Here is a 97,330-nt window from a genome sequence, read left to right on the forward strand (position 1 = left end):
GAACACCTCAGTGGTGCCCATATCCAGTGAACGCCACCGTCGTCGGCCCCGGCCCTGGTCGTACCAGCGGGCCCGCGCACCGCACAGGCCACACCGCCCCGCCGCGGCGCGCAGCGGCCGGACATGGGCCACCAACACCTGCGCCATCTCGTCGAACTCGACGTCCTCGACGACCGTGTTCTGGACGCACAACAAGACCCGCCATAAGCTGGCATCCCGCACGCCGTTCTCCGCTCTATTGGTGACTGACCTTCGACAAGCCAGAAACCTAGACCGAGAACGGCGTTCGGCTATTCAAACCCCAAAATCACCCACACATACGTCAACAGAGCCAGGAAAGTTGACGGCTTCAGATCGAACATGCCAAGGGAGAGGCGACGGACTACTGAAATTCGCGCCCGCTCACGAACTCACGCTCCGCCCCCGTCACCGGATCGACGAACGCCAGCCGATGGGCCAGCAGCTGAAGCGGCGTCGAGAAGTCACCGGCAGGAACCTCAAGCACCGTGGGGTACAACGGGTCACCGTCGATGGGCAACCCGAGCGAGTTCATGTGCACGCGCAGCTGGTGGGTCCGGCCCGTGGCGGGCGTCAGCCGGAACAGACCATCCCCCACCGGCTCGACGAGAGTCACCGCGTTGACGTCGCCGGGCTCGATGACGGCCTGTAAAGAACCGCGCCGCTTCACAATTCGATTTCGCAGCTCGACGGGCCCGGCCAGCGTCCCGGCCGACGACCGCGCCAGATACGTCTTGGACACCCCACCCGAGGCGAACATCGTCTGATACGCCCCACGGACCTCGCGTCGGGCGGTGAACACCAAGACACCGGCCGTCAGCCGGTCCAACCGATGCGCGGGTGAGAGCTCCCACAGCCCCAAAGCCCGTCGTAGCCGCACCAGCGCCGTCTGCACCACGTGCCCACCGCGCGGCATGGTGGCCAGGAAGTGCGGCTTGTCGACCACGACGATGTTCTCGTCGCGGTACAGCACTGGCACGTCGAACGGGACGACGACCTCGTCGGGCAGGTCCCGGTACCAGTAGATGAACGCGCCTGCCGGCAGCTCCGTCGCGTCGGAGACGACCGAACCATCGGCGCAAAGCACCTCGCCGGCAAGCACTTTCGCGGCTGCCTCGTCGCCGAACCGGGACCGCAGCTCAGCCAGTACCGGCCCGCCGTGCACCCGTAGTCGGGCAGGCCCGATCCCCTCGTATCCGGGACGGACGGGCAGACTCAATCGAGCGGCACCGGCTCGAGAATCTCGGACCGGGCTTCGGGAGCCGCCGCGCGCAGTGCGTCGGCCGATTCGTCGTCGGGCTGCGTCTGCGACAGCACCTCGGCCTCGACGCGCGCCAGGTACGTCGCGACCTCGCGGTCGATGTCTTCGGCACTCCAACCCAGCACCGGCGCAACGACTTCCGCGACCTCACGGGCACAGTCGACGCCGCGGTGCTGGTATTCGATGGAGATCCGCATGCGGCGGGCCAGGATGTCCTCGAGGTGCAGGGCACCCTCGGCCGCGGCCGCGTACCAGGCCTCAACTTTGAGGTACACCGGTGCCTCGGTGATGGGCTCCAGCAGCTCGGGCCGGTCGGCCGCCATGTCCAGCACCTCCCCGATCAGCGAGCCGTAGCGGTCCAGCAGGTGCCGCACCCGGTAGGGATGCAGACCGTAGTGCTGACCCACGTGTTCGGTCTGGTTGATCAGCGCGAAGTAGCCGTCGGCGCCCAGCAGCGGCACCTTCTCGGTGATCGACGGCGCCACCCGCGTCGGCACGAACTCACTGGCCGCGTCGATGGCGTCCTCACCCATCACCCGGTAGGTGGTGTACTTGCCGCCGGCGATGGCCACCAGGCCCGGAGCCGGCACCGCGACCGCATGCTCGCGGGACAGCTTCGAGGTCTCCTCGCTCTCACCGGCCAGCAGCGGGCGCAGGCCCGCGTAGACGCCGTCGATGTCGTCGTGGTTGAGCGGGGTGGCCAGCACCTTGTTGACGTGCCCGAGGATGTAGTCGATGTCGGCCTTGGTCGCCGCCGGGTGCGCCAGGTCCAGGTTCCAGTCGGTGTCGGTGGTGCCGATGATCCAGTGTGTGCCCCACGGGATGACGAACAGCACCGACTTCTCGGTGCGCAGGATGATCGCCACTTCGCTGACGATGCGGTCCCGCGGGACGACGATGTGCACGCCCTTGGAGGCGCGGACCCGGAACCGGCCGCGCTGCTTCGACAGGGCCTGGATCTCGTCGGTCCACACGCCGGTGGCGTTGACCACGACGTGGCCGCACACCTCCGTCACCGCACCGGTCTCGGAGTCGCGGACCCGGACGCCCGTGACCCGGTCACCCTCGCGCAGCAGTGCCACGACCTGCGTCGAGGTGCGGACGACGGCGCCATAGTGCGCCGCGGTGCGGGCGACGGTCATGGTGTGCCGCGCGTCATCGACGACGGTGTCGTAGTAGCGGATCGCGCCGATCAGCGAGCTGCGCTTGAGCCCGGGTGCCAGCCGCAGCGCGCCGGCCTTGAGCAGGTGCTTCTGGGCGGGCACCGACTTGGCGCCACCCAGCTGGTCGTACAGGAAGATGCCCGCGGCGATGTAGGGACGCTCCCAGATCCGCTTGGTCAGCGGGAACAGAAAGGGCAACGGCTTCACGAGGTGCGGCGCCAGCGTCGTCAGGGACAGTTCGCGTTCGTACAGCGCCTCACGCACCAGACCGAACTCGAGTTGTTCGAGGTAGCGCAGGCCGCCGTGGAACATCTTGCTGCTGCGGCTGGAGGTGCCGGACGCGAAGTCGCGCGCCTCGACCAGTGCGACCTTCAGGCCGCGCGTCGCTGCGTCGAGCGCCGCACCGGCACCGACGACACCGCCGCCGATCACGATGACGTCGAACTGCTCGGAGCCCAACCGATTCCACGCGGTCTCGCGCTGCGCGGGACTCAGCAGGGTCTGCCCATTGCCCGGACCGGGAATCGGGTCACTCACTGCGGAACTCCTCGTGGTTACTCGTCGGTAGACCTTGCGTGACCGAGCCTACGTGGTCGGCCCTGTTCGCGCGTCAGTCCAGATCGTCATGAGCCATGAGCCGGCGGGCCGTTTCGATGATCGAGCCCGACAGCGACGGATAGACCGACAAGGTCTGCGCCAGATCGGTCACCGAGATCCGGTTCTGTACCGCCAGGGCAATCGGCAGGATCAGTTCGGAGGCGATCGGCGCGACCACCACGCCGCCGATCACCACGCCGGTGGCCGGGCGACAGAAGATCTTCACGAAACCGTGCTCGAGCAACGACATCTTGGCCCGCGCATTGGTGTTCAGCGGCAGCATCAGGGTGCGGGCCGGGACTGTGCCGGCGTCGATCGCCGATTGCGGCACTCCGACCGCGGCGATTTCCGGGCGAGTGAAGACCGCAGCCGCAACCGTGCGCAGCTTGATCGGCGAAACCCCTTCACCCAGTGCGTGATACATCGCGATGCGGCCCTGCATGGCGGCCACCGAGGCCAGCGGCAGCAGGCCGGTGCAGTCACCCGCGGCGTAGATGCCCGACGCCTTGGTGCGCGACACCCGGTCGACGGTCAGGTAATTACCGGGCCCGAGCTCGATGCCCACCTTCTCCAGTCCCAGGCCCGAAGTGTTGGGTACCGAACCGATGCTCATCAACGCATGGCTGCCCTCGACGACGCGACCATCGGCCAGGCTCACCTTGACGCCCTTTTCGGTACGGACCACCGAATCGGCGCGGGCGTTCTTGACCAACGTCACACCGCGCTCGGAGAACACCTCCTCCAGCACCGCGGCGGCGTCGGAGTCCTCGTGCGGCAGGATCTGGTCGCGGCTGGCCACGACCGTGACCTTGACGCCGAGTTCGGTGTAGGCATTGCAGAACTCGGCGCCCGTGACACCGGAACCCACGATGACCAGGTGCTCGGGCAGGTCGGTGAGGTCGTACAGCTGACGCCAGTTCAGGATGCGTTCGCCGTCGGGCTTCGCGTTGGGCAGCACCCGGGGGCTGGCTCCCGTCGCGATCAGCACGACGTCGGCCTTGAGCACTCCGGTTCGGCCGTCGGGCGTCGTGACCTTGACCCGGTGATGGGCCATTCCCGGAATGCTGTCGACCAGCTCACCGCAACCCGCCACCACGTTGACGCCGGCCCGCAACAGCTGCCCGCCGATGTCCACCGACTGACTGCGCGCCAGCGTCTTGACACGGTTGTTGATCTGCGGCAACGAGATCTTGGCGTCCTCGATCTTGATGTCGAAGCCCAGCCCGTCGGCCCTACGCAGCTCGGTGCGCACGCCGCTGGACGCGATGAACGTCTTGGACGGCACGCAGTCCCAGAGCACGCAGGCACCGCCGATGCCGTCACGGTCGACGACGGTCACCTCGGTTGCCTGCGGGCCGTAACCGGCGGCAACCAGGGCTGCCTCATATCCGGCGGGACCGCCGCCGATGATCACGATGCGGGTAGCCACGGCTACATCTAACCCCGAGTTGGGTGTTGGTCGCCGGACAACAAGCCGTAGGCTTGCCGGGTGCCGCTCTACGCCGCTTACGGATCGAACATGCATCCGGAGCAGATGCTTCAGCGGGCCCCTCATTCTCCGATGGCGGCCACGGGGTGGCTGCACGGCTGGCGACTGACGTTCGCCGGCGCGGACATCGGCTGGGAGGGCGCGCTGGCGACGCTGGTCGAGGATCCGCTCTCGAAGGTCTTCGTCGTGCTCTACGACATGACCCGCGAGGACGAGGAACGCCTGGACCGCTGGGAAGGCTCCGAGCTGGGGATCCACAAGAAGATCCGCTGCCGGGTGCACCGGGTGTCGTCGGACACCTCGACCGAGCCCGTGCTGGCCTGGTTGTACGTCGTCGACGCCTGGGAAGGCGGCCTGCCCTCAGCGCGGTACCTCGGCGTCATGGCCGAGGCCGCCGAGATCGCCGGCGCCCCCGCGGACTACGTCCACCACCTCCGCACCCGCCCGTCCCGCAACATCGGTCCATAACCCGCGAGCGGCCGTGTTTGTACAGCGACACACCGTGTTTCGCGTGCAATTCGAGGCCACTCACGCGGCCTGAGCGCGACCAAACTGCACATCGATTCGTGCGACCAACTCGTCCGGGCGATACCGGACGTCCTCGAACACCATCGAGATCGCCGTCCATCCGACGTCCATCAGTGCCGAGCTGCGCTCGCGGTCGGCCAACATCGCATCCGGTCCGCTATGCCAATCCAATCCGTCGTACTCGGCGGCGACCATGTACCGCGGCCACGCAAAATCCAGCCGACGCAACTTTCCCCGGCCGTCGATGACCTCGTACTGCAGCTCAGGCATCGGTAGACCGCCATCGATCATCACGAGGCGCGCCTCGCTCTCCATCGGCGACTCGGCGCGTGGATCCGCGATTGGCAACATCTCCCTCACGACGACGATTCCGCGACGTCCGGCCTGCTTGGTCACCGCCCGCGACAGCTCCACCCGGTCGCAGGTACCGGAACGCAGAGCAGCATCGAGCGTCGCCAGTACGCGCGGCCTTCGCAGTGAGCGCGCCACTTCAATCGCAGTCCATGCCGGCGCGGTCGCAGGCCTCCCCTGCGCGATCGCCATCGGTGCGCCGTCGCGGCGATGGATCACCAGACCTTCGGCGTGCCGAAGGTGCGAACCCACTGGATTGAGGACGTGCAGATCCTGCGGATTCTCGGTGTCGAATCCGTAGAGCGCCGCCGCCGTCCCCAGGCACACCGGGACCGGCTTGCCGGCCGCGAGGTCAAGGCCGCGCAAGCGCGTCCAATCGTCGGGCTCACCGCGTGAGTAGATGCCCTGCCAGATACGTTCCAGTGCACCCGTTTTGAGATGAGAGTCAAAGGTCCTGCGGGACAGCATCTGCAGGATCTGCGCGCTGGTGGCTACCCCATGCTGGCCGTCGAGCAGCGCTTGTAGGTCGGCGTTCACGACATCGATGGTCGGTATCGACGGCGGCTGCCGAAAGACGCTTCACGTGATCTGTGGATAAATCACGAACTGTGGAATTTCGCGGTACGTGGAGGGCGCGCAGATCAGTGCGCAGTTCGCGGCCGCTCGCCATCGGTGAGCGGCCCCTCAATGCACGCGAAACACGGCGTGTCGCCGTACAAACACGGCCGCTCGCGGGATGAGCAGACACCCACGCACGCTCGCGGCTAAAAGGCAGCGGCCTGCTCGACGATGTTGACCAGCACCCGGACGCCGACGGCGAGGGCGCGTTCGTCGAGGTCGAAGTTGGGCTGGTGCAGGTCGAGTTGCGGGCCGACGCCGGGCCACACGCCCAGGCGCGCCATGGCGCCCGGCACCTCTTCGAGATACCACGAGAAGTCTTCGCCGCCACCGGATTGCTTGGTGTCGGCAAGCGCATCGGGGCCCAGCGCCTCGATGGCGTGGGTCATGATCCGCGTCGACAGCTCCTCGTTGACCACCGGCGGGACACCACGGCGGTACAGCACCGTGTGATCCACGTTGAGCGGCTCGAGCAGCGACGAAACGATCTCGCGGACAATCGATTCCATCTCCACCCAGGCGTCCCGGCTGGCGGTGCGGATGGTGCCGGCCAGGGTGCCCGTCTGCGGAATGGCGTTCGAGGCGAACCCCGCGTTGACCGCGCCCCACACCATGACGGTGCTGTGCCGCGGATCGACGCGGCGCGACAGGATGCCGGGGACGCCGGTGATCAGCGAGCCGAGCGCGTAGACCAGATCACCCGTGAGGTGCGGGCGGGACGTATGCCCACCCGGCGAGTGCAGAGCGATCTCGATCTGATCGGCGGCCGAGGTGATGGGCCCCGGAATCGTGGCGACCTTGCCGACCTCGAGCCGCGGATCACAGTGCAACGCAAAGATTCTGGACACCCCGGCCAGCGCGCCCGCGGAGATCGCGTCCAGGGCGCCGCCGGGCATCAGCTCCTCGGCGGCCTGGAACACCAGGCGCACGCCGACCGGCAGCGTCGGCGCGGACGCCAGCGCCAGCCCGGCGCCCAACAAGACCGAGGTGTGGCCGTCGTGCCCGCAGGCGTGCGCCACGTTGGGGACCGTCGAGGCGAAGGGCAGGCCGGTGCGCTCGTCCATCGGCAGCGCGTCCATGTCGGCACGCAGGGCGATCCGCGGCCGGTCCTCGGGGCCGAAGTCACACGTCAGACCGGTGCCGCCGGGCAGAATCTTCGGGTTCAACCCGGCCTCGGCGAGCCGCGTCGCGACGAACTTGGTGGTCTCGAACTCCTGCCGGCCCAACTCGGGGTTGGCGTGCAGATGCCGCCGCCAGCCGACCAGGTCACCGTAGTTCGTGGCCAGCCAGCGCTCGGCGTGGTCCGAGAGGGTCATCCGCGCCCTGCCTTCACTTGTCGCTGAACCGCTGCCCGGTCCGCCATCTTCTGCAATACCCGGGCCCGCTCGTCGGGTGTCTGCGCCAGCGCAACGACGGTGCGCGCCAACATGATCGCACCCTCGGTCACGGCCTTGTCCGCACTCGGCCCCGCCGCGGCCGCGGTGAACTCCGGCTGGTGGATCGACGCCCCGTTGGCCTCGATCCCGACGACCGGGTGGATACCCGGCATCACCTGCGTGACGTTACCCATGTCGGTACTCCCAAGCGGCACAGACACTTCCAGGTCCGTCGGCAGCGGGGTACGGCCGAGACGCTCCATCTCGGCGCGGAACACCGTCGTCAACCACGGATCGGGCGTCAGCGCGTCGTACCGCGGCGACACCTCCGTCACCTCGTGCGTGCAGCCCGCCGCCAAGGCGCCGGCCGCGAAGCAGGAGAACATCCGCACTTCCAGCTCGTCGAGCGACGCCGAGTCCGTGGCCCGCATCGTGTACAGCAATTCCGTATGCGCCGGAATCACATTCGGCGCCTGACCGCCGTCGGTGACGATGCCGTGCACCATCTGGCCCGGCGTCAACTGCTGACGCAGCAGCCCGATCGCCACCTGCGCGACCGTCACCGCATCGGCGGCATTGATGCCCAGGTAGGGCGCGACGGCGGCGTGCGACTCGCGTCCGCGGTAGGCCACCAACACCTCCGACAGCGCCAGGGACCGCGCGCCCGCGATGTCGACCGGCCCGGGGTGCAGCATCACCGATGCCGCGACGTCGTCGAACACGCCGGCGTTCAGCAGCAACGCTTTGCCGCCGCCGGCCTCTTCGGCGGGCGTGCCGATCAACGCCACGGTGATGCCGATCTCGTCGGCGACCTCGGCCAGTGCCAGGGCGGTGCCGACCGCCGACGCGGCAATGATGTTGTGGCCACACGCATGTCCGATGCCGGGCAGCGCGTCGTACTCGGCACAGATGCCGATCACCAGCTCGCCGCTGCCGTAGTCGGCACGAAATGCGGTGTCCAGACCACCAGCGGCCCGGGTGACGTGAAAGCCGCGCTCGGCCGCGAGCGCCTGGGTCTTGGCGCAGCTCCGGTGCTCCGCGAAAGCCAGTTCCGGTTCGGCGTGGATCGAGTGCGACAGCTCGATCAGATCGGCACGGTGACGCGCGACGGCATCGGTGACCGTCTGCAGCGCGTCTCCCGTGAGCATCATGGAAGTATCGCACCGGCCCGTTCGGCCGCGGTCGGCAACTAAGGTGGACGCCGTGACCGATCCGCAGGCCACCCCTGACTCCGCCGCCACTGCGGCCGCCACCGGCATCCGTGACCGCACCGGCATCGCCGGCTTCGATGTGGCTGTCATCCTCGGTTCCGGCTGGGCGCCGGCCGCCGCGGTCCTGGGCGAGCCGACAGCCTCCATCGCGATGGGTGACCTGCCCGGATTCACCCCACCCACCGCGTCGGGTCATGGCGGCCAGGTACTCGCGCTGCAGGTCGGCGGCCGCAATGTGCTGGTCCTGCTGGGCCGCATCCACGCCTACGAGGGCCACGACCTGCGGCATGTCGTCCACCCGGTGCGCACCGCCATCGCGGCCGGCGCGAGCACCGTGGTGCTGACCAACGCCGCCGGCGGCCTGCGCGCGGAGTACTCGGTGGGCCAGCCGGTCCTGATCAGCGACCACCTGAACCTGACGGCGCGGTCGCCACTGGTGGGGGCGCAGTTCGTCGACCTGGTCGACGCCTACTCACCGCGGCTGCGCGCGCTGGCCCGCGCGGTCGACCCGTCGCTGACCGAAGGCGTGTACGCCGGGCTGCCCGGCCCGCACTACGAGACGCCCGCCGAGATCCGGATGCTGCGGACCCTGGGCGCCGATCTGGTCGGCATGTCGACGGTGCACGAGACCATCGCGGCCCGCGCCGGCGGCGCCGAGGTGCTGGGCATCTCGATGGTGACCAACCTGGCGGCCGGGATGACCGGTGAGCCGCTGAGCCACGCCGAGGTCCTGGAGGCCGGACGCCAGTCAGCGACCCGGATGGGGACGCTGCTGGGCGAGGTGCTGGCGCGGTTGTGACCGGCACACCCCTGACCTTCGGCACCGCAGGCCTGCGCGGCCCCATGCGTGAGGGCCTCGACGCCATGAACGTCACCACCGTCAGCCGCGCGACGTGGGCCGTGGCGAAGGTGCTCAAGGACTGTTGCCTGGGCGGGTCGACGGTTGTCGTCGGTCGCGACGCGCGGCACCACTCCGACGAATTCGCGACGGCGACGGCGGAAATCTTTGCCGCCGAGGGGTTTTCCGTCGTCCTGCTCCCCCATCCGGCGCCCACCCCGGTCGTGGCATATGCGGTGCGGCAGCTCAATGCTGTTGCCGGCGTACAGATCACCGCGTCGCACAATCCACCGGCCGACAATGGCTACAAGGTGTACTTCGACGGCGGAATCCAGATCGTCCCGCCCACCGACCGCGACATCGAAACGGCGATGCGCCAGGCGCCGGCCGAGATCGCCCGGCAGCCCGTCACGCCCACCGACGAATCCCTCATCGAGCAGTACGCGCGACGGGCCGGGTCGCTACGCCGGACCCGCGGCAACGTCCGGCTGGCGTTGACGGCCCTGCACGGCGTCGGCGGCGCGCTGGCGGTCGACGTGTTGAACCGCGCCGGCATCACCGATATCCACACGGTCGCAACACAGTTCGACCCTGACCCGGACTTCCCCACCGTCGCGTTCCCCAACCCTGAGGAACCCGGCGCCACCGACCTGCTACTGGCGCTGGCCGCGGAGAACGACGCCGAGGTCGCCATCGCCCTCGATCCCGACGCGGACCGCTGCGCCGTCGGAATCCCGACCACACAAGGCTGGCGCATGCTGTCCGGCAACGAAAGCGGTTGGCTACTGGGCGATTACCTGTTGTCGAACCTGGCTCCCGACGAAGCCAAGGAGACGGTGGTCGCCAGCTCACTCGTCTCGTCGCAGCTGCTCGCGAAGATCGCCGCCGCGTACGGGGCCCACCACGTCGAAACCCTGACCGGCTTCAAATGGCTCGCCCGCGCCGACAACGACATCCCCGGTGCCACGCTGCGGTACGCCTACGAAGAGGCCATCGGGCACTGCGTCGACCCCGACGCCGTGCGCGACAAGGACGGCATCAGTGCGGCCGTGCTGGTCTGCGATCTGGTTGTGGCACTGCGCGATCAAGGCGAGACGGTGCAGGATCGGCTGGACGCGCTGGCCGCGAAATTCGGCGTCCACGTCACCGGCGCGGTCTCGGTACACACCGATGCCGACGCGGTGATGGTGCGCCTGCGCGCCGAGCCACCGACTCAGATCGCGGGTGTGCCGGTCCGTCTCGAGGACCTGGCTCAACTCCGCGGCCAGCGGCGCACCGACGCCCTGATCTTCACCGGCGACGGCCTGCGGGTGGCGGTGCGCCCGTCGGGAACCGAGCCGAAGATCAAGTGTTACATCGAAGTCGGCAAGCCGCCGACTGCCGATCTGGCTGCCTCGCGGGCCGTCGCCGAATCAGAACTCGCAAGAATCCGGGCCGCCGTGGCTGACCTGCTCGGCCCGGCCTGACAGCTCCAGACCGCAAGTGTTGCAAGACAAGACGACACGCCGAAGCCTGACACGCCAAACGTCACCGTCAGCGTGGACCGAACTGCCGATCCCCCGCATCACCCAGGCCCGGCACGATGTAGGCATCGTCGTTCAGCGAAGCGTCGATTGTGGCGGTGAACAACTTCAGCGACGGAACCGCCTTCTCCACCAACGCAATTCCCTCCGGCGCACACACCACGCATACTGCGGTGATGTCGTCGGCGCCGCGGTCGACCAGGAGCTGCAGGGTGTACGCCAGCGACCCACCGGTGGCCAGCATCGGGTCGAGCACCATCACCGGCCGGCCACTGAGATCCGCCGGCAGGGACTCCAGATACGGCGTCGGCTGGTGCGTCGTCTCGTCACGGGCCATGCCGACGAAGCCGACCTGAGCCTCCGGAATCAGCGCGTGCGCCTGGTCGACCATGCCCAGACCGGCCCGCAGCACCGGGACCAACAACGGCGGGTTCGACAGCCGCGAACCGGTGCACGTCGCGACCGGGGTCTGCACCGGCAGCTCTTCGCTCGCCAGCGCGCGCGTGGCCTCGTAGACCAACATCAGCGTCAGATCGCGCAATGCGGCCCGGAATCCGGCATTGTCGGTGCGCTCGTCGCGCAGTGTGGTCAGCCGCGCCGCGGCCAGTGGGTGATCGACGACCCGGACATCCATGGGCGCCAACATTAATGGAACCGAACGGGCGCGGCGGCCGTCTTATCCACATGATCCGAAACCTGACCGTGGACCCGTCAGCCCTGCACAGCCTGTCCGCGGACTACCGCGGTCACAGCACCGAGCTGGCCGCGCACGCCGCGGACCTGACCGCCATCGCGCGACAGTTCAACGTGTTCGGGCCCGTGGGCGAAGCCTTTGCCGCAGCCCTGGCACAGGCGACGCACCAGCACGCCCAGTTGGCGTATCGCCTCAGCGCCCATCTCGACACCGGCGCCGCAACGGCCACTGCCACCGCGGACAACTTCATCGACGCCGACCAGAGCGTCGGCGGCCGGATCGGAACCTGGTGGTGACGGGCTCGCTGGCCGCCGCACTGGCGGCCCCGATCCGGGAGGTGCGGGCGTTGGTCGGTCCAGCCGGCCCCGATCCGGCCGAAGCCCTGCGCGCGGTGCAGTCCGGTCTCGACGGCGTCGCGGCCGGCGCAGACAGTACGTGGCAGCAGGCCCAGGGCCAGTGGACCGGCGCGGCAGCAGGCAGCGCGGGCCAGTTCGCGAGCGCGGCGGTCACCGCCATCGTGGCGATGGCGCTGTCGGCCGGTCAGCTGAGCACGCACACGGAGCTGGCCGCAGCCGCCGTGACCCGGGCTCGCGAACGACTCGACATCATCCTGCGGAACTTCGAGGCCAGGGCCACCGAACTGGAAGCCACCCTCGAATCCCCGGCCGACGCCGCCGCGCTCATCGACGAAGCCGGCCGTGCCCTCGATGAGGCCATCACCGTCGTCGACGAGCTGCACACCGAGCTCGCCGCTCAGGCCGAGCAGATCACCGCGACGACGAGCGCCCCTGTACCCCCGAGTCACGGGTCACCTTGGGAGGCAAGCGGATCAGGGGCCGGGCCGGGCATGAACGTGCCGAGCCTCGGCACGTCGTCGGGACAGGGCGCCGGTTGGGGCAGCGGACTCGGCGCACTCGCCACTCCCGCAGCGCACGCCGCCCAGACCGCGCTCGGCGCACGAAACCACCGCCGGCCACCCGACCCCGAGAAATTCGGTGTCGGTGAAGCCGTCACGCTGCCCGACGGCAGCACCGCCACCGCACCCAACAAAGTCGCGGCCGACGCGGTGCGGCACGCCCTCACCCAACTCGGCGTGCCGTACGTGTGGGGTGGCACGACGCCCGGCGTGGGGCTGGACTGCAGCGGCCTGACGCAGTGGGCGTATCGCGAGGCCGGACTCGACCTGCCGCGGCTGGCGCAGGAGCAGGACGTCGGCGCCGCCGTGGACCGCGGCTCGCTGCGCCCGGGTGACCTGGCGGTCTGGGATGGCCACGTCGCGATGATCGTCGGGAACGGCCTCATGGTGGAAGCAGGCGATCCGGTGCAGCTGTCCCCGATCCGAACGACCAACCTGAATCAGGGTTTCCACGGCTTCTTCCGCCCGACGGCATGACCGCTGCCGACTACGACGACGCGATGGCCCGTGCCCGCGCGGCGCTCGCGGTACTGAAGCGCGCCGCCGCGGAGCTGTCGACGCCGGGCCACGACGCCGAAGCCGCCGGCGCCGTCCTCCGCCACCTGCGCGACGATCTGCATCGACAAGATGCCCCCAGCGTGGCCGAACCCACACGTCGATAGGCTGTGCCGCATGGCTGCTGACATCGTGCCGGTTCGGCTCGGGTTGACCAATGGCGATCTGTACACCCTGTGGGCGCCGCTGTGGCGCGATTCCGACGACGAGTGGGAAGCGTTCCTCGGCCACGGGGACGACCTCTACGCGTTCGAATCCGTCGCTGACCTGGCCGCTTTCGTGCGGACCAACAACGACAACGACCTCGCCGACCACCCCAAGTGGAAGGCGCTCGGCGAGGCCAACGCCCACCGCCTGAACCCCGACGAGAGCCACCTGCACGACCTGGTCGGCGTGCCCGAGCTGGTCGCCGAGAAGCCCACCGAGGAGTCCGTCACCGCACTGCGGCGGACGCTTCAGGTCGTCGGCGCGCTCGGCTCGGTCTGCGACCTGATCGCGGTCGCGAAGTTCTTCAACGGCAACCCCGTGCTGTCGACGCTCGGCGGCGGCGCCGAGGCCTACTCCGGCCGGGCCGGCCGTAAGCGCTGGGCCGACATCGAGGCCGCCGTCGGCCGCAGCTGGGACCACGTGCTGGACGCCATCGACGCCCTGGTGACCACCCCCGAGGTCGACGCCAAGGCCGCCGAGAAGGCCCAGGCCGAGCTCGACGAGCCCGCGCCCGAGCCCGAGGAAGACGAACTCGACGAGGTCGACGAGACCGGCGCCGACGACGTCGTGATCGAAGACGAGGTGGACACCGACTCCGAGGAGGCGGCCCTCACCGCGCAGGCCGAGCGTCAGCTGCTCGGCAGTGACGAGGACTTCTGGGAGCGCGTCGGCATCGACCCGATCCGCATCATGACCAACGGCGGCACGCTCTACACGCTGCGCTGCTACTACAACGACCAGCCGCGGTTCCTCGGCCGCAACGGCCGCGTCACCGTCTTCAGCTCGGAGCGCACGCTGGCCCGCTACCTGGCCGACGAGCACGAGAGCGACCTGTCCAGCTTCGAGGCGTACAGCGACATCCGCACCGCGGCCACCGACGGCTCGCTGCAGATCCGCGTCACCGAGGACAACGTCTACGTGCTCAGTGGTCTGTCCGACGACATCGCCGACGGCCCCGAGGCCGTCGACCGCGAGCAGCTGGACCTGGCGGTCGAGTTCGTCCGCGACGTCTGCGACTACGCCGAGGACGGCACCGCCGACAAGTACCTGACCACCAGCCAGCCGCTGGGCAAGTTCGTCGGGCACGTGCTGGAGCCCGAGACCGTCGGCGCCCCGTCGAAGCCGTACGCCGAGGCCGTCGCCCAGTGGGAGACGCTGGAGCGTTTCGTCGAGTCGCGCCTGCGTCAGGAATGACGCGCGCTGCGATGAGTTAGGGCCGCCGGTCGGGTCTGCACTGGCATGCCCCAGACCAGCGCCCAGCCCATCGTCCGAAACCTCGCCGTTCCCGGCGCCACCCTGCAGTACGAAGTTCGCGGCAGCGGGCCGGTGCTCGCCGTCATCGGTTCGCCCATGACGGCATCCGAGTTCGCCGCGGTGGCCGACGCCCTGGCCGTCGACCACACCGTCGTGACGTACGACCCGCGCGGGCTCGGCGCCAGCCCCATCGACGATCCCGCGCAGGACTCGACGCCCGAACTGCGGGCCGACGACGTCGCCGCGATCCTCGAGGATCTCGGCGCCGGTCCAGCGGACGTGTTCGGTTCCAGCGGCGGCGCGGTCACCGGCCTGGCGCTGGCCGCCAAGTACCCGGGCTGGGTGCGGACGCTGGTCGCGCACGAGCCACCGCTGCTGGAGTTGTTGCCCGCCTCGGAAGCCGCGAAGCAGCGCGCGGCGACGAACGACATCATCGCCACGTTCCACAGCGACGGGCCCGGCGCGGCCATGGCCAAGTTCATGGCGACGGCGGGCTTCGACGAGCCCGACGACGGAGCGCCGGTACCGCAGGGGCCGCCGCCCGCGTCCGACGAGATGGCCAAGCAACTCGCCGACCTGTCCCGCTTCTTCAACCACGAATTGCTGTGCACCACAACGTATGTGCCTGATCACGAGGCATTGAAGGCCAGCCGGATCGTGGTGGGCATCGGCGCCGATTCCGCGCATCTCATCACCCACGGCACCTCGGTGGCGCTGTGCGCCCTGCTGGGCGTCGAACCCGTCATCTTCCCGGGCGATCACGGCGGGTTCATGAGTGCGCCCGCCGAATTCGCCGACGCGCTGCGGGCCGTTCTATCTGACTGAAACCCCAAGTCACCCGGGCACCGCCCGCGCTCACAGCCGACACACAACTTCGCCGCGTTGCAAAATTAGTTAGCAAGGCGTAAGAATTTCCCAAGAATCCGCTGAGTGAGCGGAGCCGCCCGGCAAGGGCACGAGGGCAGCAAGCTTGATCGTCGGGGTTTCGGTCAGCGCGCGTTGAGCGGAAGGTGGTCGGGTGCGGTCAGAGTCGACTGGGCGACAAGGGAAGCAGGCGCCGAAGGGCCTGCTGAAGAAGGTCTGGATACCGCTTGTGCTGGCCGCCGTATTGGCGGTGTCGGGCCTCGTGGTGTCCCGCCTGCACACGAAGTTCGGGTCCGAGAACCTCAACGCGCATGCCGGCGCGGGCATCGAGATCGTCCAGTTCAACCCCAAGGTCCTGGTGTACGAGGTCTATGGGCCGCCCGGGACCTCGGCCGACATCAGCTACTTCGATCCCGACGCCAACGTGCACTCGGTGAGCGCCGCACTGCCGTGGTCCATCACGCTGTCCACCACGCTGCCGACCGTCAGCGCGAACCTGATGGCGCGCAGCGCCAGTGAGCAGAGCAGCGACCACATCGGCTGCCGCGTCACGGTGAACGGCACCGTCCGCGAGGAGCAGTCCGCAGATGGCGTCAACGCCCAGACCTACTGCCTGGTGAAGTCCGCATGACCGACACACTCGAGACACAGCACAAGCCGGCCGAAAAACGGCCGAAGTTCGCTCACGCCCTGCGCATCCTGTCGGTGCCGATCATCCTGTTCTGGCTCGCGATCGCCGTCCTGGTGAACGTCATCGCGCCGCCGCTGGAGGTCGTCGGCGAGCTGCACGCCGCACCGATGGCCCCCGAGGACGCCCCGTCTATGCACGCGATGAAGTTGATGGGCGCCAACTTCAAGGAGTTCAACTCCAACAGCACGATCATGATCGTCGTCGAGGGCAAGGAACCTCTGGGTCCGGACGCCCACAAGTACTACGACGAGATCATTCGCAAGCTCCAGCAGGACCCCGAGCACATCCAGCACATCCAGGATTTCTGGGGTGACACGCTGACCGCGGCCGGTGCGCAGAGCGCCGACGGCAAGGCGTCGTACGTGATGATCAACCTCGCCGGTGAGCAGGGCATGACGCTCGCCAACGAGGGCGTCGACGCCGTCCGCAAGGTCATCGAGGAGACCAAGGCGCCGCCGGGAGTCCAGGCGCACGTCGCCGGTCCCGCCGCGCTGACCGACGACATGCACGTCATCGGCAACGCGAGCCTGATCATGATCACGCTGATCACCCTCGCCGCGATCGCGGGCATGCTGCTGGTGGTCTACCGCTCGGTCCGGACCACCCTCGTCCAGCTGTTCCTGACGTTCCTGGCGCTGCTGACCGCGCGCGGCGTGGTGTCGGTCCTCGCCACCCACGACGTGTTCGGGCTGACGACCTTCGCAGGCAACATCCTGACGATGCTGGCCATCGCCGCGGCCACCGACTACGGCATCTTCATCTTCGGGCGGTATCGCGAAGACCGCGGCATCGGCCTGGACCGGGACGACTCGTACTACGCGACATTCAAGTCCGTCGCCCCCGTGATCGTGGGTTCCGGCCTGACCATCGCCGGCGCGACGTACTGCCTGAGTTTCTGCCGCCTGCCGTACTTCACGACGATGGGCGCACCGGTCGCGATCGGCATGCTCGTCGTCGTCGCGATCTCGGTGACGCTGGGCCCGGCCGTCCTGTACCTCGGCAGCCGCGTCGGGATGTACGAGTCCAAGCGGCCGCCCCAGAGCCGCTTCTGGCGCCGCATCGGGACGGCCGTGGTGCGTTGGCCCGCACCGATTCTGGTGGCCAGCCTGTTCGTCGTGCTCGTCGGCATCGTCGCCATCCCCGGCTACAAACCGGCCTACAACGACCGCTACTACCTGCCCGAGGACGCCCCGGTGAACGTCGGCTTCGCCGCCGCCGACCGGCACTTCACGCAGGCCCGCATGAACCCGGACATCCTGATGGTCGAGTCCACCCACGACATGCGCAATCCGGCCGACATGCTGGTGCTCAACAAGATCGCGAGCAACGTGATGCACACCGACGGCATCGCGATGGTGCAGAGCATCACCCGGCCGCTGGGTATCCCCATTCAGCACAGTTCGATTCCGTTCCAGACGAGCGTCTCGGGCCAGACCAGCAACATGAACCTGCCGTTCCAGCGCAAGCAACTGGAGGACCAGCTCCGGATGGTCGACGCCACCAACGTGTCGATCAGCATCCTGGAGAAGCAGTACGCGCTGTCGCTCGAGCAGACCAAGCTGACGCAGGACTCGGCCCGTAAGTCGCAGGCACTCCTCGAGGTCACCGAGGAGATGCGGAACAACATCGCCAACTTCGATGACCAGTTCCGGCCGATGCGTAACTACTTCTACTGGGAACCGCACTGCTTCGACATCCCGATGTGCGCGGCGATGCGGTCGGTGTTCGATTCCCTGGACGGCATCGATGAGTTGACCGACCGGACCGGCGACGTCCAGGTCAACACCGACAAGCTGGCCGACCTGGCACCGAAGCTGACGGCACTGCTCCCCCAGACCATCGCGTCGATGAAGACCAGCCGGGACCTGTCGCTGGCGTCGTACAACTCGCAGAAGGCCCTCATCGACCAGATGCAGGCCATGAACGACACCGCGCTGTCGATGGGTGCCGCCTTCGACGGCGCCAAGAACGACGACCTGTTCTACCTGCCGCCCGAGGCCTTCCAGAACCCGGACTTCGAGCGCGGCCTGAAGATGTTCATGTCGCCGGACGGCAAGTCGGCGCGCATGTTCATCACGCACCAGACCGACCCAGCGACGGTCGACGGGATCAACCGTGTCGAGTCCGAACGCAAGGCCGCCCAGGACGCCTTGAAGATGTCGTCCCTGTCGGACGCCAAGATCTACCTTGGCGGCGTCGCGGCGACCTACAAGGACATGGCCGACGGCGCCCGCTACGACTTGATGATCGCCGTCATCTCCTCACTGACGCTGATCTTCATGATCATGCTGATCCTGACCCGCAGCGCCGTCGCGGCGCTGACGATCGTCGGCACCGCGGGCAGTTCCATCGCCGCGTCGTTCGGCATCTCGGTGCTGCTGTGGCAGGACCTGTTCGGGATTCAGGTGCAGTGGCTGGTCATGCTGATGTCGGTCATCATCCTGTTGGCGGTCGGCTCGGACTACAACCTGCTGTTGGTCTCCCGGTTCCAGGACGAGATCCACGCCGGCCTCAAGACCGGCATCATCCGGTCCATGGCCGGCACCGGCGGTGTCGTCACCTCGGCCGGACTGGTGTTCGCGGCCACCATGGCCGGCATGATGGCCAGCAAGCTGATCGTGCTGGCGCAGATGGGTTCGACCATCGCGATCGGTCTGCTGATCGACACCTTCATCGTGCGGTCGCTGCTGATGCCGTCGATCGCGGTGCTGCTCGGCCGCTGGTTCTGGTGGCCGCAGGTGGTGCACCCGCGCGGCAAGTACAACACCGAGAAGTTCGTGCCGAAGGCGTTCCAGCAGCCCGCCCAGCAGGAGACGGTGTCGGCGGGCGCGGCCGGGCGCTCCGGATTCGTCGACGACGCCCCGACCGACAGCTACCCGACCAGCACGGCGTAGCGCGGTTTGATGACGTCGTCGATGATCGCCAGTCGCTCGTCGAACGGGATGAAGGCCGACTTCATGGCGTTGATGGTGAACCGCTGCAGGTCGGTCCAGCCGTAGCCGAACTCGTTCACGAGGAGCGCCATCTCCTGCGTCATGGTGGTGTCGCTCATCAGGCGGTTGTCGGTGTTCACGGTGACACGGAAGCGGAGCCGCGCCAGCTGGTCGAACGGATGCTCGGCGATGCTGGCCGCGGCGCCGGTCTGCACGTTGCTGCTCGGGCACATCTCCAGCGGAATTCGCTTGTCCCGCACGATGTTCGCCACCCGACCCAAGTGGAAGGTGCCGTCCGGCCCCTCCTCGATGTCGTCGACGATGCGGACGCCGTGGCCCAGCCGATCAGCGCCGCAGAACGCGATGGCCTCGTGGATGGACGGCAGGCCGAAGGCCTCACCGGCGTGAATCGTGAACCGCGCGTTGTTGCCCCGCATGTATTCGAAGGCATCGAGGTGGCGGGTCGGAGGGTAACCGGCCTCGGCACCGGCGATGTCGAAGCCGACCACACCCCGGTCGCGGAACCGGATGGCCAACTCGGCGATCTCGCGAGACCGGGCGGCGTGCCGCATGGCGGTGACCAGACAGCGGACCGTCGTCACCTGCCCGGCCGCGGCCGCCGCCTTCTCGCCGTCCGCGAACCCGGCCAGCACCGCGTCCACGACCTCGTCCAGCACCAGGCCGCCGTCGATGTGCAGTTCGGGTGCGAACCGCACCTCGGCGTAGACGACGTTGTCGGCGGCCAGATCCTCGACGCATTCGTACGCGACGCGGTACAGCGCATCGGTGGTCTGCATGACGCCGACGGTGTGCGCGAACGGCTCCAGATACCGGACGAGCGATCCGCTGTGCGCCTGGGTGCGGAACCACTTCGCGAGCTCGTCGACATCCATGGTGGGCAGGTCGCCGTAGCCGCTCTGTTCGGCCAGCTCCACCACCGTGGCGGGACGGAGCCCGCCGTCGAGGTGATCGTGCAACAGCGCTTTCGGTGCCTGCTTGATCTGATCCAGCGTCAGGGTGGTCATCCGTCCATCTTGCGCCGGATCGTCGCTTTTAGCCCGCCGGCTCGTCCGCCAGCAGCAGGCGCGTCCGGAACAGATCCAGCACCTGGTCCAGCGCCGCCCGGGTGGCCTGGCCCGGCTCGTCGATCAGGTGCTCGGTGACCACCGAGTGCGGTGGGAGCCGGGCATCCGGGTTGGCGTCGGCGTCCTCGAGTTCGACGGCGATGAAGGCGTCACCCAGCTGCTCGCGCAGGAAGTCGAAACGCTCTGCGGGAACCAGCTTGTCGCTCTTGAACCGCATGCCGATGACGTTGAGCCCGCGGGCGCAGCGGCCTTTGACGACCTCCAGGTCGGCCGGCGAGATGTCGATGTTGCGGCGCTGTTTGGCGGTCAGGCCCAGGGGCATCGACGGCTGGGACAGCACCGGCGCCAGGATGACGTCGTCGGTGGCCATCGCCAGGGCGTAGCCGCCGGTGAAGCACATTCCGATGGCGCCGACGCCGGGGCCACCGCAGCGCTCGTGTTCGGCACGGGCCAGGGCCCGCAGCCAGTCGACAACCGGCGACGTCTTGCCGGTCGCGAGGATGGTGAATTCCTTGCTGATGCACGACGGGACGACGGACGCCATGCCCTTGAGCGCCGCCAGATTGCTGGCGTTGGGGTCCAGGCCCGGGATGCCGAAAAGGTGCGGCAGCACGGCGGTACAACCCAGGTCGGCGACCTTGCGGGCGAAGTCGAGAACCTTGGGCGTGATGCCGGGTATCTCGGCGATCACGATGACGGCCGGGCCGGTGCCCTTCCGAAAGACCGTGCGGGTCGTGCCGTCGTGGGTGAACTCGGTGCGCTCGAAGTCGCGGAGGTCATCGTCAGCCATGGGCATGACCCTAGCCGTGGACCCCCACCAGAGCCATGGATGACTTTTCGCCCACCGCGAATCGGCCACGACCTGGCCAATCGAAGAAATTTACGGGTATGTCTATTTCTGTGGGTTACCTGTGCGTAAATTTAGCCGGGCTGATCAATCAGCCGACATCCGCGATTTACACAACTGAGGGGGAATCCATGGCAGGTAGGCACCGGAAGCAGAGCGAAGCCCGGAAACTGCCGGTATCAGGCTGGTTGAGCGCGAGCGCCGCGGCAGTCGGCATCGGCGCAGCTCTGCTGGCGCCCACCGCCGTTGCATCCGCACAGACCGGCAGCGGTGACAGCGGCGGCCACTCATCGTCCTCCGCCCCGTCCGGTCAGGGCACGGGTAAGACCGAATCGGGCACCAAGACGGACTCGGGCACCGACCACGCCGGGTCGTCGAAGCCCAAGCCCAACAAGCGGACCCAGGCGAACAAGAACTCGCCCGCAAAAGCCAACTCCCCCGCAGCATCCGCGCGACAGCCCCGCAGCGCATCGTCGACCACACCCAGCCGGCCGACGTCGTCCACACCGAAGACCAAAGCCGTATCGAAGGCCGAGACCCATTCTCCGGCAAAGGCTTCGGCCGTATCGCCCGCAGCTGCCGACTCTCCGGCCGCGGCGACTTCACCGCGGCCGGCCGCAGCCGCCGCAGTGGCCGCCGTGTTCTCGGCCCAGCCCGCAAGCGCGACCGCGAAGATCGGGACGACCATTCCGGTGTCCCTGGCGGCCACGCCGAACACGGCACCGAATCCGTTGGCGCCGATGATCGCGATCACCACCGGGTTGCTCAACTCGATCGGCCGCGACCTGCGCAACTCCGCCCACACCATCGGCATCGAGGGCGGCCGCGTGTTCGCATTCTTCGTCAGCAACGGCACCGCCGACCATCCCAATGCGGGCATCCTGCTCGGCAACGGATTCAGCTACACCGCTGCCACGTGCCTCACCATCTGCAATGGCGGGCGTAGCGGCCTGATCGGCAACGGCGGCAACGGTTTTGGCGGCGGCAGAGGCGCCAGCGCACAGCTCATCGGCCACGGCGGCAACGGCAGCAACGCCGTGACCGCCGGCGCCAACGGCGGCCGCGGTGGCAATGGCGGTGTGTTCTGGGGCAACGGCGGACACGGCGGCAACGGCGCGTCCGCGACAGCTCCGGGCGGCAAGGGCGGCGCCGGCGGCGACGGTGGCAACACCGGCCAATGGGCCTGGTTGAGCACGGCAGGCAATGGCGGCCACGGCGGCAACGGGGCCGCCGGCACCGCAGGCGCTGCCGGGGTGGGTGGCGGTACCGACGCCGACGCCAACGGTGGCAACGCCACGAAGGGCGGCGACGGTGGGGCGGGCGGCCACGGTGGTAGCGCCGGATTCAACAGCTACATCTCGAGCGGCGGCAACGGCGGCAACGGCGGCAACGCCGGAGCCGGTGCGGCCGGCGGCGCCGCGGCGACCGCTGCCAGTGGCAACGGCGGCAAGGGCGGTGACGGCAGCAATGGCGGCGCCGGTGGCGCAGGCGGCTGGGGCGGCAACTCGTCGGCCGCCTACGGCCGCAATGGCAACGGAGGCAACGGCGGCAAGGGCGGCAACGCCGGCCTTGCCGCGAACGGTGCGGACGGCGCGAACGGTACTTCGGCCACCAAGGACGGCGGCAAGGGCGGCGACGGCGGCTCGGCCGGACTGAACGGCGCCGGCGGCGCCTTCGGCTGGGAGGGATTCGGCGCCGGCCTCGCCGGCAACCGGGGAACCGCCGGCGTGAACGGCGCCACGAATGTCCTGAAGGGCAACGGCAGCGGCGGTAAGGGCGGCAACGGCTACAGCTACAACGGCACCGGTACCGGCTCCGCCGGCGGCAAGGGCGGCAGCGGCGGTAACGGCGGCAAGTACGGCAACGGCGGCATGGGCGGTAACGGCGGCAATGCCGACTCCGGTTCCGGCAACTCCGGCGCCGGCCAGAGCGCGGGCAGCGGCGGCACGGGCGGAATCGGCGGAAACGGTGGCACCGGCGGATCCATCGCCGGCGACGGTGGCAATGGCGGAAACGGCGGTACCGGTGGCAACGGCGGCAACGGATCCAATGGCGCCACCGCCGGCGGGGCCGGCACCGGCGGGGCCTCGGGAACGGGCGGCGCCGCTCCCAAGGGCACTCCGGGCGTCGCCGGCACCCCGGGCCAGAACGGTCAGCCGGGCATCCAGAGCTAGCTGATCCGGTCGATCACCAGCGGCCTCGACGGTGGCTGGCCGTCACTGATGGTCCAGCCACCGTCGAGTTCCGCGAGAGCCGACGGCAGCCGCTCGGGGGTCTCGGTGTACAGCGTGAACAGGGTCTCGCCGGCGGTGACAGGCTCGCCGCTGCGCCGGTGGACGTACAGCCCCGCCCCGGCCTGCACCGGGTCTCCGGGCTGGGCCCGTCCCGCCCCGAGCCGCCACACCGCCATCGCCACCGCCATGGCGTCGACGTCGCCCATCACCCCGCTTCGCGACGCCACGACCGTCTCGGTGTGCGTCCCCATCGGCAGGGGCGCCTCGGGATCGCCGCCCTGCGCGGCGATCAGTTGCCGGAAGCAGTCCATCGCGGTGCCGTCGGTCAGGGTCTGCGCGGGGTCGACGCCGTCGAGGCCGGCCACGTCGAGCATCTCGCGCGCCAGGGCGATGGTCAGCTCGACGACGTCGTCGGGTCCGCCGCCGGCCAGCACCTCCAGCGACTCGGCCACCTCGATCGCGTTGCCGACGGCGCGGCCCAGCGGCCGGTCCATGTCCGTGAGCAGTGCGCGGGTCGGAACGCCGTACGCGGTGCCGAGGTCGACCATGGTGCGCGCCAGCTCGCGCGACTCGGCCTCGGTCTTGAGAAACGCGCCGCGACCGACCTTGACGTCCAGCACCAGCGAGCGCGCGCCCTCGGCCAGTTTCTTGCTCATGATCGAGCTGGCGATGAGCGGAAGCGATTCCGTCGTGCCGGTGACGTCGCGCAGGGCGTAGATCTTGCGGTCGGCCGGCGCCAGGTCCCCGGCCGCGAAGACCGCCGCCCCGATACCGGAAAGCTGTTGGTGGATACGGTCTTTCGACAGCTCGGCGGTGAAGCCGGGAATCGCTTCCAGCTTGTCCAACGTGCCGCCCGTGTGTCCGAGGCCCCGGCCCGCGGCCTGTGGGACGGCGCCGCCACAGGCCAGGACGACGGGCACCAGCGGGATGGTGATCTTGTCGCCGACGCCACCGGTGGAGTGCTTGTCCACCAGCGCGAGCGGCCGGCCGTCGCGCCGCAGGTCGGTGAAATCGAAGCGCTCCCCCGAGCCGACCATGGCCGCCGTCCAGCGGGCGATCTCGGCCGGCGTCATGCCGCGCAGGAAGATCGCCATCAACAAGGCCGACATCTGCGCGTCGGCGACGCGTCCGTGGGTGTAGCCGTCGATCACCCAGTCGATCGCGGCGTCGGACAGCACACCGCCGTCGCGTTTGGTGCGAATGACTGTCGGGGCATCGAACGGCATCGCTGAGATCCTCCTGCCGGGGCCTCGAGCGGCCCCATCGAAACTGGTTACCGACGGGTAATCAGAAGTGTTGCACCGCTTGGCGTTACCGGCGGTTCAGGTCGTCGGGCCCGAAGGCGTCGGGCAGCAGTTCGGCCAGGGGCCGCGGACCCGATACGTGATCGATCAACATGGCCGGCCCACCGTGCTCGAGCAGCACCTGCCGACAGCGTCCGCAGGGCATCAGCACGGCCCCGGAGCCGTCCACACACGCCAGCGCGAGCAGCCGTCCACCACCGCTGGAATGTAGGGCGCAGACCACAGCACACTCCGCGCAGAGGCCAAGGCCATATGAGACATTTTCCACATTGCAGCCCACCACGATTCGGCCGTCGTCGACCAGCGCGGCGGCCCCCACAGGGAAGTTCGAATAGGGCGCATAGGCACCCCGGGAAGCAGCTATTGCTTTGTCCTGCAACAGCTTCCAGTCAATTTCCGGCATCACCGACACCCCGTTCCCGGCACCCCGGCACCGCCCCGAGACCCGACCCGACTACCCAGTAAGTTAATGTAGGCAAACCTAATTTCCGACGCGGGTTGCCCATTCCCCCCACACGCTAGTTCTGACTGTGCGCAAATTGGGATTAGAGTCGCCCCGAGGTTTGGGCTCGGCACGCGAAAAAGTTGCTGCCGGGTCATGCGTCCACCGACGGCGTTGGAGGTCGAAATGAGTACAGCGGCAGCCGCGGAATCCGCCATACCCGCGCCGCGTTCATCACAGAAGCGACGGAGCCTGTATCGCGGAGACCCGGGCATGTGGTCCTGGGTGCTACACCGCATCACCGGTGCCACCATCTTCTTCTTCTTGCTGGTCCACGTTCTGGACACGGCTCTGGTCCGGGTCAGCCCCGAGGCCTACAACGAGGTGATCAACACCTACAAGACGCCGATCATCGGGCTCATGGAGATGGGCCTGGTCGCGGCGGTGCTCTACCACGCCCTCAACGGCGTGCGAGTCATTCTGATCGACTTCTGGCAGCAGGGACCCAAGTACCAGCGGGTCATGCTGTGGACCATCCTGGCCATCTGGATCGCGGTCGTCATCGCCGCAGTTGGGGTAGAGGGCATGCACATGGTTGAGCACTACGGGTGGCTCAAGTGACCACGCATACCGATTCCGGCGCCGCCGAGGCGCGCCGCGGGGGCCGTCCGGCCCCGGTCATGGAGCGCGAGCACGACCGCCCCGCCGCCCTCGACCACCCGCGCGCCCCCCGGCGCGCCCGTGGCATCCCGTACTTCGAGAAGTACGCCTGGTTGTTCATGCGCTTCTCCGGCGCCGCTCTGGTGCTGCTCGCCCTCGGCCACCTGTTCATCGGGCTGATCTGGCAGAACGGCGTCTACCGCATCGACTTCAACTACGTCGCAGAGCGGTGGGCCTCCCCCTTCTGGCAGATCTGGGACATGGCGCTGCTGTGGCTGGCGCTGGTGCACGGCGCCAACGGCATGCGCACCATCATCGGTGACTACGCCCGCAAGAACACCACCAAGTTCTGGCTGAACTCGATTCTGCTGCTGGCCACCGGATTCACCCTGGTGCTGGGCAGCTACGTGCTCGTCACCTTCGACGCGAACATCAAGTAAGCGGCCAGGCGAGCGCAGCGACGGGAAAAAAAGGAACAAGAGATGATTCAGGAACATCGCTACGACGTCGTCATCGTCGGTGCCGGTGGCGCGGGTATGCGCGCGGCCGTGGAATCCGGCCCGCGCGTGCGCACCGCCGTGCTGACCAAGCTGTACCCGACGCGTTCGCACACCGGTGCCGCGCAGGGCGGCATGTGTGCCGCGCTCGCCAATGTCGAGGACGACAACTGGGAGTGGCACACCTTCGACACCGTCAAGGGTGGCGACTACCTCGCTGACCAGGACGCCGTCGAGGTCATGTGCAAGGAAGCCATCGACGCCGTGCTGGACCTCGAGAAGATGGGCATGCCGTTCAACCGGACGCCCGAGGGCCGCATCGACCAGCGTCGCTTCGGCGGTCACACCCGTGACCATGGCAAGGCCCCCGTCCGCCGCGCCTGCTACGCCGCCGACCGCACCGGCCACATGATCCTGCAGACGCTGTACCAAAACTGCGTCAAGCACGACGTCCAGTTCTTCAACGAGTTCTACGCCCTCGACGTGGTCCTCACCGAGACCCCCGGCGGTCCCGTCGCCACCGGCATCATCGCCTACGAGCTGGCCACCGGCGACATCCACATCTTCCACGCCAAGGCGATCGTCTTCGCCACCGGCGGCTCGGGCCGGATGTACAAGACCACCTCCAACGCCCACACCCTCACCGGTGACGGCCTGGGCATCATCTTCCGCAAGGGACTTCCCTTGGAGGACATGGAGTTCCACCAGTTCCACCCGACAGGCCTGGCCGGCCTCGGCATCCTGATCTCGGAAGCCGTGCGTGGTGAAGGTGGGCGTCTGCTCAACGCCGAAGGCGAACGCTTCATGGAGCGCTACGCCCCCACCATCGTCGACCTCGCGCCGCGTGACATCGTGGCCCGCTCGATGGTGCTGGAGGTCCTCGAGGGCCGCGGCGCCGGACCCAACAAGGACTACGTCTACATCGACGTGCGCCACCTCGGCGAAGAGGTGCTGGAGGCCAAGCTTCCGGACATCACCGAATTCGCCCGCACCTACCTGGGCGTCGACCCCGTCACCGAACTGGTGCCGGTGTACCCGACCTGCCACTACGTCATGGGCGGCATCCCGACCACGATCAACGGCCAGGTGCTGCGCGACAACGTCAACATCGTGCCGGGTCTGTACGCCGCCGGTGAGTGCGCCTGCGTCTCGGTGCACGGCGCCAACCGCCTCGGCACCAACTCGCTGCTCGACATCAACGTGTTCGGCCGTCGCGCCGGCATCGCGGCCGCCGAGTACGCGCAGAACCACAACTACGTCGAACTGCCGGACAACCCGGCCGACATGGTCGTGGGCTGGGTCGGCGACATCCTGTCCGACCACGGCAACGAGCGCGTCGCCGACATCCGCACCGCGCTGCAGCAGTCGATGGACAACAACGCCGCGGTGTTCCGCACCGAGGAGACCCTCAAGCAGGCGCTGACGGACATCCACGCGCTGAAGGAGCGGTACAGCCGAATCACGGTGCACGACAAGGGCAAGCGCTACAACAGCGACCTGCTCGAGGCCATCGAGCTGGGCTTCCTGCTCGAGCTGGCCGAGGTCACCGTCGTCGGTGCGCTGAACCGCAAGGAGTCGCGTGGCGGCCACGCCCGCGAGGACTACCCGGACCGCGACGACACCAATTACATGCGCCACACCATGGCCTACAAGCAGGGCGCCGACCTCCTGTCCGATATCCGGTTGGACTACAAGCCTGTCGTCCAGACCCGGTACGAGCCGATGGAACGGAAGTACTGACATGAGTGCACCCGTATTGGACAAGCCCGAAGCCGGCGACCCGCCGCTGCCCCCGGTGCCCGAAGGCGCCGTCATGGTCACGCTGAAGATCGCCCGGTTCAACCCGGAGAACCCGGACGCCGCCGGTTTCCAGAGCTTCCGCGTGCCGTGCCTGCCCAGCGACCGGTTGCTGAACCTGCTGCTGTACGTGAAGGGCTACCTTGACGGCACGCTGACGTTCCGCCGGTCCTGCGCGCACGGCGTGTGTGGCTCGGACGCCATGCGCATCAACGGTGTGAACCGGCTGGCCTGCAAGGTCCTCATGCGCGACCTGCTGCCGAAGAAGCCCGGCAAGGACCTGACCATCACCATCGAGCCCATCCGCGGCCTGCCCGTGGAGAAGGACCTCGTGGTGGACATGGAGCCGTTCTTCGACGCCTACCGCGCCGTGAAGCCGTTCCTCATCACGTCGGGCAATCCCCCGACCCGTGAGCGCATCCAGTCGCAGACCGACCGCGCCCGCTTCGACGACACCACCAAGTGCATCCTGTGCGCCTGCTGCACCACCTCGTGCCCGGTGTACTGGAGCGAGGGCTCGTACTTCGGCCCCGCCGCCATCGTCAACGCGCACCGGTTCATCTTCGATTCGCGTGACGAGGCCGCCGCCGAGCGCCTCGACATCCTCAACGAGGTCGACGGTGTGTGGCGCTGCCGCACCACCTTCAACTGCACCGAGGCCTGCCCCCGCGGCATCCAGGTGACCAAGGCGATCCAGGAAGTCAAGCGCGCCTTGATGTTTGCCCGCTAGATCGTTTTTCTTCGAGTGTTGGCTTGTGTTCGAGATTCATTGAAATTCTCGAACACAAGCCAACTTTCGTTAGTAGGGCCCACCCGCGCCACGTAGCTCAGCTCGGGTCCGGGCGATGATGGTCCCCGGACGGGCGCGCAGCAGGTCTGCGCCGACCCGAACAATGCGCCACCCGAGGTCCCGATACTCCACGTCTTGGTCGATGTCGCGAGTCCGCCGACGAGGGTCCTCCCAGTGCTGAATGCCGTCGTATTGGACGCCGACCTTCCATTCTGGCCAGCCCATGTCGATACGCCCGACGAGATATCTGCCGTCGAATACCTCGATCTGGGTCCTCGACGGCCGCATGCCGTTGTCGGTGAACAACAGTCGCAGCCGGGTCTCCTGCGGCGACTCCCCGCCATAGTCGGCGAGGTCAAGCACCTGCTCTAGCTGCCTCAGTCCTCGAGCTCCAGGATGGCGATCGGCAAGTGTTTGCACTTGAGGGAGTTTCAAGTTGGTGGCCTGGAGCAACGCGTCCACCCGGATGACGGCGACCGTCAGCCCTTTTCGTCACCCGAGGTCGAATGCCGTTCTTGCCGGCGTCGTGACGTTGATGCCCCGTACCCGGCACATCTCGTCGTCAGCCAGCCTGTCGCTGCGGATGAGAATGCCAGGTGGCCGCGTCCTGCTCGCCTGGTTGAGCTCTGCGGGGTGCCTGGCATCGATCCATAGCGAGCCGTGCAGGGCGGCGGCCGACAACCCGACCACAGTCGCCCTGCGCTCGGACCACAGCCACGCCGCGACGGCTTTGTCGATTGGTGTGAGCTTCTGACCGCGGGGAACGTACACGTTGCGGTGCACCGCGTCATATCGGGTCCTGAGTTGGTATCGATTGACCCTGCCCACGGCCAGCGCCTCGGTCCCCAAAAACGGCATGTGGATAAGACGTGTGCGCCACCTGCCCGGTTCCACCCTCATCGAGTGTTGGCCTGTATGCGACAAATGTGCGAAATCTCGAACGCAACCGAACACTCGGCGGGAAGAAAGTCAGGTATTTACTGGGACCACTGTTCCCGGTAAATTGGAGACATGACTAAGGCAACGGAGCCCGGTTACCAGAACCTCCTCGATGTGTTGTCGGAAGGCTCGGTGCGGCGCCGCTTCGACCCCTACCTCGACATCGCGTGGGATGCCCCGGACATGCAGATCGACCTCAACGATCCGCGCTGGGTGCTGTCGCCCACCATCGACCCGCTGGGCGCCACCGAGTGGTACCAGAGCCAGCCGCTGGAGCGGCAGATCGAGATCGGCCGCTGGCGGACGCTCAACACCGTCAAGGTGGGCGCGGCGTTCGAGAGCATCCTGATCCGCGGGCTGATGGCCTTCATCATGAAGCTGCCCAACAACTCCCCCGAGTTCCGGTACGCGCTCCACGAGATGACCGAGGAGTGCAACCACATCCAGATGTTCCAGGAGCTGGTCAACCGCTCCGGGACCGATGTCCCGGGCATGCGGAAGCTCTTCTTCAAGCTGTCGCCGTACATCGGCCTGGTCGGCCAGTACTCGCCGACGGCGTTCATGGCCGGCATCCTCGCCGGCGAGGAGCCCATCGACCACTTCCAGAAGGGCATGATCCGAAACGGCGCCAACCTGCCGCCGGCCGTGCTGCGCACCATGCAGATCCACATCGCCGAGGAAGCCCGGCACATCTCGTGGGCCAACGAGTTCCTCAAGACCCACATGCCCGAACGGTCGTGGCGGTTCAAGGCCTTCGCCACCGTCGCGTTCCCGCTGACGCTGCGCTGGCTCGCGCACGAGATCATGGGATCGCCGAAGTCGTTCGGCAAGCAGTTCGACATCCCGGAAGACGTCATGCGGCAGGCGTTCTGGCGCAGCCCGCAGTCACGGAAGATCATGGCCGGCTTCTTCGACGAGACCCGTGCGCTCGCCGAGGAGATCGGCCTGATGAACCGCGTGGGCCGCTGGATGTGGAAGCGCTGCGGCATCGCCGGTGAGACGGCCCGCTACCGCAGCGCGCCCAACCGCGAGGCACAGTTGATCGCCTGATGCCCCACGTCATCACGCAGTCCTGCTGCAGCGACGCGTCCTGCGTCTATGCCTGTCCGGTCAACTGCATTCACCCCACGCCCGACGAGCCCGACTTCCACACCGCCGAGATGCTCTACATCGATCCGGTGGAGTGCGTCGACTGCGGCGCGTGTGTGACGGCCTGTCCGGTCGACGCCATCAAGCACGACGGTTCACTGGAGCCGACCGAGAAGGTCTTCCTCGAGCTCAACGCCGGCTTCTACTCCGAGCCCCGGCCCCGGCCGCTGCTGGCGCCCGTCGTTCCCCCACTGCAGGTCCGCGCGCCCGGAGCCATCAGCGTGGCCATCGTCGGGTCGGGTCCGGCGGCGATGTACGCGGCCGACGAAGTGCTGACCATCCCGGCGGCGCGCGTCCGGATGTACGAGCGGCTGCCCCAGGCCGGCGGTCTCGCCCGCTTCGGCGTGGCCCCGGATCACCGGCGTACCCGCGGCGTGTCTCGACAGTTCGACACCATCACCGCCGACCCGCGGCTGGAGTTGGTGACGGGAGTCGAGGTCGGCTCCGACATCACCCACCAGCAGCTGCTCGCGGAGCATGACGCCGTCATCTACGCCGTCGGCGCCGCGACGGATCGTCCACTGGATGTACCCGGAGCGAACCTGCCGGGCGTCAGCTCCGCCACCCGTTTCGTGGCGTGGTACAACGGCCATCCCGACTTCGCCGACGCCGTCTTCGACCTGTCGCAGCCGCGTGCGGTCGTCATCGGCAACGGCAACGTCGCGCTCGACGTCGCCCGGATTCTCACCACCGATCCGGACCGGCTGGCCGCCACCGAAATCGCGCCACACGCGTTGAAAGCCTTGCGGCAGAGCAAGATCGACGAAGTCGTGGTCGTCGGGCGACGGGGCCTGGCGCAGTCGGCGTTCACGGTGCCGGAGCTGGTCGGCCTGACGTCGATGCCCGACGTCGATGTCGTCATCTCAGCACAGGACCTGGCGTCACTGCCGGACACCGATGCGCGCGCCCGCATCCTGCGGGACCTGCCTCGCCGGCCCGGGAACCGTCGCATCCGGCTGGAGTACCTGCAGTCGCCCACCGCCATTGCGCGCACCGCGGCCGGACTGGACATCGAGTTCGCCCGCAACGAACTGGTGGCGGCGGCCGACGGCACCATCAAGGTGAAGCCGACCGGCGACCTGCACACCGTCACTGCCGGACTGGTGCTCACGTCGATCGGCTACCGGGGACGGCCCGTGGCCGACCTGCCGTTCGACGCGGCGCGGGGCACCGTCCCCAACGACAAGGGCCGGGTCGACGGCGTCGCCGCCACCTATGTGACCGGCTGGATCAAACGCGGCCCGACGGGGTTCATCGGCACCAACAAGTCGTGCGCGCAGGAGACCGTGCGCAGCCTGGTGGCCGACTACAACGCGGGGTTGTTGGCCTGACGGTTCGCCAGCGCGGCCACCACGGCGACGAGCGGTTCATCACGACTGACCTCGAACCCGATGGCCCGCGCGGCACCGTCGATGACGTACCAGGTGAAGTCGGCGAGGTGGTCGATCATCTCTTCGCGGGTGTGCGTCGGTTCCGGGGTGCGCACCCAGGCGAACAGCGTCTCCTCGACCATGGTCACGATCGCCAGCGGGACGAGTTTGAACGCGCTGTCCTCGACGCCGATCGCCAGCTGGATGGCGGCAATGATGCCGTCGGCGCGTTCGATGATGCGCAGCTTCAGCTCGCCCACGGCGTCGAGCGTCTGGTCCCCCTCGAACGACGGGCCACTGCGCGCGAACTCGTTGAGCCGCGGATGGTCGATCATCCAGTCCGCGACAGCCTCGATGGTGCGAGTCAGAATCTCGCGCAGCGAGCCCTCGCTGATGTCCAGCTTGCCGACGAGGACGGACCCGAAGTCGTCGATGAGGTACGACCGCACCCGTCGCTCGAGTTCCTCCTTGCCGGAGGTCTGCCGGTAGATCACCGACTTCGCGACGCCAGCGCGCTTGGCGATGGCGGCGACGGAGATGTCGGCGCCGGGCGGGCTCTCCTCGAGCAGTTCGATCATCGCCAGCAGGATCTGGGCCCGGCGTTCGGCGTTGTGCTGCTCCCACCGCGCCTCGTACCCACTCACCGGGGCGGAGTTCGGGGCCACAGACATGTGTCTTACGGTAGCCGCCGCCTTCTCATGTGATGCCCGCCACACCCCTGTCACACCTCGGGACGCTGTCTCGTCCAACCGGTATGACCACAACACCACGCATCGAACCCCTGCCCCCGCAACGCGCCGGCCTGCTGACCCGGCTCATGTACCGCTACGCCAAGCGTGAGTTCGGCGAGGTGCCCGAACCGTTCACGGTGGCGGCGCACCACCCGCGGCTATTGGTCGCCAACGCCGTGCACGAGACCCTGCTCAAGAACGGTTCCAAGACGCTGCCCGACTCGGTCCGCGACCTCGCCGTGTTCTGGACCGCACGGACCGTGGGCTGCTCCTGGTGCGTCGACTTCGGCACCATGCTGATGCGCCTGGAGAGCCTGGATGTGGACCGGCTCAAGCACATCGACGATTACGCGACCTCGCCGCTGTTCACCGACGACGAGCGGGCCGCCATCGCCTACGCCGACGCGATGACCACCGATCCGCACAACGTGACCGATGAACAGGTCGACGATCTCAAGCGCCGGTTCGGTGAGGCCGGCGTCATCGAGCTGACCTATCAGATCGGCGTGGAGAACATGCGGTCCCGGATGTACGCGGCGCTCGGGATCACCGAGCAGGGCTTCAGCTCCGGCGACGCGTGCCGGGTGCCGTGGGCCGAGTGATGTGAAGTCAGCCGGGTCGGCCGGCCTCGATCACCTGGAGCACCCGGTCGGGGCGGTCGCCCGGCCAGAAGGCGTGCATCGCCCAGGTAGCGCCGGCCGTAGCGAACTCGGCCGCGTCCGTGCCCGGCTTGGTCTTCACCGCAATGTCGAAACCTTCACGGCTGCCGCGCAATTGTTCGATGGTGTCGGCAATCTGGGCGACCGTCGACGCATCGCCGGTGAGCGGAAAGATACCGTCATGCCGGGCGGCTCGTTCGACGGGCTTGCCGTCATGTCGTGCTGTGCCGAACCACAATGGGATCCGCGGCTGCGGCGCCCCATCGGGCACGGCACGGACGCCCTCGACGATCAGTTCACCGTGATGAGTGACCGTCTCGCCGGCCCATAACGCCGTCAACACGCCGACACCTTCATCGAGTATGCGGCCACGTCGACGCGCGTCGATATTCTCCCCGACGGCTGAGTACTCGCGACCCCGGTCATCGCCGGTTCCCAAACCCAGGACGAGCCGCCCTCGACTGAGCCGATCCAGCGTTGCAGTCTCTCGCGCGAGTTTGAGGATTCGCCGGCGCGGCAATGGAGTCACCATGGGCCCCAAGCGAATTCGACTCGTGTTGGCCGCGGCAGCGGCCAACACGACCCAGGGGTCTGCGATCTCCCAGTCCCCACCTATCGGGCTCAGCACGTGGTCCCAGACAAACAGGCCGTCCCAGCCCGACTCCTCGGCGGCGATCGCAATGTCGATGATGGCTTGGGGATCGGCCAACTCTCCGAGTGGCGGCATGAAGATCGCGTGGTGCACCAAGCCACCGTAGCGCCGGTGGCGATCGGGCTCAGTGGGCGATCGGGACCGCCCCACCCGATACCACGATGCCGCCGGTGTCAGGCACCGTGACCGTCAGCAGACTGGGGCGACCGACGTGCTCCCCCTGGCGGATGCGGACGGTTCGGTCGCCGGCGAAGCCGAGGACCTCGCGGAGGTAGGCACCCGTGGCCGCGGCCGCGGACCCAGTTGCGGGATCTTCGTTGATCCGGCCGACCGGGAACAGGTTCCGAGCGAGGAACTCGTCGGACGCTGTCCGGTGGAGCACGGTCACCGTGCCGGTCCAGCCCCGCTCGTCCATCAGGGCGGCCAATGGTGCAGGCGCGAAACGGAATTGGTGAAATACTTCGCGGTCGGCGAGCGAGATGATCGGGTGCCAGTTACCGGCGAACGATTCGCGCACCGGAAGCGCTGAATCCAGGTCGCCTGGCACCAGCCCCAGCAACTCGAGAAGTGCGGCGAGTGCGGTGGCATCGATGTCGCGGATCTGTGGCGGCACGCTGGTGAAGGCGACTGTCACCTCGCCGTCGGAATCTGTCGATGTCATGTCGACCTCCCCCGCTGCTGTCATGAAGGTGAACGTGCCCGTGCCCCGTCGTTCGGTGAGCGCGACGGCCGTGGCGACGGTGGCGTGGCCGCAGAACGGCACCTCGGCCGCCGGCGAGAAGTACCGCACCCGGTAGTGCCCCAGCTCGGCACCCGCACTGTCGACGATGAACGCGGTCTCCGCGTACCCGACCTCAGCAGCGATCTCCTGCATGCGTTGCGCGCTGAGTGCGGATGCGTCAAGCACCACTCCCGCCGGGTTACCACCGCCAGGGGTCGCCGCAAACGCGCTGTATCGCAGAATCTCCGTCACGCCCACCAGTGTGCCGTTGTTTTGGTGGCGCGATCGACAAGGTCGGCGGGTAATCCGGAATCATGAAGCGCCAGAACGCCAGTCGCAGTGCTTAGCGTGTCGCCGACGCAGCTGGCCGGTGCGGTGAACGACTGCGGATAGGTGGCCGGTGTTCTTCGTTGCTGAACGCCACTCTGCGCCGTGGACTGGTTCCTAGTCGGTGTCCGGCTGGCTGGTGACCGTGGTGATTCGTCCGATGTCGTCGAATCCGATCGCGGCCTGTCCGTGTGTTGCCTGCAGGATGTCCTCGCGGATGTCGGGTGGCAGGGTGAGCAGTGCCGTGGTGATTGCGCGGACGTCCGGCGCGTGTGCCATTTCCAGCCAGCACAATTCAGCTTCCAAGTACCTGGTGTAGGCACTGTCGGCATCCGTGAAATAGGCGACGGACACACCGAAGAAGTCGGCGAGTGGCCGCAGCATGTCCAGGCGGGGGTGGGTGCGGCGGCCGGAGCGTAGCTGGGAAAGGTAGGGCGCAGACATCTCAATCCCGCGGGCACGCAGGGCTTTGATCACTTCGTAGTTGCGCAGCGGGCCGCGGCCAGGTGGTCGGATCGTGTCGAACAACCGGTTGAGACGCGCCGCCACAGTGTGGGGATCGATCGACTCCTTCCTGCGGTGGTGTCGTTTCCGGAACGTGGCGTGAGCCTGCTGCGTCTGGTTTGAGGTATGCCCATCACTGTCTGCGGCTCGTGGCCCGGTCACCGCGTCCGGTATCGCAGCAACAAGCCGCTCGAAGTCAATAAGGTTGGTATCGAGGCGATTTCGATTCACCTGTGCAGACATGGTCATTTGACTTTCCCCCTGGCTCTGTCACCCTCGCCAGAGTGACTGCGCGCGCTGGTAGTTCGCGCATGCATAGACATGCATGCGCAGCTCGGGAGTTTTGATGACGTGATGTTTTCACCGCGCCCTCCCTGTTTCGAGTGGCTTCACGCGGCCCGTGGTGACAGTGGCTTTCGCCAGTCGTGGATTTGTAGTGCGATGCGTTCGTGGCGCGAGCCGGACCACTGCGCTGTGAGACCACAGCGTGTGGCCGCGGCTACGATCTGCTCGCCCAGGAGCACTTCGCTGCGCTCGACGGATTCTCTCCTGGCAGCTCCATCACCGCGCCCGGCCGCATCGACCAGTTCTTTCGGCAGTCGGCTGTGGTGGGTCCAGGTACTGAATGCAAGGTAGAGCAACGGATCCGGGGTGCCAAGCCGATCGGCGTCCTGCGCATGGAAGTACACGTAGGCCCACTCGCGATACGGATAATCCGCACCGGCGTCATCGGTGGGCGTGCGTTCGTCATCGATGGCGTCGAACGCGCAGTTGTTGCAGCACATGAAGCACATCCGGCCAAGGATGCCCTCCGCCTCCAGTTGCGCGAACATCTGTTGCAGTCGCCCGAAATCGCCCGTGTCCGGCCAAGATTGCTGCTCGGCAATCCGCTGGTCCCACATCGAGTCCAACAGATCGATGGCCGCGTCCGCGGTGATGTCGCTGTCGCCGTCGATCTGCGACAGTACCGACTCCCGAACGTCGTCGTAGGCCCAGAAGCCACAGACGAGCTGCTCCCGGACGAGATCGGCGAGCTCTTCGTGTTGGGTGCCGGTGCCGGTCATCGCCGCGACGGTTCCTGCCGCAGACGAAGGCTCCGGGACGGTACGGGGCGCCGGACCCGCGGCGGGGCGTTCCTGATCTGCGGCGTCGCTGTTGACGGGATCATCTTGTGCACGTTTGCGTTTGGCGGCCTGGCGTTGTTGCTCGGCTCTTTCCCGGCAGCGCTGCAGGAATTCCTCGTCAGCGGCGGGATCCTCCGGTATGAAGCGGCCCGGTTTGTCGTACTCGGGGAACCGTCGGGCATCGAGCGTGCGGTTCCGTGGCGCCGCAGCGGCCGGGCGCCCGGCAATGAACCAGGCGATGGAGCCGGCCAGCGGAAGGAGCAGGACGATGAAAATCCATAGCAGGCGCGGCAATCCACGCACTTCGCGATCCTCGGTGCAGGCGATGTCGACGATCGCGAACAGCATCACGATGACGTCGAGCACACCGAAATACAGCATTGTTGTTGGCCTCCCCCGACGCCTGAGTATTCACACGACTTCGCGTGACGTGCCGTGGGTGGGCACGTTCGTCAAGGTGTAGTCGCGGGAGCAGTCGGCAACCGAACGCCGACCAACAGTGATCTGGCACACAGAGCTTCTCGACCGGTCGCCGGGCCAATTCGCATCCCGCTCATTCTGGCCGCGGGCCACGCACGCGCACCGGGACGCCTTGCCGGCGGCAGCCGAGAAGAAGATTCCGAGTCACTCTTACGTGTGTCCGGAGCTTGCGTTGTCGCGATCAGGTTGAGCGGATCGTTCACCAGGTTGATCCGCTCGGCGGGTGAGGGCTGCTGCGCACCCTTCCGGGGGCGCTGGCCTCATAACCCGACCAAGTGGTAGAACACGTTACAGAAATGACGGCTACGGCCGCCGAAACCGCCTGTTCAGCGAGGGACCGCTCATGCACTGGTACACCGGCAACACGTTCTATGACACGGTGCTGACGGCGGCTTTTGCGTTCGCCGCATTCGTGATCATCGGCGGCTTCTTCGCGCAGAGTTCGTATGGGCGGTTCTCGACGACGAAGCTCGGGCTGAACCTCAACCCGAAGCTCGGCTGGTGGCTGATGGAGATTCCGGCAACCGTCGTGTTCCTGATCAGCTACCTGGCCGGGCCGCACCGCTTCGAGCCGACATCGCTGGTGCTGGCCGGGATCTGGCTGTTGCACTACGCCAACCGGGGCTGGTTCTTCCCGCTGGCGATCCGCCAGGCGCCCGGCAAGCGCGGCACCTTCAACGTGTCGGTGATCGTCATGGGCATGCTCGTCACGTCGATGCACGGCTACCTCAACGGGACCCTGTTCAGCCACGACTTCTTCGGGCAGTACACCACCGCGTGGCTGACCGACCCCCGCTTCCTGGTGGGCGTGGTTGTCTATCTGTGTGGCTTCGCGCTGCTGGTCAACTCGGAATCGATCGTGCGAAACCTGCGCGACAAGAACAATCCCGGCGGCGCGGAGTACCGGATTCCGTTCGGCGGCGGCTTCCGGTTCGTCACCAGCCCGGCGTACCTGGGCGAGCTCATCGCCTGGTCCGGCTTCGCGCTGCTGACCTGGGCACTGCCCGGCGTGGCCATCCTGCTGATCACCGCGGGCAATCTGATTCCCCGCGCGCTGGGCACCCACTCCTGGTACCAGGAGAAGTTCCCCGAGTACCCGACCGACCGCAAGGCACTGATCCCCTACGTGCTGTAGGGCCGCTGATCAGGCCGCAGCGGCGAGCCGCTAATCAGACCGCAGCGGTGACGCCGTGAACTTGTCCGGGTTCGCGATGTCCCACAGCGCGCTGACCTTGCCGTCGCGCACGGTCAGCGCGGTGACGCGCGGCAGCATCTCCGGATGCTCGCCGTCGCCCGGGAGGCCGGGGTTGTACGCGCCGAGCTCGCCGTTGACGAGCGCCAGTTGCGACGTCGAAAGCCATTGCGGCCCATAACGTCTGGCCAGCCCGAACAGGAACCGGGCCACCTTGTCCGCGCCGACGATGGTGCGGGGTGCCGTCGGTGCCCGACGGTTGGAATCGCCGGTGAACGTGGCATCGGGATGCAGCAATTCGACGACGGCGGCCATGTCCCCACTGGCGAGCGCGGCCATCAGCTTGCCGACGACCTCGTTGTGACCCGCGTCCGGCGGTGGCGCCGGGGCCTCGGCGACGGCACGCCGGGCGCGTGACGCGAGCTGCCGCGCACTCGCGTCCGTCACGCCGAGCACCGACGCGATCTCGGAGAACGGCACCGCGAAACCGTCGTGCAGGACGAAGGCCACGCGCTGGTCGGGTGTCAGCCGCTCCAGCACCACCATCGCGGCGAAGCGGGCGTCCTCCCCCGCGACCACGGCGGCCAACGGGTCCGACGCGTCGAATCCGGTCACGACCGGTTCGGGCAGCCACTCGCCGAAATAGGCCTCGCGGCGGTGCGCCGCGGACCGCAGCCGGTCCAGGCCGAGGCGGCTGACCACCGTCGTCAACCAGGCGCGGGGCTCTTCGATGGCGTCGACATCGGCACTGTGCCAGCGCAACCAGGCGTCCTGCACGATGTCCTCGGCGTCGGCGTACACACCGGTCAGCCGGTAGGCGACGGACAGCAGGTGCGGCCGCAACCGCTCGAATTCATCGGTGTCCTGCGCAGTGGTCACAAACACCAACCTACGACTCGCTGTTCGAGAGCGGCGAACCGTAGCATCTCATCGGCAATCAACCGGGATGAGCAGGGAGCAGATGACTACGACAGCGCCAGACATCGTCGCCCGAGACAAAGGCCTCAAACGGGGTGCCCTCGGTCTGGTGTCCAGCGTGGTGGTCGGGCTGGCGTCCACCGCACCGGCCTACAGCCTGGCGGCGACGCTCGGCCTGGTCATCGCCGCCGGCGGCACGCTGCTCGCCGGGGTCAAAGCGCCTGCGATCATGCTCATTTCGTTCGTGCCGATGTACCTCATCGCTGTCGCCTACCAGGAACTGAACAAGGCCGAGCCCGACTGCGGCACGACGTTCACCTGGGCGGCCCGGGCGTTCGGTCCCGTCGTCGGCTGGTTGGGCGGCTGGGGCATCATCGCGTCCGACGTCATCGTGATGGCCAATCTCGCGCAGATCGCCGGGTCGTACTCGTTCACGTTCGTCGGTGACCTGGGTTGGCATTCGGCCGCCGGTCTGGCGAACAGCACGCTGTGGTCGACGGTCGCGGGCGTCATCTGGATCGTGTTGATGACGTACATCTGTTACCGCGGCATCGAGGTGTCGGCCCGGTTGCAGTACGTGCTGTTGACGGTCGAGGTCGTCGTGTTGATCGTGGTGTCGGTCGTGGCCCTGGTGAAGGTCTACACGCACCACGGGCATGCCTACTCGATCATGCCGTCGTGGTCCTGGTTCTGGCCTGGCGGAATGGATTTCGGCACGGTGATCGCTCCGGCGGTGCTGGCCACCATCTTCATCTACTGGGGCTGGGACACCGCGGTGGCGTGCAACGAGGAGTCCGACGATCCGGGCCGCACCCCCGGCCGCGCCGCCGTCATCTCGACGTTCCTACTGCTCGCCACCTATGCGCTGGTCACCGTCTCGACCATCGCGTTCGCGGGCGTGGGCACCGAGGGCATCGGGCTCGGCAACCAGGAGAACGCCAAGGACGTCTTCACCGCCATCGGGCCATCGCTGTTCGGCGACAGCGTGATCGGGAAGATCGGCATGCTGCTGCTGTCGGCGTCGATCCTGACCTCGGCGGCCGCCTCGACGCAGACCACCATCATGCCGACGGCGCGCACCACGCTGTCGATGGGCGTATACCGTGCGCTGCCACAGAGTTTCGCAAAGATTCATCGCCAGTACCTGACACCGACCACCTCGACGATCGTGATGGGCGTGCTGTCGGTGCTGTGCTACGTGCTGTTCACCGCGATCAGCGCCGATCTGCTGACAGCCCTGATCGGTTCGGTCGGCCTGATGATCGCCTTCTACTACGCGCTGACCGGGTTCGCGTGCGTCTGGTTCTACCGAAAAACGTTGACCCGCAACGTGCGTGACTTCACGATGCGCGGCCTGCTGCCATTGCTCGGCGGCGTCACGCTGTCGGTGGTGTTCGTCTACGGGCTGGTCCAGTACAGCAAGCCGGACTGGCTCAAGGACGAAAACCACCACGACGTCACCATTTTCGGGTTCGGTGCGGTGGGTGTGGTCGGTGTCGTCGGGTTGCTGCTCGGTGTGGTGCTGATGTTCGCGTGGCGCCTCGTGCAGCCGGCATACTTCCGCGGACTGACGCTGCCGCGGCGCCATGACCTGGTGCTGGATACGCCGGCCTCCGTTCAGTCCACACCGGCGCATTTCGGATTACCGGACTCCGGTGACATGCCGACGGTCATCGCCCCGGACCTGTCGAACCTGCCACCGGGCGGGACGGCGGTGGACACGGCCACCGGCGAGGAATTCCGCCGCGACTGACGGATCGCTCAGCGGGATCGTGAAAACCGCTGATTCGACGGCAAATTGGGGGTTTTCCCGTCTCCCGGCACGTAACAGGCGTTACCGTCTACACGTGCCGCACAAGCCGCCCATCAACCCGGTGCGCTGGACCCCACCGCCGGTCGACGCCCTGCCCGATTTCCCGTCCGCGGAACTGACCATCGTGCCGATGCCCGGCGACGCCCCGGAGGACGTCGTCGCCGGCGCCGATGGCTCGTTGTGGACCGGCCTCGTCGACGGGCGGATCGTGCGGGTCTCCGCCGACGGCGACACGGATGTGGTGGCCGATACCGGCGGCCGGCCGTTGGGGCTGCACGTCGCGCGGGACGGGCGACTGCTGGTCTGCGACAGCTATCGGGGGCTGCTGTCACTGGATCCCGGCACCGGCGCCTTGGAAGTACTAGTACCCGACATCGACGGCCGGCCCCTGCGGTTCTGCTCGAACGTGACCGAAACCGAAGACGGCACAATCTATTTCACCGAATCGACCAGTTCGTTCCACTACGAGCATTTCCGCGCCGCGATCCTCGAGGCCCGCGGCGACGGCGGCCTGTACAAGCTGGCGACCGACGGCACGGTGAGCACGCTGCGCGAGGGCCTGTACTTCGCCAACGGCGTCACCGTCACCGCCGACGGCACCGCGCTGGTGTTCGCCGAGACGCAGGGGCGTCGGCTGTCGAAGTATTGGCTGTCCGGGCCGCAGGCCGGCAGCATCACGCCACTCGCGGTCAACCTGCCCGGCATGCCCGACAACATCTCGACGGGCGCCGACGGACGAATCTGGGTCGCGTTCGTCACCCCGATCAATGCCGCTGCCGAGTGGCTCGCGCCGCGGCCGACCATCCTGCGCCAGCTGGTGTGGCGTCTGCCGGACGCGCTGCAGCCGCAGATGGCCTTGGAGGTGTGGGCCGTCGCCTTCGATCCCGACAGCGGCGCCGCGGTCGCGGGCGTGCGTGGCCGGCACCGCCAGTTCGGACAGGTGACCGGACTTGTCGAGCACGACGGGCGGCTGTGGATGAGCTCCATCGGGGTGCCCGCGCTGGCGCACTGCGCGCTCCCCGAGCGCCGGTAGGCCCCGGTTAGCTAATTCACATTTGTAACTTCAACCCCATTTGTCACAGCGCGGCAACACGGGATCCGGTGGTCCGTCGCCTAATCTGACGACACCATGGCGACCACCCGATCAACGTCACAGCGCGCTGCAGCCCTGGCAGCGGCGTTTTTCCTGACGGCCGCACCGGCGTTGGCCTATGCCGAACCCGACCCGCCGGCCGCTGACCCGTGCCCGTACCGGGTGAACACCCCGCCCGCGGTCGACCAGTCCGAGGTGCCCAAGGCCGGCGACCCGCCGGCCCCGATCCCCGTGCCGGCCACACCGCTCGGCGGGGACCTGATGGGCAGCTGCGGCATCGTCGCCGCACCGGACATGCCGCCGCTGCCCGGCGATGTCTCTGCCGACGCCTGGCTCCTGGCCGACCTCGACAGCGGCGACATCATCGCCGCCAAGGACCCGCACGGCAGGCACCGCCCGGCCAGCATCATCAAGGTGCTGATCGCGACCCAGGCACTACGCGAACTGCCCATCAACAAGCGCGTCACCGGAACCCCGGACGACGCTGCCGCCGAGGGCACCCGGGTCGGCGTCGACGACGGCGGCGTCTACACCGTCAACGACCTGCTGCACGGCCTGCTGATGCACTCGGGCAACGACGCCGCACACGCACTGGCGATGCAGGTCGGCGGCATGGACACCGCGATCGGCAAGATCAACGACCTGGCCTCCAAGCTGGGCGGTCGCGACACCCGGGCAGCCACCCCGTCCGGCCTGGACGGCCCCGGCATGAGCACCTCGGCCTACGACATGGGCCTGTTCTACCGCTATGCCTGGCAGAACCCGACGTTCGCCTCGATCGTGGCGACGCAGAAGTACAACTTCCCCGGCCACCCGGCCAAGCCCGGTGAACCCGGCGACCACCCCGGCTACGAGCTGGAGAACGACAACAAGCTGCTCTACAACTACCCGGGCGCGCTCGGTGGCAAGACCGGTTACACCGACGACGCCGGGCAGACGTTCGTCGGCGCCGCGGACCGCGGCGGGCGCCGCCTCGTCGCGATTCTGTTGCACGGCACCCGCGTGCCGATCGCGCCGTGGGAGCAGGCCGCGCGCCTGCTGGACTACGGCTTCGCGACCCCGCCCGGCACCAAGGTCGGCACCTTGATCGAGCCGGACCCGTCGCTCACCCAGCGCAAGCCCGACGCCAAGCATCCCGCGGCCGCCGCGGCCTTCGACGGTCTGACGCCGGCCGACGCGGTGCCGATCCGCGTCGGCGTCGGCGTGGTCGGGTCCGCCGTGGTGCTCTCGCTGATGATGGCTGCCCGTTCGATCAATCGGCGCCCCCAGCACTCCAACCGGTAGAGACTGACGGGCGATGACGCTCATCTCGGCCGGGACGGTGGTGCTCGGCGATTCTGTGTGCCGGCCCGGGTGGCTGGAGATCGATGGCGACCGCATTGTGGCGTGCGGCAGCGGTGCCCCGCCCCGCGGCGTCGACGCCGACTTCCCCGACGGTGTGGTGGTGCCGGGATTCGTGGACATGCACGTGCATGGCGGCGGCGGCTTCTCCTACAGCACCGACGATCCCGACGACGTGGCGCGGGCCGCCGAGTTTCACCGCGCCCACGGGACCACGACGACCCTGGCCAGCCTGGTCACGGCCGCGCCGGAGGTCCTGCTGGCGCAAGTTCAGACCTTGGCCGACGCGGTACGCGACGGCGTCGTCGCCGGCATCCATCTGGAGGGGCCGTGGCTCAGTTCGGCGCGCTGCGGTGCGCACGACGTGACGCAGCTGCGGGACCCCGACCCCGCGGAGATCGACTCCGTTCTCGCGGCCGGCGACGGCGCCATCCGGATGGTCACCATCGCCCCGGAACTGCCCGGCGCCGATGTCGCGATCGAGCGCTTCGTCGATGCGGGAGTCATTGTGGCCGTAGGCCATACCGACGCCAGCTACGAAGAAACCAAACGGGCGCTGCAGCTGGGCGCCACCGTCGGCACGCATGTGTTCAACGGCATGCGTCCGCTGCACCACCGCGATCCGGGCCCGGCGCTGGCGCTCCTCGAGGACGCCCGGGTGACCGTCGAGCTCATCGCCGACGGCGTGCATCTGCATCCCGCGCTCGTCCACCAGGTGGGGGTCACCGCGGGTTCGGATCGCGTCGCGCTGATCACCGACGCGATGGCAGCGGCGGGCATGCCCGACGGGACGTACCAACTGGGCGGGCTCGACGTCGAGGTCAGCGGCTCGGTGGCACGGCTGCGCGAGCGGTCCACCATCGCGGGCGGCACCGCCACCATGGACACGTTGTTCCGCACGGCGGCAACGGGTTTGGAGGCGGCCTCGGATTCGGCGCTGCGGCACGCGGTGGCGATGACGGCGACGACGCCGGCGCGCACACTGGGTCTCGACGACGCCGGCGCACTGGCGCCCGGGATGTCTGCCGACCTCGTCGTGCTGGACCCCAAGCTGCAGGTGCGCGCGGTGGTGCGGCGCGGGGTGTGGTCGGCGAGTCGGGGCGCACCAGCCTGACTACGGCTTGTGCTGGCCAGATCCGAGCGGACGGAGAACACGCATACTCCCCGTGAGCCCTACGCCGAATGTGCAGTTTCGGTACGGAATCTACGGCTTTGAGCGGCAAAAGCTGCACGTTCGGCGTAGGCCCGCTCTCCACGACGGTCAGCAGTCCGCTGAATCTCCTGCACCCGCTGGGCACTCGACAAGCAATTGATCTCGGCGACTTGAGTGCGAACTGACGTCGCGAAAGTGCGAGTGAGCAGGTGCGCAGATTCGCAGTCAATGCCACAACCACGAGCCAACCCTCAAATCACCGTGAGCGGCAGCGCCTTTCCCACGTCGGTACCCGCGGCGATCGACATCCGCTGGCGCCCCAGCGCCGGCCACGCCTGTACCGCGCAGAACGGCGCGCACTGGTCCTGGTCGGACCGCGTGCCGACATGGACGCAGCACTGCACCAGGCGCTCTTCGATCATGGTCGAGATGTCCATGAACGGTTTGACGGTGATGCGAACCACCCGCTCCCCCAACAGCTTCCGCACGCGGTTCTTTCCGCCCGGCAGCGCCGACGACGCCAGCGCCAGCAGCGTCGGCATGCCCAGATCGCAGTTCTGGCAGATGGTTCGCCACACGTCGCCGATCCCGGGGTGCGACAGCGAGGACTGCTCGGACAACAGCCCCAGGAGCGATTCCCGGACCGCCAGCTGCAGTTCCTGCGGCAGCTCGCTGTCGGCAATCCTGTTGGATACCAACCCGAGTCGTTCTTTGAGAATGTCATGGCCGATCAGCGAGACCAGCGACCGCCAGTGCCCCGAATCGTCGCGCAGCACGTAGCCGACCGAGCAGCAGTGCGGATGCGAGCACGGCAGCGCGGTGAGGTCCCCCCAGGTCACCAGGCCGGCGGTCTGCGGGCCGAGCCTGCTCAGCACACCGGTGTGTGTCAGCCGGTCGTGCGCATCCAGGTTGCCCGACCGCCCCGAGCCGAACTGCGGCTGAATGGTGATGCCGCCGACGTAGGGGGTGTCCAGCGCCAGCTGCACCATGTCGCCGATCTCGTTGTCGTTGACGCCGAGCGCGGCGGCCATCACCAACGTCGTGAAAATCTGGTGCTCCGAAAGACGCTGCAAAGCCTGCTTTTTCAGCTTGCGGAGGTCGCCGCCGCGGTGGTGCCGGTGCGCCGTCTCGGACAGCCCGTCGTACTGCAGATACACCTCGACGCGGTGCCGGTGGGCGCTGAGGAGCTCCAGGAGGGCATCGTCCGTGGCGATCCGGATGCCATTGGTATTGACCAGGATTCGGGTGATGGGCCGGCTGGTCAGTTCGCCGAGTAGTTCGGCCAGATCGGGATGCAGCGTCGGTTCCCCGCCCGAGAGCATCAGCACGTCCAGCCGCCCGTTCTCCCGGGCCAGCCGCTGATCGACATTGGCCAGCACGTCGGCGACGGGCACCACATTGCGCAGATCGGGCGACGAATCGGTGAAGCACGTGGGGCACCGCAGATTGCAGACCTCGGCGATGTCCTCGAGCAGGATGCACGTGTGCTGGGTATGCATCTCCGGCAGCCCGCGCAGATAGGCCGACGGGATCGGATCGAAATTGCCTGCCACATCGGGCATGTGGGCCTTCGTCGGAGCGGTCCACTCCTCCAGGTACGCCAGAATCTCGGGGCTCTCGTCGTACAGGGTGCTGATCAGTCCATGAGTCGGGCAGCCCCGCTCCAGCCATACTCTCCCGTCGCGCTCGACGAGTCGGCCGGACAGCCGTGCCACATCGGCGAGCGGCCGTTCCGGAGCGTCGTGGTGGCAGCGCGGGCAGTAGGCCGTGACGTAGCGCAGGATTCGGTCGCCGCGCAGACCCATCCCCGCCGTCATGTGTACATCGTCGGGTTGAGACCGGTGCAGTATCCGACGGTCAGGATCGAGGTGAGCGCCCAGCCGATCATCAGGCCGAGGCCGAGCCCCTTGGACGCCGGGTTGCCGGTCTTCCACAGCGCGAAGCCGCCCCCGAACGCGACGAGTGCCAGCGCCACCGCACCCAACGCCAACAAGAACTTCCCCTGATTGGCGATCATCACCGTGACGAAGCCGATGCCGACGTTGATCACCGGAAAGATGAGAACCCCGCTGATGACCCCGCCGACCGAGATGGCGTTGGGGTTCCGCGGCGGCGGATAGCCGTACTGCTGCGGGTACTGCGGGTATTGCGGATACTGCGGCGGATATTGAGGGTATTGGGAGTATGGCGGGTGCTGCGGCGGATTCTGGCCCCGCGGCACACCGTCCCCGGGCTCATCGTCTGGATAATCAATTGGCGGCTGGGACACGGTCGCCCTCCTTGTCTGCAGACGAAATCCGGTAGTAGCCACGGCGGTAGCCGCGCCACACCCGAAAACCCAAGAGCGCCAAGGACGGCAGCAGCACCCATTGCGGCCGCGTCAGGTCCAGCCACACTGTCTCGTTGGCGCGCACGAACTCCACGAAGAAGCGGAACACCGCGTAGGCCGCCACGTAGATGACGAACAACTCACCGGGATGGGTGATTCTGGGGCGCAGCCACATGAGCACGGCGAAAGCCGTCAGCTGGAACACGATTTCGTACACGAACGACGGGTGCATGGCCAGCCCGGCCACGCATCCGGGGCACTCGGGGGTGCTCGCCGGAGCATGTACGCCCCACGGCAGTGTCGTCGGGCGGCCGGGCGCCTCCGTGAGCAGGCAGCCGATTCTGCCGATCGCCATCCCCAGGGCGACCGCGGGAGCGAACAGGTCGCCGGTCTTACCGCGATATCCGCCGAGCCGTTTGGCGATCAGCACACCGACGTAGGCGCCGAGCAGGCCGCCGAGGATGCTCTTGGACCCGTACTCCCACGCCTGCGCGACCGTGGGGTTGGCGCTGAAATCGAGGTGCCGCGCCAGGCCCGACGCCCGCATGCCGATCGCCCCGCCGACGAGGGCACCGGTGACGGCCACGAGCGACTGCTCGTTCACCGCGCCGCGGCGCCGCGCCTCGTGGACGAACACGAGGACGGCGGCGAGGACCCCCAATCCCACGAACAGACCGTGGACCGGTACCTGCACCGGTCCGATCTGCCACTGCGGGATCATCGCGATCACAGTGGCAAACCTACCGGCCGGAATCGTCAGTGCACGATGATCCCGCGAATGTTCTTGCCTTCACGAAGATCTTGATAGCCCTGGTTGACCTCTTCGAGGGTGTATCGGGTTGTCACCAGGTCGTCGAGTTGCAGCTGGCCGTCGTTGTAGAGCCGCAGCAGGCGGATGATGTCGTACTGCGGGTTGGCGGAGCCGAACAACGAGCCGCGAATGGTCTTCTCGAACAAGGTCAACTCGAGGCCCGAGACGTGGATCGTCAGCTTCTCGGGGTTGGCCATACCGATGACGACGACCGTCCCGCCCTTGCCGATGGCGCTGAAAGCCGATGTGACGACGTCCTCGTCCACGGTGCCGACGCAGATGATGGCCTGATCGGCGCCCTGCCCCCAGGACAGTTCGGTGATCTTCTCGGCGGCGGCCTCGGCGCTCGCAAAGACATGCGTCGCACCGAACTTCAGCGCCGTATCGCGTTTGAACGGCACCGGGTCGACGGCGACGATGTACTTCGCGCCGGCATGCGCGGCGCCCTGGACGGCGTTGATGCCGATGCCGCCGATGCCGTACACGACGGTGATGTCGCCGGGCCGCACGTTGCCCGCATAGGTGGCGCCGCCCCAGCCGGTCGGCACACCGCAGCCGACGAGCACGGCGGTCTCCAGCGGCAGCCAGTCGTCGACCTTGACCACCGAGTGCTGCGAGATGGTGGCCTTCTTGGCGAACGTGCCCAGCATGCACATGGCACCGAAATCCTTGCCGCCCTTGTGGAATCGGAACGAGCCGTCCGGCATGGAGCCTTCGAGAATCGTCGCGCCCATGTCGCACAGGGCCTGCCGGCCGGTCGAGCAGTATCGGCAATGGCCGCAGCTCGGGATGAAGCTGCACACCACGTGGTCTCCGGGCTTGACCTTGGTGACGCCGGGGCCGACGTCCTCGATGATGCCGGCGCCCTCGTGCCCACCGACGATGGGATAGCGCGGCGGGAGGTCACCATCGGACAGGTGCAAATCGGAGTGACACAGTCCGGCGGCGGTGTAGTTGATCAGCACTTCGCCCGGCCCGGGGCCGTCGAGATCGAGTTCCATGATCTCGAAGGGCTTACCTGGCTCAAGCAGGACGGCTGCGGTGGTCTTCATCGGTCTGTTCCTTTCAGGCTGAGTGGGTAACGTGGCGGTGCCCTTGAGCCGGGGCCAGATCGCGCTGCAGGAAGTCGAGCTGGTCGGCCAGAACCCGCTGCTGCCAGGGACCGTCGTAGAAATCGAGGTGGTCTGCGGGGTACTCGCGCAGCTGCGCCCAGTACCCGGCGCGGCGGGCCGCCTTGCGGGCGGCTGCGGCCGGCGCGATGCGGTCGTCGGTGCCGGGCTGGACGAGGATCGGGCACGACAGCTTTCCGGCTTTCGTGATCGGCCGGTTGAAGGCGACGCCGAGAGCGTGCCGGCCACGCACCTCGTTGCGCCACGTCGGCCCGGCGACGGGCAGCCAGGCCTCCTCCGAACCCGAGGTGGCGATCACCGCGGACGATCCGGGTTGCCCGACCACCGGCACCATGTGCGCGGGCCGTCCGCGCGCCGCGCTCAGCACGTCCCGCAGCGCATTCACGCTGGCGCGCAACAGATATCCGGCACCGCAGTTGCGGACCAGGTGGGCCAGCGTGGCCCTCCCGTCGACGGCCGGATTCATCGAGATGACGGCCGCGATGCGCTGGTCCCGGGCCGCCACGGCGATGACGTGGCCACCGGCGTACGACGTACCCCACAGCACGATCCGGTCCGGGTCCACCCCGGGCAGGTGCCGCGCCGCGGCGATGGCGGCGTGATAGTCCTGCCGCTGGCGGCCAACCGAAACATCCTGCCGGGGAACACCTTCGGACTCACCGAACCCGCGGTAGTCGAACACCAGCACGTCCAGACCGGCGGCGGCGAACGGCTCGGCGAAGCCGAGCAACGCGGTGTCCTTGGTACCGCTGAAGCCGTGGGCCATCACCACGCACGGCCGGCCGGACTCCCCGGCCAGCGCATCGGTGGCAGCGGGCAGATGCCAAGCGGCACAACGCACTCCGTGGCTGTAGAAGTAGAGCTGCTTCATGAACGATCTCCCTACGAGGCGTACGCGACGGTCTTGACGGACGAGAACCGCAGGCCGGGATCCTCGACGGGCCCGCCCCGCAGCCGCTCGGCATCCATCTCGTAGGCGTGCTTGACCAGCCATGAACCGCTGTCGCCGCTGCGGGGGAACTGCTGGATGCCGCGCTGCACGTAGCCCGACGACAGGTCCATCAGCGGGCCGCGTGCCATGTCGGGGTTCTCGACCACCGGCACGACGACGTCGTGTCCATGGGCGTCCATGTGGTCGAGCATCCGGCAGAAGTGCTCGCAGACCAGGTCGACCTTCAGCGTCCACGCGATGTTGGTGTAGCCCATCGCGAACGCCATGTTGGGTACGTCGGACACCATCATGGCCTTGTACACCGTGTGATCGGGCATGTTGAGCACCTGGCCGTCGACGCTCAACTGTATCTTGCCGAACAGCGACATGTTCAAACCCGTTGCGGTGACGATGATGTCGGCCTCCAGCTCCTGCCCGGACTGCAGCAGGATGCCGCGCTCGGTGAAGCGCTCGATCTGATCGGTCACGACCGAGGCCTTGCCGGTCCGGAACGCCTTGAACAGGTCGCCGTCGGGCACCATGGCCAGGCGCTGCTCCCACGGGTTGTAGCGCGGGGTGAAGTGGGTGTCGACATCGAAGCCCTTGGGCAGCTGCCGCGCGACGTTGGCGATCAACAGCTTTCGCATGATCTTCGGGTACTTCTGGCAGAGCTTGAACAGCCCGCGCGCCGTCGCGATGTTCTTGCGCCGCACGATCGGGAAGGCGCGCTCGTGGCCGAGCACCGTGTTCAGCGCATTGGTGATCGGGTCCGCGGCCGGCACCGACAGCACGTAGCTCGGGGACCGCTGCAGCATGGTGATGTGGGCGGCCTTGTCGGCCATCGACGGGATCAGCGTGACCGCCGTCGCGCCGCTACCGATGACGACGACCTTCTTTTCGGCGTAGTCCAGATCCTCCGGCCACAGCTGCGGGTGGATGACCGGGCCCGCGAAATCCGCCTTGCCCGGGAAGTCCGGGACGAACGGCTTCTCGTAGTCGTAGTAGCCGGTGCCGAGGAACAGGAAGCGGCCGGTGAACGTCGTCGTGTCCTCGCCGTGCGTGGTGGTGACGGTCCAGCGTCCGGTGTCGGAGTCGAAGTTCGCGTTCTGCACGTGCTCGCCGAACCGGATGTGCTCGCCGATCCCGTTCTCGTCGACGGTCTGCTGCAGGTAGTCGAGGATGATGTGGCCGTCGGCGATCGACTTGCGGTGGGTCCACGGCTTGAAGCCGAACCCGAAGGTGGGCATGTCGGAGTCCGAGCGGATGCCGGGGTACTTGTGCAGACTCCACGTGCCGCCGAGGGCGTCACGCCCCTCGATGACCAGGAACGACGTCCCCGGGCGGTTCGCCTTCAAGTGATACGCCGCGCCGATGCCGGAGATGCCGGCGCCGATGATCAGTACGTCGACGTCCTGCGTCTTCGACCGCTGCGTTGAGGTGATGGACACGGTGTGGCTCCTGACGGGTGGACAGCTTTTTGTGATGGCACTCACGCTATGGACGTCGCCGGATGCATAACAGGTGCGACGGCCCAGTACTCGACCCGGGATATGTGCCGGGGCATACTTCGTTGATGGCCGCCGAGACACCATCACCTGAGGTCATCAACCTCATGGGCGATGTCGCCGAACTGATGCTGGCCGAGCTGGACGACCTGGTCGCCGAGATGGACGCTGCCGAGATCGAGCTCTCCCCCGCCGCCGGCTCGGACGCGGCCGTGCTGGCGGACACCTCCGCCAGCAACCGGGCCAACGCTGCGCGGGTGCTGTCGATGCTGGCCCGTAGGGAAGCCAAGCCCGCCCCTATCGACATCCCGCCCGAGGCCCTCGATGTCGCCCGCACGATTGCCCGCCGCGGGTTGGAGCTCGATGTGCTGTTCCAGTCCTACCGGCGCGGACAGAACGTGGCGTGGAGTCGCTATATGAAGCACGCCACCCGGCTCGTCCCCTCCGGCCCGCTACTGCTCGAACTCCTGGAGGAGTCCTCTCAACGCCTCTTCGCGTACGTCGACACCGTGCTCGGGTGCGTTGTCATCGCAGCGCAACGCGAACGCGAGGAGGTACTCGGCGGCGCGATCGCCCGCCGCGCCGAGACGATCCGGCTCATCCTGGACGGCGCCGCGATCGACGCCGGGCGGGCCGGTGAGCGCCTGGGTTACGACCTCCGCCAGCGCCACACCGCACTGGTCCTGTGGACGCCGCCGCACGGTGACGTCCAGGGTGCGCTCGAATCCGCCGCGGCGGTCCTGGCGCGGGCCGCGGGCACTCGTCCGCCGTTGACGCTGTCTGTCGGTCCCTCGACGTTGTGGGCGTGGCTGGGCAGCAGCGCCGAGCCCGCCGTCGACGCGCTGTCCGACGCAATAGAACAGGCGCAGAACCACATTCGCGTCGCGGTGGGACCGACGCGGCCCGGCATCACCGGCTTTCGCCGCTCGCACCAGGCGGCACTGTCGATCCAGAGTCTGCTTGCCGGGCACCCCGGCGGCGCGCGGGTTGCGCTCTTCCGCGACCTCGAAGTCACCGCGCTGGCGGCCCAGAACACCGACCGCGCAGCCGAATTCGTCGCGGCGACGCTGGGGCCGCTCGCGGAGGACACCCCGGCGGCGGCCCGCCTGCGCGACACGCTGCGGGTGTTCCTCGACGAGGCCGAGAACGCTCCCCGCGCCGCCACGCGACTGCACACCCACCGCAACACCGTCCTGCAGCGGGTGGCCCGGGCCACCGAGCTGCTCGGCTACCAGCCGGGGGAACGCCGGCTCGCGATGGAACTCGCGCTGGAGCTGGCGCACCAACTCGGTCCCCGTGTGCTCATGTCGGCGCCGCAGGGCGCCTAGCCATCACGTCGTCGGCAGCGTCACGTCCAGCCGGAATCCGCCGGGCACGTGGGCAGCCGACACCTGGCCGCCGTGCGCTTCGACGATGCCCCGCACGATGGCCAGACCGATGCCGGCGCCCGAGCCGTCGGCCTCCGGGGTGCGGGCCTGAGTACCGCGCCACCCCATGTCGAACATGCGCCCGAGATCGTGCGACTGCACGCCGGGCCCCTGGTCCAGCACGGTGAGCACGATCCGGTCGCCGTCGAGGTGGTGGGCCGAGACCTGGATCTCGGAATCCTCCGGCGCATGCCGGATGCTGTTGACCAGCAGGTTCGCCACCACGCGGGACAGCTCCCCGGGGTCGGCGTACAGCACCTGATCGGTCATTTCCGCGTGCGTGATGGTGATGCCGCGGGTGGCCGCGAGGGCCTGCATGTCGGACACGACGTCGGAGACGAGGTCCAGGAGCACCACCGGCTCCTTGCTGAGCTTGAGCATGCCGCTCTGGATCTTGGACAGCTCGAACAGCCCGTCGACCATGCCGTTGACCGCGTCCACCTGATCGCGGATCTGACGTATGTAGTCGGCCGGCTCGTCGACCACGCCTTCCTCGAGGGCCTCGGCCATCGCCCGCATCCCGGCCAGCGGTGTCCGCAGATCGTGTGAAACCCAGGCCACCAGCTGACGGCGTGATGCGTCGAGCTGCTCGACCTCGGCGCGGGCCGCCGCCAGCTGTGCGGACGACTGCGCGAGCTGACTGGACAGTTCGGCGAACTCCCGCGAACTGTCGAGGTCCGCTGTGACGACCTCGCCACTGCCGATCTGCCGGGCCGCGCGTTGCAGCCGGGCCAGCGAACGTCGCAGCCGTCGCAGCATGAACCCGGCGGCCAGGCCCGCCATGAGCGCCGAGATGGCGAGCACCGCCAGCAGCACCTGCAGGTCGTGCGACGACAGGTACATCTCGATCGAGATCGCCACCGTAGAGGCGACGATGGCGACGATCGTCGCGCAGATCAGGACCGACACCTGCGTCCCGATGGATCCGCGCCGATTGAGCTGCATGACGAGGACGGCCGCACCCGTGGCCACGGACGTGCAGATCAGGGCCGTCACCGCGATGATGACGAGGTCGGCCGCACCGAGGATCATGACGACCGTCCCGACGGCGTGAACCGGTACCCCGTGCCCCACTCGGTGCGCAGGTAGACGGGATCGCGTGGGTCGGCTTCGATCTTCTCGCGGAGCCGCCGGATGTGCACGGTGACGGTCGACGCGTCGCCGGCACTCCAGCCCCACACCTCGCGCAACATCTCGTCGCGTGAAACCACGCGGTCGGGGTTCTTGAGGAGGAAGAGCAGTAGTTCGTATTCGCGTCCGGTCAGCTCGACATCGGCACTGCCGCAGGTGATCCGGCGCATCGTCGGGTCGATTCGGAACCGGCCGACGACAAACGGGGCAAGCGGTGACTGGTGGGAGACCCTGTGTCGCAACAGTTTCGAGATCCGCAATTGCAGCTCCCGCAGCGCGAACGGCTTGGCCAGGTAATCGTCGGCGCCGAGTTCGAGGCCGTCGATCCGGTGCCCACTCGCCCCGAGGGCGGTCAGCATGATCACCGGAACGTCGGAGCGGGTGCGAATCTCGCGCAGCAGGTCGTCGCCCGACAGCCCGGGCAGCATGCGGTCGAGCACGAGCACGTCGGGCGTCGAGCGCTGCACGGCGTCCCGCGCGGTCTCCCCGTCGGAGAACTCGTCGATCCGAAAACCTTTGGCGCGCAGGTACGCCGCCACCGCGGTCCGCACCCGCTGGTCGTCTTCGACCAGCACGACGTGCGCGCCGCCGCCGTCGTTGGAGCTCACGGGCGCATCCATATCGCACCTCTCATGATGCTGAGCCTAGACAGCCGGCGGGGTATCGGTCCGTTTCTTACGGTTCTGAAATCTCTGTCGAATGCCCGCCGGGCGCTCCCTAACTTCATCGGCGACGGGGTGATCGGCATCCCGCGACGCTCGAAGGAGTTCCACATGGTCATCAAGCCGATCGCAGCGACAGCCGCTGCGGTGTTCGCACTGACGCTCACCGCCTGCGGGGCGAACGAGATGAAGTCGGCCGGTTCGTCCAGCCCCTCCAGTTCCGCCATGACCTCCGCCATGACCTCCGCGATGGCCCCAGCGAGCTCCGCCGCGCGCACGGGTCACTTCACCGGGCTGAACGGCAAGCACGTGGCCGGCACCGCGACCGTGACCGGCACGAATCTGGAGTTCGCCGAATTCTCGTCCGACGAGGGCCCGGACCTGCACGTGTACCTCACGAAGGGGTCCACCGAGGCCGATGTCGCGGCGGGCAAGGAGATCGCCGCCATCAAGTTCGACCAGGCAACGCAGTCGTTCCCGCTGTCCGGCATCGACACCATGGGCTACACCACCGTCGTCATCCACTGCGACAAGGCGAAGGCAGTCTTCGGCGCTGCCTCACTCATGTGATGTCCGATCTGATGACCACCCGCGCACTGACCACGCGCGACCGCGCCGACCTGGCCGCGTCGATACTCTTCGGCGCGGTCCGGGTCGGGCTGGGACTGCTGTGGCTGCACGAGGGCTACGTGAAGCTGCGGGCGCATTTCGGCAGCGCGGACATCCTGCTGGTCGTCGACGGCGCGTCGGCGAATTCGCGTGTGCCGGAATACTTTCGCTTCGTCGCCGAGCACCTGCTGCGGCCGACGGCCGACCTGGCCGGCATCATGACCCCGCTGACCGAAGTGACGCTGGGTCTGGTTCTGATCCTCGGCGTGTTCAGCACGCTGTCCGCGGTCGTATCCGCGGGATTGCTCGCCGTCTACTGGAGCTCGGATCAACTCATCGCCCAATATCCGATCATGGCGCTGCTGAGCGTGGGCGTTCTTGTCGGACAAGGATATTCGAACCGCTGGTCGATCATGACGCTGGTGCGCCGGCGATCGACCCACCAGGAAGAGGGCTGACATGAAAGCAGTACTCGTCGGATCGGGAATGGCGGCGCTGGCTGCCATCGTGATGTTTCAGGCGCCGGCGGCATCGGCGGCGTCCGCCGAAGGGGCCATCAACGACCTGCGGGCCGCGGGATATCTGGTGCAGCTCAACCAGACACCCACGGCACCGCTGACGGCCTGCACGGTCGGCGGCGTGCGCACGCTGGAGGGCGGCACCCCGTCGGCTCTCGTCGACATCGTGTGCCCTGACGGCTGCTGAGTACCGCGGCGCGCCCTGACCGGGATCAGAGCTTTCCGCTGCGCAGGTCTTGGAGGCTCTTCAAAACGGCCGAGTCCCGTGTCCAGTTCTCCGGCTGGACGCGCTCCCATAGCCCGCCCTTCCCGGCCGCTCTGCCGAGCTCGTCCTCGCGCCGGAACCACTGCTCGGCAGACCGAATCCGATTCGGGTGGATTTCGTCCAGCAATGCGTAGTCGCGCTTGATGATGCCGTCTTTCCACAGGTGCCAGAAGCCGGTGAAGTTGTCGCGAATTGTCATGGTGCTCGGGTCATTCGGGTCGGCGTTGTATCCGGTCGGGCTCGCGGCAGCGTGGCGGAGCGAACCCTGCCGCCAGTAGCCGTCAATGTCGGTGTCGACGTATTGCGCGGGATGCCCGGTAACTGCTTCGAACGCCCGCGCAAGCTCGTGATACGAGATGTGGTCCACGGCGACCTCGAGGTCCATGCCATTGGAGCGGTCGGTGTTGTCGAAGAGCCAGCGGACGTAGTAGCCGCAATCCTCGAGCGAGACATGGGGCACCGCGCCGTCGCCGAGTGGCACGCGCCAGGTGACGACGCCGTCCTCCACACTGGGCGCCATGGGGGTCAGGGGCGAGATCGTCATCTCGATGTACGGACCCGTCGTGAAGATCGCCGCGCCCATCCGAGCCGAATTCGCCTGATTTTGCAGCAGGATCCATTCGGCGATGCGCCCCTTGCCGTCGTAGTGCCCGACCCGGTACTTGGAGTCGTAGCCGGCCTTCTTCAGCCCGTAGTCGAGGTTGCCGTACACGAAGAATCTGATGCCCTCTTCGAGGGCGATCTCGTAAGCGCGCATGGCCCAATACATCTCGGTCTTCTCACCGGTGTTGAATCCGTCGATGTTGACGAACGCGCCGTCGCACCCGCGAAGGCCCTCTCGCAGTAGCGCTTCGTCGGTGAACGTGCCTTCGAGTGCTGAGACGTTCGGCAGTTCGAGCAGCGATTTGGCGCGTGCACTCGTGGCATCGCGAGTGAGAAACCGGACGGCATACTTCCCGTCCGCGACGAGGTCGCGGACGACCGGGATGCCCTGGGCCCCGGTCGCGCCGATCATGAAGATCTTCGACGTGGGATGTGACATGACAGCTCCTCTATTTGGTGTATATACAACATTTGGGCATCGACGGAAGCCGACCCCAACGATTTTTTACTCGCCGACCGACCGCACGACGTTGGTCGCGAGCGTCCGGACCGCCTCGACGCCGCCGGACCCCAGGAGTTCGGCGGCCTCCTGTTGCGCCTGTCGCCACGCCGGCATCACGGTCTCGATCTTCTGCCGGCCCGCTGCGGTCAGCGCGACCTCACGCACCCCTTTGGCGTTCGCGGAGACCGCGTCCACCCAACCGTGTTTCATCAACAGACCCAGGTTGCGGCTGACGGTCGACCGCTCCAGCTGCAGCACCTCGCCGATCCGGGCCGGCGAGCAGGGGCCCATCTTCCCCAGCGACGCCATGAGATTGATCTGGGCGATGCTGACGCCATGCTCTTCGAGGGCACGGTCGTACAGGCTCGTCACCGCCCGGCCGAGCAGCCGGACGCGAACCGCCAGGCAATTACTGGCGACCTCATCGACGACAGAGTGGACCATGTCGCCATTGTTGCATATACACCATTGGTGAGCAACGAACGGCCGCCGAACCGGGCGACCGAAACGGTCACCGCAAACTTGACAGGCGTCAACCGGGTGCTACGTTCACTGGACGCACCGACAGGTATCGACAGGAGGACCGTGCCTGCACCGTCAGCATTCCGGTGGCCGGAGGCACGCGAGGCCGGGCCGCACGCCCGAATCCGCAAGGCGGTCAAACGAATCACCCGTTTCGACCTGTTCCCCCGCGACGAGATCGTCGATGGTTACGCACGCCTGCTCACCACCGGCGACCCGGTTGCCGAGCGGTTCGTCGACGAGACCTTCCTCGGCGATCTCGGGCCGCAGCAGTCCCGCGCGCTCCTGAACAAGGCACTCGACCTCGGCATCGATCAGGTGCCGGAGGCCCCGGATTCCATGCGGCAGCTGTTCGCCGAATTCGAGGTGATCCCCGACTGGGTGGACCCGGAACTGATCGAGCAGGGCGCCGCGGTATGGCGCCGCTGGGGCTACACCCTGGGCGCCATCGGCAATGCGGGCACCCTCGACACGTACACCGAAGGCTCGCTGGCCGTGCCGCTCTCGCTCTCGGGCGGATACGCGGGCGCGTCGGCGCTGAACCGCTACCTGGAGACCACCCGATGGTGGATCGAGGTATGCCGCCCCGGTGCGGCCCTGACTCCGGGCTCGCTGGGCCGACGCATCTCGATGCAGGTCCGGGTGATGCACGTCAGCGTCCGCCTGCGGGTGGCGGAAAACGCGGAATGGGACAGCGCCCGCTGGGGGCTGCCGATCAGCCAGGCCGAGATGATGCTCACCCTGCTCGGCGGCAGCGTCGGCCCCGCACTGGGTCTGTACTCACTGGGCTACCTCACGTCGCCGCAGGAAATCCGCGCGGCCATGCATTTCAACCGCTACCTCGGCCATCTGGTCGGGGTGCAGTCCGAGGTGTTCCCCAAAACCGTCGCCGACGGGGTTCGGATGCTGTATCTGTTCGACGCCACCAGGTCGCATGACTCCGGCGCGGCCGGTACCGAATTGGTGGAGTCGTTCGTCCCGTCTTTCGCGCCCCGCGAGGACCAGACCGGGCTGCAGCGGTGGCGCGCCAAACTACATCTGCACATCCAGTCCGGCTACACCCGACTGTTCATGCTGCCCTGGAATCGCAAGCAGTACCGGTTGCCGTCGCCATGGCTGGGGTTGACGCTGCTACTGGCCCGCGCGCCCTTCGTCACCGTGCTGGAGGCCGCCCGCCGGGTCAGCCCAGCCGTCGACGCGGCCTGGCAACGACGCTCGGTGCAGGCCTGGGAGCGCTGGCAACGCTGGGCCTCAGAACACAAGCCCGAGCAGTACATCGCCACCAACCCGTTGCGACGCTGAGTTCCTAGCGGCGGCGGGTGAGCCGCGAAAGACCCAGTCCGCCAAGCAGACCCACGGCCGCACCGATCGCCGCACTGTTCGCGTCGACGCCCTCGCGCTCGCGGTAACGGGTGACGATCGCCGCCGGTCCGGGCGGCGCCACCGGCGCCAGCGCCATGGTGTCCGCGGCCGTGGCCGCCCACGCCGTGGAGAACAGGATCAGCCGCGCGGTGACGTAGGCGAACACCATCAGGCCCAGCACGGGACCGAACGTCGCACCGGCCGGACCGTGCATGACGGTCCGCAGGTAGATCGATGCGACCTGCTTGAACAGCTCGAAGCCCACCGCGGCGATCAGGGCCGCACGGGCCGAGCTGCGCAGGCTGACCTTCTCGCGCGGCAGCCGGGCGATGATCCAGGTGAACATCAGCCACGCCACGAGGAACGACACCGTCAACGACGCCACCCGCAGCAGCACGCCGAGGCCCGGCACGTGCCCGACGCCGAACCAGTGCAGGACCGTCGTCATCAATCCGGTGTCGCCGAGGGCGGTCAGGCCGATGGTGACGACGATGGCCAGGAACGCCGAGACCAGCGCCAGCAGATCGGACAGCTTGGTACCCAGCCAGCCATCTGGTTCGCTCTGCTGCTCCCACATCTCGGTGAGGGCCTTGCGCAGATTCGCCATCCAGCCCAGGCCGGCCCACGCCGCGGTCGCCAGGCCGATCACGCCGACCGAGGTGCGCGATTTCACGGCCGAGTCCATCAGTCCGACCAGCTGGTTACCGAAGTCGCCCGCGACCGCGGACCGGATGTGCACCTCGAGCTCGGCCAGCAGCTCCGGCCGGGACGCCAGCACGAAGCCACCCACCGCAAAACCGACCATGAGCAGCGGGAACAGCGCGAATACCGTGAAGTAGGTGATGCCGGCGGCATAGAAGTCACCGTTGCACTGCTGGTAGCGGTCCTGGGCCCGCATGATCCGATCCAGCCACGGATGCCGCTGACGCAGTCGGTCGAGTAGGCCCGGCTGGTCCGAGTCGGTCATTTTCGGCAAACCCCCTTGTCTGCCGAAAAGCCTAGTGTGCGCCGCCCCGGGTGTCCCGGCGCGGCGTCCGCAATGTCAGCGCAGACGCGGCAGGAAGCCCAGTCGGTCGTTGACGCGCTGCAGCGTCTTGGACGCCACCTGCTCGGCGCGCTCGGCACCGGCGGCCAGCACCGATTCCAGCTCAGCGGGGTCAGCCAGCAGCTCGTCGACCCGGTTCTTGATCGGGGTGACGTACTCGACGACGGCCTCGGAGGTCTCCTTCTTCAGGTCGCCGTAACCGCGCCCCTCGTAGCCGGCCACCAGCGCGTCGATGGCGGTTCCGGTGACCGCGGACTGGATGGTCAGCAGGTTGGAGATGCCGGGCTTGGCCTCCGTGTCGAACCGGATTTCGCGCTCGCTGTCAGTGACCGCCGAGCGAATCTTCTTGGCGCTCTTGGCCGGATCGTCGAGCAGGTTGATCAGCCCGGCGTCGGTCGCGGCCGACTTGCTCATCTTGGCGGTCGGATCCTGCAGGTCGTAGATCTTGGCGGTGGCCTTGGGGATCATGGCCTCGGGCACCACGAAGGTGTCGGGGAACCGCGCGTTGAACCGCTGCGCGAGGTCGCGGGCCAGTTCCAGGTGCTGCCGCTGATCCTCACCGACGGGCACCAGGTCGGTGTCGTACAGCAGGATGTCGGCGGCCATGAGCACCGGATAGGTGAACAGGCCGATCGTGGTGGCGTCGGCGCCCTGCTTCTGCGACTTGTCCTTGAACTGCGTCATCCGCGAGGCCTGACCGAAGCCGGTGAAGCAGCCCAGCAACCATGCCAACTGGGTGTGCTCGGCGACGTGGCTCTGCACGAACACCGTGCTGCGGGCCGGATCGATACCGAGGGCGAGGTACTGCGCGGCGGTCACCAGCGTGCGGCGGCGCAGCGTCTCGGGGTCCTGCGGGACGGTGATGGCGTGCAGGTCGACGACGCAGAAGAACGCGTCGTAGCCGTCCTGCAGGTGGGCCCAGTTCTGCACCGCGCCCAGGGCATTGCCCAGGTGAAGCGAGTCGGAGGTGGGCTGTGCCCCGGAAAAGACGACGCGCTTGTCCGCGCCTGCACCGCTGTTGCTCATGATGGCTTCGATTTTCGCACTGCTGTCATCCGGTTTTGTCCGGGGCCGGTTCGGGACCGGCGGTTCACGCCCGCGCGACGAAGCGGAACCGGTCGCCGCGGTACACCGAGCGGGTCCATTCGACGACCTGTCCCGACGTGTCGCGGCTGGTCCGGTGGACCAGCAGTAAGGGTTGCCCGGTCGCGATCTGCAGCAGTTCGGCCTGGTCCGGGGTCGCCATGGCGGTCTCGACGGTGTCCTCCACCGAGTGCACGCCGCGGCCGTAGCAGTCGCGCAGGGCCGCGTACAGCGACCCTTTCTCCGCGAGCCTCGCCTCCAGCCGCGGCAGCGCGCCGGGCAGGTGCGCCTCCTCGAGCGCCAGCGGTTCACCGTCGACGAGGCGCAACCGGGTGAGGAGCCGAATCCGCTCCCCCGGTTCGATCTCGAGATGTTCGGCGACGGTCTTGTCCGCTCGCATCTGCTCCAGCCCCAGAATCTGTGAAGACGCCTGCATCCCTTCGGCTTTCAGGTCGTCAGTGAGTGACGACAGCTGCCGAACGTGGACGACCTTGGGCGGCGCGACGTAATTTCCGCTGCCCTGCGTGCGGCGCAGCACACCCTCGCCGGCCAGTTCGGCCAGCGCCTTGCGCAGCGTGGTGCGGGAGGTACCGAGCTGTTCGGCCAGTTGCCGTTCCGGTGGCAGCGACATGCCCCGGTCGAGTCCGGCGATGAGATCCGCGAGGGCGAGCTTGACCTGGAAGTACCGCGGCGCGGCGGCGGTCGGGGCGGCTGCTTCAGACATCAGATCGATTCACCTCTTGACGGCCTTATTGGTATATGCCAATCTAGCACCTACCAAATTGGTATAGACCAATTTCCACTCCAGCGAGAGGACTCCGCGCGTGGGCACCACCAAAACACCGAGAACATCGAGACTGGGCCTACTCGTGGGAGTCGCCGCGGCGAGCGTCGGCGTCATCTACGGCTACGACCTGTCCAACATCGCCGGCGCGATGCTGTTCATCCCCAAGGAGTTCGATCTCGACACCGCGGGCGTGCAGTGGATCACCACCATGGTGGTGATCGGCGAGATCGCGGGCGCCATCGTCGGCGGCTGGCTCGCCAACAAGATCGGCCGCAAGAAGTCGATGGTCCTGGTCGCCACCACCTACGCCGCGTTCGCGTTGATGTGCGCAATGTCGGTCTCGGTGCCGATGCTGATGACAGCCCGCCTGCTACTGGGCCTGACCATCGGCGTCTCGGTGGTCGTCGTCCCGGTGTTCGTCGCCGAATCGGCACCCGCAAGCATCCGCGGGTCACTGCTGGTGGCCTATCAGGTGGCCACCGTCATCGGCATCATCATCGGCTACCTGGCCGCCTACGCGTTGGCCGGCTCCGGGAGCTGGCGGTGGATGCTGGGTCTGGCCGCCGTGCCCGCCCTCGTGGTCGCCGTCGTCCTGATGCGTATGCCCGACACCGCCCGGTGGTACATGCTCAAGGGCCGGGTCGCCGAAGCGCGCCGCACGCTGGCGATGGTCGATCCCGACGCCGACATCGATGCCGAAATCCAAGAGATCGGCCGTGCCCTGCACGAAGAACGCGGCGGCACGTTCCGCGAGATGCTGCGTCCGCCCTACCTGCGGGCGACGGTGTTCGTCGTCGTCCTCGGCTTCTTCATCCAGATCACCGGCATCAACGCCATCGTCTACTACAGCCCGAAACTGTTCGAGGCCATGGGTTTCCACGGCAACTTCGCCCTGCTGGTCCTGCCCGCCCTGGTGCAGGTGGCCGCCCTCATCGCGGTCTTCATCTCGCTGGTGCTCGTGGACCGGCTCGGCCGGCGGCCGATCCTGCTGGGCGGTATCGGCATGATGATCGCCGCCAACGCACTGCTCGTCGGGGTGTTCCTGGCCGGATCGAACTTCGGCGGGGCGCTGACCACGCTGGGCTTCATCGGCGTACTGCTGTTCACTGTCGGCTTCACGTTCGGGTTCGGTGCCCTTGTCTGGGTCTACGCTGGAGAGAGCTTCCCGTCCCAACTGCGCTCGATGGGCTCCAGTGCGATGCTGACCTCCGACCTCGTGGGCAACGCGATCGTCGCCGGCTTCTTCCTCACCATGCTCCAAACCCTCGGCGGCTCCGGCACATTCATCGTGTTCGGCGGCCTGGCCGCGCTCGCCTTCGTCTTCGTGTATCGCTTCGCCCCGGAGACCAAGGGCCGCCAGCTCGAAGAGATCCGGCACTTCTGGGAGAACGACGGCACCTGGCCGTCGGGCACCGACATCGAGCAAGCTGACGCGCAGGCCGCCTGATGACCGTCATCGGACTGGACATCGGCGGCTCCAAGACCCAGGCGGTTCGGGTCGAGAACGGCAACGTCGTCGCCGAAGCCCTCGCCGGCAGCGCGAACATCTCGTCGGTCGGCGTCGAAGAAGCCGGACGCCAGCTGGACGTCATCCTGCACCGGTTGGGCGCCAAGGGAATTCAAGCGGTCTGCGCGGGCGCGGCCGGTGTCGAGACCCCGGCCGGCGAAGCTCGGCTGCGCGACCTGCTCGCACAGCGGCTGCCGTGTGCGCGGGTCCGGGTGGTGCACGACAGCCAACTCATCCTGGCCGCCGCCGGCGTGCGCGACGGCATCGCCGTCATCTCCGGCACCGGATCGGTGGCCTTCGGTCGGCGCGGTGGACAGCAGAGCCGCACCGGCGGGTGGGGATACCTGCTCGGCGACGAGGGCAGCGGCTACTGGGTGGCGCGGGAAGCGGTGCGGCGCAGCATCGCCCGGATCGATCGCGGCGCGCCGGCCGACCGGCTGGGCCAGCAGCTCGCGGCCGACTGCGGGCTGCAGTTCCCCGGCCAACTGCTCGATCACTTCTACGACCAGCCCGACCGGCGGTACTGGGCCGGCCGGGCCCGCGTCGTGTTCGAACTGGCCAGTGACGGTGACCGAGTGAGTCGTCAGATCGTCGACGAAGCCGGCACCGCCCTGGCCCAGCTGGCGGTGTCCGTCGGCACCCGGCTGGATTTCACCGGGCCGGTGGTGCTGGCCGGTGGCCTGGCGGTCCACCAGCCGGCCCTGCAGAAAGTGGTGCGGCAGCGCCTGATCGAGCGGCAGTTCACCGATGTGCGGGTGCTGGCCGTCGACCCGGTCCGCGGCGCCGTCGAACTCGCCCAACGACTACTACCGCATTGTGACCCAGACAAGGAGAAGAAGTGAGCCCCGATCACACGTCCCCCGGCCATCTGATGGCCGCCGAAATCGCCGAACAGCCGCAGGTCTGGCGCCGGCTGCTCGATGAGGGCCGCGATCCCATCCGCGCCGCCGCCGCGCAGATCGCCGCCGCCGCACCACGATTCGTCCTGTTCGTCGCGCGCGGCACCAGCGACCACGCGGCGCTGTACGCCAAGTACCTCGTGGAGATCAACCACGGGCTGCCCGCCGGTCTGGTGTCCCCGTCGACCATGACCGTCTACAGCGCCCAGCCCGACCTGCGCGACGTGCTGTATGTCGCGGTGAGCCAGTCCGGGGGTTCGCCGGACCTGGTGCGCTCGGTGGAAGTGGCCCGCGCGCAAGGTGCGCTGACGGTGGCCGTCACCAACAACGCCGCCTCGGATCTGGCTGCGGCGGCGGAGATCCACATCGACGTGCTGGCCGGTGCCGAGAAGTCGGTGGCCGCGACCAAGTCCTACACCGCCGAATTGCTCGCCCTGCAACTGCTGCTCGGCCAGGACGGCGACGGCGTCGACGCGCTGCCCGACCTCGGCGAGCAGGTGCTGTCCTTCGGGGAACAGGTTCGCGAGGTCGCGCAGCGCTACCGGTTCGCGCAACGACTCATCGCCACCGCCCGCGGCTACTCCTACCCCACCGCGCGCGAGGCCGCCCTCAAGCTGATGGAGACGTCGTACCTTTCCGCACAGGCGTTTTCGGGCGCCGATCTGCTGCACGGCCCCCTCGCCACCGTCGACCCCCAGGTACCCGTGCTCGCGGTGGTGCCCGAAGGTGCCGGCGGACAGGCCATGGCGCCGGTGCTGGAACGGCTCGCCGAGCGCCACGCCGACGTGTTCGGGGTCGGCGCTCCCGCGGCCCTTTCTGGCCTGGCCGGCGGCATCGCGCTGCCCAGCGGAGTCAGCGACGAGCTCTCCCCGCTGCTGGAAATCCTTCCGCTGCAACAGCTTGCGCTGCACCTGGCGCTCGCCCGCGGCGGCGACCCCGACCAACCACGCGGGCTGCGGAAGGTCACGGAGACGCTATGACGCTGATCGCCGCGGGCGCGGTCGTGACGCCCTGCGGAGTGCACCGGCCCGGCTGGGTCGAGACGTCCGCGGGCCGGATCATCGACGTCGGCGCCGGCGCCCCACCCAGGGCTCCGGACCACGGCTACGCCGATGCGATCGTGGTGCCGGGGTTCGTCGACATCCACGTGCACGGGGGCGGCGGCGCGTCGTACACCGAGCCATCGGCGGACGAAATCGCCCGCGCGGCAGCATTCCACCGTCGCCACGGCACCACGACGACGCTCGCCAGCCTCGTCACCGCGGGCCCGGCCGAGCTGCTCACCCAGGTCCGTGCGCTCACCGCCGCAGCGCGGGCCGGGGTGATCGCCGGCATCCACCTCGAAGGGCCGTGGCTCAGTGCGGCCCGCTGCGGCGCGCACGATGCCGGCCGGCTGCGGGACCCCGATCCCGTCGAGATCGACGCACTGCTCGACGCCGCCGACGGCACCATCCGGATGGTCACCGTGGCGCCCGAACTGCCCAGCGGCATCTCCGCCATCCGGCATCTCGTTGCCGCGGGAGTCGTTGTCGCCGTTGGCCATACCGATGGCAGCTACGACCAGACCCGGGCCGCCCTCGAGGCGGGCGCCACCGTCGGGACGCACGTGTTCAACGCCATGCGACCACTGCACCATCGGGACCCCGGACCCGCGATGGCCCTGCTCGAAGACCCGCGGGCCACGGTGGAGCTGATCGCCGACGGCGTCCACGTCCATGACGCGCTGCTGCGTCATGTCGTCGAGTCCGCCGGCCCCGACCGCGTCGCGCTGATCACCGACGCCATGGCCGCCGCCGGCCTTCCGGACGGCTCCTTCCGGCTCGGTGCGCTCGATGTCGAGGTCCGGGACGCGATCGCGCGGGTGCGGGGCCAGTCGACGATCGCGGGAAGTACCGCGACCATGGACCGTGTTTTTCGCGCGGCCGTGCCCAATTCGGCCTCCGATGCGCAGTTGTTGGCCGCCGCCGCGATGACCGCGACGACACCCGCGCGCGCGGTGGGGCTGTCGCGGGTCGGCAGCCTTGCCCCGGGCCTGGCCGCCGATCTCGTCGTGCTCGGCACGGACCTGGACGTCGTCGCCGTCATGGCCGACGGCGAGTTGGTGGTCAGTCTGGCGTCGGCGCCAGGCGTTGCAACACCTTGAGGAAGACCCGTCGCTCCTCGGCGCTCAGCTCGCCGAGCCAGTGCTCCTCACCGCGCTGAATGTCGGCCTGCACCGCATCTTTGAGGCGACGCCCGGCTGCGGTTATCGACAGCAGCCGGACCCGCCGGTCGTCGGGGTCGGGTGTGCGCTCGATGTAGCCGCGGTCCTGCAGGTCGTCGAGCGTGCGGATGATGCGGGTCTTGTCGGCGCCGATCGCCTGCGCCAGCACAGCCTGCGACCGCATCGGCGTCTCATCGAGCGCCAGCAGCACGACGTAGCCCCACATGCTCACGCCGTGCTTGTCGAGAATGGGCTGCTCGGCAGCCATCAACTCGCGCAGCAGCGGCGCGAGCATCGCAGCGAGGTCAGGGCGCTTGGCCGGCATCCGGTCATCGTAGGCATTGCCATATCGTACGCATGTGCTTACGATCAGCTCATGCCTACAGATTCCACCGATCTTCTCGATGCCCACCGCCACGCCATCCTTGCCTCCGTCGACGTCGTCAACACCGTTGATCTTGCCGACCTGCGGCGCCCGACTCCCTGTGCCGCTTGGGATGTGGCCGAACTCCTCGCTCACATGACGGTCCAGCACCGCGGGTTCGCCGCCGCCGCACGTGGCGGCGGCCAGGACCTCGCACTGTGGGATCCGGCTTCCGTTCGCGACACGGACGACCCGATTGGCGACTACGCCGCGGCCGCCCGTGATGTGCTGGCTGCGTTCGCCGCCGCGGACCCCGAGAGTCAGTTCGCGCTACCGGAACTCGGCACGACGGTGCCGGCCGAGATGGCGATCGGCTTCCACCTGATCGACTACGTCGTGCACGGCTGGGACGTCGCCGCCAGTCTGGGCATCCCGTTCACGCTGCCCGACGACGTCATCGCCGCTGCCCTCCCCTTGGCCTTTGCCGTGCCCGACGGGGACTTCCGCAGCATGCCGAATGCGCCGTTCGGTCCGGCCCAAGCGGGTGGCAGCGCAACGGATTTCGACCGGCTGCTGCGTCATCTCGGGCGCGACCCGCAGTGGCGCGATGCGTTCGACCACGAGTCGCACCATCCCATCCAGTAACAGATTGGGGACTTCCGGCCCTGTTATCAGTAACTTTCGGCCACTGAGGTCAAGCGCTCCGTCATCGATACCGTCCGTTGTATGACTTACGTAATCGGACGAGAATGCGTTGACGTCACGGACATGTCGTGCGTGCAGGAGTGCCCGGCCGACTGCATCTACCAAGGCGACCGGGCGCTCTACATAAACCCGCAGGAATGTGTGGATTGCGGTGCCTGCAAGCTGATTTGCCGAGTCGATGCCATCTACTACGACGCCGATCTGCCCGAAGACCAGCTCGCGTACCTCGCCGACAATGCCGCATTCTTCGATGAGGTACTCCCCGGACGCGACGCGCCCCTGGGCTCGCCCGGCGGCGCCAGTGCGATCGGTCGCATCGGAGTGGACACCCCGCTGGTGTCGGCTCTACCCCTTCGGAGCTGAAGCCCAGACCATCGTCGATATCGCGGCCGCGACCGGCACTGGCACGCCTGGGCGGCGGCGTGTCTACGGTTGCGCCGCGGCCGGCGTGTCGGGTCTTTTTGGGACGTGTTCGATCCGAACCCGTCAGCTTGAGCTGACATCGTCAGCGCGTGACGACAATGTCAGCCGAAGCTGACGGCTCCGGGCGCGGACTGTTGCAGGAGGCCGGTCACCGTTCCGGCCGCCAGATCAGCTGTACTCGACCGTCACCGGCGCGTGGTCCGACCAGCGCAGCGCATACGCCGCGGCCCGTTCCACCCGCGCCGCAACGGCTTTGGGCGCCAGTTTGGCGTTGGCCAGGTGGTAGTCGATGCGCCACCCGGCGTCGTTGTCGAACGCCTTGCCGCGCCACGACCACCAGCTGTACGGCCCGGCGACGTCCGGGTGCAGCTCACGCACCACGTCGGTCCAGCCGGAGGCCATCAGTTCTGCCAGCCACTGCCGCTCACTCGGCAGGAACCCGGACTTCTTGACGTTGGCTTTCCACGCCTTCAGGTCCAGCTCCGTCGCGCAGATGTTCCAGTCGCCGCAGATCACCACGTCGCGGCGCTTGCGGGACAGCTCGGCCATACGGCCGGCGAGCGCCACCATGAAGCGCTCCTTCTCCACCTGCTTGTCGGTCTCGGCCTCACCGGTGGGCACGTAGACGCTGGCAACAGTGACGCCGTCGGTGTCGACCTCCACATACCGCCCGTGCGCGACGAACTCGCAGTCCGGACTCAGCCCCACCCGTACCGCGGTGATCGGGGCCCGCGACAACACCGCTACCCCGTTGCGGCCCTTGGCGGACGGTTCGGCCGACGCCAGCTGCCACCCCGCGTCCAACGCCGGCGCCAGGGCCTGCGACAGCTGCGCGTCGTCGGCCCGGGTCTCCTGCAGGCAGATGACGTCGGACTTGGTGTACTTGAGCCACGGCAGCAGCCCGAGGTTCTCCTCCGAGCGCTCTTTGACCGCGGCGCGGATGCCATTGACGTTGATGGTGGTGACGATCACGAAGCAGAACCTTAACGTCGGGGTACGACAGGCCGGAAACGACGAACGTGAGCCTGGGTGCCGAAAATCGACACCCAAGCTCACGTTCGAGCGGAATTACTCCTGAGCCGAAGCCAGCGCCGCGTTGAAGGTGGCGCTCGGCCGCATCACGGCCGCGGTCTTGTCCGGGTCCGGCGCGTAGTAGCCACCGATGTCGGCCGGGCTACCTTGTGCCGCAGCCAGTTCCGCGACGATCTTCTCCTCGTTCTCGGCCAGCGTCTTGGCCAGCGGAGCGAACTTGGCGGCCAGCTCGGCGTCCTCGGTCTGCTTGGCCAGCTCCTGCGCCCAGTACATGGCCAGGTAGAACTGGCTGCCGCGGTTGTCCAGCTCGCCGGTGCGCCGCGACGGGCTCTTGTTCTCGTCCAACAGCTTTCCGGTCGCGCTGTCGAGCGTCTTGGCCAGCAGCAGGGCCCGGGCGTCGTCGGTCTTGTTGCCCAGATCCTCCAGGCTGGCGCCCAGGGCCAGGAACTCACCCAGCGAGTCCCACCGCAGGTGGTTCTCCTCGACCAGCTGCTGCACGTGCTTGGGCGCCGAACCACCGGCACCGGTCTCGTACAGGCCACCGCCGGCCATCAGCGGCACGATCGACAGCATCTTGGCGCTGGTGCCCAGCTCCAGGATCGGGAACAGGTCGGTGAGGTAGTCGCGCAGGATGTTGCCGGTCGCGGCGATGGTGTCCTGACCGCGCATGGCCCGCTCGATGGTGTGCCGCATGGCGCGTTCCTGCGACATCACCGAGATGTCGAGGCCCTCGGTGTCGTGATCCTTGAGGTAGGTCGCGACCTTCTTGCGCAGCTCGGCCTCGTGCGGACGCTCCTGGTCCAGCCAGAACACCACCGGCATGCCGGAGAGCCGGGCGCGGGTGACGGCCAGCTTGACCCAGTCGCGGATCGGCAGGTCCTTGACGACCGGCATGCGCCAGATGTCGCCCTCTTCGACGGCCGTGGTCAGCAGAACCTCGCCGCTGTCGATGTCGACGATGTTGGCGATGCCGTCCTCGGGAATCTCGAAGGTCTTGTCGTGGCTGCCGTACTCCTCGGCCTTCTGCGCCATGAGGCCGACGTTCGGGACGGTGCCCATGGTCCGCGGGTCGAACTGGCCGTGGGTCTTACAGAAGTTGATGATCTCCTGGTACATCCGGGAGAACGTCGACTCGGGGTTGACGGCCTTGGTGTCCTTGAGCTTTCCGTCGGCGCCGTACATCTTGCCGCCGAGCCGGATCATGGCCGGCATCGAGGCGTCGACGATGACGTCGGACGGCGAGTGGAAGTTCGTGATGCCGCGGGCCGAGTCGACCATGGCCAGCTCGGGACGGTGCTCGTGGCACTTGTGCAGGTCGTCGACGATCTCATCGTGCAGCGACTTGGGCAGCGTCGAAATCTTGTCGTACAGGTCCGAGAGCCCGTTGTTGACGTTGACGCCCAGCTCGTCAAACAGCTTCTGGTGCTTGGCGAATGCGTCCTTGTAGAAGATGCGTACGGCGTGGCCGAACACGATCGGGTGGCTGACCTTCATCATGGTCGCCTTGACGTGCAGGGAGAACATGACGCCCGTCTTGTAGGCGTCCTCCATCTGCTCCTCGTAGAACTTGATGAGCGCCTTCTTGCTCATGTACATCGAGTCGATGATGTCGCCGGCGTCGAGCTTGACCTCCGGCTTGAGCTCAATTGTCTTGCCGGTCTTGGTCTTCAGGACCATCTTCACCCGGCGGGCCTTGTCGAGCGTCATGGACTGCTCGCCGTGGTAGAAGTCGCCGGTCTTCATGGTGGCGACGTGCGTGCGGGAGGCCTGCGACCACTCGCCCATGCTGTGCGGGTGCTTGCGGGCGTACTCCTTGACCGCTTTCGGGGCACGACGGTCCGAGTTGCCTTCGCGCAGAACCGGGTTCACCGCGCTGCCGAGACACTTGCCGTAGCGATCCTTGATCGCCTTCTCTTCGTCGGTCTTCGGGTCGCCCGGGTAGTCGGGCAGGTTGTAGCCCTTCTCCTTGAGCTCCTTGATCGCGGCGACGAGCTGCGGCACCGAGGCGCTGATGTTGGGCAGCTTGATGATGTTGGTGTCGGGTTCCTGCGTCAGCCGGCCCAGCTCGCCCAGATTGTCGGGGACCTTCTGCTCATCGGTCAGGTAGTCGCTGAACTCGGCGAGGATGCGGGCCGCCACCGAGATGTCACTGGTCTGGACGTCGATACCGGCGGCACCGGCGAAGGTGCGCACGACCGGCAGGAAGGCGTACGTCGCGAGCAGCGGCGCCTCGTCGGTCAACGTGTAGATGATGGATGGTTTCTCGCCACTCATGGTCACTCTCCCGGCGTCACGGACGGTACGTACGAAAATCTATGTCGAGTCCGGCGTCTGCACATGACTACCCCGTCGCACGACGGTTACGAAGTTACCGTGACCGGCACCGCTGACTTCCGGTGGTCCGGTCTCTCGCGTGCAGAACTGGATCGATACGGACAGGCTGCGCGAAACGGACCGACGACGACACGCCGTCTCCCGCCCACCGGACGGCACCAGCTAGCAGTTGCCCAGCCTCTTGAGATACCCTCGAGTCCGGTCATGAGTGCCAGCGTCAAGCCCCGGCTTGCTGGCCGGCAACCCTCCATCCGCGGTGGGGTGCCCCGGGAGACGACCAGGTTGAGCAGCCGTACATCGGCTGCGAGGCAAGCGCGGGTCCGCCACCACGGACCCGGATGACTGGGTGAGTGGAGGCTTTCTATGCGTCGCTGTCTGTGATTCGTGCGAGTTCGCGCACCCATTCGTCGTACCTAAAAACTCACAGGAGACACCCCTAACATGACCACTGAGGCCATCGACCCCACCGCGCGCTGGAGCTTCGAGACGAAGCAGATCCACGCAGGTCAGAGCCCCGATAGCGCCACCAATGCCCGTGCGCTGCCGATCTACCAGACGACGTCGTACACGTTCCGCGACACCGACCACGCCGCCGCACTGTTCGGGCTGGCCGAGCCGGGCAACATCTACACCCGCATCATGAACCCGACCACCGACGTGGTCGAGCAGCGCGTCGCCGCTCTCGAGGGCGGCGTGGCCGCACTGTTCCTGTCGTCCGGGCAGGCTGCCGCGACCTTCGCGATCCTGAACATCGCCGGCACCGGCGACCACGTCGTGGCCTCGCCGCGGCTGTACGGCGGCACCTACAACCTGCTGCACTACACGCTGCCCAAGCTCGGCGTCGACGTCAGCTTCGTGGAGAACCCCGACGATCTGGACTCGTGGCGCGCCGCGGTCCGGCCGAACACCAAGGCGTTCTTCGCGGAGACCATCTCCAACCCGAAGATCGACATCCTCGACATCCCGGGTGTCTCGGGAGTCGCGCACGACAACGGCGTTCCGCTGATCGTCGACAACACCGTCGCCACGCCGTACCTGATCCAGCCGCTGGCCCACGGCGCCGACATCGTCGTGCACTCGGCCACCAAGTACCTGGGCGGGCACGGCTCGGCGATTGCCGGCGTCATCGTCGACGGTGGCAACTTCGACTGGACCAACGGCAAGTTCCCCGGTTTCACCGAGCCCGACCCGAGCTACCACGGTGTGGTGTTCGCCGATCTGGGCGCACCGGCCTACGCGCTCAAAGCGCGCGTGCAGCTGCTGCGCGATCTGGGCTCGGCGGCGGCGCCGTTCAACTCGTTCCTCATCGCGCAGGGATTGGAAACGCTGTCTCTGCGCGTTGAACGCCATGTGTCCAACGCGCAGAAGGTCGCCGAGTACCTCGAGGGCCGCCCGGACGTGCTCTCGGTGAACTACGCCGGCCTGCCGTCGTCCCCGTGGTACGAGCTGGGCCGCAAGCTGGCCCCCAAGGGCACCGGTGCGGTGCTGTCGTTCGAACTGACCGGTGGTGTCGAGGCGGGCAAGGCGTTCGTGAACGCGCTGACGCTGCACAGCCACGTCGCCAACATCGGTGACGTCCGGTCGCTGGTGATCCACCCCGCGTCGACCACGCACCAGCAGCTGACCGCCGAGGAGCAGCTGGCCTCCGGCGTCACCCCGGGTCTGGTGCGCCTGGCCGTCGGCATCGAGGGCATCGAAGACATCCTCGCCGACCTGGAGCAGGGCTTCGCTGCCGCCGGATCGGTGGGGGGTGCCGACCGAGAGGCGGCCTTGGTGTGACGATTATCGACGTGCCCGTGTCTGACATATCCGCAGCGCCAAGGCTGCCTGCCGAAGGCGAGACCGGTGTGGTGAACATCGGCTCGCTGACGCTGGAGAGTGGCATCGTGCTGCCCGACGTGTCCATCGCGGTGCAGCGCTGGGGCGAGCTGTCCCCCACCGCCGACAACGTCGTGATGGTGCTGCACGCGCTGACCGGTGACTCCCACGTCACCGGTCCGGCCGGGCCCGACCATCCGACGGGCGGCTGGTGGGACGGCGTCGCCGGTCCCGCCGCCCCGATCGACACCGACCGCTGGTGCGCCATCGCCACCAACGTGCTCGGCGGCTGCCGCGGGTCGACCGGACCGAGCTCACTGGCTCCCGACGGAAAGCCCTGGGGCTCACGGTTTCCCGCCATCACCGTGCGCGATCAGGTGAACGCCGACCTGGCGGCCCTGGCCGCCCTCGGCATCACTCAGGTGGCCGCGGTGGTCGGCGGCTCGATGGGCGGCGCGCGGGCACTGGAATGGCTTGTGGGACATCCCGATACGGTGCGGGCCGGACTGGTGCTGGCGGTCGGCGCGCGCGCCACCGCCGACCAGATCGGCACGCAGTGCGCACAGGTCGCGGCCATCAAGGCCGACCCGAACTGGAACGGCGGCGACTACTACCTGACGGGACGCACCCCGGACGACGGCATCCAGATCGCCCGCCGGTTCGCACACCTGACCTATCGCGGCGAGAAGGAACTCGACGACCGGTTCCGCAACACCGCGCAGAACCATGAAAAGAGTTCTGCCGACGGCCTGTACGCGGTCGAGAGCTACCTGGAGTACCAGGGCCGCAAGCTGGCCGCGCGGTTCGACGCGGGCACCTATGTGGCGCTGACGGACGCGCTGAGCAGTCACGACGTCGGGCGTGGCCGGGGCGGGGTCGCGGCGGCGTTGTCCAGCTGTCCGGTGCCGGTGATCGTCGGGGGCATCACCTCCGACCGGCTGTATCCCATTCGGCTGCAGGAAGAGCTGGCCACATTGCTGCCGGGCTGTCCGGGTCTCGAGGTCATCGAATCCGACTACGGCCACGACGGTTTCCTGGTCGAGACCGACAAGGTGGGTCTGCTGATCCGCCAGACACTGGATTTGGCCTCGCGGTGACGGGCGAACGCTCACTGTCCTTCGGAGAGCAGGCCGCCGCCTACGAGCGGGGGCGCCCGTCGTATCCGCCGGAGTCCATCAACTGGCTGCTGCCCACCGGCGCCGTCGACGTCCTCGACCTCGGCGCCGGTACCGGCAAGCTGACCGTCCGACTGGCTGAGCGCGGTCTGGCGGTCACGGCCGTCGACCCCATCCCCGAGATGCTCGAGGTGCTCAGCGGGTCGCTGCCGTCGGTGCCGGCCCTGCTCGGCACAGCCGAGGAAATCCCGTTGCCCGACAACAGTGTTGACGCGGTCCTGGTCGCCCAGGCCTGGCACTGGTTCGACCCGGAGCGGGCCGCGGCCGAAGTGGCCCGGGTGCTACGGCCGGGCGGTCGGCTGGGTCTGCTCTGGAACATCCGCGACGAGCGGCTGGGCTGGGTCAAGGAACTGAACCGCATCATCGGCTGCGAGCACGACCCGTCGGCCGACTCGCTGTGCGGCGGCTTCACCGACATCGAGACCCACCGCTTCGAGTGGACGAGTTACCTGACGCCGCAAGCACTTCTGGACCTCGTGGCGTCACGGAGCTACTGCATCACCTCGCCCGCCGACGTGCGCCGCAAGGTGCTGGGCGAGGTACGCGAGCTGCTGAGCACACACCCGGCGCTGGCCAACAGCACCGGATTGGCATTGCCGTACGTCACGCACTGCGTGCGGGCGACGCTGGCCTAGGCACCCGGTTCGCCGGGGGCCAGAAATGTTCCGATGACCGCGGTCCCCGGGCCGCCCCGCGCTCCAGGCCCGGGGACCGCGGTCGTCGACAGCGCCCCGAGTTCCCCGCCGCATTCGGTGCAGACGGTCTTTGCCGTTGTGACACAGCCGCATTCGTCATGGACCAGTAGCGCCGGCGGCCCGTCCTCTCCGGCGGTCCACTTGTCACCCCACGCGAGCAGCGTCACGATCACCGGATAGAGGTCGCGCCCCTTGTCGGTGAGGACGTACTCGAAACGCGGAGGCGCGCTCTGATATTGGCGCCGCGCCACGATCGCGTGGCGCTCCAGGTCGTCCAGGCGCGCGGCGAGGACGTTCGACGCGATGCCGAGATCGCGGCGGATGTCCTCGAACCGGGCCATCCCCGCGAACAGGTCCCGCAGCACCAGGGCCGTCCATCGTTGGCCCACCACGTCGAGCGTCCGCGCTATCGAGCAGGAGATGTCGCCGAAGGACTGTTTGGGCACCGCACCAGACTAGTCCATTGCTTTCTGCAATGGACTCTGATTAGGTGGGTTGCAAATAACAAGCGACCCTCAGGGGGTTCTGATGACGACCAGCACCGATTCCGTCGCGACGTTCTGCGCGGCCACCCGCAGCGGCGAGGTCGACCGGTTCATCGCCGCCCTCGCCCCTGACGCCGAGCTGATCTCCCCGCTGTCCGGGCGCATGGTGTTCCGTGGCCGGGACGACCTGCGCGTCCTACTGACCGCGGTCTACGCCGGGATGCGAAACCTGGAGTGGGAGAACGTCATCGGCGACGGACACACGCGTGTCGCGGTGAGCCGCGGGCGCATCGCGGGACTCACCATCACCGATGCCCTGGTGTTCGAACTCGACGATGCCGGGTTGATCCGGCGGCTGCGCCCACACCTGCGGCCGTGGCTCGCGGTGACGGTCTTCGCCCTACTGCTCGGCCCCAGGCTCGCCGCCCACCCGGGCGTCGCGCGCCGCGCGCTCAGGCGCTGATCTCGCCGGGACCGAACCACCGTTCCAGGGCCGCACGTAGGTCCTCGGCATCCGCCGCGGCGAATGCGTCTGCGGCCCAGGCGACATAGCCGTCGGGCCGGATCAGCATGGCAGCGGGCCCGTCGGCCATGGCGGCGACCACCGTGTCGACGCGGCGGTCCCATGGTGCGGCGACCGCGGCCGCCGCACCGCCGGACAGGTCGAGCACCACGCCCCGGCCGCTGTGCAGAAGCTCGGTGAGCCGGCGCCCGTCGTCCAGCCTCTCGTCCGGCACCATGAACCCCGTCAGGCGGTGGGGGGTCCCGCCCATCTCATAGCGAACATCCGCCCCCGCCAGCAGTCCGGCCATGTGCGCGGTGACGTCGGGCAGCTGGAAGAGTTCATCGAGAAGCGTGCGTAAGGCGCGCACCTCGGGTCCCGGTGCAGTGAGGGCGATCTGGGCCAGTGAGTGCATCATGACGCGCTCGCCGACCGGATAGCGCTCGGACTCATAGGTGTCGATCAATTCCTCAGGCGCCCAGCCGTTGATGACAGCGGCCAGCTTCCAGCCCAGGTTCAGGGTGTCCTGCAGACCGAGGTTCAGCCCGGGACCGCCCATTGCCGAATGCACATGTGCGGCATCACCGATCAGCAGAATGCGACCGGACCGGTAGGCGTCTGCCTGCCGGGTGTTCTGGCCGTCGACGCGGCGCCTGGCGAACGGACCGGGTCCGGTCGGCAGGTCGAACGGCACGTCGACCCCGAGCACTCGTCGCAGGCTCTGCCGCAGTTCGTCATACGTCAGCTCCCCCGGCGAGTCCTCCGACAACGAGCCGAACTCGAGGGTACCCAGCATCGGCGGATCGCCGTGCGCCTCGAAGAAGATGACCATTCCGGTGTCATAACGGTTGTGCCCGAACGGAATCCGCCCGAATCCCGGTACGTCGAGCTCGCCGTCGGGGCCGCGGAACTCGTCGGCGATGCGCACGTGCGCCAGCCGGGCCACCGTCGGTGACGTGTGTCCGGGAAAGCCGATACCCGACTGCTTGCGAACGGTGCTGCGCCCACCGTCGGCACCCACCAGCCAATCGGCTTGCAGCACATAGGCGCCGTCGGGCGCGGCCACGTCGACGGTGACGCCATCCGGCCCGGCCGACAACGCGGTCACGGCGTGTCCCCACCGCACCTCGACCCCGAGAGTCTGGGCCCGCTCGTACAGCAGCTGGACCAATCGAGGCTGCTTCATCAGCAGCGCCCGCATCGGATTGCTCTCGATGCCAACAAAATTCAGCGGCAGGCCGGAGAACATCCAGCCGTAAGCGGGCTGCGGCGCGTTGGGATCGCCCGTGAATGCCTGGTAGAGACCACGCATGTCGAGCTGCCGGATCACTTGTCCGACAAGGCCGTTGGCCTTGGGCTCGTCGCCGGGCCCGGGCAGCGCGTCGAGCACGACGGGTTTGACGCCGGCGAGGGCGAGTTCGCAGGCCATCATCAGGCCGTTGGGTCCGGCGCCGGAGATCACGACGTCAGCAGGCATGCTCACTCCTTCGTTCTGTTCGGTTCAGGCAGCCCGGCGATCACGGCATCGAAACCCGCGCGCATCAGCTGGGTGATGGATACCGGCGGATCAGCGTTGGCGTACGCCTCCATCGCGGTATCTCCGATCGCGCGGACCACGGCCACCACCAGGCGCGGGTACATGTCGTCGGGGCCGAGGCCCGTTCGCTCGGCGATGGCCGCCACCCAGTCCTGGTAGAGGATCTGCGGCACCGCGTTGCGAACCTCGGTGCGCATCAGCAGTTTTCGGACTTCGACGAGTTCGCGGCGGTCCGGGATGAGATCGGCACCGGTGATGTCGACCATCTCTTCTTCCAGCGTGCCCGTCACGGCCACGATGATCGAAGTCCACAGCGGTTCGTCGGCCGGCCGCGACCGGAACGTCGCGACACTGCGCTGCATCCGCTCGGCAATGCGATAAGCCAGCGCCTCGTACTTGCCGCTGAAGTAGTTGTTGAACGTCCGGAGGGACACTCCCGCCAGCGCCGCAATCTCCTCGCGAGTGACGGCATCCAGCCCGCCGCGGTCGAACGCCAGCTGCAGCGCCGCGTCACTCAGCGCCCGACGGGTGTCGAGCTTCTTTCGTTCGCGCAGACCAGTTTCAGCTGATTCGGCCATGCCGCCACCCTACCGACAATTTTGCACACCAGGCAAGTTTGCCTAGCGGGCAATTTTCTGTGAGTTGGCTGCCGCCACGCTGGTCACCCCTAGGGATTTGTGCACGATTTTCCGCGGCGACCGCGGAAAATCGTGCACAAATCCCCGTGGATCAGAAGGCGTAGGCGCCGAACCGGCCCCAGGCGACGAACAACGCCAGACCGAGCAGCACCACGTTGACCGCCACGTTGGGGTACTCCTTGCGACGGCCGTGCGTGACGATCGCGCCGACCATGACCGCCGCGAGGCCGACGGCGGCCAGCGGGGTGAGCACCGGGAGAATGTGCACCAGCGGCGGCACGATCAGGACGATCGCACCCGCCACTTCGGCCGCGCCGATCCCGCGGATGGCGTTCGGGTCCACGTCGTCAAGTCCGCCCAGGCCCTGCGCAACCAGCTTCTCCTTGGACAGGACCAGCTTCATGACGCCGCTTCCGGCGAAGACGAAAGCCAGTACGCCGGCGACGATCCACAGCGCAGTGTTCATGTTGAGCTCCTCGGGTGATGTGGGGGCAAGCCTGAAACCAATAAACGGACTTTAGTCCGATTTATTCCCACATCGCATGCCGAGGAACTAGGCAGTCCCCAACGGGTTGATGGTCCACGCCACGTACAACATGACGGCGCTGACCGACGCCGTCGTCGCGACGTCGATGATCCGGCTGCGCACGACGAGCAGCCCGGCGCGGTCATCGGTCAGCAGCAGGCGCATGACCGCGGCGATACCGACGCCGATCGCCATGACCAGGGCACCGCGGCGCCAATAGCCGCCGACCACCAACGCGAACGCCACCACGAAGAACACGCCCACCGACAGGATCGGCCATTGGCCGGCGAACACCTTGCGGGCGAATTCCTTTGCGGTCAAGACAGTTTCGCCTCTTCTGCCTCGACCACGTTGGCCAGCAGGAAAGCGCGGGTCAGTGGTCCGACGCCTCCCGGATTGGGCGACACGTGACCGGCCACCTCCCACACGTCGGGGTGGACGTCACCGGCGAGCTTGCCGTCGACCCGACTGACACCGACGTCGACGACGGCCGCGCCCGGCTTGACCATGTCGGCGGTCAGCATGTGCGGGACGCCGACCGCGGCGATGATGATGTCCGCCTGCCGGGTCAGCGCCGGCAGATCACGGGTTCCGGTGTGGCACAACGTCACAGTCGCGTTCTCCGAACGCCGCGTGAGCAGCAGGCCCATCGGCCGGCCCACGGTGACGCCGCGGCCGATCACCACGACGTGCGCGCCGGCGATCGGTACCTCGAAGCGACGCAGCAGGTGCACGATGCCGCGCGGCGTGCACGGCAGCGGTGCGGGCTCGTTCAGCACCAGCCGACCCAGGTTGGTCGGGTGCAGACCGTCGGCGTCTTTGTCAGGGTCGATGCGCTCCAGCGCGACGTTCTCGTCGAGGTGCTTGGGCAGCGGCAACTGCACGATGTAGCCCGTGCACTCCGGGTTGGCGTTCAGCTCGTCGATGACGGCGTTCAGCTCGGCCTGGCTGATGTCGGCGGGCAGGTCCCGGCGGATCGAGTTGATGCCGACCTTGGCGCAGTCGGCGTGCTTGCCGCGCACGTAGGCGTGAGAGCCGGGGTCGTCACCGACCAGGACTGTGCCGAGACCCGGCGTCCGGCCGGCGGCGGTCAGCGCCGCCACCCGCTTCGTCAGGTCAGTGAAGATCTCGTCGCGTGTGGCCTTGCCGTCCAGCGTGATTGCACCCACGGCGAACATTGTGTCAGGCCCGCGGGAACACCCGTTGACACCACCCAAGACAGCGTGGTCAGCTGCCGAATGTGAACACCCAGCCCAATGTGTCCACTGACGTTTTCAGTGAAGCCAAGCTCGGTCCGATCACGTTGCGTAATCGGGTGATCAAGGCGGCGACGTTCGAGGCGGCGACCCCGGATGCGCTGGTCACCGACGATTTGATCCGCTATCACCGGCTGCCGGCCGCGGGTGGCGTGGGGATGACGACGGTGGCCTATTGCGCGGTGGCCCCGGGTGGGCGTACCGATGGGTGGCAGTTGTGGATGCGCCCGGAGGCGATCCCCGGCCTCCGAAAGCTCACCGACACCATTCATGGCGAGGGGGCGGCGATCAGCGCGCAGATCGGGCATGCCGGCCCGGTCGCCAACGCGCGCACCAACAAGGCCACCGCGTTGGCGCCGGTGCGGTTGTTCAACCCACTGTCGATGCGCTTCGCCCGCAAGGCCACCCGCGCCGATATCGACGCGGTGATGGCCGCGCACGCGGGCGCCGCCCGGTTGGCGATCGAGGCCGGGTTCGACGCCGTCGAGGTGCACCTGGGCCACAACTACTTCGCGTCCTCGTTCCTGTCGCCGCTGATCAACAAGCGCCGCGACGAGTTCGGCGGCTCCCTGCACAACCGCGCCAAGGTCGCCCGCGGCACGGTGCAGGCGGTGCGCGAGGCCGTCGGGGATCAGATCGCGGTGATCGCCAAACTCAACATGAGCGACGGCGTCCGGGGCGGCATCCCGATGGACGAGTCGCTGCAGACCGCCAAATGGCTGCAAGAGGACGGCGCCCTGGACGCGCTCGAGCTCACCGCCGGCAGCTCCCTGGTGAACCCGATGTACCTGTTCCGCGGTGATGCGCCGGTCAAGGAGTTCGCCGCGAACTTCACACCGCCGATCAGCTGGGGCATCCGGATGAGCGGGCACAGGTTCTTCCGCGAGTACCCCTACCAGGAGGCCTACCTGCTGCAGCAGGCTCGCCAGTTCCGCGCCGAACTCACCATGCCGCTGATTCTGTTGGGTGGCATCACCAACCGGGAAACCATGGACCTGGCCATGGCCGAGGGTTTCGAGTTCGTCGCGATGGGCCGGGCCCTGCTCGCCGAACCGGACCTGCTCAACCGGATTCAAGCCGACAGGACGGTGAAATCGGGCTGCACACACTGCAATCTGTGCATGCCCACCATCTACAGCCAGACCCACTGCGTCGTGACCGGCAAGCCCTACTGATCCGGCTGGTCCCCAGGAAAGTCCCCGGCAACGGATAGAGTTGCCCTCGATGACTGGACCAGCCGCACTGCCAGCGCTCACCGTTCGCCATGACGCCACCACGCGCACGTTCGCCCCGGGAAACGATGTCGTCGTCGGCCGCGATCTGCGGGCCGACTTCCGCGTCGCCCACCCGCTGATCTCGCGCGCGCACCTGATGCTGCGTTTCGATCACGGCCGCTGGGTCGCAGTCGACAACGGCAGCCTCAACGGCATGTACGTCAACGGGCAGCGTGTCCCGGCCGCCGATCTGCACGACGGCTCGGCGGTGAACATCGGTAACCCCGACGGGCCGCTGCTGACCTTCGAGGTCGGCCAGCACCTGGGGCCCGCCGGCACGCCGCCGACGACGTCCATGCCCGTCACGCCGACGCCGTCGACCAACAACCGGCCCAGCGCGACCTGGCCGAGCCAGCAGCCGTACACGCCGCCGTCGGCGGCACAGCAGCGCTACCCGAGCGGCCCCCAGACGTTCAGCCCGTCAGGCCCACAGCCGCAGTACCCGAGCGGCCCGCAACCGCAGTATCCGAGCGGGCCGCAGTCGCAGTACGGCCAGCAGCCGCCGCGCTACCCGACGGCACCCCAGCAGTACGCACCGCAGTCTGCGCCGATGTCCCGGCCGGCGCCGGCGCGGGTCGCTCCGGAAGAGTCGAGCTCGCCTGCCACCCAGTTCGGGCCGACCGCGGTCGCGCGGCCGAGCGAGAACAACCTCGGCACCACGATGCTCAAGATCCTGCGGCCCGGCCGTAACGCCGAGGTGCCGGCCGGAGCCATCAAGATCGGTCGCGGCACCGACAACGACATCGTCATCCCCGACGTCCTGGCATCACGGCACCACGCCACCTTGATCCCGTCTCCGGCCGGCGGCGCGCAGATCATCGACAACCGGAGCATCAACGGCACGTTCGTCAACGGCCAGCGGGTCGAAGAGGCGATGCTCCGCGACGGCGACACCGTCACCATCGGTAACGTCGACCTCGTCTACAGCGGCGGCACTCTGGCCCGCCGCACCGTCACCACCGCCGACACCCGCACCGGCGGGCTCGAGGTCCACGGCCTGACGTGGACCATCGAGGGCAACAAGACGCTGTTGAACAACATCTCGCTGGACGCCCGCCCCGGCACGCTGACCGCGGTGATCGGCCCGTCCGGTGCCGGCAAGTCGACGTTCTCCAAGCAGGTGGCCGGCCTGACCCATCCGACCAGTGGCACCGTCACGTTCGAGGGCCACGACATCCATGCCGAGTACGCCTCGCTGCGGTCCCGAATCGGCATGGTGCCGCAGGACGACGTGGTGCACGGTTCATTGACCGTGCGGCAGGCCCTGATGTACGCCGCCGAGCTGCGGCTGCCGCCGGACACCACGAAGGAAGACCGCGAGCAGGTCGTCATGCAGGTGCTCGAAGAGCTCGAGATGACGAAGCACCTCGACACCCGCGTGGAGAAGCTCTCCGGTGGTCAGCGCAAGCGGGCGTCGGTGGCGCTCGAGCTGCTGACCGGTCCGTCGTTGCTGATCCTGGATGAGCCGACGTCCGGCCTGGACCCGGCGCTCGACCGTCAGGTGATGACGATGCTGCGGGACCTGGCCGACGCCGGTCGTGTGGTCCTGGTGGTCACGCACTCGCTGACCTACTTGGACGTCTGCGATCAGGTGCTGCTGTTGGCACCGGGCGGCATGACGGCCTTCTGCGGGCCGCCGAGCCAGATCGGTCCGGAACTGGGCACCACCAACTGGGCCGACATCTTCTCGTCGGTCGCCGGCGATCCGGAGGCGGCGCACCAGCGATTCCTGGAGCGCTCCGGCCCGCCGCCACCGCAGCCGCCCGCGGCAGCACCGGCTGATCTCGGCGCGCCGGCGAAGACGTCGCTGCTGCGACAGTTCTCCACCATCGCCCGACGACAGGTGAAGCTGGTCCTGGCCGACCGCGCCTACACCGCGTTCCTGTTGTTCTTGCCGTTCATCATGGGCGTGCTGTCGCTGTCGGTGCCCGGTGGCGGACCGAACAAGTCGAGTGTGGGCTTCGGTAAACCACTCCCGGCCGGCCCGCCCGATTTCGGCGCCGCGCCGAGCGAACCGGGCCAGATCCTGGTGATGATGAACGTCGGCGCGATCTTCATGGGCACCGCGCTGACCATTCGCGCCCTGATCGGCGAGCGGGCGATCTTCCGTCGGGAACAGGCCGTCGGCCTCTCGACCACCGCGTACCTGGCGGCCAAGATCGCGGTGTTCACCGCATTCGCGGTTGTCCAGTCCTCGATCGTGGTGGCCATCACGATCCTGGGTAAGGGCTGGGGCGCGGGCGCGGTCACCAACGGCGCGGTGATACCGAGCCGCAACATCGAGATGTTTATCGACATCTCGATGACGTGTGTGGCTGCGGCCATGACGGGTCTGGCGTTGTCCGGCTTGGCCAAATCAGCCGAGCAGATCATGCCGCTGCTGGTGGTAGCCGTGATGAGCCAGTTGGTGTTCTCCGGCGGCTTGATTCCGGTGACCGGCCGCGTCGTGCTCGATCAGTTGTCGTGGCTCACCCCCGCGCGCTGGGGTTTTGCCTCGTCGTCGTCGACCATCGATCTGACCCGACTGGTACCCGAGCCGCTGCTGCCCAACGACAAGTTCTGGCACCACACCACCGGCGCCTGGTGGTTCGACATCGGCGCCCTGGTGCTGCTGTCGGCCTGCTATCTCGGCTTCGTGCGCTGGCGGATCCGCCTCAAGGCCGACTAAGGCATGTAGACGACGACGGTCAGGACGACAAATCCAGGCCGTGGGCGACGGCGTAGGCGATGGCCTGGTCGACGTCGATACGGGCGCCGCGCAAGCCGGCCGTGGTCCAGAACGTCGCGTCCATGCGGGCCGCGCGCAGATCCGCCTGCTCGAACTTCGCGTTCTGCACGCGCGCGCCGCGCAGATCGGCGGCGCGCAGCACGGCCTTGCGCAGGTCGGTGCCGACGAGCGAGGCTTCCGACAACCGGCAGTCGGTCAAATCCACCGCACGCAGATCGCAACCGGCCAGCACCGCGAGCCGCAGGTCCACCTCGACCATGGTGATGGGCCGCATCAAGCACTCGGTGAACGTCGACCCCAGCAAGGTGCAGTGCCGGAATGTGCTGTGTGCCAGCGAGGTCCGCCGGAAGGTGCAGTTGCGGAACGCCGAGCCGGAATGCTCGGATTCGGTGAGGTTGACGCCGCTGAAGTCGCAGTCGGTGAAGACAACCCGGTCGGTGCGCAGCCGGCTCAGGTCGCCGTCATACTCGTCGCGAAAGACGACTCCGGTGAATTCTGTGTCTTGCCAGTGCTCGTCGGGAACCGTCACGAGTTCGTACGATAGCCGCCATGGCAGACATGGCACGCCCCGCTGACCGCCTGTCGAGACGTGGTTTCCTCACGCTGACCGCCGCCGGACTCACCGCATCACTGAGCACCCCGATTGCCCTGGCCGAAAACGGCAAACTGATCGACTTCACGCATCTCCAGGTGCCCGTGGACCAGGTGGTCGCCGCCGGCTACACCGGCGTCATCGTCTACGTGTCGGAGTTGCGGCCGGGTGCCACATTCGACTTCAAGCCCGTCAGCCGCGGCTACACCGACGCGCTGCGGGCGGCGGGTCTGCACGTGGTCAGCGTCTACCAGTACGGCAAGCCGGGCTGGGTGAACAGCCCGTCGGACTTCACCCGTGGCTTCGACGGCGGGGTGGCCGATGCCCGCACCGCGCTGAGCCTGCATGGTGCGGCCGGTGGGCCGGACACCGCACCGATCTTCTTCAGCGTCGACGAGGACGTCTCAGCCGACACGTGGAAAAACGTTGCACTGCAATGGTTCAAGGGCATCAATTCGGTGCTCGGGGTGCAGCGCACCGGAATCTACGGCGGCGCCCGCCAGGTCACCTGGGCGGCCGACGACGGCGTCATCGGCCGCTCGACCACCCCGGGGCATCGCTGGGCCTGGCAGACGCGGGCCTGGTCGGGTGGCGCCCGCGCGCCGATGGCGGTGCTGTATCAGTCGACGGTGGTGACGGCTTCCGACCCGGGCACGATGATCGGTGATTTCCACGTCGACGAGGACGACATCCTGGCCGCTGACTACGGCCAGTGGGACCTGGTTCGTTAGGCCGGGGCGCCCAACCGCGTCAACGCGTATTCGGTGACGGTGATCAGTGCGTCGCGCGCCGACTGCCGCTGCCGCGCATCGACGGTGACGACCGGGATGTGGTCGGCCAGCGCCAGCGCCTTGCGGACCGCGTGGCCGGGATGCCTTGGCGCGCCGTCGAATTCGTTGACCGCGATGATGAACGGCAGACCGCGCGCCTCGAAGAAGTCGACGGCGGCGAAGCTGTCCTGCAGCCGCCGGACGTCGACCAGGATGATCGCGCCGATGGCGCCGCGCACCAGGTCGTCCCACATGAACCAGAACCGGCGCTGCCCCGGTGTGCCGAACAGGTAGAGCACCAGGTCGTCAGCGAGGGTGATGCGGCCGAAGTCCATGGCGACCGTGGTGGTGTTCTTGTCGGGGGTACCGGCGAGCGCGTCGACGCCGACCGAGGCGTTGGTGACGATGGCCTCGGTGCGCAGCGGCATGATCTCGGAGACCGCGCCGACGAACGTCGTCTTACCGGCACCGAACCCACCCGAGATGACGATCTTCGTCGACGCGGGGGCGTGCCGATTAGAGAGCCCGTAGGCCACGCAGTGTCCTCCCGATCAAGTCACGCCGGTCGTCGATGCTCGCCGTGGTGCCGAGCGTGGCGTGTACTTGAAGATAACCCTGCGTGACGAGGTCGCCGATCAGCACACGCGCAACACCGAGTGGTATTGCTAACTTTGCCGCGACCTCGGCCACCGAGGGCCGGGTGGAACCGAGTTTGAGAATCTCGCTGCGTACGTCGTTGCCCGGCCAGTGCGACGCCGGGGCAGCCGCCAGCGGGTAGATCGGGGCCTCCATGGGCAGCTCGATCTCGGTGGTGGTCCGGCCCGCGGTCAGCGTGTAGGGCCGCACCAGGCTGGGCTGCTCCGCGGTGAATGCGGACTCCCAGGCGTCAGATGTCGGCTCCATGATGTGTCCTTATCGGGTCCTGCGGGCGGACTGCACGACGGTCCCGACGCGTTCGACGAGAATCGCCATCTCGTAGCCGATCTGGCCGATATCGCACGACCGGGTCGCCAGCGTCGCGAGGTTCGAACCGTCGCCGACGCGCATCAGCAACAGGTACCCCTGCTCCATCTCGACCACGGACTGCAGCACGTGCCCGCCGTCGAACAGCTGGGAGGCGCCGGTGGCCAGGCTGGCCAGCCCGGAGGCGACGGCGGCAAGTTGGTCGGCACGCTCGGTCGGCATCCGCGAACTCGCGGCCATCAGCAGACCGTCGGCGGACACCAGGATGGCGTGCGCCACCCCCGACACCTCGTCCGCGAACTTCGTGACGAGCCAATCCAGTGACTCGCGCTGAGTGGCCCGGGTCATCGCCGCTCCCCCGCGTCCGGGGACTGCGACCGACCGGCATGCACACCACCGAAGTGGCCGCTGATGCTGGCCCGCACCGCCGCGGGATCGCGCCGTGGTGCGCCCTCGCCGGAGGCTTCGGGGTGGGCGCCCTCGTCAGGCGCGCCGGGTACCAGCCGGGCACCGGGCTGCCGGACCGGCAGGCCCGCCTCGGTGTGTTCGACGACCGGCGCGTCCTGCGCGGCGGCCGCCGCCGACCACCCCTGGTCCCACACGGTCTGCCAGTCGAGGTCGGTGCTGTTCGCCAACTGCGTGGGATCGTCGATCAGCCATTCCGAGAGCATCTTCTGGTAGATGGCGTCCTCACTTCCGGCGGTGGCGCTCGGCTGCGGTGTCGGGGCGGGGCGGACGGGCGGCGCTGGTGGGGCTGGTGGACGGACCGGCTCGGGCGCCGGACGCATCGGCTCGGGTGCCGCGGACGGCGTCTGGGCCCGGGCCGCGAAGAACGACGACGTGTCGGTCGGCGCCTGAGCGGGTCGCTCGACGGGTGACTCGGCGCGGCCGGCGATGCCGCTGGCGCCCGGATTGCGCTGCGGCAGGTTGAGGCCGCTGAGGTCACCCGCGTCAACGGGGCCGGCACCGAAGCCATTGTGCGCCTCGGCCTCCACGAACGCCGGCTCCACCGATGGCGCGGGCGGCGCCGGGGGCTGGGCCACGGCGCCGAACGTCGCGAATCCGCCGGTGTCGGGGCCGAGGCCCGGTAGGTCCGTCACGCCGGTCTCCGCGGTCGACGAGCCGTCCCAGTAGGTGCCGAAGTCAGGGATCGCGGGCAGCCCGGCCTGCAACTCGACCGGAACATAGATGCCGGCGGTGGTGCCCGATTCGGGATCGCCTTCGACGGTGTCGCGCAGCCGGACGACCAGGCCGTGCTGGGTGGCCAGCCGGCCGACGACGAACAGGCCCATGTGCCGCGCGGTGTACGTGTTGACCTCGCCGCCGGAGCGCAGACGGCTGTTGGCCATGCGGAGATCGGCTTCGGTCATGCCGAGACCGCTGTCGCTGACCTCGATCACCAGTGCACCGTTGGGCGCGTGCACCGCGGAGACCTGTACCTCGGAACTCGGCGGCGAGTACCGCAACGCGTTGTCCAGCAACTCGGCCATCATGTGCACCAGGTCGCCGGCGACCGAACCGTGGATCTCGGTGTCGGGCGCGGCCACGATGGCCACCCGGGTGTAGTCCTCGACCTCGGACGCCGCGGCGTTGATCACCGCGGTCACGGGCACTGGCTCGCCCTGTTCGTGCGGCACGTTGGTGCCGGCCAGCACCAGCAGGTTGGCGCCGTTGCGCCGCATCCGCGCGGCCAAGTGGTCCAGGCGGAAGAGCTTGGACAGGCGCTGCGGGTCCTGTTCGTCACGCTCCAGCTGGTCGATGACGGTCAGCTGCTGGTCGATCAACGACCGGCTGCGCCGCGACAGCGTCTCGAACATGTCGCTGACCTGGAGCTGCAGCCGGGCCTGCTCGCCGGCCAGCAGCACGGCCTGTTCGTGCAACTCGTCGACGGCATGTGCCACCTGCCCGATCTCCTCGGTGCTCTGCACCGGCAGCGGGCGAACGGTCACATCGGCGCCGGACCGGACCTCGTCGAGCTCACGGACCAGATCCTCGTGGGCGACCTTGAGGGCGCTGGTGCGCAGCCGCCGCAGCGGACGGATCAGTGTCCGGGCCATGTACAGCACGATGAGCAGGGCCAGCACCATGACGGCGCCGACGATCGCCGAATCACGGATGGCTTCGGTGCGCTTGGCGGTGGCCTGATCGTCGACCGCCGACACGACGGTCGCGGACACGCTGTCGAGCAGCTTCCCGGCGATGCCGCTGGTGGTCTGGATCGACTGGCTCAAGTCGGGGTTGTTGACCAGTTGCACGTTCGGGTCGGACATCATCGACATCCGCTTGACCATTTCCTGGGCCAGCTTCTGCGCTTCGGGCGAGCCGACACCCAGTACTTCACTCATGCCGAACAACGTCGACGGCTCCGTGCCGGCCAGGGTGGTCATCGAGCTGCGCAGTTCGTTGTCCGGCAGCTCGCCACCCAGGGTGACGAGCAGCTGCTGCATCATCATCTGGCCGCGGGCGCCGACGGCCCGGCTCAGGCCCTGCGTCTGGGCGCGGATCTTCTCGTCATCGATGCGCACCGAACCGGTGATCGTGTCCTCGGCCGTCAGCAGGATCGGCGCGTACAGCGTCACGCGCTCCCGCAGTCCGATGCTGTTGGCCGCGACCTTGTTGAGCAGCCCCTGACCACCGTCGAGCAGGGTCTTGACGCCGGTGCCGACGTCCGTCGCGACGTCGGTCTCCGTCAGCCGGTGCTGCAGACGTCGTTTGCTCTCGTCGTAGGCGCTCAGTGCCTGTTGCGCGTCGCCGCCGGTGGACGTGGCCAGCAGCGCGGCGTCGAACGTCGCCATGTAGTTCTCGATGGCGGGCACCATTTCGGCGCGGTCCGCCGCGCGCCGCAAATCCGCGGCGTCCGTCCAGCCCGAATAGATACGCATTCCGCCGAACGTGCCGGCCAGTACCAAAGGCACAAAGGCAATGGCGAAAACTTTCCAGGCGACCGGCCAATTCGACGGCGCGAATCGGGATGGGCGTTTCGCGGGCGCGCGGGAGACCTGATCAGCTGCCGAAAACTGTTGCGCAGCAGTCATCGCGGCTCGGCTTTCCCGCCGGCCATGGGTCCGCAATCGGTTACAGGCGCTTGGTTCATATTGGTGTTCCCCGCCGGATTATCAGCCCACTCGGGCACGGGAAATCCGCCTGGCAATCTGTCGCAGTATGACAGCGATGAGCAGCCGTTTCCATGCTTCACATCCAACGAACAGCGTTCGTGACCTATGTGTTGCACAGTTGTGTGGTAAAAGCGCGCGGCCATTGGTGTTTTAGAGTGCCTAGATGGCACGGAGCCGGCTGACCCCCGACCAACGTCGGGACCAGATCCTCGATCTCGGGATGGCGGCATTCTCTGTCCTGCCGTTCGAGCAGGTGGCGATGGAAGACATCGCGGCGCAGGCCGGAATCTCGCGGGCTTTGATCTACCACTACTTCCCCAGCAAGAAGGAACTGTTCGCGGCGCTCTGGGCGCGGGCCCACGAGAAACTGGCGCACGACTCGCACTTCACGGCCGTCGACACCGTGCGCGCCCAGATCCGTGGTGCGCTCGTCGCTCACTTCACGTTCTACGAGCAGAACCTGACGCTGATGATGATCGCCAATCGGAGCGCCATCGCCGCCGATCCCGCAGTGCGCAGCCCGATCACCTTCGAACTCACCCGGTTGCGTGACCACGCGCTGGACGCCCTGGACCTCGCAGGGTCCGGTCGTGATCTGGTGTCGGTGGCGTTGTCGGGGTGGCTGGCGCTGGTTCGCGAAGTCGCATTGGAATGGCTTGAGTTGCAAAGCTTTTCTCGTGACGCCGCCGTCGACCTGTGCATGACCGCGCTCGACGCACTGGTGTCACCGCACGCTGATCTGAACCAGCTGCCCCATGGCGCCGGCGATTCCGCCGCAGCACAGTAACCTACTTCGGCCCCACCTAGACCCAGACAGAGAGGCGGCAGGGTGGCACTGAAGGTGCTGTTCTACTCACCCCGGATCGCGCCGAACACCGGCAATGCGATCCGGATGGTCGCAGCCACCGGCGCCGAGCTGCATCTGGTCGAGCCGCTCGGCTTCGACCTGTCCGAACCGAAGCTGCGTCGCGCCGGGTTGGACTACCACGACCTAGCGTCGGTGACGGTGCACGCCGATCTAGAGACCGCGTGGCAGGCACTCATGCCGGCGCGGGTGTTCGCCTTTACCGCGCACGCGAATTCGTCGTTCGCCGACGTGACCTACCAGGCGGACGACGTGTTGATGTTCGGGCCCGAGCCCACCGGGCTGGACGCCGAGACCCTCGCCGACCCGCACATCACCCAGCAGGTGCGAATCCCGATGATCCCGGGGCGACGGTCCTTGAACCTGTCCAACGCCGCGGCTGTCGCGGTGTACGAGGCGTGGCGTCAGCTCGGCTTCGCCGAGGGCATCTGACCGAGCTGACGCCTGAGCTCACCAGCTGTCCCAGTGCGCGAGCTGCTCGGCCGGCAGCCGCTGGGCCTTCTTGAAGTCGGTGCCCTTGGTGTAGGCGATCGGGAACAGTCCGCCCTGCGTGACCTTGTCGAACGGGATTCCCAGCAGTTCCGCAGCCTGCTTCTCCCCTTCACCGATCAGGTGCAGCGTCGTCCAGGCCGAGCCGAGACCGCGCGAGCGCAGCGCGAGCATGAAGCTCCACACCGCCGGCAGCAGCGAGCCCCAGTACGACGCCTGCATACCGGCGTCCATCCCGTCGGGCCGGCCCTCCAGGCACGGGATCATCAGGACCGGCGCCTTCTCGAAGTTCTCGTTGAGGTACTTGGCCGAGCCCATCACGGCGTCCATCTGCTGGTCGCGGATGTCGCCGCGCTCGGGCTTGGGCAGGTCCAGGTACGGGGTGGCGTTGGCGCGGTAGATGTCGGCCAGTGCCTTCTTCTTGGCCTCGTCCTCGACGAAGACGAACTGCCAGCCCTGAGCGTTGGAGCCGGTCGGCGCCTGCAGCGCCAGATCCAGACACTCCATGATCACCTCGCGCGGCACAGGCTTCTCGAAGTCGAGTCGCTTGCGCACCGATCGGGTGGAGGTCAGCACTTCGTCAGCGGTGAGGTTCAGCGTCATAGCCGCACATTACCGCCGGCCCGCCGTCGCCCCGTGGCGGCGGGCCCGCATCTGCCTAGTGCCGGGGCAGCTTCGTCACGGCGCGCACGATCGGCACCAGCGACTTCTGCCACAGCGACTTCGACAGGCCGAACGGCGGGTCGAGGTTGAGCACCTTCGACGTCGAAATGGTCTGGGACTCGGTGTATTTCAGCAGACCTTCAGCGCCGTGCCGGCGCCCCACACCCGAGATTCCCATGCCGCCCATGGGCGCGCCGAGGCTGCCCCAGGCCAGGGCGTAGCCCTCGTCGACATTGACCGTGCCGGACCGCAGGCGCGACGCGATCTGCTCGCCCTCCTCGATCGAGGCGGCCCACACGCTGGCGTTGAGGCCGTACTCGGTGTCGTTGGCCTTGGCGATGGCCTCGTCGACGTCGGCAACCGGGTAGATGGACACCAGCGGACCGAAGGTCTCGTTGTTGGCGCACTCCATGTCCGGGGTGACGTCGGTGAGCACGGTCGGCTCGTAGAACAGCGGACCGATGTCCGGGCGGGCGTTGCCACCGGCAATCACCTTGGCACCCTTGACCTTTGCGTCGTCGACGTGGCCGGAGACCGTCTTGAGCTGGCCCTCGGAGATCAGGCTGCCCATGTCCACGCTGAAGTCGTAGGCGGTGCCGAGCTGCATCTTGCGCACCTGGTCGCCGAACTTGCGGGTGAACTCGTCGGCGATGTCCCGCTCGACGTAGATGCGCTCTATCGAGATGCACAGCTGGCCGGCGTTGGAGAAGCAGGCGCGCGTGGCGGCCTTGGCGACCTTGTCGAGGTTGGCGCCCTGGGCGACGATCATGGCGTTCTTGCCACCGAGTTCGGCAGAGAACCCGATGAGACGGCGGCCGGCGTGCTCGGCGAGGTTGCTGCCGGTGGCCGAGGAGCCGGTGAACATCAGGTAGTCGCAGTTGTCGGCGATCGCGGTGCCGACCACCGAGCCCGGTCCGGGAACCACGGCGTAGAGCGCGCGCGGCAGACCAGCGCGGTAGAGCAGCTCGGCGCAGGCCAACGCGCAGTACGGGGTCTGGCTGTCCGGCTTGAGCACCACCGCGTTGCCGGCGAGCAGGGCGGGCACGGCGTCCGAGGCCGTCAGCGTCATCGGGTAGTTCCACGGCGAGATGACGCCGACGACGCCCTTCGGCTGGTAGGCGACGGTGGTCCGGTTCAGGCCCGGCAGCAGCGGTGCGACGCGGCGCGGCTTGAGCAGCTTGGCCGCGACCTTGGCGTAGTAGTCCGCGTTCGCGAACAGGTCGATGATCTCTTCCTGGGCCGCCCATCGCGCCTTGCCGGCCTCGGCCTGCAGCAGGTCCATGAGGAACTCACGGTTCTCCAGGACCAGGTCGCGGTAGCGCGCGATCACCGCGGCCCGCTCGGCCACCGGTCGCTTGACCCAATCACGCTGGGCGGCACGCGCTTTGGCGAACGCCTTCTCGGCATCTTCGGCGGTCGCGACCGGGATGGTGGTCAGCGGCTTACCGGTGAAGACCTCGTCGATGGTGCGGGTCGGCCGGGCGTCGATGTCCTCAATCGCGGCCAGTTGACGCAGACGATCGAAAACCTGCGCTGACGGTGCGGGCATACTGGCTCTCCTGAGTCGATCCTGGATGCGCGGTAATTTTGCGGTACCGGCGGTCTCGGTAACACTACTCGACAGCGCGCGGCTGCCATAGATCCAGCTTTTTACAAATCAGCCATTATGTCAATGAACTGGGCAAAATTACCCACTTCGTCTGGTCGCCGGCCAGTCATCAGGGTGATCCAGCTGCGGGTATGCCGTCGAGATACCCGGCTTCCACGTTGACCCGGCAGCCACGGCGCATTTGTTCGAGTGGGGTGGGCCCTCACGTCAGGGTCAGTGGTTCTGGGCGCGGAAATCGAGTTGACCCTGAATCCTGGGCGCAATCGTGCGAGTAGCCCTCGGCGAGGACGCCCACTCAACCGAGCCAACGCACCGCCCTGCCGAATCTCTCACTGGAAGTCCCGGGATTTGGCCGCCACCCGCAGGTCGAGCCGGCCCATCCGGTCCGCGATCACGGTGACCGCCCCGCTGGCGTTCTGCACGATGCCGCGCACCAGCAGTGCCGGTGCGGTCTGCGCCAGTTTCCGGTGCCGGGACCACACCCCCGGCGCGCACAGCACGTTGACCATGCCGGTCTCATCCTCCAGGTTGATGAACGTGACCCCCTGCGCGGTGGCCGGGCGCTGGCGGTGCGTCACCGCGCCGGCCACCACGATGCGGGTGCCGTCGGGCACCTCCAGCAGCCGGTTCGCCGGCACCACGTCCAGCGCATCGAGATCCTCCCGCAGGAATTGGGTCGGGTAGCTGTCCGGCGAGATACCCGTGGCCCACACATCGGCGGCCGCCAGTTCCAGTTCCGTCATGCCGGGCAGCGCCGGTATGACGCCGGCCGACCCGACGCCGGGCAAGCGGTCGGGCCGTTCCGCGGCCGCCGCCCCGGCCGCCCACAGCCCCTCCCGCCGGGTGATGCCGAAACATCCCAGCGCGCCCGCGGTCGCCAGCGCCTCGGCCTGCGGTACCGACAGCTGCACCCGCCCGGTCAGGTCGAGCAGAGAAGCGAACGGCCCGTTGGCATTTCGTTCGTCGACGATGCGCTGGGCCAACTCGTCCCCGATATGCCGGACCGTCCCGAGCCCCAGTCGCACCTCGGTGCCGCGGTTCTCGCACGTCGCGTACGCCAGGCTGGCGTTCACATCGGGCCCGTGCACCAGCACCCCGTGCCGGCGGGCGTCGGCCACCAGCGACTGCGGCGAGTAGAAGCCCATGGGCTGAGCCCGCAGCAACGCCGCACAGAACACCGCAGGGTGGTGCAGCTTGAACCACGACGAGGAGAACACCAGCGACGCGAAGCTCAGCGCGTGACTCTCCGGGAAGCCGAAATTGGCGAAGGCTTCGAGCTTTTCGTAGATCCGCTCGGCCGTCGGGCCGGTGATGCCGTGCAGGTCCCGCATACCGTCGTAGAACCGTCCGCGCAGCTGGCGCATCCGTTCGGTGGAGCGTTTGGACCCCATGGCCCGCCGCAGTTGATCAGCCTCGGCCGGGGTGAACCCGGCACAGTCGACGGCCAGCTGCATGAGCTGTTCCTGGAACAGCGGCACGCCCAGGGTCCGGTCCAACGCGGGCTTCATCGACTCGTGTTCGCAGATCGCGGCCTCCAGTCCGTTGTGCCGCCGGATGTACGGATGCACCGAGCCACCCTGGATCGGGCCGGGCCGGATCAGGGCCACCTCGACCACCAGGTCGTAGAACTTCTTGGGTTTCAGCCGTGGCAGCGTGGCCATCTGGGCCCGGGACTCCACCTGGAACACCCCCACCGAGTCGGCACGCTGCAGCATCTCGTACACCGCCGGCTCGGTCAGATCCAGCTTGGCCAGATCCACCTCGATGCCCATGTGTTCCCTGGCCAGGTCGATCATGTAGTGCAGGGCCGAGAGCATGCCCAGCCCGAGCAGGTCGAACTTCACCAAACCGATTGCGGCACAGTCGTCCTTGTCCCACTGCAGCACGCTGCGGTTCTCCATCCGCGCCCACTCCACCGGGCAGACGTCGGCGATCGGCCGGTCGCAGATCACCATGCCGCCGGAGTGAATTCCCATGTGCCGCGGCAGATTCCTGATCTGCAGCGCCAGGTCGATCACGGCCGCGGGGATGTCCTCGACGTCCGGGGAGTCGGCCAGGCCGTTCCACCGGCTGATCTGCTTGCTCCAGGCGTCCTGCTGCCCCTGCGAAAACCCCAGGGCCCGAGCCATGTCCCGCACCGCGCTGCGACCGCGGTAGGTGATGACGTTGGCCACCTGCGCGGCGTAGTCGCGGCCGTACTTCTCGTAGACAAACTGGATGACCTTCTCGCGCAGGTCCGATTCGATGTCGATGTCGATGTCCGGTGGGCCGTCGCGCGCCGGGGACAGGAACCGCTCGAACAGCAGCTCGTTGGCCACCGGGTCGACGTTCGTGATGCCCAGGGCGTAGCAGACCGCCGAGTTGGCGGCCGATCCCCTGCCCTGACACAAGATGTCACTGTTCCGGCAGAACTCGGTGATGCTGTGAACCACCAGGAAGTAGCCCGGAAACTCCAGCTGTTCAATGATTTTGAGCTCGTGCTCGATCTGCCGGTACGCCTTCTCCCGGTCCGCGTCCGGCTTCCAGCCGTAGCGGCGGGCCGCTCCCTCCGCCACCAGTTCGCGCAGCCAACTGATCTCGGTGTGCCCTTCCGGCACGTCGAACGGCGGCAACTTCGGTGCGATCAAACGTAATTCGAACGCACACTGCTCCCCCAGCTCGGCGGCGGCCGCAACCGCACCCGGATGATGGGCGAACAGCCGGGCCATCTCCGTCCCGGACCGCAGGTGCGACCCACCCAGCGGAGCCAGCCAGCCTTCGGCCTCGTCCATCGAGTTACGGGCGCGAATGGCGCCCATCGCCATCGCCAGCTTTCCCCGCGACGGCGCGGCAAAATGCGCGGCGGTGGTGGCAACGACGTCGAGGCCGAACCGCGGCGCCAGAGCCGCCAGCGTCGCATTGCGTTCATCGTCGAGCGGATGTCCGTGGTGGGTCAGTTCGATGGTCACCCGGTCGGCGCCGAACCGGTCCACCAAATCAGCCAGCGCCTTGTCCGCCGCTTCCGCACCACCTGACGACAAAGCCTGGCGCACATGGCCTTTACGGCAGCCTGTCAGGATCTGCCAGTGGCCGCCGGCGGCTTCGGTGAGGGTGTCCAGGTCATAGCTCAGCACGCCCTTCTCGCCGCCGGCCAGATGCGCCCGAGCCAGTTCCCGGGACAGCCGCCGATACCCCTCGGGCCCGCGGGCCAGCACCAGCAGATGCGGGCCGGGCGGGTCGGGCAACTCGGTGCGCGGAGTGTTGCTGAGCGAAAGTTCGGCGCCGAACACCGTCGCCATGTCGAGTTCTTTGGCGGCCTCGGCGAAACGCACGACGCCGTAGAGCCCGTCGTGGTCGGTCAGTGCGATGGCCCGCAGATCGAGCCGGACGGCCTCCTCCACCAGTTCCTCTGGGGTGCTGGCGCCGTCGAGGAAGCTGTACGCGGAATGGGCGTGCAGCTCGGCGTACGGCACCGCACCGCCCGGCCGCGCCGGGCGGTTCACCGGTTGATAGTCACCGCGCTTACGCGACCACGCCGGACTGTCGCCGCCGTCGGCCGGCGACTCCGGAGAAGCGCCGGCCACCCGAGGTTTACCCTCGAGCACCCGCTGCATCTCCGCCCAGCTCGGCGGCCCGTTGTGCCAACCCACCCCATCAGGATATTCGAAACTTTGTTCGAACGCCAGGAGTGCCGGGTCTGCGGGATGTGATGTATCAGGACATCGGTGACAGTTCTGCATCAGCACATCGGTGACAGTTGGTGTATCAGGACATCGGTAACGTTTCCTCTGGTTTGGGGTGTGAGCCGCGGGGCTTTCCGTTGCCGACGTAGGTCACTCCTAGTGCGGCCCGGGTGTGCTCGATGAGGATCTCGCCGTCGAGGTCGGCGACGATGATTTTGTCGCCGTCGGTAGCGACCAAGACCTCTTGGAGGCCGTATCGGCCCCCGACTTTGTAGATGACCCCGGCGAGCATGAATGTGCCGGCGGTGGTCAGCGTGCGGATGCTGGTGCTGGCCGGTAGCGCTGGTACGGGCTGAAGCTGCTTGATTG

At 67.8% G+C, this 97,330-nt stretch carries 92 protein-coding genes, 3 pseudogenes and 1 riboswitch; of the genes and pseudogenes, 43 read left to right on the forward strand and 52 right to left on the reverse strand.

What is annotated here, in order from left to right; genetic code table 11:
* The 4 genes from BR47_RS31255 to BR47_RS0123590 form a co-directional block, all read right to left on the reverse strand.
* A partial coding sequence (locus BR47_RS31255) for a transposase family protein (protein WP_029118606.1) occupies positions 1-222 on the reverse strand: 222 nt, incomplete at its 3' end.
* Between the two features lie 160 nt (positions 223-382).
* Complete coding sequence (locus BR47_RS0123580; RefSeq protein ID WP_029120984.1) at positions 383-1,231, reverse strand: pseudouridine synthase; 849 nt, start codon at positions 1,229-1,231, stop codon at positions 383-385.
* Between the two features lie 2 nt (positions 1,232-1,233).
* The gene (locus BR47_RS0123585) at positions 1,234-2,979 is read right to left on the reverse strand and encodes a glycerol-3-phosphate dehydrogenase/oxidase (protein ID WP_029120985.1); all 1,746 of its coding nucleotides are present in this window, start codon (positions 2,977-2,979) and stop codon (positions 1,234-1,236) included.
* Between the two features lie 73 nt (positions 2,980-3,052).
* On the reverse strand, positions 3,053-4,468 hold the full coding sequence (locus BR47_RS0123590; RefSeq protein WP_029120986.1) for an NAD(P)H-quinone dehydrogenase: 1,416 nt from the start codon (positions 4,466-4,468) through the stop codon (positions 3,053-3,055).
* A 60-nt stretch (positions 4,469-4,528) separates the two neighbouring features.
* Between BR47_RS0123590 and BR47_RS0123595 the strand changes: the two genes are divergently transcribed.
* The gene (locus BR47_RS0123595) at positions 4,529-4,996 is read left to right on the forward strand and encodes a gamma-glutamylcyclotransferase family protein (RefSeq protein ID WP_029105535.1); all 468 of its coding nucleotides are present in this window, start codon (positions 4,529-4,531) and stop codon (positions 4,994-4,996) included.
* A gap of 60 nt (positions 4,997-5,056) precedes the next feature.
* On the opposite strand, the gene BR47_RS0123600 is transcribed toward BR47_RS0123595, so the two are convergent.
* The 3 genes from BR47_RS0123600 to BR47_RS0123610 form a co-directional block, all read right to left on the reverse strand.
* Positions 5,057-5,944 (reverse strand): type IV toxin-antitoxin system AbiEi family antitoxin, encoded by an 888-nt coding sequence (locus tag BR47_RS0123600; RefSeq protein WP_029120987.1) that lies wholly within the window; start codon positions 5,942-5,944, stop codon positions 5,057-5,059.
* Between the two features lie 227 nt (positions 5,945-6,171).
* Positions 6,172-7,341, reverse strand: coding sequence for a M20 family metallopeptidase (locus tag BR47_RS0123605; protein WP_020102818.1), 1,170 nt, complete (start codon positions 7,339-7,341; stop codon positions 6,172-6,174).
* Positions 7,338-8,549, reverse strand: coding sequence for a M20 family metallopeptidase (locus tag BR47_RS0123610; protein ID WP_036427700.1), 1,212 nt, complete (start codon positions 8,547-8,549; stop codon positions 7,338-7,340). The genes BR47_RS0123605 and BR47_RS0123610 overlap by 4 nt, the downstream gene beginning before the upstream one ends.
* A gap of 1 nt (position 8,550) precedes the next feature.
* Between BR47_RS0123610 and BR47_RS0123615 the strand changes: the two genes are divergently transcribed.
* A complete protein-coding gene (locus BR47_RS0123615) occupies positions 8,551-9,411 on the forward strand; it encodes a purine-nucleoside phosphorylase (RefSeq protein ID WP_177127426.1) in 861 nt (286 codons plus the stop codon).
* Between the two features lie 8 nt (positions 9,412-9,419).
* Positions 9,420-10,916, forward strand: a pseudogene (locus BR47_RS0123620) (phospho-sugar mutase); the annotation flags it as partial.
* Positions 10,917-10,983: 67 nt separating this feature from the next.
* Here BR47_RS0123620 and upp read toward each other — a convergent pair.
* On the reverse strand, positions 10,984-11,607 hold the full coding sequence (upp, locus tag BR47_RS0123625) for a uracil phosphoribosyltransferase (protein WP_029120991.1): 624 nt from the start codon (positions 11,605-11,607) through the stop codon (positions 10,984-10,986).
* A 50-nt stretch (positions 11,608-11,657) separates the two neighbouring features.
* On the opposite strand from upp, the gene BR47_RS0123630 reads away from it, so the two are divergent.
* The 7 genes from BR47_RS0123630 to BR47_RS0123660 all read left to right on the forward strand — a co-directional run bounded on the left by BR47_RS0123630 (position 11,658) and on the right by BR47_RS0123660 (position 19,048).
* Positions 11,658-11,963 carry a type VII secretion target gene (locus tag BR47_RS0123630; protein ID WP_177127423.1) on the forward strand — a complete coding sequence of 102 codons (306 nt, stop codon included), beginning with the start codon at positions 11,658-11,660 and terminating at the stop codon, positions 11,961-11,963.
* Positions 11,957-13,060, forward strand: a complete 1,104-nt coding sequence (locus BR47_RS0123635; RefSeq protein WP_090562939.1) for a C40 family peptidase — start codon at positions 11,957-11,959, stop codon at positions 13,058-13,060. The genes BR47_RS0123630 and BR47_RS0123635 overlap by 7 nt, the downstream gene beginning before the upstream one ends.
* Positions 13,057-13,245 (forward strand): hypothetical protein, encoded by a 189-nt coding sequence (locus BR47_RS0123640; protein WP_020102811.1) that lies wholly within the window; start codon positions 13,057-13,059, stop codon positions 13,243-13,245. Before BR47_RS0123635 ends, BR47_RS0123640 begins: the two co-directional genes overlap by 4 nt.
* 10 nt (positions 13,246-13,255) lie before the next feature.
* A complete protein-coding gene (satS, locus tag BR47_RS0123645; protein ID WP_020102810.1) occupies positions 13,256-14,539 on the forward strand; it encodes a protein export chaperone SatS in 1,284 nt (427 codons plus the stop codon).
* A gap of 45 nt (positions 14,540-14,584) precedes the next feature.
* Positions 14,585-15,424, forward strand: a complete 840-nt coding sequence (locus BR47_RS0123650; protein ID WP_051634962.1) for an alpha/beta fold hydrolase — start codon at positions 14,585-14,587, stop codon at positions 15,422-15,424.
* Between the two features lie 193 nt (positions 15,425-15,617).
* On the forward strand, positions 15,618-16,094 hold the full coding sequence (locus tag BR47_RS0123655) for an MmpS family transport accessory protein (RefSeq protein ID WP_231506762.1): 477 nt from the start codon (positions 15,618-15,620) through the stop codon (positions 16,092-16,094).
* Positions 16,091-19,048 carry an MMPL/RND family transporter gene (locus BR47_RS0123660; protein WP_029120996.1) on the forward strand — a complete coding sequence of 986 codons (2,958 nt, stop codon included), beginning with the start codon at positions 16,091-16,093 and terminating at the stop codon, positions 19,046-19,048. The genes BR47_RS0123655 and BR47_RS0123660 overlap by 4 nt, the downstream gene beginning before the upstream one ends.
* Here BR47_RS0123660 and BR47_RS0123665 read toward each other — a convergent pair.
* From BR47_RS0123665 to BR47_RS0123675, 3 genes are all read right to left on the reverse strand, one after another.
* On the reverse strand, positions 19,027-20,112 hold the full coding sequence (locus tag BR47_RS0123665; RefSeq protein WP_020102806.1) for an adenosine deaminase: 1,086 nt from the start codon (positions 20,110-20,112) through the stop codon (positions 19,027-19,029). The genes BR47_RS0123660 and BR47_RS0123665 overlap by 22 nt on opposite strands.
* Before the next feature lie 28 nt (positions 20,113-20,140).
* Positions 20,141-20,962: a dienelactone hydrolase family protein gene (locus BR47_RS0123670; protein WP_029105530.1), complete on the reverse strand. Its 822-nt coding sequence runs from the start codon at positions 20,960-20,962 to the stop codon at positions 20,141-20,143.
* A 367-nt stretch (positions 20,963-21,329) separates the two neighbouring features.
* Positions 21,330-21,773 carry a hypothetical protein gene (locus BR47_RS0123675; RefSeq protein ID WP_029120997.1) on the reverse strand — a complete coding sequence of 148 codons (444 nt, stop codon included), beginning with the start codon at positions 21,771-21,773 and terminating at the stop codon, positions 21,330-21,332.
* Between BR47_RS0123675 and BR47_RS33290 the strand changes: the two genes are divergently transcribed.
* A complete protein-coding gene (locus tag BR47_RS33290; RefSeq protein ID WP_051634963.1) occupies positions 21,760-23,193 on the forward strand; it encodes a hypothetical protein in 1,434 nt (477 codons plus the stop codon). The two genes, BR47_RS0123675 and BR47_RS33290, sit on opposite strands and share 14 nt — an antisense overlap.
* On the opposite strand, the gene BR47_RS0123685 is transcribed toward BR47_RS33290, so the two are convergent.
* Both BR47_RS0123685 and BR47_RS0123690 read right to left on the reverse strand, forming a co-directional pair.
* Positions 23,190-24,479, reverse strand: coding sequence for a thymidine phosphorylase (locus BR47_RS0123685; RefSeq protein WP_081831379.1), 1,290 nt, complete (start codon positions 24,477-24,479; stop codon positions 23,190-23,192). The genes BR47_RS33290 and BR47_RS0123685 overlap by 4 nt on opposite strands.
* An 85-nt stretch (positions 24,480-24,564) precedes the next feature.
* Positions 24,565-24,960, reverse strand: a complete 396-nt coding sequence (locus tag BR47_RS0123690) for a cytidine deaminase (RefSeq protein WP_036427697.1) — start codon at positions 24,958-24,960, stop codon at positions 24,565-24,567.
* 225 nt (positions 24,961-25,185) lie between these two features.
* On the opposite strand from BR47_RS0123690, the gene sdhC reads away from it, so the two are divergent.
* The 4 genes from sdhC to BR47_RS0123710 are packed head-to-tail and all read left to right on the forward strand — an operon-like array spanning position 25,186 to position 28,683.
* Positions 25,186-25,620 carry a succinate dehydrogenase, cytochrome b556 subunit gene (gene sdhC / locus BR47_RS0123695; RefSeq protein ID WP_081633487.1) on the forward strand — a complete coding sequence of 145 codons (435 nt, stop codon included), beginning with the start codon at positions 25,186-25,188 and terminating at the stop codon, positions 25,618-25,620.
* A gap of 59 nt (positions 25,621-25,679) precedes the next feature.
* A complete protein-coding gene (locus BR47_RS0123700; RefSeq protein ID WP_051128559.1) occupies positions 25,680-26,099 on the forward strand; it encodes a succinate dehydrogenase hydrophobic membrane anchor subunit in 420 nt (139 codons plus the stop codon).
* A 42-nt stretch (positions 26,100-26,141) separates the two neighbouring features.
* Positions 26,142-27,896, forward strand: a complete 1,755-nt coding sequence (gene sdhA / locus BR47_RS0123705) for a succinate dehydrogenase flavoprotein subunit (RefSeq protein WP_020102798.1) — start codon at positions 26,142-26,144, stop codon at positions 27,894-27,896.
* A 1-nt stretch (position 27,897) separates the two neighbouring features.
* Positions 27,898-28,683 (forward strand): succinate dehydrogenase iron-sulfur subunit, encoded by a 786-nt coding sequence (locus BR47_RS0123710; RefSeq protein WP_020102797.1) that lies wholly within the window; start codon positions 27,898-27,900, stop codon positions 28,681-28,683.
* Positions 28,684-28,752: 69 nt separating this feature from the next.
* Here BR47_RS0123710 and BR47_RS34150 read toward each other — a convergent pair whose 3' ends face one another.
* Together BR47_RS34150 and BR47_RS34155 are read right to left on the reverse strand one after the other, a co-directional pair.
* On the reverse strand, positions 28,753-29,106 hold the full coding sequence (locus tag BR47_RS34150; protein WP_353582967.1) for a putative endonuclease domain-containing protein: 354 nt from the start codon (positions 29,104-29,106) through the stop codon (positions 28,753-28,755).
* A gap of 129 nt (positions 29,107-29,235) precedes the next feature.
* On the reverse strand, positions 29,236-29,601 hold the full coding sequence (locus BR47_RS34155; protein ID WP_353582968.1) for a hypothetical protein: 366 nt from the start codon (positions 29,599-29,601) through the stop codon (positions 29,236-29,238).
* Between the two features lie 153 nt (positions 29,602-29,754).
* Here BR47_RS34155 and BR47_RS0123720 point away from each other — a divergent pair, with 153 nt between their 5' ends.
* Positions 29,755-30,732 carry an AurF N-oxygenase family protein gene (locus BR47_RS0123720; RefSeq protein WP_029121000.1) on the forward strand — a complete coding sequence of 326 codons (978 nt, stop codon included), beginning with the start codon at positions 29,755-29,757 and terminating at the stop codon, positions 30,730-30,732.
* Positions 30,732-32,162, forward strand: a complete 1,431-nt coding sequence (locus tag BR47_RS0123725) for an FAD-dependent oxidoreductase (protein ID WP_029121001.1) — start codon at positions 30,732-30,734, stop codon at positions 32,160-32,162. Before BR47_RS0123720 ends, BR47_RS0123725 begins: the two co-directional genes overlap by 1 nt.
* Here the strand turns inward: BR47_RS0123725 and BR47_RS0123730 are convergent.
* Positions 32,138-32,872 carry a TetR/AcrR family transcriptional regulator gene (locus BR47_RS0123730; RefSeq protein ID WP_029105525.1) on the reverse strand — a complete coding sequence of 245 codons (735 nt, stop codon included), beginning with the start codon at positions 32,870-32,872 and terminating at the stop codon, positions 32,138-32,140. The genes BR47_RS0123725 and BR47_RS0123730 overlap by 25 nt on opposite strands.
* A gap of 50 nt (positions 32,873-32,922) precedes the next feature.
* Between BR47_RS0123730 and BR47_RS0123735 the strand changes: the two are divergent.
* Positions 32,923-33,534: pseudogene (locus BR47_RS0123735) on the forward strand (carboxymuconolactone decarboxylase family protein); the annotation flags it as partial.
* 7 nt (positions 33,535-33,541) lie between these two features.
* Here BR47_RS0123735 and BR47_RS0123740 read toward each other — a convergent pair.
* The 4 genes from BR47_RS0123740 to BR47_RS32255 all read right to left on the reverse strand — a co-directional run bounded on the left by BR47_RS0123740 (position 33,542) and on the right by BR47_RS32255 (position 37,285).
* Complete coding sequence (locus tag BR47_RS0123740; protein WP_231388091.1) at positions 33,542-34,336, reverse strand: LLM class flavin-dependent oxidoreductase; 795 nt, start codon at positions 34,334-34,336, stop codon at positions 33,542-33,544.
* Positions 34,337-34,367: 31 nt separating this feature from the next.
* Positions 34,368-35,216 carry a PhzF family phenazine biosynthesis protein gene (locus BR47_RS0123745; RefSeq protein ID WP_029105524.1) on the reverse strand — a complete coding sequence of 283 codons (849 nt, stop codon included), beginning with the start codon at positions 35,214-35,216 and terminating at the stop codon, positions 34,368-34,370.
* Between the two features lie 192 nt (positions 35,217-35,408).
* Positions 35,409-35,840, reverse strand: coding sequence for a helix-turn-helix domain-containing protein (locus BR47_RS31270; protein WP_081831380.1), 432 nt, complete (start codon positions 35,838-35,840; stop codon positions 35,409-35,411).
* Positions 35,841-36,184: 344 nt separating this feature from the next.
* Positions 36,185-37,285: a PLD nuclease N-terminal domain-containing protein gene (locus BR47_RS32255; protein ID WP_197035066.1), complete on the reverse strand. Its 1,101-nt coding sequence runs from the start codon at positions 37,283-37,285 to the stop codon at positions 36,185-36,187.
* A gap of 457 nt (positions 37,286-37,742) precedes the next feature.
* Here BR47_RS32255 and BR47_RS0123760 point away from each other — a divergent pair, with 457 nt between their 5' ends.
* Positions 37,743-38,534 carry a phosphatidylethanolamine N-methyltransferase family domain-containing protein gene (locus BR47_RS0123760; RefSeq protein ID WP_029121002.1) on the forward strand — a complete coding sequence of 264 codons (792 nt, stop codon included), beginning with the start codon at positions 37,743-37,745 and terminating at the stop codon, positions 38,532-38,534.
* Between the two features lie 30 nt (positions 38,535-38,564).
* Here BR47_RS0123760 and BR47_RS0123765 read toward each other — a convergent pair whose 3' ends face one another.
* Complete coding sequence (locus BR47_RS0123765) at positions 38,565-39,470, reverse strand: sigma-70 family RNA polymerase sigma factor (protein ID WP_029121003.1); 906 nt, start codon at positions 39,468-39,470, stop codon at positions 38,565-38,567.
* An 82-nt stretch (positions 39,471-39,552) separates the two neighbouring features.
* On the opposite strand from BR47_RS0123765, the gene BR47_RS0123770 reads away from it, so the two are divergent.
* The 4 genes from BR47_RS0123770 (at position 39,553) to nagA (BR47_RS0123785) (ending at position 44,870) form a co-directional block, all read left to right on the forward strand.
* Positions 39,553-41,262: an APC family permease gene (locus BR47_RS0123770; protein WP_090562945.1), complete on the forward strand. Its 1,710-nt coding sequence runs from the start codon at positions 39,553-39,555 to the stop codon at positions 41,260-41,262.
* Between the two features lie 94 nt (positions 41,263-41,356).
* Positions 41,357-42,355, forward strand: coding sequence for an SMP-30/gluconolactonase/LRE family protein (locus BR47_RS0123775; protein WP_029121005.1), 999 nt, complete (start codon positions 41,357-41,359; stop codon positions 42,353-42,355).
* 96 nt (positions 42,356-42,451) lie between these two features.
* Positions 42,452-43,699, forward strand: coding sequence for a D-alanyl-D-alanine carboxypeptidase family protein (locus BR47_RS0123780; RefSeq protein ID WP_020104144.1), 1,248 nt, complete (start codon positions 42,452-42,454; stop codon positions 43,697-43,699).
* 13 nt (positions 43,700-43,712) lie between these two features.
* The gene (nagA, locus tag BR47_RS0123785) at positions 43,713-44,870 is read left to right on the forward strand and encodes an N-acetylglucosamine-6-phosphate deacetylase (RefSeq protein WP_029121006.1); all 1,158 of its coding nucleotides are present in this window, start codon (positions 43,713-43,715) and stop codon (positions 44,868-44,870) included.
* A gap of 290 nt (positions 44,871-45,160) precedes the next feature.
* On the opposite strand, the gene BR47_RS0123790 is transcribed toward nagA (BR47_RS0123785), so the two are convergent.
* Genes BR47_RS0123790 through BR47_RS0123815 form a run of 6 tightly spaced genes read right to left on the reverse strand, consistent with a single transcriptional unit; the run spans position 45,161 to position 51,558 of the window.
* Positions 45,161-46,726, reverse strand: coding sequence for a radical SAM protein (locus BR47_RS0123790; protein WP_029121007.1), 1,566 nt, complete (start codon positions 46,724-46,726; stop codon positions 45,161-45,163).
* A complete protein-coding gene (locus BR47_RS0123795) occupies positions 46,723-47,178 on the reverse strand; it encodes a hypothetical protein (RefSeq protein WP_177127424.1) in 456 nt (151 codons plus the stop codon). The genes BR47_RS0123790 and BR47_RS0123795 overlap by 4 nt, the downstream gene beginning before the upstream one ends.
* Positions 47,159-47,959, reverse strand: coding sequence for a prolipoprotein diacylglyceryl transferase (locus tag BR47_RS0123800; RefSeq protein WP_029105843.1), 801 nt, complete (start codon positions 47,957-47,959; stop codon positions 47,159-47,161). Before BR47_RS0123800 ends, BR47_RS0123795 begins: the two co-directional genes overlap by 20 nt.
* Positions 47,960-47,994: 35 nt before the next feature.
* On the reverse strand, positions 47,995-49,101 hold the full coding sequence (locus tag BR47_RS0123805) for an NDMA-dependent alcohol dehydrogenase (RefSeq protein ID WP_029121009.1): 1,107 nt from the start codon (positions 49,099-49,101) through the stop codon (positions 47,995-47,997).
* A 13-nt stretch (positions 49,102-49,114) separates the two neighbouring features.
* Positions 49,115-50,050, reverse strand: coding sequence for an alpha/beta hydrolase (locus BR47_RS0123810; protein WP_020104150.1), 936 nt, complete (start codon positions 50,048-50,050; stop codon positions 49,115-49,117).
* Positions 50,051-50,061: 11 nt separating this feature from the next.
* Positions 50,062-51,558: a flavin-containing monooxygenase gene (locus BR47_RS0123815; protein WP_029121010.1), complete on the reverse strand. Its 1,497-nt coding sequence runs from the start codon at positions 51,556-51,558 to the stop codon at positions 50,062-50,064.
* Between the two features lie 125 nt (positions 51,559-51,683).
* Here BR47_RS0123815 and BR47_RS0123820 point away from each other — a divergent pair, with 125 nt between their 5' ends.
* A complete protein-coding gene (locus BR47_RS0123820) occupies positions 51,684-52,943 on the forward strand; it encodes a PucR family transcriptional regulator (protein WP_029121011.1) in 1,260 nt (419 codons plus the stop codon).
* 3 nt (positions 52,944-52,946) lie between these two features.
* Here the strand turns inward: BR47_RS0123820 and BR47_RS0123825 are convergent, their stop codons facing one another.
* The gene (locus BR47_RS0123825) at positions 52,947-54,074 is read right to left on the reverse strand and encodes a sensor histidine kinase (RefSeq protein ID WP_029121012.1); all 1,128 of its coding nucleotides are present in this window, start codon (positions 54,072-54,074) and stop codon (positions 52,947-52,949) included.
* Positions 54,071-54,793, reverse strand: coding sequence for a response regulator transcription factor (locus BR47_RS0123830; protein ID WP_029121013.1), 723 nt, complete (start codon positions 54,791-54,793; stop codon positions 54,071-54,073). Before BR47_RS0123830 ends, BR47_RS0123825 begins: the two co-directional genes overlap by 4 nt.
* A 153-nt stretch (positions 54,794-54,946) precedes the next feature.
* On the opposite strand from BR47_RS0123830, the gene BR47_RS0123835 reads away from it, so the two are divergent.
* From BR47_RS0123835 to BR47_RS31280, 3 genes are read left to right on the forward strand one after another with little or no spacing between them, the layout of a single operon-like run.
* Positions 54,947-55,405 (forward strand): DM13 domain-containing protein, encoded by a 459-nt coding sequence (locus BR47_RS0123835; protein WP_029121014.1) that lies wholly within the window; start codon positions 54,947-54,949, stop codon positions 55,403-55,405.
* On the forward strand, positions 55,405-55,902 hold the full coding sequence (locus BR47_RS0123840) for a DoxX family membrane protein (RefSeq protein ID WP_020104156.1): 498 nt from the start codon (positions 55,405-55,407) through the stop codon (positions 55,900-55,902). The genes BR47_RS0123835 and BR47_RS0123840 overlap by 1 nt, the downstream gene beginning before the upstream one ends.
* A 1-nt stretch (position 55,903) precedes the next feature.
* On the forward strand, positions 55,904-56,149 hold the full coding sequence (locus BR47_RS31280) for a hypothetical protein (protein WP_020104157.1): 246 nt from the start codon (positions 55,904-55,906) through the stop codon (positions 56,147-56,149).
* 25 nt (positions 56,150-56,174) lie between these two features.
* Here the strand turns inward: BR47_RS31280 and BR47_RS0123850 are convergent, their stop codons facing one another.
* Both BR47_RS0123850 and BR47_RS0123855 read right to left on the reverse strand, forming a co-directional pair.
* Complete coding sequence (locus BR47_RS0123850; RefSeq protein ID WP_020104158.1) at positions 56,175-57,269, reverse strand: NmrA family NAD(P)-binding protein; 1,095 nt, start codon at positions 57,267-57,269, stop codon at positions 56,175-56,177.
* Between the two features lie 66 nt (positions 57,270-57,335).
* The gene (locus BR47_RS0123855; protein WP_020104159.1) at positions 57,336-57,776 is read right to left on the reverse strand and encodes a MarR family winged helix-turn-helix transcriptional regulator; all 441 of its coding nucleotides are present in this window, start codon (positions 57,774-57,776) and stop codon (positions 57,336-57,338) included.
* Positions 57,777-57,917: 141 nt separating this feature from the next.
* Between BR47_RS0123855 and BR47_RS0123860 the strand changes: the two genes are divergently transcribed.
* Positions 57,918-59,156, forward strand: coding sequence for an oxygenase MpaB family protein (locus BR47_RS0123860; protein WP_051128624.1), 1,239 nt, complete (start codon positions 57,918-57,920; stop codon positions 59,154-59,156).
* A gap of 4 nt (positions 59,157-59,160) precedes the next feature.
* Here BR47_RS0123860 and yhjD read toward each other — a convergent pair whose 3' ends face one another.
* The 3 genes from yhjD to BR47_RS0123875 all read right to left on the reverse strand — a co-directional run bounded on the left by yhjD (position 59,161) and on the right by BR47_RS0123875 (position 62,068).
* On the reverse strand, positions 59,161-60,183 hold the full coding sequence (gene yhjD, locus BR47_RS0123865; protein ID WP_020104161.1) for an inner membrane protein YhjD: 1,023 nt from the start codon (positions 60,181-60,183) through the stop codon (positions 59,161-59,163).
* 75 nt (positions 60,184-60,258) lie between these two features.
* A complete protein-coding gene (gene trpS / locus BR47_RS0123870; RefSeq protein WP_020104162.1) occupies positions 60,259-61,287 on the reverse strand; it encodes a tryptophan--tRNA ligase in 1,029 nt (342 codons plus the stop codon).
* Between the two features lie 64 nt (positions 61,288-61,351).
* Positions 61,352-62,068, reverse strand: a complete 717-nt coding sequence (locus BR47_RS0123875; RefSeq protein WP_020104163.1) for a GntR family transcriptional regulator — start codon at positions 62,066-62,068, stop codon at positions 61,352-61,354.
* A 100-nt stretch (positions 62,069-62,168) separates the two neighbouring features.
* Here BR47_RS0123875 and BR47_RS31285 point away from each other — a divergent pair, with 100 nt between their 5' ends.
* The 4 genes from BR47_RS31285 to nagA (BR47_RS0123895) are packed head-to-tail and all read left to right on the forward strand — an operon-like array spanning position 62,169 to position 66,680.
* Positions 62,169-63,578, forward strand: coding sequence for a sugar porter family MFS transporter (locus BR47_RS31285; protein ID WP_036421723.1), 1,410 nt, complete (start codon positions 62,169-62,171; stop codon positions 63,576-63,578).
* A complete protein-coding gene (locus BR47_RS0123885; RefSeq protein ID WP_051634966.1) occupies positions 63,578-64,480 on the forward strand; it encodes an N-acetylglucosamine kinase in 903 nt (300 codons plus the stop codon). Before BR47_RS31285 ends, BR47_RS0123885 begins: the two co-directional genes overlap by 1 nt.
* Positions 64,481-64,509: 29 nt before the next feature.
* Entirely contained in the window at positions 64,510-65,517 is a 1,008-nt protein-coding gene (locus BR47_RS0123890) for an SIS domain-containing protein (RefSeq protein WP_051634968.1), read from the forward strand.
* Positions 65,514-66,680 carry an N-acetylglucosamine-6-phosphate deacetylase gene (gene nagA, locus BR47_RS0123895; protein ID WP_029121017.1) on the forward strand — a complete coding sequence of 389 codons (1,167 nt, stop codon included), beginning with the start codon at positions 65,514-65,516 and terminating at the stop codon, positions 66,678-66,680. Before BR47_RS0123890 ends, nagA (BR47_RS0123895) begins: the two co-directional genes overlap by 4 nt.
* On the opposite strand, the gene BR47_RS0123900 is transcribed toward nagA (BR47_RS0123895), so the two are convergent.
* On the reverse strand, positions 66,643-67,065 hold the full coding sequence (locus BR47_RS0123900; protein WP_029105847.1) for a MarR family winged helix-turn-helix transcriptional regulator: 423 nt from the start codon (positions 67,063-67,065) through the stop codon (positions 66,643-66,645). The two genes, nagA (BR47_RS0123895) and BR47_RS0123900, sit on opposite strands and share 38 nt — an antisense overlap.
* A 51-nt stretch (positions 67,066-67,116) precedes the next feature.
* Here BR47_RS0123900 and BR47_RS31290 point away from each other — a divergent pair, with 51 nt between their 5' ends.
* Positions 67,117-67,749: a TIGR03086 family metal-binding protein gene (locus BR47_RS31290; protein WP_051634967.1), complete on the forward strand. Its 633-nt coding sequence runs from the start codon at positions 67,117-67,119 to the stop codon at positions 67,747-67,749.
* Between the two features lie 81 nt (positions 67,750-67,830).
* On the forward strand, positions 67,831-68,172 hold the full coding sequence (fdxA, locus tag BR47_RS0123910; RefSeq protein WP_029105848.1) for a ferredoxin: 342 nt from the start codon (positions 67,831-67,833) through the stop codon (positions 68,170-68,172).
* A gap of 228 nt (positions 68,173-68,400) precedes the next feature.
* Here the strand turns inward: fdxA and BR47_RS0123915 are convergent, their stop codons facing one another.
* Both BR47_RS0123915 and BR47_RS0123920 read right to left on the reverse strand, forming a co-directional pair.
* The gene (locus tag BR47_RS0123915; RefSeq protein WP_029121018.1) at positions 68,401-69,204 is read right to left on the reverse strand and encodes an exodeoxyribonuclease III; all 804 of its coding nucleotides are present in this window, start codon (positions 69,202-69,204) and stop codon (positions 68,401-68,403) included.
* A 96-nt stretch (positions 69,205-69,300) separates the two neighbouring features.
* A complete protein-coding gene (locus BR47_RS0123920) occupies positions 69,301-71,538 on the reverse strand; it encodes an NADP-dependent isocitrate dehydrogenase (protein ID WP_029121019.1) in 2,238 nt (745 codons plus the stop codon).
* A 260-nt stretch (positions 71,539-71,798) separates the two neighbouring features.
* A riboswitch (SAM riboswitch) is annotated at positions 71,799-71,919 on the forward strand.
* A gap of 120 nt (positions 71,920-72,039) precedes the next feature.
* On the opposite strand from BR47_RS0123920, the gene BR47_RS31295 reads away from it, so the two are divergent.
* Genes BR47_RS31295 through BR47_RS0123935 form a run of 3 tightly spaced genes read left to right on the forward strand, consistent with a single transcriptional unit; the run spans position 72,040 to position 75,226 of the window.
* Positions 72,040-73,377, forward strand: a complete 1,338-nt coding sequence (locus tag BR47_RS31295; protein ID WP_036427699.1) for a bifunctional o-acetylhomoserine/o-acetylserine sulfhydrylase — start codon at positions 72,040-72,042, stop codon at positions 73,375-73,377.
* Positions 73,374-74,513, forward strand: a complete 1,140-nt coding sequence (gene metX / locus BR47_RS0123930; protein WP_020104175.1) for a homoserine O-acetyltransferase MetX — start codon at positions 73,374-73,376, stop codon at positions 74,511-74,513. The genes BR47_RS31295 and metX overlap by 4 nt, the downstream gene beginning before the upstream one ends.
* Positions 74,510-75,226, forward strand: a complete 717-nt coding sequence (locus BR47_RS0123935) for a class I SAM-dependent methyltransferase (protein WP_020104176.1) — start codon at positions 74,510-74,512, stop codon at positions 75,224-75,226. The genes metX and BR47_RS0123935 overlap by 4 nt, the downstream gene beginning before the upstream one ends.
* Here BR47_RS0123935 and BR47_RS0123940 read toward each other — a convergent pair.
* Positions 75,223-75,732, reverse strand: a complete 510-nt coding sequence (locus BR47_RS0123940) for a winged helix-turn-helix transcriptional regulator (RefSeq protein ID WP_029121020.1) — start codon at positions 75,730-75,732, stop codon at positions 75,223-75,225. The genes BR47_RS0123935 and BR47_RS0123940 overlap by 4 nt on opposite strands.
* Before the next feature lie 82 nt (positions 75,733-75,814).
* On the opposite strand from BR47_RS0123940, the gene BR47_RS0123945 reads away from it, so the two are divergent.
* The gene (locus tag BR47_RS0123945) at positions 75,815-76,234 is read left to right on the forward strand and encodes a nuclear transport factor 2 family protein (RefSeq protein ID WP_029121021.1); all 420 of its coding nucleotides are present in this window, start codon (positions 75,815-75,817) and stop codon (positions 76,232-76,234) included.
* Here the strand turns inward: BR47_RS0123945 and BR47_RS0123950 are convergent.
* The 5 genes from BR47_RS0123950 to BR47_RS0123970 form a co-directional block, all read right to left on the reverse strand.
* Complete coding sequence (locus BR47_RS0123950) at positions 76,224-77,750, reverse strand: FAD-dependent monooxygenase (RefSeq protein ID WP_029121022.1); 1,527 nt, start codon at positions 77,748-77,750, stop codon at positions 76,224-76,226. The genes BR47_RS0123945 and BR47_RS0123950 overlap by 11 nt on opposite strands.
* 2 nt (positions 77,751-77,752) lie before the next feature.
* Positions 77,753-78,388 (reverse strand): TetR/AcrR family transcriptional regulator, encoded by a 636-nt coding sequence (locus BR47_RS0123955; protein WP_029121023.1) that lies wholly within the window; start codon positions 78,386-78,388, stop codon positions 77,753-77,755.
* Between the two features lie 151 nt (positions 78,389-78,539).
* Positions 78,540-78,914 (reverse strand): DoxX family protein, encoded by a 375-nt coding sequence (locus BR47_RS0123960; RefSeq protein WP_029121024.1) that lies wholly within the window; start codon positions 78,912-78,914, stop codon positions 78,540-78,542.
* Between the two features lie 87 nt (positions 78,915-79,001).
* Positions 79,002-79,295: a DUF3017 domain-containing protein gene (locus tag BR47_RS0123965; protein ID WP_020104182.1), complete on the reverse strand. Its 294-nt coding sequence runs from the start codon at positions 79,293-79,295 to the stop codon at positions 79,002-79,004.
* Entirely contained in the window at positions 79,292-80,143 is an 852-nt protein-coding gene (locus BR47_RS0123970) for a bifunctional methylenetetrahydrofolate dehydrogenase/methenyltetrahydrofolate cyclohydrolase (protein WP_029121025.1), read from the reverse strand. The genes BR47_RS0123965 and BR47_RS0123970 overlap by 4 nt, the downstream gene beginning before the upstream one ends.
* A gap of 71 nt (positions 80,144-80,214) precedes the next feature.
* Between BR47_RS0123970 and BR47_RS0123975 the strand changes: the two genes are divergently transcribed.
* Together BR47_RS0123975 and BR47_RS0123980 are read left to right on the forward strand one after the other, a co-directional pair.
* On the forward strand, positions 80,215-81,405 hold the full coding sequence (locus BR47_RS0123975; protein WP_029121026.1) for an NADH:flavin oxidoreductase: 1,191 nt from the start codon (positions 80,215-80,217) through the stop codon (positions 81,403-81,405).
* A gap of 49 nt (positions 81,406-81,454) precedes the next feature.
* Positions 81,455-84,172: an FHA domain-containing protein gene (locus BR47_RS0123980; protein WP_020104185.1), complete on the forward strand. Its 2,718-nt coding sequence runs from the start codon at positions 81,455-81,457 to the stop codon at positions 84,170-84,172.
* Positions 84,173-84,191: 19 nt separating this feature from the next.
* On the opposite strand, the gene BR47_RS0123985 is transcribed toward BR47_RS0123980, so the two are convergent.
* Positions 84,192-84,761 carry a pentapeptide repeat-containing protein gene (locus tag BR47_RS0123985; RefSeq protein WP_029121027.1) on the reverse strand — a complete coding sequence of 190 codons (570 nt, stop codon included), beginning with the start codon at positions 84,759-84,761 and terminating at the stop codon, positions 84,192-84,194.
* A 20-nt stretch (positions 84,762-84,781) separates the two neighbouring features.
* On the opposite strand from BR47_RS0123985, the gene BR47_RS0123990 reads away from it, so the two are divergent.
* Positions 84,782-85,555: a DUF1906 domain-containing protein gene (locus BR47_RS0123990; protein ID WP_029121028.1), complete on the forward strand. Its 774-nt coding sequence runs from the start codon at positions 84,782-84,784 to the stop codon at positions 85,553-85,555.
* On the opposite strand, the gene BR47_RS0123995 is transcribed toward BR47_RS0123990, so the two are convergent.
* From BR47_RS0123995 to BR47_RS0124010, 4 genes are read right to left on the reverse strand one after another with little or no spacing between them, the layout of a single operon-like run.
* Positions 85,552-86,130 carry a GTP-binding protein gene (locus BR47_RS0123995; protein WP_020104188.1) on the reverse strand — a complete coding sequence of 193 codons (579 nt, stop codon included), beginning with the start codon at positions 86,128-86,130 and terminating at the stop codon, positions 85,552-85,554. The genes BR47_RS0123990 and BR47_RS0123995 overlap by 4 nt on opposite strands.
* Entirely contained in the window at positions 86,111-86,497 is a 387-nt protein-coding gene (locus BR47_RS0124000) for a DUF742 domain-containing protein (protein ID WP_020104189.1), read from the reverse strand. Before BR47_RS0124000 ends, BR47_RS0123995 begins: the two co-directional genes overlap by 20 nt.
* Positions 86,498-86,506: 9 nt before the next feature.
* A complete protein-coding gene (locus BR47_RS0124005) occupies positions 86,507-86,905 on the reverse strand; it encodes a roadblock/LC7 domain-containing protein (protein WP_020104190.1) in 399 nt (132 codons plus the stop codon).
* Positions 86,902-89,592, reverse strand: a complete 2,691-nt coding sequence (locus tag BR47_RS0124010; protein ID WP_081831383.1) for a sensor histidine kinase — start codon at positions 89,590-89,592, stop codon at positions 86,902-86,904. The genes BR47_RS0124005 and BR47_RS0124010 overlap by 4 nt, the downstream gene beginning before the upstream one ends.
* 244 nt (positions 89,593-89,836) lie before the next feature.
* Here BR47_RS0124010 and BR47_RS31300 point away from each other — a divergent pair, with 244 nt between their 5' ends.
* Both BR47_RS31300 and BR47_RS0124020 read left to right on the forward strand, forming a co-directional pair.
* On the forward strand, positions 89,837-90,460 hold the full coding sequence (locus tag BR47_RS31300; RefSeq protein ID WP_020104192.1) for a TetR/AcrR family transcriptional regulator: 624 nt from the start codon (positions 89,837-89,839) through the stop codon (positions 90,458-90,460).
* Positions 90,461-90,508: 48 nt separating this feature from the next.
* Entirely contained in the window at positions 90,509-90,970 is a 462-nt protein-coding gene (locus tag BR47_RS0124020; RefSeq protein WP_036427709.1) for a tRNA (cytidine(34)-2'-O)-methyltransferase, read from the forward strand.
* Positions 90,971-90,988: 18 nt separating this feature from the next.
* Here BR47_RS0124020 and BR47_RS0124025 read toward each other — a convergent pair whose 3' ends face one another.
* From BR47_RS0124025 to BR47_RS33595, 4 genes and pseudogenes are all read right to left on the reverse strand, one after another.
* Entirely contained in the window at positions 90,989-91,630 is a 642-nt protein-coding gene (locus BR47_RS0124025; protein ID WP_020104194.1) for a nitroreductase family protein, read from the reverse strand.
* Positions 91,631-91,685: 55 nt separating this feature from the next.
* The gene (locus tag BR47_RS0124030) at positions 91,686-93,239 is read right to left on the reverse strand and encodes a succinic semialdehyde dehydrogenase (protein WP_029121031.1); all 1,554 of its coding nucleotides are present in this window, start codon (positions 93,237-93,239) and stop codon (positions 91,686-91,688) included.
* A gap of 389 nt (positions 93,240-93,628) precedes the next feature.
* Entirely contained in the window at positions 93,629-96,928 is a 3,300-nt protein-coding gene (locus tag BR47_RS0124035) for an error-prone DNA polymerase (protein WP_029121032.1), read from the reverse strand.
* 115 nt (positions 96,929-97,043) lie between these two features.
* A pseudogene (locus BR47_RS33595) lies at positions 97,044-97,330 on the reverse strand (IS481 family transposase); the annotation flags it as partial.

This window comes from Mycobacterium sp. UNC410CL29Cvi84, assembly GCF_000686745.1.
GTDB classification, from domain to species: Bacteria; Actinomycetota; Actinomycetes; order Mycobacteriales; family Mycobacteriaceae; genus Mycobacterium; species Mycobacterium mucogenicum_B.

Coding starts and splice junctions, on each gene's coding strand:
- BR47_RS0123685 (WP_081831379.1), bottom strand. CDS start 24,479: ATGCCGTTCGATGCCCCGACAGTCATTCGCACCAAACGCGACGGCGGT.
- BR47_RS31300 (WP_020104192.1), top strand. CDS start 89,837: ATGGCACGGAGCCGGCTGACCCCCGACCAACGTCGGGACCAGATCCTC.
- BR47_RS0123945 (WP_029121021.1), top strand. CDS start 75,815: ATGACGACCAGCACCGATTCCGTCGCGACGTTCTGCGCGGCCACCCGC.
- BR47_RS0123725 (WP_029121001.1), top strand. CDS start 30,732: ATGCCCCACGTCATCACGCAGTCCTGCTGCAGCGACGCGTCCTGCGTC.
- BR47_RS0123990 (WP_029121028.1), top strand. CDS start 84,782: ATGGCAGACATGGCACGCCCCGCTGACCGCCTGTCGAGACGTGGTTTC.
- BR47_RS31280 (WP_020104157.1), top strand. CDS start 55,904: ATGAAAGCAGTACTCGTCGGATCGGGAATGGCGGCGCTGGCTGCCATC.
- BR47_RS0123710 (WP_020102797.1), top strand. CDS start 27,898: ATGAGTGCACCCGTATTGGACAAGCCCGAAGCCGGCGACCCGCCGCTG.
- BR47_RS0124010 (WP_081831383.1), bottom strand. CDS start 89,592: ATGACTGCTGCGCAACAGTTTTCGGCAGCTGATCAGGTCTCCCGCGCG.
- BR47_RS0123720 (WP_029121000.1), top strand. CDS start 29,755: ATGACTAAGGCAACGGAGCCCGGTTACCAGAACCTCCTCGATGTGTTG.
- satS (WP_020102810.1), top strand. CDS start 13,256: ATGGCTGCTGACATCGTGCCGGTTCGGCTCGGGTTGACCAATGGCGAT.
- BR47_RS0123830 (WP_029121013.1), bottom strand. CDS start 54,793: ATGGATGCGCCCGTGAGCTCCAACGACGGCGGCGGCGCGCACGTCGTG.
- BR47_RS0123630 (WP_177127423.1), top strand. CDS start 11,658: ATGATCCGAAACCTGACCGTGGACCCGTCAGCCCTGCACAGCCTGTCC.
- BR47_RS34155 (WP_353582968.1), bottom strand. CDS start 29,601: ATGCCGTTTTTGGGGACCGAGGCGCTGGCCGTGGGCAGGGTCAATCGA.
- BR47_RS0123835 (WP_029121014.1), top strand. CDS start 54,947: ATGGTCATCAAGCCGATCGCAGCGACAGCCGCTGCGGTGTTCGCACTG.
- BR47_RS31295 (WP_036427699.1), top strand. CDS start 72,040: ATGACCACTGAGGCCATCGACCCCACCGCGCGCTGGAGCTTCGAGACG.
- BR47_RS0124030 (WP_029121031.1), bottom strand. CDS start 93,239: ATGCCCGCACCGTCAGCGCAGGTTTTCGATCGTCTGCGTCAACTGGCC.
- BR47_RS0123820 (WP_029121011.1), top strand. CDS start 51,684: ATGGCCGCCGAGACACCATCACCTGAGGTCATCAACCTCATGGGCGAT.
- upp (WP_029120991.1), bottom strand. CDS start 11,607: ATGGATGTCCGGGTCGTCGATCACCCACTGGCCGCGGCGCGGCTGACC.
- BR47_RS0123640 (WP_020102811.1), top strand. CDS start 13,057: ATGACCGCTGCCGACTACGACGACGCGATGGCCCGTGCCCGCGCGGCG.
- BR47_RS0123790 (WP_029121007.1), bottom strand. CDS start 46,726: ATGACGGCGGGGATGGGTCTGCGCGGCGACCGAATCCTGCGCTACGTC.
- BR47_RS0124025 (WP_020104194.1), bottom strand. CDS start 91,630: ATGACGCTGAACCTCACCGCTGACGAAGTGCTGACCTCCACCCGATCG.
- BR47_RS0123850 (WP_020104158.1), bottom strand. CDS start 57,269: ATGTCACATCCCACGTCGAAGATCTTCATGATCGGCGCGACCGGGGCC.
- BR47_RS0123660 (WP_029120996.1), top strand. CDS start 16,091: ATGACCGACACACTCGAGACACAGCACAAGCCGGCCGAAAAACGGCCG.
- BR47_RS0123810 (WP_020104150.1), bottom strand. CDS start 50,050: ATGAAGCAGCTCTACTTCTACAGCCACGGAGTGCGTTGTGCCGCTTGG.
- BR47_RS0123760 (WP_029121002.1), top strand. CDS start 37,743: ATGCACTGGTACACCGGCAACACGTTCTATGACACGGTGCTGACGGCG.
- sdhC (WP_081633487.1), top strand. CDS start 25,186: ATGAGTACAGCGGCAGCCGCGGAATCCGCCATACCCGCGCCGCGTTCA.
- BR47_RS0123890 (WP_051634968.1), top strand. CDS start 64,510: ATGGCCGCCGAAATCGCCGAACAGCCGCAGGTCTGGCGCCGGCTGCTC.
- BR47_RS0123610 (WP_036427700.1), bottom strand. CDS start 8,549: ATGCTCACGGGAGACGCGCTGCAGACGGTCACCGATGCCGTCGCGCGT.
- BR47_RS0123980 (WP_020104185.1), top strand. CDS start 81,455: ATGACTGGACCAGCCGCACTGCCAGCGCTCACCGTTCGCCATGACGCC.
- fdxA (WP_029105848.1), top strand. CDS start 67,831: ATGACTTACGTAATCGGACGAGAATGCGTTGACGTCACGGACATGTCG.
- BR47_RS0124005 (WP_020104190.1), bottom strand. CDS start 86,905: ATGACCCGGGCCACTCAGCGCGAGTCACTGGATTGGCTCGTCACGAAG.
- BR47_RS0123690 (WP_036427697.1), bottom strand. CDS start 24,960: ATGCCGGAAATTGACTGGAAGCTGTTGCAGGACAAAGCAATAGCTGCT.
- sdhA (WP_020102798.1), top strand. CDS start 26,142: ATGATTCAGGAACATCGCTACGACGTCGTCATCGTCGGTGCCGGTGGC.
- BR47_RS0124000 (WP_020104189.1), bottom strand. CDS start 86,497: ATGGAGCCGACATCTGACGCCTGGGAGTCCGCATTCACCGCGGAGCAG.
- BR47_RS0123800 (WP_029105843.1), bottom strand. CDS start 47,959: ATGATCCCGCAGTGGCAGATCGGACCGGTGCAGGTACCGGTCCACGGT.
- trpS (WP_020104162.1), bottom strand. CDS start 61,287: ATGAGCAACAGCGGTGCAGGCGCGGACAAGCGCGTCGTCTTTTCCGGG.
- BR47_RS0123615 (WP_177127426.1), top strand. CDS start 8,551: ATGGAAGTATCGCACCGGCCCGTTCGGCCGCGGTCGGCAACTAAGGTG.
- BR47_RS0123855 (WP_020104159.1), bottom strand. CDS start 57,776: ATGGTCCACTCTGTCGTCGATGAGGTCGCCAGTAATTGCCTGGCGGTT.
- BR47_RS0123955 (WP_029121023.1), bottom strand. CDS start 78,388: ATGGCCGAATCAGCTGAAACTGGTCTGCGCGAACGAAAGAAGCTCGAC.
- BR47_RS31290 (WP_051634967.1), top strand. CDS start 67,117: ATGCCTACAGATTCCACCGATCTTCTCGATGCCCACCGCCACGCCATC.
- yhjD (WP_020104161.1), bottom strand. CDS start 60,183: ATGACCGACTCGGACCAGCCGGGCCTACTCGACCGACTGCGTCAGCGG.
- BR47_RS0123730 (WP_029105525.1), bottom strand. CDS start 32,872: ATGTCTGTGGCCCCGAACTCCGCCCCGGTGAGTGGGTACGAGGCGCGG.
- BR47_RS0123780 (WP_020104144.1), top strand. CDS start 42,452: ATGGCGACCACCCGATCAACGTCACAGCGCGCTGCAGCCCTGGCAGCG.
- BR47_RS0123875 (WP_020104163.1), bottom strand. CDS start 62,068: ATGTCTGAAGCAGCCGCCCCGACCGCCGCCGCGCCGCGGTACTTCCAG.
- nagA (WP_029121006.1), top strand. CDS start 43,713: ATGACGCTCATCTCGGCCGGGACGGTGGTGCTCGGCGATTCTGTGTGC.
- BR47_RS0123605 (WP_020102818.1), bottom strand. CDS start 7,341: ATGACCCTCTCGGACCACGCCGAGCGCTGGCTGGCCACGAACTACGGT.
- BR47_RS0123950 (WP_029121022.1), bottom strand. CDS start 77,750: ATGCCTGCTGACGTCGTGATCTCCGGCGCCGGACCCAACGGCCTGATG.
- BR47_RS0123960 (WP_029121024.1), bottom strand. CDS start 78,914: ATGAACACTGCGCTGTGGATCGTCGCCGGCGTACTGGCTTTCGTCTTC.
- BR47_RS0123920 (WP_029121019.1), bottom strand. CDS start 71,538: ATGAGTGGCGAGAAACCATCCATCATCTACACGTTGACCGACGAGGCG.
- BR47_RS0123700 (WP_051128559.1), top strand. CDS start 25,680: ATGGAGCGCGAGCACGACCGCCCCGCCGCCCTCGACCACCCGCGCGCC.
- BR47_RS0123825 (WP_029121012.1), bottom strand. CDS start 54,074: ATGATCCTCGGTGCGGCCGACCTCGTCATCATCGCGGTGACGGCCCTG.
- BR47_RS0123665 (WP_020102806.1), bottom strand. CDS start 20,112: ATGACCACCCTGACGCTGGATCAGATCAAGCAGGCACCGAAAGCGCTG.
- BR47_RS33290 (WP_051634963.1), top strand. CDS start 21,760: ATGATCGCGATCACCACCGGGTTGCTCAACTCGATCGGCCGCGACCTG.
- BR47_RS0123670 (WP_029105530.1), bottom strand. CDS start 20,962: ATGGCTGACGATGACCTCCGCGACTTCGAGCGCACCGAGTTCACCCAC.
- BR47_RS0123885 (WP_051634966.1), top strand. CDS start 63,578: ATGACCGTCATCGGACTGGACATCGGCGGCTCCAAGACCCAGGCGGTT.
- BR47_RS0123770 (WP_090562945.1), top strand. CDS start 39,553: ATGACTACGACAGCGCCAGACATCGTCGCCCGAGACAAAGGCCTCAAA.
- BR47_RS0123840 (WP_020104156.1), top strand. CDS start 55,405: ATGTCCGATCTGATGACCACCCGCGCACTGACCACGCGCGACCGCGCC.
- BR47_RS0123650 (WP_051634962.1), top strand. CDS start 14,585: ATGCCCCAGACCAGCGCCCAGCCCATCGTCCGAAACCTCGCCGTTCCC.
- BR47_RS0123900 (WP_029105847.1), bottom strand. CDS start 67,065: ATGCCGGCCAAGCGCCCTGACCTCGCTGCGATGCTCGCGCCGCTGCTG.
- BR47_RS0123805 (WP_029121009.1), bottom strand. CDS start 49,101: ATGAAGACCACCGCAGCCGTCCTGCTTGAGCCAGGTAAGCCCTTCGAG.
- nagA (WP_029121017.1), top strand. CDS start 65,514: ATGACGCTGATCGCCGCGGGCGCGGTCGTGACGCCCTGCGGAGTGCAC.